Here is a 115343-nt window from a genome sequence, read left to right as displayed (position 1 = left end):
GACAATGAAAAGTTTTTGACTAAAACATTCTGTTTCTGGAAGAGGCAAAGATAGATCTGGTGCAATAAATGAATAAGCGTCATACTAATTTTTTAACAGATATAGATTGAAAAGAGATGTATGTATTACAAGATGAGTAAACCACCAAATGCTAGCTATCCACGGGCTATTTTTTTAATGGGTCCAACAGCGTCAGGTAAGACTAATTTAGCTCTTGCGTTACATCAAGCATTGTTAGTAGACCTGATTAGTGTAGATTCGGCATTAATTTACAGAGGTATGGATATTGGCACCGATAAGCCTTCTACAAAAGAGCTACTGCTTTCCCCACACCGTTTATTAAACATTCGAGATCCATCCGAAACTTATTCTGCAGCTGAGTTTTCTCGAGATGCATTAATTGAAATGAAACGTATTACTCACAGCGGACGGGTTCCACTATTAGTTGGAGGGAGCATGTTTTATTACAAAGCTCTCAAAGATGGATTATCACCTCTTCCTCCATCAAATCCAGAGGTGCGCCAACACATCCAAGATATGGCATATCAAAAAGGTTGGAACGCTGTGCGTCATCAGTTGTATTGTATCGATCCTATCTCGGCACAATGTATTCATATTAATGATACTCAAAGATTGTCGCGTGCATTAGAGGTGTGTTTAATTTCTGGTCAAAGGTTTAGTGATTTAACTAAAAGATCCGGGCAGTCTTTACCGTATAATATTTCTGCATTTGCAGTTTCACCAATCAGTCGGGCATTGCTCAACCAAAGGATTGAAAAACGTGTTCATAATATGTTGAAGTTAGGGTTTGAATATGAGGTAAGACAGTTGTTTGAGCGTGGTGATCTGCATGCTTTCATGCCGTCCATGCGATGTGTAGGATATCGACAAATGTGGTCTTATTTATCTGGTATAATCAACTACGAAACTATGGTGTGTCAAACTATCTATGCAACTCGACAGTTAGCAAAAAAACAAATGACCTGGCTTCGTAACTGGCGGGACAATATATACTGGTTTGATAGTGACCAACTTGATACTGCTTATAAGAAAATCTTACAGATCTGTCTTACCCAGGATAAGAAAGATTAATCTTTTTAAGATAGCGTATCATTTTAGTAGTGTAACTTTAGAGAATTTCAGTAAACATTAGAATAACACAAGAAAAAATGATCATAGGATGTACTTTACAACGTATTAAATTAGAATACATTTGAATTTTTATTCATCTTACTCATTTATCAAAAGCATAAGTGGTATGATAAGATTGAATTATTTAATCATGTTTTACTATGAGATATAATCTAACGACTCAGATAGTGTGAAAAACTACTATTTTAATAGTAGGGTATTATTTTCTCTGTTGTCTTGACTCTTCATAACAGCGCTACAATGCTTTTTTCAGACTCAGAACAATGCTGAGTTTGATGAACACACGTCTGAAAAGATTTGAGGTTCTTGATAAAATTAAATAACTCAAATCTCTGGACCAGAGATTTGAGTGACATAGATAAAGTGAGAAACTGCCCTAAATAAGCACTTACTTATTCAGTAATACATAGTATTATATAGTATGTATAGTCACATATATAAACTAATCTAACCAAAATCAGTTTTTTTATAGCAATGAGATATATTTTAAAAGCACTGTTTGATAGAGCATTGCTCTTGATTCATATTCAATACTTATTCCAGGAATGTTACCATTACATAAATAGTATCCATTGATGGTGGTATAATTTGTATATTGTAAGAATTTTCTGGAATTCACTGATTGAGCAAAATATTTCTTATTAACAATTAGTATTTCTAAAGATGATAGTTTAATATAAGTCATACGAATTTTATTAGTATATAGTCATATACTATATAGTAAGCAGTACTGGTATATCACTGATTTAGTTCATATAAGGGTATATCAACGACGTGTCTTAATAGACACGTCGTTGATATACCCGATTATTATCGTATATTAGAATATATATATTATATTCTGACTCTTACATATAAAAATCTGATGATACAGCATAAGATTTTCTCAACTTGCTATATGCGTTTTTTTAAGAAATGACATACAATTAAGAGTCATAATGATTAACTAAGAGTAATAATTATTGACTGGTGTAGTTAAACCAATGAAAACAGACACAGGTTTATGATCTGTATAAAAACGACTGTTTTTGTAAATGTCCTAATATGTCATGCCTGTCCGGATAACAACATACAATTATTAATGGAGCATAAATATGGCGTGGAATAACCCTGGAGATCATGGACAGGATAACAACCCGTGGGGCAGTGGCCATCATACGGGTGAAAGCTCTAAAGACAATGGCAAGAAAGAAGCATGCGATCAGAGAACAACTAACTGGGATAATATGTTTCATCAGCTCATGAATCAGATTACTGGACTAGGTGGTGCCAAAAGAAGTAGTCATGGTGAATCTCCTCGTGTCACTGGGACTAATGATAGGTTCATGTATGTTCTTATTATTGCTATAGTCTTTATCTGGGGTCTTAGCGGTCTATATACCATCAAGGAGGCTGAAAGAGGTGTTATTACAAGATTTGGAAAATTTAGTCATATAGTGTACCCAGGTTTAAACTGGAAACCAACCTTTATTGATCAGGTGCAAGCAGTAAATGTTGAGGCAGTTCGTGAATTATCAGCGTCTGGAACCATGCTGACTGCTGATGAAAACGTTGTTCGCGTAGAAATGAACGTGCAATATCGCGTCACTAATCCAGAGCGTTACCTGTTTTCTGTTAATAGTGCTGATGATAGCTTAAGACAGGCCACCGATAGTGCGTTGCGTGGTGTTATTGGACATTTAACGATGGATCGTATTCTCACTGAAGGGCGTACAGTAGTGCGTAGCAAAACACAGAATGAGCTAGAAGAAACAATTAACTTATATGATATGGGTATTACTTTACTAGATGTGAATCTTCAGGCGGCGCGGCCACCAGAAGATGTGAAAGCAGCTTTTGATGATGCAATAGCTGCCCGTGAGAATCGAGAACAAGTAGTGCGTGAGGCTGAGGCTTATGCCAATGATCGATTACCACGTGCGCGTGGTGATGCGCAAGGCATTCTAGAACAAGCACGTGCCTATAAAACGCGTGTTATTTTAGAAGCACAGGGTGAGGTGGATAGTTTTTCGCGCATTTTACCTGAGTATAAAGCAGCACCAAAAATTACTCGTGAACGTTTGTATATTGAAACTATGGAGCATGTTCTCGGTCACACAAGAAAAGTTTTAGTTAATGATAAAACTAATCACCTAATAGTGATACCTATAGAACAATCCGTTGCACGTCAGACCGCTAAGATTGATAGAACGCCTCAATTCAATGCTAAAAAACTACAGAATATTATCCCTTTAACAGATGGGCATAGAAAAGAAAAAGCTCATCGCAGTGTTACTGCATTTAACTCAAATGATATTATAAATGCAAGACGAATAGATTCTAAACGCACTAACACTACGAACCCAGGGAGAGTGTAACGCAATGCGTAAGTCATTTATCTTCGTATTAGTTGTTCTAGCAATAATATGCATGTCAATCTGTATCGTTCAAGAAGGTGAGCGTGGGATTATGATGCGATTCGGTAAGGTTTTACGTAATTCTGAGAATCAGCCGTTAGTATATACGCCTGGTATACATTTTAAAATTCCAGGTCTAGAAGCCATCAAGTTACTGGATGCCCGGATCCAAACTATGGATAATCAAGCAGATCGATTTGTTACTAAAGAACAGAAAGATTTAATTGTTGATTCATACATCAAATGGCGCGTGAGTGATTTTAGTCGTTATTATCTAGCTACTGGTGGTGGTGATATTTCTCAGGCTGAAGTATTACTCAAACGTAAATTTAGTGATCGTTTGCGTTCTGAAATAGGTCGTTTAGATGTTCAAGATATTGTGACTGATTCTCATGGTAGGCTAACCACTGACGTGCGTGATGCATTAAATACTGGTAGCTCAAGCCAAGAGAGCGATCCAAATGTATTACGCTCTGATAATAAGAATTTAATAGCTTTACCTGTTAATCAAAACAGTATGGAAGCACTAGGCATTAAGGTGATTGATGTACGAATAAAACAGATTAATCTGCCGACTGAGGTCTCTGATGCTATCTACGCACGCATGCGTGCTGAGCGTGAATCGGTTGCACGTAGTCAACGTGCACAGGGTGCAGAGGAAGCGGCAATAGTTAGGGCTCAAGCAGACTATGCAGTTGAGCACTCTCTTGCAGAAGCACGACGCCAGACTCTTATCACCAAGGGAGAGGGAGACGCGGAATCCGCAAAGCTTTTCTCTGATGCATTTAGTAAAGATCCTGATTTCTATGCTTTTTTACGTAGTTTACGTGCTTATAAAAGCAGTTTTAGCAGTCATCAGGATATCGTAGTCTTGAGCCCAGAAACTGACTTCTTTCGTTTTATGAAGAGCCCTGATCTCTTAAAACACTAAACTAAGATAAGGATAAGCCGATTTTTGGATACACAAGATATATAAGATATTCAGATATACAGGATATATAATTTTTTAATATTATATATCCTGTAACCCTGATACATGTTTTTTAAAAAACCCTGCTTTTTTCGTCCTCAACCATACAGCTGCTGCAATCGCACCCTTTGCAAAGACAGCACGATCTAAAGCTTTATGGCTGATTTCAATATGTTCATCAATATCTGCAAATAGAGCCCTATGTTCTCCGATGATATTGCCACATCGTATACTGGTGAAACCAATGGTTTTGTCTGAGCGTGGTCCAGTCAGTCTATTCCCAGGATATACCGCATGTTGATTAAAATTCCACTTCATGACTTTAGCAATAGCCTCCCCCATAGCTAACGCAGTTCCAGATGGTGAATCCACTTTATTTCGATGATGCGATTTAATGATTTCAATATCTGCGCACCCTTCATAACTTTTGCTATTTTTCTACTCATCATTTAAGAAGGTGAGCGTGGGATTATGATGCGATTCGGTAAGGTTTTACGTAATTCTGAGAATCAGCCGTTAGTATATACGCCTGGTATACATTTTAAAATTCCAGGTCTAGAAGCCATCAAGTTACTGGATGCCCGGATCCAAACTATGGATAATCAAGCAGATCGATTTGTTACTAAAGAACAGAAAGATTTAATTGTTGATTCATACATCAAATGGCGCGTGAGTGATTTTAGTCGTTATTATCTAGCTACTGGTGGTGGTGATATTTCTCAGGCTGAAGTATTACTCAAACGTAAATTTAGTGATCGTTTGCGTTCTGAAATAGGTCGTTTAGATGTTCAAGATATTGTGACTGATTCTCATGGTAGGCTAACCACTGACGTGCGTGATGCATTAAATACTGGTAGCTCAAGCCAAGAGAGCGATCCAAATGTATTACGCTCTGATAATAAGAATTTAATAGCTTTACCTGTTAATCAAAACAGTATGGAAGCACTAGGCATTAAGGTGATTGATGTACGAATAAAACAGATTAATCTGCCGACTGAGGTCTCTGATGCTATCTACGCACGCATGCGTGCTGAGCGTGAATCGGTTGCACGTAGTCAACGTGCACAGGGTGCAGAGGAAGCGGCAATAGTTAGGGCTCAAGCAGACTATGCAGTTGAGCACACTCTTGCAGAAGCACGTCGCCAGGCTCTTATCACCAAGGGAGAGGGAGACGCGGAATCCGCAAAGCTTTTCTCTGATGCATTTAGTAAAGATCCTGATTTCTATGCTGTTTTACGTAGTTTACGTGCTTATAAAAGCAGTTTTAGCAGTCATCAGGATATCGTAGTCTTGAGCCCAGAAACTGACTTCTTTCGTTTTATGAAGAGCCCTGATCTCTTAAAACACTAAACTAAGATAAGGATAAGCCGATTTTTGGATACACAAGATATATAAGATATTCAGATATACAGAATATATAATTTTTTTTAATATTATATATCCTGTAACCCTAATACATCAATTATTTTAAAAAAACCTGATGTTTTCGTCCTCAACCATACAGCTGCTGCAATCGCACCCTTTGCAAAGACAGCACGATCTAAAGCTTTATGGCTGATTTCAATATGTTCATCAATATCTGCAAATAGAGCCCTATGTTCTCCGATGATATTGCCACATCGTATACTGGTGAAACCAATGGTTTTGTCTGAGCGTGGTCCAGTCAGTCTATTCCCAGGATATACCGCATGTTGATTAAAATTCCACTTCATGACTTTAGCAATAGCCTCCCCCATAGCTAACGCAGTTCCAGATGGTGAATCCACTTTATTTCGATGATGTGATTCAATTATTTCAATATCTGCGCACTCCCCCATAACTTGTGCTATTTTTTCTACTAGTTTTAACATTAAAGCAGCACCGATACTGAAGTTAGAGGAGCATACAATGGGTATTTCCTGAGCAGCATGTTTTATTAGCATTATCTCTGATGCATTTAATCCAGTAGTGCCAATTACCATAGCTTTATAATTTTTTTTGCAAAATGATAGATATTTTACGGTTCCTTTTGGACTTGTAAAGTCAATCAAAACATCAAAATTATTAATGACCTGATCAAGCCTATCAGTAATGGAAATACCTAATGCTGAGTGATTAACTAATTCTCCTGCATCGTGCCCTATTAGGCATGAGGAGCTATGTACTACTACAGCGCCCAAGGTAACCCCCGGGGTCCGTATGATAGACTCTATTAATTGCTTGCCCATTCGCCCGTCTGAACCAACAACACCAATTCGAATGATATTGTGCATGATAGTTACACTTATGTTTATCTAAATAGTTATTAATAATAAAACACTCATGAGTCTAATTTGAATTTATTAAAACCAGAATTTAGTAGTTCTGTTAAGCTAGCAGAAGCTGAATCAGCGGTAATATTATGTAAAGTAGATGCTTCATTTGATTTATGTTGGCGAATACGATCTTTATGGTATGAATAACCAGTACCAGCCGGAATTAATCTACCAACAATAACATTCTCTTTTAAGCCGCGCAGTTTGTCATGCTTACCTGCAACTGCTGCTTCAGTGAGCACGCGCGTTGTTTCTTGAAAAGAGGCTGCAGAAATAAACGATTCAGTTGCTAAAGAGGCTTTGGTGATACCCAGAAGATTACGAACAAAAGTTGCCTTGACCTTACCATTTTCCGCTAAGTTACGGTTAGCGATCCTTACACGAGAGAATTCAGCTTGTTCTCCTGTCAGAAAGTCAGAATCTCCTACGTTTTGAATGGTGACCTTACGTAGCATTTGACGAATGATAACTTCGATATGTTTATCATTAATCTTGACACCCTGTAAGCGATATACTTCTTGAACTTCATTGGTAATATAGCGAGTGACGGCATGTACACCGCGTAAGCGAAGAATATCATGCGGTGATTCAGGACCATCAGAGACAACATCCCCGCGCTCTACGCGTTCACCTTCAAATACATTCAGTTGTCTCCATTTTGGGATCATTTCTTCGTACGGGTCATTACCATTAATTGGTGTAATAACCAGTCTGCGCTTTCCTTTTGTTTCTTTACCAAAGGAAATAATACCGCTAATTTCAGCTAAAATAGCTGGCTCTTTGGGGCGACGGGCCTCAAAGAGATCAGCTACGCGCGGTAGACCGCCAGTAATATCTTTGGTGCCGACAGATTCTTGCGGAACTCGGGCTAGTGTATCACCAGCACTAATTTTTGCGCCATCTTCTAGTTGAACGATGGATTTTCCTGGAAGGAAGTACTGTACAGGCATCTCGGAGCCTGGATTCATGACGTCGTGATTATTGTTATCTAATATTTTGAGGGCTGGGCGAAGATCCTTGCCAGCAGTAGTTCTTTCAGCACTATCAAGAACCACGAGAGAAGAAAGGCCAGTTAAGTCATCAGTCTGACGAGTTATAGTTAGACCATCAATGATGTCGGTAAACCGGATAAAACCGCTGACTTCAGTAATGACAGGCATGGTATGTGGATCCCAATAAGCAACAGTTTCTCCGGCGGAAACTTGTTCTTGCGTGCTTTTTAGCATAGTAGTCCCGTAAGGAATTTTATAGCTTTCCTTTGTACGTCCAAAGTCATCGATGACTTTTAGTTCAGTGTTGCGTGAGGTAATGACCAGCTTTCCTTCAGAATTAGTAACTGATTTAGCGTTAATTAATTTTAATGTCCCTTTATTTTGGACCTGAATGCTAGACTCTGCCGCTGCGCGTGATGCCGCTCCACCAATATGAAAGGTACGCATTGTTAACTGAGTACCTGGCTCTCCTATAGACTGAGCAGCAATAACTCCAATTGCTTCGCCTTTATTGATAATATGACCCCGTGCAAGATCTCGACCATAGCAGTGCGCGCATACGCCAAAGTCAGTTTTACAACTGACTACTGATCTTACTTTTACGCTGTCTACTGAGTGTGCTTCTAATATATCGCACTCTTGCTCATGCAGAAGTGTGTTGCGTGGTAATAGTATCGCAAGAGTTCCTGGATTAAGGACATCCTCTGATGTTACACGACCTAGAACACGTTCTCTCAGTGGATCTTTAACATCACCACCTTCGATCAGAGGTGTCATTAAAATACCTTCGTGTGTTCCGCAGTCATCTTCAGTAACGATTAAATCCTGTGCCACATCCACTAGTCTACGGGTTAAATAGCCTGAGTTAGCGGTTTTTAACGCGGTATCTGCTAGACCCTTACGAGCACCATGTGTTGAAATAAAATACTGAAGAACATTTAATCCTTCACGGAAATTTGCGGTAATAGGTGTTTCAATAATAGATCCATCTGGTTTTGCCATTAACCCCCTCATGCCTGCTAGTTGGCGAATTTGTGCTGCAGAGCCTCTAGCACCAGAGTCAGCCATCATAAAAATATTGTTAAAAGAAACTTGACGTTCTGAAATACCGTCACTATTCACTACAACTTCTGTAGATAGGTTTTCCATCATAGCTTGAGCAACGCGTTCGTTTGCTGAAGCCCAGATGTCAATCACTTTATTATATCGCTCTCCAACTGTTACTAAACCTGACTGAAATTGTTTTTGTATCTCTGTGACTTCTGTTTCTGCCTCACGAATGATATCTATTTTTTTCTGAGGAATGACCATATCATCAATACCTACAGATGTACCAGAACGTGCTGCATATGTAAATCCAGTATACATGGTTTGATCAGCAAAGAGCACGGTTGGTTTTAATCCTAAGATACGATAACAAGTATTTAACATTTGAGAAATAGCTTGTTTTCCTAGTGTCTGATTTACTATCGAGAAAGGTAAACCTTTTGGCACGATCATCCATAGAATAGCTCTACCAATGGTAGTATTAGTGATATTAGTCTTAGAAATCCATTGTTCTGTTTCATTTTTTTCGTATTCAGTGATACGAATTTTAACGCGCGCATGCAGTGAGGCGAGATCGGCGCGATACATTCGTTCAGCTTCTTTTGCGCTACTTAATATCATGCCCTCTCCTTTGGCATTAACGCAATCTCGAGTCATGTAATACAAACCTAGCACTACGTCTTGAGATGGAACAATAATGGGTTCACCGTTTGCAGGTGATAAGATATTATTAGTAGACATCATGAGTACACGTGCCTCTAGCTGAGCTTCCATAGTCAGAGGAACATGAACGGCCATTTGATCACCATCAAAGTCAGCATTATATGCCGCACAGACCAATGGGTGTAACTGTATTGCTTTTCCTTCGATAAGCACTGGCTCAAACGCTTGGATGCCTAAACGATGTAGAGTAGGGGCCCGATTGAGTAGCACTGGATGTTCACGGATAACCTCTTCTAATATGTCCCAGACAACTGATTCCTCTCTTTCAACCATTTTTTTTGCTGCCTTAATGGTTGTTGCCAAACCACGAAGTTCTAGTGTGCCATAAATAAATGGCTTAAAGAGCTCTAGTGCCATTTTTTTCGGTAGACCACACTGATGTAAATGCAGGCATGGCCCTACAGTAATGACTGATCGACCGGAATAGTCAACGCGTTTACCTAGCAGATTCTGACGGAATCGACCTTGTTTGCCTTTTATCATATCCGCTAAAGATTTTAAAGGTCGTTTATTAGAACCAGTAATTGCACGACCTCGACGGCCATTATCTAATAAAGCATCTACTGCCTCTTGTAGCATGCGCTTTTCATTACGTACGATAATGTCTGGCGCTGCCAGATCTAATAAGCGCTTCAAACGGTTATTGCGATTAATGACACGACGATATAAGTCATTGAGATCAGATGTTGCAAAACGACCGCCATCTAATGGCACAAGAGGTCGTAAATCAGGTGGTAAGACTGGCAAAACATCAAGGACCATCCATTCTGGTTTGTTACCAGATTGGATAAATGCTTCAAGTAATTTTATGCGCTTAGTTAGTTTTTTGCGCTTAGTCTCAGAGTTGGATTCGTTTAACTCAACATGTAACTGTTCACATTCTTTGTCTAGGTTGATATTTTTAAAGAGGGTTTGAATAGCCGCCGCCCCTATTGTTGCCTCAAATTCATCACCAAATTCTTCTAAGGCATCAAGGTATTGTTCCTCAGTAAGGAGTTGGTATTTCTCAAGACTCGTCATCCCACTTTCAATAACAATATAAGACTCGAAATACAAAACCCTTTCGATGTCACGCAATGGCATATCTAACAGTAAACCAATGCGTGATGGGAGTGATTTAAGGAACCAGATGTGTGCGATAGGAGAGGCTAGCTCAATATGGCCCATTCTTTCACGGCGTACTTTAGTTTGTGTCACCTCAACACCGCATTTCTCACAGATCACACCGCGATGTTTCAGACGCTTATATTTACCGCATAAGCACTCATAGTCTTTGACAGGGCCAAAGATTCGTGCACAAAAAAGTCCGTCACGTTCAGGCTTAAAAGTTCGATAGTTGATAGTTTCTGGTTTTTTAACTTCACCAAAAGACCATAAACGAATCGTATCTGGCGATGCCAGAGCAATTTTAATTGCATCAAATTCTTCGGTATGATGTTGTGTTTTTAGCAATTTCATTAAATCGTTCACACATTAGCTCCGGTAGGATAGTACTATTCGGGGTACTCTAAGAACCCTGATTGCGCTGTAAAGAGTACAGCAGATGCCAGTTGATTACTCGTCTTCTAGATCAATGTTAATACCTAGAGATCGGATTTCCTGCAAGAGAACGTTGAATGATTCTGGCATACCAGGCTCCATCTGATGGTTACCATCAACAATATTGCGATACATTTTTGTACGACCATTTACATCGTCAGATTTTACAGTTAACATCTCCTGCAAGGTATAAGCTGCACCGTATGCTTCTAACGCCCACACTTCCATCTCACCAAAACGCTGACCACCAAATTGCGCTTTACCACCTAAAGGTTGTTGCGTTACCAGACTATACGAGCCAGTTGAGCGTGCGTGCATTTTATCATCGACTAAGTGGTTGAGTTTTAGCATATACATGTATCCTACGGTAACTTTACGTTCAAATTTTTCACCAGTACGACCATCAAACAAAGCAATCTGACCGGAAGACGGCAGTCCACCGAGTTGTAACAAATCTTTGATTTCGCTCTCTTGCGCACCATCAAACACTGGGGTAGCGATTGGCATGCCATCTTGTAAGTTTTTTGCTAAAGAAAGTACCTCATTGTCTGTAAAACTGTTTAAGTCAATTTTTTGGCGTATATTAGTACCTAGATCGTAGGCTTTCTGCAAAAACTCACGTAATTTAGAGATCTCTGATTGTTTTTCTAGAAGTTTATTAATCTTTTCTCCAATACCTTTGGCGGCCATACCGAGATGAGTTTCAAGAATCTGACCAATATTCATACGCGATGGTACGCCTAGTGGGTTCAAAACGATATCTACCGGAATACCGTTCTCATCGTAAGGCATGTCTTCAATTGGGTTAATTTTTGAGATAACACCCTTGTTTCCATGACGACCGGCCATTTTATCACCAGGTTGGATTTGACGCTTGACGGCTAAATATACTTTAACTATTTTTAATATTCCAGGTGCTAAATCATCGCCTTGTGTGATTTTTCGGCGTTTTTCATTAAGTCTTTTCTCAAATTCATGCTTTAATTCATTGTACTGGTCAGTAAGATTTACTAATTGGTTGTTGCTGTCTTTATCAGATAGGTTTATTTCTAACCATCTGGTACGAGGAAGACTATTAAGTTTCTCTACCGCTACTCCATTAGCAAGAAGAAGAGATTGAATTCGATGAAATAAGTTAGCTTCAAGGATTTTTAGTTTTTCAGAGAGGTCTTTCTTGACATGTCTTACCTCCATCTCTTCAATATCTAGGGCGCGTTCATCTTTTTCTATGCCATCACGTGTAAAAATTTGAACATCAATTACAGTACCTGATACACCATTGGGCACTCTAAGAGATGAATCTTTGACGTCAGATGCTTTTTCGCCAAAAATAGCACGGAGCAGTTTTTCTTCAGGTGTCAACTGAGTTTCACCTTTTGGTGTCACTTTTCCGACTAAAATGTCACCTCCAATTACTTCAGCACCAATATATACAATACCAGATTCATCTAGTTTGGACAGAGCGGCTTCACCTACGTTTGGAATATCAGCACTGATCTCTTCCGCTCCTAGCTTTGTGTCACGTGATATACAGGATAACTCTTGAATATGGATGCTAGTAAATCGATCATCTTGTAGTACACGTTCAGAGATTAAGATGGAGTCTTCAAAATTGTAGCCGTTCCAAGGCATAAAAGCTACTCGCATGTTTTGGCCAAGCGCCAATTCACCCAAATCAGTTGAAGGACCATCAGCAAGAACATCACCACGTTCAATAATATCACCAAGATTGACACATGGTATCTGATTGATGCAGGTGTTCTGATTAGAGCGCGTGTATTTAGTGAGATTATAGATATCTATGCCGGCTTCGCCTGAATAGATTGCGTTGTGATTCACTTTAATAACAATACGTGAAGCATCTACATATTGAACGAGACCACTACGTTTTGCTACAGAAGTTACGCCGGAATCAACAGCAACAGCGCGTTCCATACCAGTACCTACTAGTGGTTTTTCAGCTTGCAAGGTAGGTACTGCTTGACGCTGCATATTTGCCCCCATTAATGCGCGATTAGCGTCATCGTGTTCTAGGAAGGGTATTAATGAAGCACCAACGGAGACAATTTGTTGAGTGGAGACATCCATATAATTAATCTGATCAGAACTAAATAAACTAGATTCTCCATTATTACGGCAAGTCACTAGATCATCAATGATTTGGCCTGATGTGCTAAGGTTTGTATTAGCCTGTGCAATAACGTAATTGCCTTCCTCAATAGCTGAGAGGTAATTAATTTCATCTGTCACGACTCCATTGTGCACTCGTCGGTATGGGGTTTCGAGAAAACCATACTCATTTGTTTGCGCATATACAGATAAAGAGTTGATCAGGCCAATATTAGGTCCCTCTGGCGTCTCAATGGGACATACACGCCCATAATGAGTTGGATGCACATCTCTTACTTCGAATCCTGCGCGCTCACGTGTTAACCCCCCTGGTCCTAAGGCAGAAATACGACGTTTATGTGTAATTTCAGACAAAGGATTAGTTTGATCCATAAACTGAGATAATTGACTAGATCCAAAAAATTCTTTAACTGATGCAGAAATTGGTTTTGCATTGATCATATCTTGAGGCATAAGCGTGTCAAGGTCACCTAAAGATAGGCGTTCTTTTACTGCTCGTTCTACACGAATAAGTCCTACACGAAATTGATTTTCAGCCATCTCCCCAACAGAGCGAACACGACGATTACCAAGATGATCGATATCATCCACTTCACCGATGCCATTACGGATCCCAATCAGTTTTTGCATAACCTGAACGATGTCCTCTTTACTTAGGATCCCGGCACCTTCTATATTCTCTCGATTGAGAGAACGATTAAATTTCATGCGGCCTACTTTAGATAGGTCGTAGCGTTCTTCTGAAAAAAAGAGGTTCTCAAATAAAGTTTCTGCTGCTTCATGCGTTGGAGGCTCACCAGGGCGCATCATGCGATATATTTCCAGTAAGGCGCTTAGACGGTCACTTGTTGAGTCAATGCGCATGACTTCAGAAATATATGGACCATGATCTAAATCATTCGTAAAAATAGTTTCAATAGTATCATGCCCGGATTCTTTTAGTTTGGTTAATAACTCTATTGATAAGGCCGTATTTGCCGTAATGAGGATTTCACCGGTATCTTCATCTACATAGTCTTTTGCAATAACTTTATTATTAATATAGTCTATTGGTACTTGAATATCAGTTATTCCGTCTTTCTCTAGATGGCGAATATGCCGTGCAGTAATGCGGCGTCCTTTTTCAACGTATACAGTATTATGTGATTTGATATCAAAAGTTGCTGTTTCACCACGTAATCGCTCCGGAATCAAGTTCATCCGTAGTTTACCATCATGAATTTGGTATACCACTTTTTCAAAAAACAAATCTAAGATCTGCTCGGAAGTATAATTCAGTGCTCTTAGAATAGTAGTTGCAGGAAGTTTTCGACGCCGATCAATCCGAACAAATAAATTATCTCTTGGATCAAATTCAAAATCTAACCAGGAACCACGATATGGGATAATACGTGCATTGTACAATACTTTACCCGAAGAGTGCGTCTTTCCTTTATCGCTATCAAAAAATACACCCGGGCTGCGATGCAACTGAGAGACGATTACTCGTTCTGTACCATTAATAATAAAAGTGCCATTAGCAGTCATGAGTGGAATTTCACCCATGTATACCTCTTGTTCTTTTATGTCTTTTACAGTACCTGCTGGTGCTTCTCGTTCATAGACGACCAATCGCAACCTTACACGCAGAGGAGCAAAGAAGGTAATGCCACGAATTTGACACTCTTTTACATCAAAGACAGGATCGCCTAAACAGTAACTGACATATTGCAGCTCAGCATGAGCGCTATAGCTTTGAATTGGGAATACGGAACGGAACGCCGCCTCTAAACCGTATTGACCCTTTGGATCGTGCTCGATAAATTTCTGAAACGAGTTAAGTTGGATAGAAAGGAGATAAGGAATGTCCAAAACTTGTGGACGCTTACCAAAATCCTTACGAATACGTTTTTTTTCGGTATGGGAGTAAACCATAGGGTTCCTCAGCTCGCTGAAAAATAGAACCTTTCTCTCCGTCCATGGGGACAGTTCTTTAATGCTGTTGAAATGATTCGGATATGTAGATGGTCTCTTGAAGTATTTCCATCTATGCATAATTTTATAAATTATCAGTAAAATGCTAATTTTTAGCTATTAATCAGAAAAAGCTATACATTTAGTTTTTTAGTGAAAATATAAAATATAGTGAACATTATACTGGATCTATCAAAAGACCTGATGCTTTAAGAGCAACTAGTGACCAGACTGTGTTATGCTATAATCTACTATAACCTAAATGGTATTTATCTAATTTGGTATTTATTTAATTTCTACCACCGCACCTGCTGATTCTAGTATTTTTTGCAAAGATTCTGAATCAGCTTTGCTAATGCCTTCTTTTAATGTAGTCGGTGCGGCTTCCACTAGATCTTTAGCTTCTTTTAGGCCTAATCCGGTGGCGCTTCTAACTGCTTTAATGACAGCAATTTTATTGCTACCCATGGATTTCAGTATTACATCAAATTCAGTTTTTTCTTCTACATCTTCAGCCTCATCAGTCGGCCCTACAACAGCATAAGAAGCTGCTGATACTCCAAACTTTTTTTCCATAGTAGAGATTAAATCAATAATTTCCATTACAGATAAAGCTGCAATGCCTTCAATAATTTGCTCTTTAGTGATTGACATCTCATATTCCTAAATTCAAAAGTAATTTAATAATGTATTATTATAATACAGGCAACTGCGATAGTGTAATAAAGAAAATTTATTATTACACTATCGCAGTTGCTTTTTTCTGGTCACGAATAGCAACTAGAGTGCGAACTAATTTTCCGGCAGCCGCTTCTCGCATGGTTCCCATAATCCGTTGAATAGATTCATTATAAGTTGGTAAGGTTGCTAGTCGGTCAATGTGGTCTGAGCTAATTATGCCCCCCTCAAAGGCTGCAGCTTTGATCTTAAAGTGAATATTTTTTTTCGAGAATTCTTTAAATAGACGAGCGGCAGTACCTGGGTGATCCATGGAATATGCGATTAAAGTTGGGCCAACAAGCATACTCTTAAGACACTCAAATTTAGTTCCTATGATAGAACGATATAACAAAGTATTACGGATGACACGCATGTGCACCCCCGCTTCTCGACCTAATTTTCGCAGTTCAGTTATTTTATCTACAGTCACACCACGGGAATTTGCCACTACCGCAGATAATGCATTTTGCGCTATTTTAGTCACTTCAGAAACAATTTCTTCTTTATCTTGAAGATTTAAAGGCATTAGTATGTTCTCCTGGGTGATGACCGGGATTACCCCGAAAACTTATATTTTACCTGAGTGATTCGCACCGAAACACGTGGCTACCAAGGTATTATGGCGAGCAGAATTTAAAGTCATACATAATATATGTTAAAATTATTTTTGCTTCTATCACCAATCACGTAGGAAATGTCGGTATGAAATGTTCAGTATAAATATAATTATAATTATAATTATTAATTTAAATTAAATGAGACGCCTTTGATTTTGATACAAATCCTAATACAGTTTTATCAATAAGATTAAGCTGTTTGTAACTGTATGTTCCTTTGAATATAGTGGGGTGTTGATGTGGTCGACGCGTTTAGATTTACGCATGTCGGGTGCCTAATTAATAATAAATCATAATTGATACAATAAATATTTCCTTTAAATTTTAAATATTAAATTAAATCTTTATGATAGATATCATGCAAATATAACCTAACAATTTAAGCTTAAGAATAATTTAAGATATATGGAGCCTAAACATTAACTTAGCCTATGCAGGCTTTTAAGCCTGTTTGATCTATTGTGAAACTTGCCCCCATGGTACTAGAAAGACTTATTTTTTTAATAAAAATGCCTTTTGCCTGAGGCGGTTTGGATTTGTTTATGGCAACAAGAAAAGATTCTAAGTTATCAATTAACTGATCTGCGTTAAAACTTACTTTACCAATCGTAAGATGTATAATGCCATTTTTGTCATTACGGTAACAAACGTGACCAGCTTTAGCGTTTTTGACTGCTTCTCCGATATTAGGTGTAACAGTACCCATTTTTGGGTTTGGCATGAGACCACGTGGTCCAAGGATTTGCCCTACCTGGCTAACAATATGCATTGCGTCTGGGGATGCAATTACGACATCAAAGTTCATTTCACCTTTTTTGATTTTTTCTGCTAAATCCTCCATGCCAATGAATTCAGCGCCAGCAGCTTTAGCGGCTACAGCATTAGCTCTATTGGTAAATACAGCTACCCTCATAAAACGACCAGTGCCATGTGGAAGTATAACATATCCTCGTATGTTTTGGTCAGATTTTCTTGCATCAATCCCTAAGTTTACCGCCACATCAACGCTCTCAGTAAACCGCGCAGTGGCTAATTCTTTGATCAAAATAAGAGCTTGGTTAATATCATATGATTGAGCCGAATGGATTCGTTCACGAATTATGCGCATACGTTTAGTAAGCTTAGTCATTGTATTATTCCTCCACCACTAACCCCATAGATCGAGCAGTGCCTAAAATTGAACGAGTCATTGCTTCAATATTAGCCCCAGTCATATCTGCTGCTTTCGTTTCTGCGATATTACGTATTTGAACTTGTGATAAAGTACCGACTTTAGCTTTTTTTGCTTGACTAGATCCAGATTTTATACCAGCTGCTTTCTTTAGCAAGACCGCCGAAGGAGGTGTCTTAGTAATAAAAACAAAAGAACGGTCAGAGTAAACAGTAATTACAACTGGAATCGGAAGCCCTTTTTCTATAGATTCTGTTTTAGCATTAAATGATTTGCAGAATTCCATAATGTTGACTCCTTTCTGACCGAGAGCCGGACCTACCGGAGGGCTCGGATTTGCCATACCAGCCGCAACCTGCAGCTTGATATAGGCTTGTACTTTCTTAGCCATTGTAATGCCTCGAATAGAATGACAACTGTCTTAAAGCCAGTAAACGTCCTAATAGCTAGCCCCTTCCTACATAGGATAGCTAGTCCAAGGATGATATGCATCTGTTGTATTAATACATTAATGACATACTGATTACTGATTAATGGCACACTGAATGACATACTGCATACTGACTGCATACTGTATAATACATTTACATTAATATATAATTAATATATAATATATTTAATATATAATATATTAAATAAATTTTATTTTATTAATAATATGATATGTATCATATATCATATGATTATATGATGTGTACTAATGTTCATTCTGTGTACTAATGTTAATTCATGTTAATAATGTATTGTACTATTGCACATATCATGCTCTGTTGTATATACTTGTATATATATACAACTACAAAATATATACAACTACAAAATAACCGTATATAACTTATAACTTACTTATCACTTATAACAATGTACTGGTGTACTGTATATAGTACAATGTACTGTATAACTGTAAATGTTATTATGATGTGCAGTGATGTACTGTATACAGTAGTATATGTATAATAGTACATGTATGTGATGTATACAAATTAATAGTACATAATTAATAGTACATGTATATGATGTGTACAAATGCATATATATATAGATATATAGATCTATATATATCTCTATATATATTCTATATTAGATATACACTATAACCTATAGTGAACCTATACTGTATATTACGGTCCATATAAGACTAACAAGAGACTATATATTATAGTAATTACATGATTCTGGCAATGTTGATTCACTTATTATATAGAATATAATAATCTTAACTTGAAGCGTTGCAGATAGCGCATTAAGAGTATATCGGGTGTATAGGTTATTGTAATTCTTACCCCTTTTCTACTTGAGCAAAATCCAATTCTACCGGTGTTGCGCGGCCGAATATAGAGACAGATACTTTTAGGCGGCTCTTCTCGTAATCAACTTCCTCTACAACACCATTAAAGTCGGAAAACGGGCCATCATTAACACGCACAATTTCACCGGGCTCAAATAATGTTTTGGGACGTGGTTTATCTCCAATTTTCTGTAAGAGAGCTGAAATAGCATGCACCTCTTTATGACTAATTGGTGCTGGATGATCAGAAGTTCCACCAATAAACCCCATTACTCGTGGTATTTTTCGCACAAGATGCCAGCTAGCGTCATGCATAATCATTTGTACCAATACGTATCCTGGAAAAAACTTACGTTCACTTTTTCGACGCTGGCCGCGGCGGATCTCGACTACTTCTTCGGTGGGCACCATAATATCGCCAAATAATGCTTCCATATTATTCAACTTAATATGTTCGCGCAACGACTGAGCTACGCGACTTTCAAAACCGGAAAACGCCTGTATGACGTACCAACGTTTTTGTGGAACTTCCGACATCTTAAAACCTCAGGCCAGTAATAAAGGATACCAGGCGGACTAGGATGCTGTCCAGCCCCCATAAAATGAGTGACATTATAGTAGTTACCGCAGTAACAATAAATGTAGTATGAAACGTTTCCTGACGAGTAGGCCAGATAATTTTACGAATTTCAGAATGAGCTTGGTATGTAAAATTTAATGCTGCTTTACCTTTCACAGTTAACAAAGCAAGGATCGTTGCTGCTGTTATCAACAATATAATGATAAGTATGCGAACTGGAAATAGCATATCACGATATAGAGCATTGCCGATAATAGCAGTCACTACTAATATCATTACACCTAGCCACTTATAAACTTCGATCCTATTCTTTTTTTTTGAGGTGTCTTCTATGCTATCATTCATAACAAAGTCTGCCATTTAATATATTTAAATACTGCACCGGTAGTGAACTCGTAAAATAAAGAATATGTTGAATATTATTTTCGGTTCTAGACTCTTCTAGAGCAAAGGTTCACCACCAATGAGTTATATATGGATAATGCTTATTAATTATAATTTATTATATGTATGATTTGAAACGGATGTCGTAGAGTTGAAGAAGGAATCTGAATTATGCTCCTTTATTCGCAGTTCGTCAAATTTTATCCAGCATAATTTAATGAGTAGCTTTAACAGACGACGTACCTCTATAGTATAGTTAGAGACAGGCCAATCTTAGGTATACCCCATTAATATTCTAGTGTCAATTTTAGAATGACAAATAATCTATCAATACACTGATTTGCTTACAAAAAATATAAAATATAATTTACTTAGAAAAGCATATACACGAAGGACGATTAGTCTCAAAGAGATTTTTTAATAAGTCTCAAAAAAGACCTTTTTAATAGCTTTATTTTTAATAGCTTTCAGAGTACTAGTGAATAACATTCAGACATGTATGCATTGGTTTTACATTTACAAAATTTCCATTTTTCTTCATATAACTCATTTAGTGAACACAAAATGTAATTTACATGCAATAAAAAATAAACCATAGGACCAAGATATAAGTTATGGACATTATCACAAAAACCATAAACAAGTAAGGGATAGCATATTATTTTAACGTATTTTAACGTATAAATATGATGTATAATTTTCTTTACATTGTTATTAGGATTATATCTATTGATGGCGGCATTACACTTAAATCATAAAAAAATGAAACAATATTCTCAATACTGGTTCATAATTCTGGTTAATTTATAAATAGGCAGATAATAGAATATATATTCTGTAAATTAATAAATAATAGAATATATATTCTGTAAATTAATATGGTTTCTCTATGATAAAATTAGACGGATATCTATCGGTATGATACTCATATAAAGTTGCACTAAGATTTAGTACTTTTTGTTTTTATTATTTATTATAATTTTATTATAATAGAGTATTTTATTAATACCTTCTTCATGTCCTGTCCTATGATTGTTATCATCTAATGCCTAGTCGATCTAGGTCAGACATCTATAATTTACTTTTAATAAGCAGGATTTAAATTGATCAAAGTATTCATAATACATTTGAACTTTAGGGGCATGACTTAAGTCTGATATAAATATCCCTTGACTAAGAGGTCTGGGGTTACCATATTGCACGAGATATATTAATCATGGATGAGATTCTAATCTCAATTCAATGTATTTAGTGGCTAGATTGTATTTAGTCTTTACGTCTTTACGTAATGATAGTATGTCTTTGCGTAATGATAGTATAGACAGGATCCCATTGCTTATGTCAACATGTAATAAAGATTATGTCAACATGTAATAAACTGCCATAGTGCAGAATTAGTGCAGAATTTATGGCATAATAAACGTATCATGTAATGTGCAACAATCATAGAAAATCGCATAATGATCCTTCATGATCTGACCAGTGGCCCTATAAGTAAATTGGATTGAACAATACAAGGCTAATAACAGATCATTGCTATCTTAAATATAATAGTGAAAAGATAAAATGAACATTTAAAAATTTGCTACGTACTTACTTAATAAAAGTAATACTTTGTTAAAGTATTTTTTTGAATTTATTTTTTGCTGTATTTTCTAAAACAAGTATGACTTGCTAAAATAAGCGTTACTAATATAGTAATTTTTTGTATAAAGTTATATAAAGTCTTTTATAAAGTTATTATACAGTTAAGGTAGAGTTATGATTTCAGGTATTATAGCGTCACCAATGATAGCATTTGGCAAAGCTCTTCTCCTTAAAGAAACAGAGATTGCTATCAATAGAAAAAAAATCCCATTTGATCAAATTAATAGTGAAATTCAGCGCTTTATTTGTGGTCGTCAAAAATCTTACGAGCAACTCGAAGCAATCAAAATTAAAGCTAATGCAGTGCATGGATCAGGAAAATCAGAAATCTTTGAAGGACATGCGATGCTGCTAGAAGATGAAGAGCTTGAACAGGAAATTATTTCTTTTATTACAGACGAGCTAGTTACCGCTGATTTTGCTGTATATACTGTTATTAACACTCAGGCAAAGGCCTTAGAAACTCTTGAAGATGATTATCTTAGAGAACGCGCTGCAGACGTGCGGGATATCGGTCAGCGTCTATTAAAAAATATTCTAGGGTTGCACATTACTGATCTCAGCGCTATTAATGAAGAGGTTATACTCGTTGCTAAAGATTTAACACCCTCGGACATTGCTCAGATGAACCTAAAAAAAATATTAGGTTTTATTACTGATCTTGGAGGGCAGACTTCGCATACTTCAATTATGGCACGTTCATTAGAGCTACCAGCTATTGTTGGCACTGGAGATATTACTCATCGCGTTAAAGATGGCGATTTCTTGATTCTAGATGGTATAAACAACCAAATATATATCAATCCAATGCCAGAGAAAACTAAGGAGCTGAAAAAATTAGCAAATCAATATGATATCCAGAAAAACGAATTATTACAATTGAAAGAACTGCCAGCGATTACTCGTGATGGTCATCAAGTAAAAGTTTCTGCAAATATTGGCACGGTGTATGATATTGCAGGAATAAAACGTTATGGTGCAGAAGGTGTAGGATTATACCGTACTGAATGCTTATTTATGGATCGCAATGCGTTGCCTAGCGAGGAAGAACAGTTTCAGGCCTATAAAACTGTAGTAGAATCTGTTGGTTCTCCTGGTGTAATAATACGTACTATGGATATCGGTGGTGATAAAGATTTACCATATATGAATCTACCAAAAGAGACAAATCCTTTTTTGGGTTGGCGCGCTATTCGTATTTCGATGGACCGCACTGATATTCTTCATGCGCAATTACGTGCTATTTTGCGTGCTTCTATTTTTGGTGAATTGCGCGTCATGTTTCCTATGATAATTTCTGTTGAAGAAGTACGTTTTTTAAAAAAAGAGCTTAAAATCCTCAAGGCTCAACTTTGTAAAGAGTCAATAAAATTCGACACAAAGATTGAGCTTGGCATTATGGTAGAAACTCCTGCTGCTGCAATAATCTCTCATCACTTAGCAAAAGAAGTTGATTTCTTTAGTATTGGAACAAACGACTTAACGCAGTATACTTTAGCGGTAGATCGTGGTAATGACCTTATATCTCATTTGTATAATCCTATTTGCCCCTCTGTTCTTATGTTAATTAAAAAGGTAATTGATGCTTCTCATAATGAAGGTAAGTGGACGGGCATGTGTGGCGAACTAGCAGGGGATCCACGAGCAACGTTATTATTATTAGGTATGGGGCTAGATGAATTTAGCATGAGTGCCGCTTCTATTCCCCGTATTAAAAAAATTATTCGCAGTGTAAATTTTGAAGATACCAAGAGATTAGCAGAGCAAGCGCTAATCCAGCCGACTTCTGATGCGTTAATGCAAATAGTAAATGAATTTATTAAAGCCAAACATTTGACTTTAGAGTAATAAATGTTTCTATTTTTTATATAAATCAAAAAATACATACATTAAAAAAATTATATCTAGAGTATCTATTCTAGAATTCTCTAGATTTCACAGAAGCATCCAAATACTACATAAGACAAATTAAATTATTAGAGATCAATGGATGCGACGTCCACAAAATCATAAGACATTTTTAAGAAAATTAATGTCTATTTTACAGTAAAATCCACGTTGTGTCTGTGTAGCGCAAAATAAGTTTTAATATCACCCCAACTACTTCTAGTAAGAAGCCTGAGTACGTTATCAACAGATTCTAATATAATTAGAATACTGTTTATATTTAGTTTTATGCCTGAACAGTTTATTGGAGTGTAGCAATGGATGGAAGAGTTTGTATAAGATAATTCTTTTCTAATAATTAGTATGAAAGATTGTATGGTTCTTTCATTATATATAGTTTTTACCTAAGCTTTCAGGATACTTGAACAACCCATGTTAATCAATATTATGCTGGATTAATGATATGGATTATGTCATAAGAACTGTTGACACTAAGCTCCAGAACACTATGTACTGCTACATACTACTATTATTATAGCATAGTATATAGCAGTACATAGTGTAGTGTGCATAGTAGCACACAGTAGATATATGGTGGATATATGCTACGTGGATATCTTTACTTTTAGTATAGATCTAATAGTATAGATTTAAGGTTGTTTTCAAACCACATGGATGGTTATGGTAGTGAACTACCATACTTGAACTTGATATTTTATTAAGTGATTGAATACCTTAAAAAGGTGGTGTTTTTCAACTGCATAATATTGGTATTATAGACATAATATATGTACACTGCTCAATGCTATCCTATCGACTAATCTTCTAGAGCTAGAAACGTTTAGTCGTAGGTGTTGCGGTACAATAATTAGATAAGTCTTGCATACCGCAAAGTAAACATGTGGAGTTTCAGAGGTAGAGAATGGTGCTAATTTAAAATCTACAATCTTACCGGTGTGAATTATCGCAGAAAGGAACGAGACATTTTGCGAGTAACTAATTGTATTAGTTACTGATGATCGAATACGCACACTAATTTAGTATTACTAAAAGATAGAAACTGTTTAGCCCCCTGATGGGTAAAACTCTACTAGTGATTATTCATTGGGTTAGTATGCATAATGTTCTTCAATAGATTTCTCACTAACAACGGTAGCATGCAATAGAAAGTGCAATAGAAAGTGCAATAGAAAGTATATGCTTTTATGACTTACATTGATCACAACACATATCAGAAATAACTCGGAGCGGTACATCCAATTATTACCAACTCACAAGTATGTTTTAAATGCTATATTATGTCAAAGTGCTATAACGCACTTGCATTAGCTGACGATCATGAGTAAGTTTTTATTTTGTCTAAAATTTTCCTATGTTAGGATAGCAGATTTAACATGGGATAGAAGATTTAACATCAGCACAATAAAAGTCTTAGAATATATGTCATTATATAGTCTATATCAGTTCTGCCAGTTCTGCTGTATAACTGCTATTAGATAATAGCGATATAACTATCAAAGACTAACACTATTAGTAGTATATCATAGCGACAAATTGCACTTAGGTTTTACACCTAGGCTAGTTTATGGATATTTTCTACATCGGATGCTCTATAAATATTCATAGTGCCTTTTATGCTGTCTTCAGTGCAGGGCAGGTAGGTCCTTAAAATATGGCTGACAATTCGTCGCACCATCAGTGTGTTATTGTAGGTATCTCAGGCGCATCTGCTTCAGGTAAAAGTCTGATTGCTAGTACGTTGTATCATGAAGTTCGAGATCGTTTTGGTGATGATAATATCGGTGTTATTCCTGAAGACGCTTATTACAGGGACCAAGGACATCTAACCATGTCTGAAAGAGTAAAAACTAATTATGACCATCCAAACGCTATGGATCATGGTCTACTTTTGCAACATATAAAAATGCTGAAATCAGGATATGCAATTGACTTGCCGGTGTACAATTATGTTGAGCATACGCGCACTAAACAAACACTACATTTAAAACCAAAAAAGGTCATTATTTTAGAAGGTATTTTGTTGCTAACAAACGCTAAATTACGTCAGGAAATGAATTTTTCTATTTTTGTGGATACTTCTCTCGATATTTGCCTGATGCGACGCATGAGACGCGATGTAAATGAGAGAGGGCGCTCTATGGATTCTGTTATGGATCAATACCAGAAGACAGTACGGCCTATGTTTTTGCAATTTATAGAACCCTGTAAGCAGTATGCCGATATTATCGTACCACGCGGAGGAAAAAATCGTATTGCTATTGATATCTTAAAAGCAAAAATTAATCAATTTTTTGAAAAATAGCAACATGATTTTGACTTCTCTATATTTGATATTTTATGTAACAATGATTATGATTTTCGTTAATTAAGGCAACACGAGTTAAAAGATATTGCAGCTTATCATTAGTCAATATCGATACATACACTATGATCTTTTGTATTAAAAAAAACGTGATTAAATAATAAATAAAGCTGCTATTTTTCGCATCTGCAGTATTAATAATACTGCTATATTTGACTTCAAATAAATTAAAATATTCGATAAAATCGATGATCACTATAAAACTTTTTAAGGGATCTTAGTATATTTTGGATAAGAATAGATCTGATAAAAAAAGTAGATTTTTTAGTTTTTATTTTATTTTTTTATTTTATACCAATAGTCATCATATCAGTCTGTAGGTTCATTACAAACTCAACATAATATATAAAAGATAGATGTATTTTAATGCAATCAAGAGTATGCCTCAGTAATATAATGAATTGTGTAGGTATAATTTAATATTAATGTTTTATCTATTCAATCACGTTTTTAAAAAGTAATAACAAGTTATTCCCCTAACCCATAAATTTACGGCAAGTAACTTGATTTACTAGAATTTTTCAATAATTATCCGCTTGCTGTATAATAAAATTTTACTTTTTTAGAAATTATAAAACCTAATAAAGAAAGACAGTAGATTACTTATTTTGAATAGTATCTGGAGCATTGAATACTACTATGCGCCTGGTACTTAGATTTATTATCAGAACCATCTATTTGATTACCACAGACGGGAGAATCTGATCTTTCCTACGCATAGCAGCTATCTTATAATATGTTTTGATATATATTCAATATTAATGAGATACTGATTGCTATCACTCTGCTTATACATTGTATTTTGGTATTTCAGCTAGAATGAATGGTACTCTTTAATATCTGTCAAGAATATTGTCATGCAATAACGCTAGAATGTATGTATAGGTCATACGGAATTACAGAGTGCGTATGCTAATAATGTGCACTATCAACTTGATCATCCCTGTGTAAAAAATCTAATGATTATCACAGGTCTATTAAGAACGTCCAGTCTACAAATTTTTCTGGGGTGTAAAATATGTTATTATATGTTATTCTATAGGGAGGACAAGGTGTAATGCTTGATTGATCTCTCTTTATGATTATTAGTGGCCTTTTAAAGGTCTATACCAGATGTTTATCATCGTTAAATACCATTGCTAGTAATACCTGTTCAATCAACTAAGAAAATGAAATATAATTTGCCAATTTACTATCTATGAGTATAAACAAGATGCATTTTGATCTGATCGTACTGTGTCTTTGGCACAAGATTATCTGGTTATACCATGAGTTCGTATCTTAACACCCTCAGTAGGAAAGTAGGTTTATATAGTCAAGATATGAGCAGATAGGCGTTAAAGGAATTATTTATAATTTTTTAACGTTTAACGATATAAGAGAAATATGATAAGACATCTGACGATGTTGCTTAAGGTGGCGCTAGGGGTTTCTCTTGTATGTTACGATTATACATTAACACAGAACTACCAATTACAGGGGGGTCTATTTTAAACATCAGTACCAAATGCTATGATTAATGTTAGGTCTATCTTTCAAACATATGCACTCTAGAACGATATGTCTCGTTATTTAACTGTTATTCAGCTCTGCTGGACTTTGGATAGACTCAAATATAGCAGTATAAAAATACAGATCTAATAGAACCTTGCCTCTAATGTTAATCTAGATAATTCTGATGCTGTTGAGGATCATATACAAATCTATTTGTATGCAGATTCTAGCCTATATGTCTAATCTTTTCGTAAAAGTACAGTTTTATCGAATAGGTTTTGATAGATACCTACGTAATATAATGGTAGAGAGTACTGGAAAAAGTAGGCATTAGACTTTTCTGTGAATCGGTATTCATTTGTAGGTTTAATAAAAATATAGAACAATATTCTGATCTTGCTTGCTCTAGAGAAACGCGTAAAATTACTGCAGAATAACTACAGATATAATATAAATATACACTATTGTTTCATCTCTAGCTAACCACGCTTATATTGTAAAACATACCAGACTACAATAAAAATATTTAACGATCTACTTATTTTAAATTTTAGCACTTATAATGCTATAATTTTCTTTTAAAATTAACCATTATATGAAGACGGTGCGCTGTGGCTCCTGAGTATATTATAGGAGAATAGATGTTTTCTAACGTAGAGATGTGAGATCTCAGTGGGTTAAACAGAGTAGATCGTTTGAGGTATGCATTATATATATGTCTTGCATGCATCATTTAGTGCGATTTTTTCAGGTAGCAACGAGTATCTTTCTAAACATTGAAATGCATAGGATACCATGGCTATAGCATATACTGATAGTGGGATATTATATATAATACGGATAATACGGATAGCATACCATGTGGTTTTCTAACTATATCATTGGTTTGGTATCGAGCATTAGGCTTGCGAATAGAATGTCAAATTTTTACTGTAGACACTACTTTACTGTTGCGATTTAAAAGGATTCAACTAGGCAGTATTATGACACTTAACAATGTCGCGATGCTGGATAAACTGATACAGGCAAATAAAAAACAAGCTTTAACATTAACATAGGCTTACAGTTAGGCAACCTGAAGAGCCTCATCCTAATTCTGAGAGGTAGTGACTTCTGTTGCATGATCACAGTCTACTGGTTTGAAACCTTAACGCTCATACCGGTATTTCTCCTAGATCTGAGAGTTGTCTTAAAGCTCTAGAAATAAATATTTTTAAAATATCTATTTATGTTATTTTAGATGTTTCTAAATATTAGGACAACCTTAATAGATACAAGAGTTTCCTATATTTATCTTAGTTAGTCCGTGGATAGCATAGATTACCTTATGATTAATTATATTCTATAAAGTTTGCAGGCGCATCATTAAACACGATGCTGAGGCGTCCTAAATACTGAATTGCATATCTATTGGATGGGGTGTTGTCGATATATTAGTTTATGCAAGCTGATCATGGTTACACGATTAAAACCATCCTATAAAAGATTTTTAGTGCAACCAACCCTATATATAAGTATAGTTAATAACTAAATTTTTCATCTTAAAAAATAGTATTTTTGTAATAGCGAGATGCAATAGGCAATAGAGAGCCTGTTGTTAGTGATACTACATAAGCTCGATAAATCTGAGTGATCTTGCACTGTACGCTTTTAATTTACTATTAGAAATACATATAATAGTATGATAAAATCTGTAAGGATTTTTACATTATAGCGATATTGTTGTGTATTTAGTAATCTGTTTTAGATAGACAGCATTTTTAACGATAATCCAGTCTGAAGTAGTAAATTGATTTTGTATTCTAGTATTCGAGATGAGATAGTAAGTATCCAGATCTTTTCTTTTTACTAGTAGTTTACTAGTTTTGGCAATTACAATCTTTTATATATAAAGCATGCTATACAGCGATATAGACTTATGTATTACATAATACAATATATAGTGCATTGTGTAATACAATAAATGCTATTTAAGGAGCTGAACGCACTTATAATTTGTAATGATTATATCTAATAATATTACATCTAATAAGGATAAGAATATAATTTATTGTATACTTGCATCCTGTTGTGATCACCAATTATCCTCGATCACTATTCTTAATAAAAGATAAGATACGTCTATATTCACAGGATAATCAAAATCCTTAGATCTCTAAGTTTTAGACTTAGAGATCTAAGGATTTTGATTATACCTCGTGTGATAATAAAAATCTGGATACATTTATGCAATAAAAATAGCTACTAGCAATTCAAAGAAGATTCTTTTAAAAAAGAAATTAGATAAGTATTAAAGTAATAAACTGATATATTAATATTCGTCACATTTTTAATGATACATAATCAGGGATCGTCATTATCCACAGTTCTTAAGTTATAAACGATTATTCTTTGTGATAAATACTATTTACAATTTCAATGAACAGATTGTAACAAACTGACGCAATAATTGCTAACTAGCATAATCCATACTGCTAAGATTATACGTTAAATAAGACTAACATGTGGTGAGTTTATAAGCACTGGAGCATACCGAGCACCTGCATCCTAACAGAGAGGCATAGAGTGATAACGGATCAGGATTATCGATATATAAAAAAAGAATTAAGTTGGTTATCTTTTAATGAAAGAGTATTACAAGAAGCTGCTGATAAAACTAATCCACTGATTGAACGTATGCGTTTTCTTGGTATTTATTCTAGAAATTTAGAGGAGTTTTATAAGGTTAGATTTTCAGATTTAAAACGCCGTATTTTGATTAGCGAAGAGCAAAAGCTTGCAGGTGCCCCATATGATTTACTAAAAAAAATTCAACAACGGATTTTGGTATTTGATCAGAAAGTCAACATTTTATATAATGATTTATTGCTGGAAATGGCACGGAATAAGATTTTTTTAATTAACGAGTATCAGCTATCTGATAATCAAAAAACTTGGTTGAGACATTATTTTCATAATACATTGCGACAACATATAATTCCCATTTTAATTAATGATAACAGTGACTTAATGAGATTCCTAAGGGATAATTACACTTATTTATCTGTTGAAATTATATGTGGTGCAGAAATAAGCTATGCGTTACTTGAGATTCCATCTGATAAAGTACCACGTTTTGTGCATTTACCTCCAGAGTTGCCTCGTCGTCAAAAACCAATGATTTTATTAGATAACATCCTGCGTTATTGCTTAGAGGACATTTTTTATGGATTATTCGAATATGATATAATCAATGCTTATGCTATGAAAATGACACGTGATGCAGAGTATGACTTAGTGACCGAGATGGAATTTAGTTTATTGGAGTTAATGTCATCGAGTCTAAAGCAACGTTTAACTGCTAAACCAGTGTGCTTCGTTTATCAGAGTGATATGCCCGATGTAATGATTAATATGTTGCGTAATAAACTGAATCTCTCTAAGTATGACTCTATTTTACCAGGTGGGCGCTATCATAACTTTAAAGATTTGATCAATTTTCCAAATGTTGGTAAGGCGCATTTGTTTCATAAGCCTCTGGTACAACTACGACATGTCCGATTTGATCGTTTTTTGAATGGATTTGATGCTATTCGCGCCGGCGATATTCTCTTGTATTACCCATACCATACATTTGAGCACGTGCTTGAGCTACTCCATCAGGCATCTTTTGACCCCGTTGTGCTGGAAATTAAAATTAATATTTATCGCGTGGCTAAAGATTCACGTATTATCAATGCGATGATTCATGCAGCATATAATGGTAAAAAAGTTACAGTCGTAGTTGAGTTACAGGCTAGGTTTGATGAAGAGGCTAATATTCATTGGGCTAAACGGTTAACTGAAGCTGGAGTTCACGTGATTTTCTCAGCGCCAGGTTTTAAAATTCACGCTAAACTATTCTTAATCTCAAGATCTGAAAATGGAAAAATTAACCGTTATGCACATATTGGTACTGGAAATTTTAATGAAAAAACTGCAAGATTATATACCGATTACTCTCTCTTGACTTCTGATGCACGTATTACTAATGAAGTACGACAAGTATTTCATTTTATTGCTAATCCATATCGCCCAGTGCACTTTAAGCATCTTATAGTCTCACCACAAAATGCAAGACATAGGCTCTATCGATTAATCGATAATGAAATTTATCATGCAAAACAAGGTTTTTCTGCTGAAATCATATTAAAACTTAACAATCTGGTTGATCAAGGATTAGTAGATCGCTTGTATACTGCTTCTAGTTGTGGTGTAAAAATCAATCTGATAATTAGAGGCATGTGCAGTCTCATACCACAGCTAACAGGAGTCAGCGAAAACATTCGTGCGATCAGTATTGTTGATCGTTATTTAGAGCACGATCGTGTCTATATTTTTCGTCATGGAGCGGAGACAAAGGTGTTTCTGTCTTCAGCGGATTGGATGACACGCAATATTGATGATCGCATAGAAGTTGGGGTGGTTATACTGAATCCTATTCTTAAACAACGGATAATAAATATTATAAAAATTCTCATAAAAGATAATCTTAAAGCTCGTTTTATTGATAAAAACTTAGGTAATTGTTATGTACAACGTGGTAGACGGCGTAAGATTCGCTCTCAAATAGCGATTTATAAATATATAAAATCTCTTGAACAAATAGATTGATTACGATTTTATATAAAAATATAAAGACAATCAGTACATATTGCGATTTGCATTAATCATGTCCTATTTTAGCCTTAAACGATGTTATATGAGTACTAAAATTTTGATATACATCAATTTTACTTAGGAAACATGCTCTTATAGGGGTGGTCGAGTCTAGATATAAACAATAGGATGTTTCTCAATACGATTAGAATCCGATATAAATTGAGTGCACGCTTATATATTATTATACGTACAAGTAATTTTATTACATAAATAATATAGCTTAGAGAGTTTTATCTTAGCAAGATATGACAAGATATGAAAAAATCAGTATTTTAATATGCTACAATAGAAAAGCTTTTTAGATGATTCAAATTCAGTGTATTGAGAAGAGGCGATGATTATTAATCATTAGTAGCTTCCGTGATAGACTCTCATAGAGAGATTTGACAGAATAGCACCTGACATTTTTCGACTGTGTCTATATTCCGTAATACCGCTGAATAGTAATCACTAAATGAGTCCTAAAATTCATGCTAATCTTTATGTGCTTCGCTAATATATAATCTAGAAAAATACTATATAATTAGGCATTAGTACAACATATCTACCGGTATTTAGCACTAAAAATCTTTAGTTATAAAGATCAATAGGTTGGGGTTTTCTATAAATTTGATACTGATTAATTTATTAACGATTTATAATTATTAGATAACATAGGTCATGGTTTTATAGCATAGGCTCCTATGTAAGATAAGAGACTATATAAAAATGATCTCTACGGGTATGACAAAATGCATATCTTGTAAACCTAGAAAATTCATATACTGTAATTTTATCATAAGAAGATTCTTCAATAAGATTAGTTCACTTTATGTGATATAGAACATTTAGAGTTTTTGTGAAATATTCAGAATTTTAATAACATTATTTTTTGTAACTTTGATCGATATTTATTCAGGTAGATCCGAAACAGTTTCTATCTAATCCTTAGGAACAGAAAAACTTGTATTTAGTTCTCCTAAAACCTCTATGTTGGTGCCTATCAGAATTTTTATAATAAATAAAAACTTATGATTAAGATTATCAATCTTTTGTTTCAAAAAAACCAGAGGAATCGCATGTAGAGTCAACCTACTAAACAGATGTATTAGGTTGTGTTGTCTTATGTATTGTCATAACTTAAATTTATTCAGTTTGACCAATATATACCACAGCTATGCATATATACAGATATTACAATACTGTAACGCAATTGATTAGATCAGTTTTAACTATTCATGTCAGAATTATCTATTATTATTCGCGTGATATGCTGTCTTCTGCATGTACTATCAGCCATATATAGGTAATACAATGACTTTGAATTATTTGCTTTAACTTTTAGCACACTATACTATTTAAAATTTTATACCATGGTCAAAGAATATTTTGTTAATTTATCACATCAGATATCAATGATTATTGACGGAATTTTAGTGGAGATCAGATATATTAATGGTTTGCGTTATGTTCAAACACCAAGAGGTCTTAAATACAGTATGTACAGCTTTTAGTTATTAAAATGATCGCAATAGATGAAGTATTTTACATAAAAAAACGCTATTCAAATCTAGCTGTAAAGGTAAAATACCTAGTGATAATGAATAATTGGCATCTGCTATGTATATAAAAATCGGTACAACATAATGTAAAAGATCATGTAATCCAGGGAAAATATTTGATTATACTGCCTTACCTAAGAAAATGAATCAATTTTAGACAGCGCGTTTATTACTCTTAGTGGCAAGTATGCACTGATTCAGTAGATCTTTCTAATAAGTAGCTTGTTAGGCATATAGATCTACTTTTATGAAAAGTATAGGATCTTAACATAGGTTTATCATGCTATGCTGTAACACATGCGGCTTATTAATTACTAATTATAAAAAATACTTATGGAAAAACGCATCCTAATATAGCATAGTGCAGAATGTTAAATCTTTTCAATAAGTCATCAAAAGACTGCTAATATATCTGCATTATATTAGATATTGTTATATGTTAGTTATTGTATTTTTCTAATCAATAGATTAGCACTCTACAGTGCTAATGCGTAGCATCTCTGAACTAATTTGTAACATATATACCAAAATACAGTAAATTCGAGAAATCTATAGGGTTTGTATTAAAGACTTAAAGAATATACTTTATATTCTTTCTGTTCTAAACAATAAGATAAAGCTAGATCTAGGACTTGGAAAAGCATAAAAACCTACTGTACTGTGCAGGTCGTACTAAAGTCATCTAGTGTCGCTTTAAAAGTCAACGGTTAGTAGATACTACCATTACTTAATTTGAAAACACAAAGAATGATTAGCAGAAACAGTATACTAGTTAGCTGATCGTGCGATAGAGAGTATTACAAACACATCTACAATGTATGAAATTAATATAGAGAAAAAACAAATGTAAGGTTATGCTTACTCATAGAATATATACAGTACTTGTTTACGTTTTACCCAAGGGTGAGAGATTATATTAGTATTTCCCATATCTCGCAAATCCCACCCCTGAACAAGAGTGTCAAAATTTTGTAATTATTAATAATACTTTATTACAAAACAAAATTATACTGCGTGACATAAAAGAACATTATAGAGTAGATTATCAGATATAAATTATTAATCGGATTATTGTGATATTGAGACACAGGCATTACTGCTATCTACTAGATCATCAGTAATCAGAATACATCACGAACCTAATGTGTGGACTTGCATTAATCATTGGCATGAGGGTTCATTCTAAACTAGAGTTATTGCACCAACCACAATGAGAAATTATTCAGACCCTATTTATAATGAAGCACTAAGATAATAGTAGCAGAATAGCATTTAGAACCTGAAAATATTTAAAATAAGCTAAGTAATCCAGAAAACAAATACGCTAAATTGAGTAAAATAATAATCAATAGATATTTCTTATAATACACATCATATAAATAGAATTATCAGGGCAGGGCGTAGTAGTGATGACTATATAGCTAGTTTCAGAGTCAAGGGATATCTTTCGAACATAGCCTCACATAAAGATTATTGATTAACCTTCAGCAAAAACAGAAGTATTCAATATATAATGATAATTATGATGTCTATTTCAGGATCTAATCTTACTAAGAAATGCGTGATTAATTAAGGCTTCAGGGATCACCGCGTTCTAATCATGTCAAAATTGAGCCATCGCATCAAACCAAGTTTGCAAAACGCATCGATGAATGCATCGGGTTTTATTCTTTAGAGGAAAAATATTATTTTTCTTGCTTGAAATGCATAATTATTGCTTTAGAAAAAGTACATAGTTATAAGCACTAATAATGTCTGTAGATGGTCTGATTAATATACTTATTTTCAGGTTTCTGATTTTGCAGTCTAAAATGCATTTTATAAAACATCTAGATTCCTTAGGCTATCTATTTTTTCAAGTAAAGCTATACTAAAGTAGTAATGATGATCATCATAGAAGATAATACGATTATTGTTTATCCAATTAACATATCAGTGTAAAAACTTGATTAAAAATTTAACTAGATACTCAAAACTGAGTCTATTGTTTACATTCTATTGGACATGCTTATTAGTGAATTCTTATAATTATTTTAATTATCATAAGTAGAGAAGAGTTACTATGTATTTTATAAAAATTCATTTGTTTAAAAATATTGCATAATCATTGAATCCTTATCAAACTATTGACTGATCAATAGAGCATTTAAAGTATTCTTATAAATAATCAGAAACTGCAGTAAGTGATATTCCATCACTATTGTATATCTATACAAATATCATTGCTCTATCCTGGCATAGAACCCCCCTAAGACAAAAAATAACGTTTCCATTGTAGAATACATAAGACAAAATATATCGATATATTTTATAAATATTATTTATTGATCGCAGCAATGAAGTACTTAAAGATGCTGTGCATTCGCGCAGAGAGGTTGTGTCTATGTTTTTTTTGAGGTTGATTGCTACTCTGGCAGAGTTCATATAAATTCATAGTTGTCCATATCGGAAGGTATCGACTGATGGTATCTTTTTTACAGGAAAACTTACCCAAAGAATTGACTGGCATGAGCACAACATTTTCCGGTAGAGCAAGTGTTAATGGGAATGGAGCATGTTTCTTTAGGTAGAGCTGGTAAATCTTCATGGCTCCACTTACACCATATAATTGGGTTGTCTGGTTATTATCACGACCCACCCAAGTGATGGTTACCTCTTTTCCGTCAATACCCGAAAACCAGCTATCTACTAGATAATTAGTCGTCCCTGTTTTTCCTGCTAAATGCGCTTCAGGATATAAGGCTCCGAGAGTGCTCGCAGTACCATGATCAACTACTTGCTGCATAGCATACAGCGTCAGATATGCAGCCTGAGGTGAGACACTACGAATAGATTGTGGCAATCTTTCATAAAGCACTGTGCCATTGTCAGAAAGAACTGAGCATAGCGTTGATAATTGCCCGCGGTTTCCGCCACTTGCAATTGTTTGAAATGTTTGGGCAACTTCGATTGGGGTTAGATTTAAGGCACCTAATAGTATTGCGGGTATAGGTTTTAATTGATTTTTAGGTACACCTAACCGACTCCATGTCTCTAGTATTGAATTTAGCCCTAATGTCATACCAAGATTAACTGCAGGGATATTTATCGAGTAAGTCAGTGCATCGATTAGCATAACATGGCCACTAAATAATCGAGAATTATTTCTTGGTCTCCATATTTGGCCATTTAGCTGTCTTAACTGAATTGGGTTATCAGCTATCCAAGTATTGAGACGATACAACTCTGGTTTGCTAAATGCGGTTAAATAAATAGCAGGTTTTGCCAAAGAGCCAATTGATCGACGTGCATATAACGCGCGATTGTATCCTAGAAACTTTGGATTACTTCCACCTACCATCGCACGTATCTCTCCAGTAAAGCGATCGACTACGACCATTGCGCTTTCTAGATCATTAAGATTTTTTACCTTTCTCAGGAGTGCAATACCTTCCTCTACCGACTCCTCAGCTGCATTTTGTGATAATGGATCGAGGGTAGTGAAGATTTTAACCCCAGAAAGATCTTGCATCTTGTTACCTAAGTGAGCCTGTAATTCATGATAAACCAATTGCATAAAGGATGGTTGTGTAGTGATAAGATTACCTTCAGGATTAACCCCTAAAGGTCGAGCGTTTAATTTTAAAAAACATACTGAATCTATAATATTTTGTTTGCGTATCAGTCGTAATAGCAAATTACGGCGTTCTAATGTTATACCTGGATTACGCCATGGATTATAAAGCGATGCACCTTTTACCATAGCAACTAATAATGCTTGTTGATCTAAAGTGAGTTCATCAACAGGGCGACCGAAATAATAAAGGCTTGCTAAAGGAAACCCATGAATTTGGTTGTTTCCAATCTGACCAAGATAGACTTCATTTAAATATAATTCAAGAATGCGATCTTTATCGTATCGTGCGTCCATAATTATAGCCATATAGGCTTCAGTAGCTTTACGTAATAGTGAGCGTTGATTAGTTAGAAATAGATTTTTAACCAGCTGCTGAGTTAAAGTGCTGCCACCCTGTATTGCGTGTCCAGCAATAATATTAACTAAAAAAGCTCGAGCAATAGCATGTAAACTAATGCCAGGATGGTGGTAGAAGTGACGATCTTCAGTAATTAGTAGCGTTTGAACTAAAAGATCCGGAAAATTAGATCGTGCTAAAAAGAGACGTTGCTCTCCATTTGGAGTGTTTATAAAGGTAATTAAACGAGGATCAAGACGAAAACAACCTAAATCACGACCATTGTCAAGGTCGTGTATTGTTTTTAGGTAATTGTTATTAAAAGTCAGGCAAATATGCCTTGCGTCCTCCGGGCTTTTTGGAAAATCAAAAGGGCGACGGATCATCTCAATACTATTTTGTTTTACGGTAAATTCCCCAAGATGTAAGGAATTCATCACCTTACGATACTGCGCTCCCTCTAGTAGAGAGATCATATTTTTCTGAGTGTACGGCATATTCGGTTGCAGAGTAACGATGCGACCATATACTACAGCCGGAAGTCGCCAGACCTTTCCGTTGATACGATACTGAATTTTGTAATCCAGCCAGAAACCATATCCTATGATCATAAGAGTACCTGTAAATAAATATTTTATGATTATTTTCATAAAATATTTATTTACAGGATGTTCCCTGGTTTTATTGCATCTCATACTTTTCCTATATCTTTTACTGCATCTCTTTTAGTCTATAATGATTGCAGTTACTTGTCTGTTTCTGAGATCTGATACAATCTTATTTAAAGCAAGTATAAGATACTTTGATCTTCTCTTAAATTAATTAATAATATCCGAGGAACATATAGTATGATTTGTTATTTTATAAGAATAATCAATAGAGTATTGTTATACTTTTGCATTTAAGATGAAATCAGGGCTATCTGTTATCGTATTATTACAAGATAATTTTATCTGGTAAATATACCAATATATGACGACTACGTATTTGTGAATAAATATAAGTCACAAAGTATGCGATTTCTTGATATTAAGATAATTGTATTATTTATGGTCTGCTCAATACAAACTTAATGTTTCTATCGGATTAGGTCTTATTACATTAGGGAGATAGCAGTCGTCTGTATGACCACATGAGTGACATAAAAATATTTCTAAAAGTTAATCTAGTCTAATGCTCAGCATTAAAGTATAAAGATAGGTGATTACCATTATGATGTTCATAAGATTTGTATGAAGATAGAATGACCCATCTCATGAGATTTGATGTAACCTCTTAACAAGAAAAGATCACATATTGGTCTCTTTTAAAATACAGAAACGAAGATAGGAAGTATCTACTATGAAAGTATAGCTAGATCGCGCGATTTGCACGGATAGAAATGAAAGAAAATTCAAGATATATATGATAAGCTTGATGTCCAAGTGTTTTTTTATATGCCTTAGCTTAAAAAGCTTGTACTGCTAGGAATGCACTGCACGTTTTTTGTATTATTATTCAGATCTATTAATCATTAATCATTAATCATGATTAATGATATATCATTACATGCATATTTATAGTAAGATTAATCATGGTAGAATGATTCACCAAACAATTTATGGTTTCATAAACAAGAAGTATTCAAATATAACATCCATTCCTATGGGCTTAGTATTAGCTAAGCCTACCTTATTGTATAGTTTTCTAACATATTATCTTAGCAAGATAATATGTTAGTGATCTTACTTATCACACATACATCTTGTATTGAGGATATCACTATCACCAATCATCCTGTGTTATGCATCATAACATAGGCGTAGCATGGTTCACTGATTGCTAGCTTATTTAAATAAAATAGTGTTTCGTAAAATATATCAACCCTATCTCATTGGTTCTGGTGCTTCATTATGTTATTTAATATTCATTACTATATAGGTAATAAAACGCCTGATCACGATTATTTATGATATGGTATGGATTCACAATAATTTTGTGCTGGGAATTGACATTAAGTTTAGTTTAAATCCTCTTACTAGTATAGTTTTATACAATGATGAACACGATAGATACTCTAATTAAAGCTAATAGTTATTTCTATAGAATACATTTCGTATTATGGCAGAATGTACATCAGAGACAGAACTTGATCAAGTTTTGTCCTATCTGAATAGTGATAGGTTTAGTACATGCGTTATTCAGCATAAAAATTATTCTTATAAAATGCCTAAATAGGTGCAGTTACATTAAGCATAGTTAAAGATCGATAGATCTTATCATTCTCAATGATATAGTACGGAAGGTTTGTTTAGAAAGAATCTTGATCTAAATAAGCTATGAAACAGAATAGTCGTCTACTAGATATACTATTGAATAGTAATAGTTGAATATTACAGAAAAGACTAACAGTCTCCAAGAATTGGATATTGTCTTAATTTTTGTGGGTTTTCGATTTCTATTGATATCCATTTACTAATAATAACATCTTCGATAATAACATATCACGCTTGTACTTAGATGCTGCTATAAAGATGCGTAGTAAATAGCATAAAAATCTAATCAAGTATATACATTTTTGTTACTTACATCCAAACATTATCTCCTGCTCTTAATAAAGTAAAGAAAAACTGTTTATCGCGAGAAAAGATGTCCAAGTTTGATAGCCTTAGTATCTAAATAATGAGTATTGTTAGGATTTCGTCCAACAATTAAAGGTACGCGCTCAATGACTTTTATGCCAGCCGCAGTGAGTTTGTTAACTTTATTAGGATTATTCGTCAATAGTCGAATATGATGCACTCCTAATAGTTTAAACATATCTGCGCATATAGTGAAATCACGCTCATCAGCTGCAAAACCTAATTGATGATTGGCTTCTACTGTATCGTATCCTTTATCTTGAAGAGTATAAGCCCGTATTTTATTTAATAGCCCAATATTGCGCCCTTCCTGGCGGTGGTAAAGTAACACGCCATTTTTTTGTGTAGCAATTTGCTTGATTGCTTCCTTTAGCTGAAAACCACAATCACACCGGAGACTAAATAACGAATCTCCCGTCAGACATTCTGAATGAACACGCGCTAGAACAGACTGTGTGTTAGATATATCACCAAATACTAAAGCGATGTGGTCCCTTCTAGTAGTTAGTTCTTCAAAACCAACTATAAGAAAATCTCCAAAAGGCGTAGGGAGATTGGCTTCTGCCACTTGTCTAAGTTGCATATACATCCCTATCGAATCTTAATGTTACGCGGATTTATTGTGTAGGTATTAATCATAAACAATACTCAATAATTAATAAACCATGTTCTGTTTTTAAAATTACTAGTTTTATTCAGCATCAATATCATATATATTTGATAATACAGATCTTCTGTGGATCTACATGGGTATTACTGTTATATGAGTAATAACTCATATTTCTATGTTAATATATGTCAAGATATACACCTCCAATAAGAAAGAACTATCAAATATTACATCAACTATTAATCTTCAGGATATTTTAGATATCAAATGAATTACCTTATCTTGTTAATAAGTCAAGCATAATTAAATTTATAATGTAAGTCTATGAGCTTATCTTACTTTTTATGCAAAGAATAAGAAGATTATTTTTATACATTATCTTAATATAGTATTACCTGATTTAGTATTACCTCACTTCTGATAGTGGTATAGAGATAATAAACGATAATTCATATATTTAGATGTTGGCTTGGTCTCTTTATCTATGAACCATTAACAGCTTGATTAGATACAGCTGTTATGTTTTTTATAAATTTATAAAATATAATATGATGTTTTTATCTTTGATAAAAAATATGATATATATCAATGTGATTAATGTAAATTTTACTTATCTTGTGGTTTTGATGATAAGAATTGTCATAATTGTGTTGTTTCTTAAGATTTTAATTAGCAATATGTATATTTATATATATTTATATTAAATTATTCTACATTATAAAAATAATTATTCTGATAATGTCGTGACATAACTATCGATTGATACATGATTACAAACTAAGAAAATAGATAAATTTAATTTTTATGCATATATCAATACCTTAAAAGATACTATAGATATGTAGTATATTAGAAAATCTGAATATATTCATTCCCTCTGTTATCTAATATATCTTTATAATTATTAGGTAAGATATTAAATAATAATAGCGTTTAATCCGCTGCCAACTGCAGTTTATTATATCATATTATGACCAATAACAAGAATTACAGCATGTACTTATAAAGTAGATTGGTATATTCTGTATAATACAATGGTATGATACGATCATGTATGAATTTTATATTTTAAATAAAATTATGTCATTATCTAGAAAGACTATATGATATAAAACTATTTAAGATTGAAATCTTTATATAATTTCAAATTTTAATCATTTCCACGAAATGAGATTACATCTTGTAAGTCTATGTATAATAAGGTCTTTGTGATAAAAACTCTAAAATATATTACTATAACTACGTTGATGTTACTATTAGTACCGATAGCAGTTGTTCTATCTGGATGGCGATGGCAACCCATCAATATGGGTTCTAACATTAAATTAGTATTCTGGATTACTGAATCTGCGACATATCCTTGGATTATTTTAACTAATATTTTTCTTTGCAGTTATTTTTCCTTTTGCTTAAGATTTCGCTTGAAGTCGATGTTATTACTATCAGTATTTCTAACTTCTGTTTTATGTTTTGGACAGAGTGTAAAAAGTCTATTAAAGAATCAAGTTCAGTCACTTCGTCCTTATGACGTATGGATTTCTGATAATTACTCCATGCAAATACGTCCATATCGTGACCCACAGTATTCAGAGTGCCAAGAAGAACTGCTTCAAGAAAAACTATATAAAGGTCTGTCTAATAACATAAATATCCCGCCCTGTTTAATACATCACTGGGTTTCTGCAAGTAAATTCTCTTTTCCTTCTGGGCATACACTATTTGTTACCACCTGGGCACTATTAGGGGCGGGTCTTCTTTGGTCACGTCATTGCTATTGTTCTGTCTTTATTCTAATCAGCTGGGCTGTGGCTGTCATGGCTAGTCGACTTTTGTTAGGCATGCACTGGCCAAGGGATTTGTTAGCTGCCATTATACTTAGCTGGTTGATAGCTACTCTAGCAACCGTTTTACTACATTATATTAGAGGTGTATCTCTTAATAATATTAAAAAATAAAAGCAATATCAGATTTAGATAATGCCATTAGAATATTTAGGCTTGCATTTTACTCGTTATAGTGTGATTAATCTATTGATCACATATATCTTGAATAATTGTTTTTATAAATAGCATGAGTAAATTACTGATTAAGTGATTTCTTAATTACCTATTTATGATAGGTCTGCGGGGTTAAACACCGTCTAAAAGCAAACCGTCTAAAAGTAACTAGATAATGGTTTTATTTTTTCATTTTACTCTGATCGATCAGAATGTTATCGTTATCGTAGAATATAGGATATTTTTTTATCCAAGAAAGGATAAATCGATAGGATACTGATAAAACTACAGGACCTATAAATAGCCCAATCATACCAAAAGAAAGTAAACCCCCAATAATACCGACAAGGATTAATATTATAGGCAAATCTATTCCTTTTTTAATTAGAAATGAACGCATGACCGTCTCTAAAGCGCTTAGTAGAACACTCCAGATAAGTAATACTGTTCCTCCAGTATTATCACCTGTCCAGTATAGCCAAATTATTGCCGGAATTAATACAATTAGAGATCCTAGCTGAACTAAGCATGAAAAAATCATTACTACGGTTAGAATAGTTGCGAAAGGAACACCTGATATACTTAAACCAATACCACCTAGTAACCCTTGTGCGCATCCTGTAATAACTATCGCACAAGACACAGCTCTTATCGCTTGTATTCCTAGTACAAGCACAGACTGACCATACTTAGGTGAAACAGTAACAGCGAAACATTGGATATTCTCCCCTATCTTATCACCATACCAGTAGAGACATACACTAGAAGTTAACATCAGTCCTAAATGTATCATAAAACGACCTAAATGCTTAGCTTGACTTAAAACAAAACTAGTTGTACGACCAGCATATGGTTGTAGCTGTGCAAGTAGTGTTTTACCACTAGCATCAACTAGATCATGATAATATAAGTAAAATTTTTGCCCTATTATTGGAATGGTGTTTAACCAATACAATTGAGGGCTTTCAAAATGCCTAGTATTTAACCAAATCATAAGGAGACTACTATTTTTAATTACACTGTTAATTAGCAGGATAATGGGGATGATAAATACTAAAATCAAAGTTAATGCCATCACTAAAACGGCTAGTAATCTCTTCTTCCATAATACACGTTGAATTTTTAGAAACAGAGGCCAGGTAGTAATAACTATCATACTACCCCAGGTAAAACTAATAATAAATGGTTTTAGTATCCATAAACACATAATACTCATAAGACAAATAAATAACAGTGAGAGTGTGATATCTGGTAAATCTCTATGTTTTGGCATGTGTTTCATTAAAAAACCATAATTTTAAACATCTAAGCAAAATATTATTTTAGGCTCAATATTATACTTCTTTTATCAAAACAGAACGTGCAATTTATAAAACATATACTGATTTTCTAATATTAATTATATTCAGTATTGTTATTACTCTCAAGTGATTTATATTGGTTAATTATTAGAACTAATATAATTCGATGATATCAGATATAGTATGTTCATTGGATATAACATGATTTTCTGTAAGAAAAAGAACACAACAATACTAAGTAAAATGCTTAATCAAAGCCATAAACCTTAAAAAGGTACTATTTATTTAATCCTTTCACTTAATAAGTTGAGCAGAACAGGTTTGTGATGTGTAAAATCTAAAAATTTTCACACTATAGATGCACTCAAGTACGCATCTAGCGTCTAATAACGTTATATATATGGAATATATCCATGGGATTGGAATATGCAATATTAATCATTCTATTTTAGGAATACAAAAGCGATAATATACACATCAAGTACTAATAGCATATATTAAAAGTATATTGCCATTCGTTCATAAGTAGCATGTGATTGGAGGTAAAGTGAAATTTAAGCTAGATACTATTGATGGATATGCTCGTCGTGGTCAATTAATTTTTCAAAATGGTATAGTAGAAACGCCAGCATTTATGCCAGTTGGAACCTATGGAGCAATAAAAGGGGTGACGCCAGAAGATCTTCAAGAGACAGGTACACATATCATTCTTAGCAATGCGTTTCATTTATGGTTGCGCCCTGGGCTTGAAATTATAAAAAAGAATGGGGATTTACATAATTTTATGCACTGGAAAGGCCCAATTCTCACTGACTCGGGGGGGTTTCAAGTCTTTAGCTTGAGAAGAATCAATACAATTACTGAAAAAGGAGTTCACTTCCGTAATCCAATTAATGGTGACTTTGTCTTTCTTGATCCGGAGACATCCATGAAAATACAGTATATACTCAATGCTGATATTACTATGATTTTTGATGAGTGCACTCCGTATCCATCGTCTTGGCATTACAGTAAACATTCTATGGAAATGTCACTGCGCTGGGCACAACGTAGTCGAGATTATTTTAATTTTTTAGGTAACCCCAATGCATTATTCGGTATTGTTCAAGGAGGTATGTATGAAGATTTACGAGAGCTATCAGTGCAAGGTTTATTGGATATTGGATTTGATGGGTATGCTATAGGTGGTGTAGCTGTTGGGGAACCCAAGAAGGAAATGTATTATATTCTCGAACATACCTGCTCAGCATTGCCCCAGGAAAAGCCTCGTTATCTAATGGGTGTTGGTAAACCTCAGGATGTCGTTCAGGGTGTATCTTGTGGTGTGGATATGTTTGACTGTGTAGTACCTACCCGTCACGCCCGTAATGGATGTCTTTTTGTATCTAATGGTGTAGTGAATATTCGTAATGCCAAATATAAAAATGATACATTAGTACTTGACCCTGAATGTACTTGCTATACCTGTAAACATTACAGTCGTTCTTATTTGTATCATTTAGATCGTTGTCATGACATTTTAGGTGCACGCTTAAATACAATCCATAACTTGCATTATTATCAGAACCTGATGTTAAATATGCGTCAGGCGATTTCAGAAGGCAAATTAAAAAAATTTATTAATCATTTTTACGATAAGACTAGTTACGTTTCATACCATAATTAAGGTGTTCGCTAGATTTTCGAATAAATGATTATGGTTTGCAGCGCATACATCTTACATAAAGATATCTAGAGAGTATACAATCATCCGCCTCATAGACTAAATCATGCACTAGCAAACTCGCAGTCTATGATAAAATTTAACGCAAACTCAGTGTAATCCTGAATTTTGAAGCAAGCGTAAAGATACTTACCAAAAATTATAACTATTAAAGATACTAAAATAGTATACGATCAATCAAAAATGATTTGAGTATTATTATCAAAGGCCTGACGAGTGGTATTATTAGATAGTTATTCAGAACAGAAGAAGAATAGCAAGTGGGTCTAAATAAAAGAGAATAGAGAACTTAATTAGATGTCGAATTACAGGATGTGATAAATAAAAACTAAGAAACTCGATCTTCAATCGCAGTTGATATACTTAAAGATATACAAATAAAAGTTATGCATTTGATATAAATCAATAACTTGTACAATGCTGTAGGCATGTCTTCCTCTAGAAACAAGATGTTAGACTAATTACGATATATAAGATCTGATAATTTAAATTGTGCTGCTCAGGCCATAGAAATTACAGAAAATCATGCCGAGAAAGACTGCTATGCCTTTAATGAGGAATAGCATGAGTAAAAGTACAGAATGTAGTACAAAGAAATGTTTTTATAAACTCGATACACCCTGAGATATAGTAATTTTACTAAAAAAAGAAATATAATATAATATATATGACTAACCTCTAATGATCATATGGCACGCATAACATGCAACCATATTTTATCTTAACATTAACAATAATCACAACATGTAATTATTTTTCCTTAAGGGAGCTTCCATGCTAAATCGTTATCCGTTATGGAAGTATCTAATGCTAATTCTGACATTGCTCATCGGTCTATTATATGCGCTACCAAACCTATATGGGGAAGATCCAGCTATTCAAATTACTAGCGCGCGTAAAAAGATTATGAACAAAAATATTCTAACTAAGATCCAAAACGCTTTAAAACAAAAAAATATTGAAAGTAAATCTGTTATTTTGGGCTCTGACGATATCTTAATACGTTTTATAAGTACTGATCTGCAGTTGAAAGGGCACGAAGTAATTACTAGGCTTCTTGGAAAAGATTACATTGTTGCTTTGAATCTTGCCCCAGCAATACCCAAGTGGTTATCTATGCTATCTGCTAATCCAATGAAGCTCGGCCTAGATTTACGTGGTGGTGTTCATTTTCTTGTGGATGTGGACATGGATACCATAATGAGCAAATTACAAGATAATATCCTAGACAAACTGCGACAAACTCTCACTATGCAAGGTATGCCCTATATTAATCTGCTGAAGGGCAATCAATACGAAGTTTTATTACGCTTTCGTGATACGGTATCTTGTGATAATTTTATTAAATATCTAGTTTCTTGTCATTCTGACATGGTTATTCAAAAACATGTCGGTCACCTCTTAACAGTCAGGGCAAGCGACCAGCGCATACAAACTGCTCGCGAGTATGCACTACAGCAAAACATACATATTTTGCGAAATCGCGTTACTCAGTTAGGTTTAGCAGATATTCTTGTGCAGAGACAAGGAGAGCACCGTATTATAGTAGAGCTGCCAGGTATTCAAGATACTGCTCGCGCTAAAGAAATCCTTGGTGCTACGGCAATGTTAGAATTTCGTTTAGTTAATACTATGAGTGATGCTAACGGAGTCATACCTGATGACTCGGAATTAAAAGAAACACGTGATGGACAAGCAGTAGTTGTATATAAAAAAGCTATCTTAACTGGAGATCATATTATAGACTCCACCTATAGTACCAATGAATATAATGAACCACAGGTGAATATTTTACTAGATAATTCAGGTGGTAATATCATGTCTAGCTTTACAAGGAAACATATAGGTAAAGCAATAGCGACTATCTTTACTGAATATAGAGAACGCAGCAAAAGAGATATAAATAGTCATTCTGCTTTAGAAAGGCATGATGAAATTATTAATTTAGCACGTATTCAGTCCTCATTCGGTAGTTCTTTTTGTATTAGCGGAATCTCTTATCCACAAGAAGCGCGGCAGCTAACGTTACTTCTACGAGCTGGTGCTTTAAGTGCTCCAATTCAGATTATAGAAGAACGCATTATTGGTCCAAGTTTGGCATTACAAAATATTAAACAAGGTGTTACTGCCTGTGTGTGCGGTGTTGTCGCATCTATTGTTTTTATGATTATGCGATATAAAATCTTCGGGTTAGCAGCTACTTGTGCGCTTCTAGCTAATTTAATACTCATGGTGGCAATTATATCAGTACTACCGGGCGCTACTCTAACCATGCCAGGTATTGCTGGTATTGTTTTAACCCTAGTAGTAGCTGTAGACGCTAATGTACTAATTAACGAACGTATTAGAGAGGAATTGCGTAATCAAAGATCTATACAAAAGGCTATTGACGTAGGCTACCAAGCAGCGTTTTCAAGTATTCTAGATGCTAATATAACAATGCTAATTAAAGTAATTATCTTATATGCAGTTGGTTCTGGTTCAATAAAAGGCTTTGCAATTACTACTGGAATTGGTATAGCTACTTCTATGTTCACTTCACTGGTAGGCACGCGTGCGATAATTAATTTGATATATGGCGGAAAACGTATACATAAATTATCCATTTGAGGGGGATATGTTGGGACAGAATTATAGTAAAGATATGGATTATAGAGAAAACGTGATACAATTTATGTCTTGGAATAAGATAGCGTTTTCTGTTTCTGGATTCTTATTGATATTAGCAGTAATAATGATTAGTACGCGTGATTTTTATTGGGGCCTAGATTTTACTGGTGGTACGGTTATTGAAGTTTCTCTTGACAAACCAGCTAATTTAGATCGTATTCGCAGTAGATTTAAACAAGACGGTTTTACTGCAATACAAGTACAAAACTGTGGTAGCAGTCATGATCTTATAATACGCGTACCTTTACAAGAAAAGTATCATGATACTGCTGTAAGAAGTCAAATTATCAACAGTATTCAGAGTTTCACTCAAGAAAAAGTTATCGTGAAGCGTATTGAGTTTGTGGGTCCTCGTGTAGATAGCGAACTACTCATAATAGGAGGTGCAGCTTTACTTTCAGCGTTAATAGCGATTTTTTTATATATTACATTCCGTTTTGAATGGAGGTTGGCTTCAGGCACTGTTCTGGCTTTAATGCACGATCTAATTCTTACTATTGGCGCTTTATCTCTATTTCAAATAGAGATAGATCTTACTATTATTGCATCGTTACTATCAGTAATAGGTTATTCTTTAAATGATAAAATTGTAGTTTCTGATCGTATTCGTGAAAACTGCCGTAAACGCTCTTACTCTTCTTCTTATTATATTACTAATCTTTCCATAACACAAACATTTAGCCGAACAATAATCACCTCGATTATAACCTTAATGATGGTATTAGTTTTATTTATTTTTGGTGGTACTATGTTGAGGGGTTTTTCATTAACTATGTTAATTGGTATTGTCATTGGTACAGTTTCTTCTATTTATACCTCTTCTGCTTTAGCTTTGCAGCTAGGAATGCAACTAAGTCATTTCACTCATAATAAAGAAGGTAAAGCAACAGAAGAGTAATTTCTAAATTTTTATTCCATTTTGATGTTATCTTTATTCTAAAGATAACGTCCTAAAGTAACACGATCATTACCACTATAATCCTGAAAAGTTGATATTTCACGAAATTGGTTTTTATTCATGATATTCCTAATTATGCTAGCTTGCTTCCAACCGTGCTCTAATAGAAGCCATCCGCCAGGTATGAGATGCTTGCCTGATTCTGCTATAATTAATTTAATATCAGATAGCCCATTATCACCAGAAACTAGTGCGTGCTTTGGTTCAAAGCGAAGATCTCCTTCCAGAAGATGCTGATCAGAACCACACATATAAGGTGGATTGCTCACAATTATAGCAAACTTCTGATCTCCTGCCGTAGAGAACCACCTGCCCAAGATGAAAGCAGTATTCTTTAAGCCTAACTTACTGGCATTGTACGTAGCTAATCTCACAGCAGAAGACATGCAGTCAATACCTAATACTGAACAATTTGCACGTTCACTGGCTATAGCTAATGCTATCGCCCCACTACCACTTCCTAGATCTAATATGTGGCAACCTTTAACCGGAAGGTGAATTAATGCTTTTTCTACTAAAATCTCACTATCTTGGCGAGGGATCATTACATCGGATGTGATATGTAATGGAAGAGACCAAAATTCACGTTCTTTAGTAAGGTATGCGATTGGTTCTCCGGAGGAGCGTCGCACTAGGAATTGTTCAAGCTTTGTAAGAATACAAGGTGAGAGAACGCTATCATCAAAACCAATCAACCAGCTTCTAGATCTACCTGTTACGAACCCTAATAGAATTTCTGCATCTCGCTTTGGGTTTTCACTGCGCGCAAGTCGCTGGATTGCTATCTTCATCCAGTTACTTATCTTCATTAGTCTTTCTCAGAAGCAAGAGCGGTTAATTGATCTGCTTGATGTTCTTGCATGATCGGTTCAATCAGGGTATTTAGCTTTCCTGCCATCACATCATCTAAACAGTATATCGTTAATTGGATACGATGGTCAGTAATTCTTCCTTGCGGAAAGTTATAAGTGCGATTACGATCCGATCGAGCACCACTACCTAGCAAGCTCCGTCGTGTAGATGCTGTAGTCTGCTGGCAACGAGTTTTTTCTGCATTATATATGCGTGAAGCGAGAACCGAAAGAGCTTTTGCTTTATTTTTATGCTGAGAGCGCTCATCTTGACATTCGACCACTATTCCGGTCGGAAGATGGGTAATGCGAATTGCTGAGTCAGTTGTATTCACATGCTGTCCTCCGGCTCCAGAAGAACGAAAAGTGTCAATTTTCAATTGATTGTTATTAATGACTGAACGCTCAATTTCTGGAAGTTCAGGCATTACTGCTATGGTACATGATGAGGTATGAATGCGACCTTGAGATTCAGTATCTGGTACACGTTGTACACGATGCCCCCCCGATTCAAATTTAAGGCGTCCATAAGCACCTTTTCCAATTACTTTAGTGATTATTTCTTTATAACCACCAATTTCACCTTCATGAGCGCTTATAATTTCAACCGTCCAACACTGAGAGTCGGCATAACGGCTGTACATGCGGAATAAATCACCAGCAAATATTGCTGCTTCATTGCCGCCAGTGCCGGCACGTACCTCTAAGTAACAATTGCGTTGATCATTCTCATCCTGAGGTAAAAGTAAAATATATAGCTGCTGCTCCAAATAGTTATTAATTTTATGTAATGTTTGTAACTCCTCCTGTGCTATTTCGTGCATTTCAGGATCGAGCATCATGTCTTGAGAATTTTTAATTTCTTCTTGGTTTTTTTTCCATTTATGAAAATATTGACTAATATTTATTAACTGTGAATATTCACGGGATAGTGTACGAAAACGCTCCTGATCAGAAATTATAGTAGAATCGCTTAAAATCATTTCAAGCTCTATATAGCGGTCTTGTAACGATTCTAATTTAGATATTATGGAGAGCTTCATATTTATAATAATACCCTATCAATCTGATTTTTTTATTAAGATAATCATAGAATATATATATCAAAACAAACAACGTTGAGTGACCTTGTATCTAAAAATTAGATCTGTTCTTCTAATGTTCTTTTATGCTATATAACGTATTAATTAGTATAAAAGAATTTTTAACGTAAATAGTATACTAATTGAGCGTGAGGATCTTAATTTAAGGTAGTGCTTATTATAAGTGATAGAGTAATTTTGAGATATTTTCGCGTTATCAATAATAAGTCATGACGCACTTCTTAGAAGTACAAGAACTGGATCGTTAGTTTTTCTATGGCGCTAGGAAATGATGATACTTGGTTTTCAAGGGGGTCATAGTTTTTTAAGAATCCTTTCTATACTGAAAATATAATATACTCTGAACATTTCTTCAAATCAAGATTATATCTAAACTTTTAGATATACTTTTCTCTATGATTAGAGACTATTTGGATAGATATATCTGAGATTGAATATAAAGATGAGTGACCTCATAAATTAATTTTATATATTTGTGCGGCATTCATGATTTATTATTCAAAAGCAAGAGGTAAGCATTATATATTTTATATAAGATCAAGCTACTCAAGCGTTACTGCTACAAATAATCATTATGATATCAATGTGCTTCCAGTATGACTCTCTGACTTTATATCAAGATACTATTTTAAAGTAAATAGCTGCGGTTGTCATTAGCCTAATGAATAAGTGTAATTTCTTATTTTAAATTTATTTTCGTAAGTGGTCTGTATTGATATCTATAATCTGTTCATACAAAAATTGTGAATTGTATCTTGTATATGGTGCAAAAAATAGCTATTTAGCTTATCGTTTAATATACTACTTAAAATATAGTTGTGATACATGTATGATGGTACGTTGCTTGATTATTCTCTCTGGCTTAACTAAGAGCAGTTATGTGCGACGTTTTACTCCGAAAGTATCTAAATTTTATCTTCATAATAGATAGCAAAGAAGATTCCCAGACACTATATGAGTCAGTCTTGTCTTTTGATCAAAGCAGTATGTGATGAAATAGGATAGTATGCTCGAATAAATAGCAGAAACTTACGTTGTTATTGATTATAACATAGAGAGCAAAAATTTAATATCATTCCCTATTTTTCTTTTGAGATAGATCTTGCGCAGAAAATCATTTTTATGATATAAATTTTGTTTTCTTACTCATTACTTCGTCATTTTTAAATTAAGATCAGGCCTTGTAAGTACACTGAGAATTTACCTGATTTAGTGCTGGATATATCCGATATTCTATTAATTTCTATAATAGAGTAGAACTCTCATCATGATGATAATATTGGCAATCAACTGATTCATACCTTACGACATAATATATATCTATTAATATATTTGAAGTAGTTATTGAAATTCTTTTTTCAGAGAGCCGCACGATATGATGCACTGAAGCATGAAACGGATAACATCTGATGCCTCAGTAACTATAGCATAAGAGTTTCTAATTTTTTAGGATTGATACGAAGTCAGTGTAAATATCTTATGATAACTTTTATGATAACTTAATGATACATCTCTAATGTATTTTAAGACTAAGGCACATCATCACGATCCATCAGTAAAACACCGAATTTATTGATAGAGCTGACGTGGTTTATGCAACAAGCGATTAAGCAAGAAAAGTGTGCATGTATTAATCTATTTATGAAGTTAGTGCACTGAATTCATATCAATGGTGAACATATTAATCGTACTGAACTGATTCTTTTAAGGATCTCACTGGATAATGTTGTCAATATTATTGGCGTATGCTCGGTTTAAGAAATTGATTTATCTTTCGTATATATTGTTACTAGCCTGTAGCCAAGGCCCTTACTTAAAAACAGAAGCCGTAAGTGAAATTAATACAAATCCAAAATGGAACCATCACCAGAATTTAGTTAAAGCACTTACCCAGTATCAAGTGCATGGTACATTACTCTTATACTCTAATAATCAGAAATTATTTGCCCGTTTTTACTGGAAACAAATATCTCCTCATCACTATCAATTTCTGTTGAGCAATCTATTAGGTATGACAGAGCTCCAATTAGAACAAAAGGATCAATTTGTCTATATTCATACCAGGGACAGGAAATGCGTGGTGAGCGAGAAATATGCAGAATATATAATATTTCAATTAACTGGAATCATGGTTTCACTAAAAAATTTTAGTCAGTGGATTATGGGGCTACCTGGGGCCTCTACCGATTTTAGGCTCGATTCAGAGTCTCATTTGCGTGAATTAAGCTTTGGTATATCAAGCACTCAGTTACATATTTTTTACTTAGGATATCGAAAAGCACCCGATAAACCAGCGATGCCTTCTCACATTGAGCTGTATCAAGGAAAGCAACGGATTAAGTTAAAAATAGATCAATAGGAATAACCATGATCACTAAATGGCCGTCTCCGGGAAAGTTAAATTTATTTCTTTATATTGTTGGTCGACGCTCCGATGGTTATCATAATCTGCAAACTTTATTCCAATTTCTCGATTATGGGGATACACTCCTAGTGGAGAATAATCATAGTGGTGAACTTACATTATTAAAATCTCTTCCTGGTGTCAAAGACGAAAACAATCTTATTATCCGCGCAGCAAAATTATTACGGGATCAGGCAAAATCATATGGCGCATTATCTCACAACGCTGGTGCCACCTTACAAATAGACAAACAATTACCGATTGGTGGTGGCGTAGGTGGCGGTTCATCGAATGCAGCGACTGTTTTAGTGGCGCTTAATTATTTATGGCATACAAATTTTAGTGTAGAACAACTAGCAGCTTTGGGGTTGCAACTTGGTGCTGATGTACCAGTGTTTATTTACGGTTTATCTTCTTTTTCTGAGGGGATTGGTGAGCGTCTAACTCCAATAGTACTTTCTAAAAAATGGTACTTAGTGATTTACCCTGGTGTTAGTACTAGTACTTATCAAATTTTTAACGACCCTTATCTTACCAGAAATACACCCTGTCGTCAGATGCAAGAGTTATTATTGGGCACATTTTATAATGATTGTGAGGCTGTTGTCAGAAATCATTGTAATGAAATTGAACAACTAATGTCTTGGGTGATGCTGTATGCTCGCCCACATTTAACTGGAACAGGTTCATGTGTGTTTGCAGTATTTGATACTGAGATCTTAGCTCGTCAGATACTAAATCGGGTGCCTGAAAGGTGGACAGGGTTTGTTGCTCGCGGAGCCAACCTCTCCGTATTATACCATAGTGTTATGTCGCGCTTCATCGAACAAAACATTTAAATGACAGTAAGTAGAGTGAAGTAATGTTAATTAAATTAGGGGGTCTATTGTCTATTCTGATAGAATCATAGCGTACATCTTTTATTGACTATTATTGACAAAAAATAACTTTTGATAACTCATAAATTTTGATGATTAATTGTTAATTGAATTTGCAAGGAACAGTCAATAAAGCAAGTAAACACATGCGTTTATCGTTTACATGGTATTTTCATCTACCCTGTATCTCAAAAAAGACAATGTCAAAGCAGTATGCTACTTGGATTAATTTATTTTACTAGATTGCAAACTTGAGGTTTTTCTTGTGCCTAACATGAAGCTTTTTGCTGGTAATGCTACTCCAGAATTAGCACAACGCGTAGCAGATCGTCTTCAAAGTGGACTATGCAAGGCTGCTGTAGGTCGTTTCAGCGATGGCGAAGTGAGTGTTCAAATCAATGAGAATGTACGTGGTGATGACATCTTTATTATCCAGTCTACTTGTGCTCCTACTAATGATAATCTAATGGAATTAATAGTGATGGTTGATGCTCTACGTCGCGCTTCTGCCGGTCGAATTACTGCAGTAATTCCATACTTTGGTTATGCACGCCAAGATCGTCGTGTACGCTCCTCTCGTGTTCCCATTACTGCAAAAGTTATTGCTGATTTTTTATCTAGTGTTGGTGTGGATCGCGTATTAACTGTGGATTTACATGCTGAACAGATCCAGGGGTTCTTTGATGTACCGGTTGATAATGTTTTTGGTAGTCCTATTCTTCTAGAAGATATGTTACAAATTGGTTTGGAAAATCCTATTGTAGTTTCTCCGGATATAGGTGGAGTAGTAAGAGCGCGTGCTATGGCTAAATTACTTAACGATACAGATATGGCTATTATTGATAAACGTCGTCCTCGTGCCAATGTATCGCAGGTAATGAATATCATTGGTGACGTGGCAGAGCGTGATTGTGTATTAGTGGATGACATGATTGACACTGGTAGCACCTTATGTAACGCGGCAGAAGCTCTTAAATATCGAGGAGCCAAACGTGTTTTTGCATACACTACTCATCCAATTTTTTCAGGCAACGCAGTGAATAATCTACGAAATTCAATGATTGATGAAGTGGTAGTGTGTGATACGATTCCACTACCTGAAGAGATTAGGGCGCTACCTACCGTACGTACTCTGACGTTATCAGGTATGTTAGCTGAAGCAATTCGTCGTATTAGTAATGAGGAGTCAATTTCAGCAATGTTTGAGTATTAAGGGGTTCTTGATTTTGTCTGAGTAAAATTACTCATAATACTAGATCAGTCCATATTAAATAGACTCATATGAGGTGAGGTTCTTTATAATGTATTTTATTTATGGGATGTACGCTCTGTATCGATTTTGCGAGTATACTTCTTTGTTTGTATTGAACATTAAGGATGCATATAACAACTACTGTTAAGAGTCAAACATTAAGATCTCTCCAATCTAAGAGTTTTGTTATGCCTAAATCAATTTTCACTATGATAACCAGCTGAAATATGTTTTTAATACATGCATTAGTACATATATTCTAAATAGTTCGCTAGATCGTGTGTGCTTTATATTATAAATATCATTAGTGTTTTTTGCAATTTTGATTTATTGAGATAGGTTGTTATGTACACTAGAGTTTTATATCTCTACAATCTAGAACAATACAGACTATGTGTATATTGTATAAAGCATCAATGTTCTTTATGATTCGTATCATCAAGATACTATAGCACAAGATGTACTATACCTTGTAAGGTGTGCTGCATATAAATTAGCGACTACTGCAAATGATCGTTATGAATCACTGAAATACATACGTCATCGAATGATGATTAATTTTTACATGTATTATGTATATAAACTATAATGCGATATTCAATAGTACACGCCGTGATTAATAGAATCACCATATATATTATCGTCAGCAAATTGTGTATAAGAAGAGCATGTCGGGTCATCTAGTTGTTATTACTTTTGAAATTTTTCATATTATTTACATGGATGATGTACTGAATATTAAAATAAATCATTGAATTAGTCGAATGAGAAGTATTTATTGATTTTAAATGATTAGTACCTTGAACCCCTAAAGATAAAATAGCCTAATAGAAAATGGTTATTAATTGAGTATGCTTTATACATTCTAACATACAGAATGTATCCTACATCATATAACGTGGATGGCTTCTTACATTCTTAAACCCTTAAACTGTAATACAGTATCCGCTATGTACACAAAACTTACGTGATATTATATGATGATCCTGATTCTCAAATCGATTTCGTGATAACTAGAGAATATACTCAAAATTATATAATGGTATAAAAATCATTAATGTTTCTTGTAATATGAAGTATTGCCTTAAGTATCAAAAAGATATTTATACATCAAAAAAGATAGTGTTTGCGTCACATGTCGAGTTTTTTTATATCTGAAATTATGGTTTGACTTTCGATATGCATCGATTTATAAGGTATATTACAAAATAGAGATAGCACTATATGCACTACAGATAAAATCATAGTTTAACTTAGTGTTAATAGGTATTAATATGTATGATCTAGAATCATTAGTTTAGGACCGGGGTTCAGCACAACTGGTTCCTTTGCGTAAAGGAAGTACTCTGTGAGCTATCAGATCACAATATTAGTGTTTGCAGGCATCTTCTTGACAGGTTGCATGAGTGCGCCCGTCAAGAGTGAAATTCCTGTTGAACATCAAGACCCATTAGAGGGTATTAACCGTACTATTTTTAATTGGAATTATTCTATTTTAGATCCGTACATCATGCGTCCATTAGCGTTATTATGGCGGGATACCTTGCCTATTCCTATTCGTCATGGCTTGAACAATGTTACTAGTAATCTTAGTGAGCCTAGCTCAATAGTAAACTATTTACTTGAAGGTAATCCTTATAAGGCAGGCTTGCATTTCAGTAGATTGCTTTTAAATACTTTATTAGGTATGGGCGGATTAATTGATCTTGCAAGCATGGCTAATGTAGAATTAGCCAAAGAGGAGCATCGAACATTTGGTAACACATTAGGTCATTATGAAGTTTGCTATGGTACTTATATAGTTATTCCTATTTATGGAGGCTTTACACCCCGTGAAGATCTAGGTAAACTTGTAGATTATTTTTACTTACCATATAGTTGGTTTACATGGTGGATGTCTGCTGGACAGTGGTTTGTAGAAGGTATTGAGACTCGCGCTCAGCTCTTAGATTATGACGACATTACAAGAGAGGTAAAAGATCCTTATGTATTTATGAGAGAAGCTTATTTTCAATATCATGATTTCTTAGCTAAAGATGTCAGTTTAGCTCCTAAAGACCATCTAGATGAATCAGTTATGCAGAACATCATGAGTGAAATTGATTCGTAACATAAGTGCAATCTGATCTTGTTGATAGCTCTTAGTAAGAGCAAATACTATCATAAACATATAGCATTTCTTTAAAAGAAATTAAATAAAATTTTTCCATAGTGGTATAGTTTAATTCGCATTTTAATAAATATTCTTAACAGATTATCAAGCATATATTATTGCATATTCTGCTATAGAAGTAACTTCTATCTAGAAAATGTATTTGTAATACAGATTACAATCTAAGCATGCAAATAAGATATATCATAGGCGTTTGGTACAGTACTGTAGAGTACTACTATTAAATTAGTACACATTCTATAATAAATTAAATAGAGGTTTTTCTTTACAAATTTTTCAGTATAACAGTTGTTTTTATATACTTTCTGGGACTAAAGAAAGATTTAGTATATTGAGAGTACTTTTGGTTGATATGATGATTCTAGTATTGCCATACTGTCAATACAGTTTAGATAAAATAAATTACCTTAAAAGTGAGTTTCAGGGTTAGTGAACGCAGCGCGTAAAATTGACTAGATAGGATATACAAAACATATAGTAAACATGTAGTATATGGATGATTACTAACAGAGACAACAGACAACCTTATTAAATATAAGATCTGTAAGTGCGTTATGATTCAGATCGTAATGCTTATTGCTAGGTTTTATAATTTTATAAAAACTCATTACTTTGCGTTTTATTAGTGAAGGCCAGTATCTCTTTAGCTATTCTGTATGCTACAGAATAGCTAAAGAGATACTAAAATGACGAACTAGTCAAATATTTAATTTTACTACAGCATTTTGTAGTAAAAATTGAGATGATTCATAGTGTCACAGCTATTACAATACAAGTTATATTAACCAAGTGATGATACTGTAGTGCTTCTTTCCCCGGCACAAGAAAGTATATTTATTAAATAATTTATCTGATTGACAGAAGATATATTGAGTATTAGTCTGTAAATTACCGTTTATGCTAATAGATTTAGCAGAAATTAACTGCCTTGCATGACCTCGAGAGGTTGCAAGCAAAGAACTTACTAGTGCCTGTTGTAAATCTTGCGCTTCCTTCAGGATAATCTTTGTGACACCGTCTTCTAGTACTTGGTGAATTTCATTTTCTGTTAATTCTGTGATGTGCCCAGAAAATAAACTCTTTGTAATCCGACGTGCTGTAGTGAGACTTTCTTCTCCATGTACCAACTTAGTTACTAGTTCAGCTAATATTGTTTGAGCAGAGGGAGCGTCATCTCGATTTTTATTCTCATTTTGTAATTCGTGTATATCCTGAATGCTCATCAATGTAAAAATTTTTAAAAAATGATACACATCAGAATCTGACGTGCTCATCCAAAACTGATAAAACTGGTATGGACTAGTTTTTTTTGCATCTAACCATATAGTTCCATTTGAAGTTTTACCAAACTTAGTTCCATCGGATTTTGTCAGTAAAGGTAGTGTTAAACCAAAAACTTGTTTCTGATTGATTCTTCTAGTAAGGTCAATACCTGAAATGATATTTCCCCATTGATCTGAGCCACCAATCTGTAAGATCACATTATGATGTTTGTTTAAGTAAGCAAAGTCATATGCTTGTAACAGATTATAGGAAAATTCAGTAAAAGAAATCCCGTGGTGATTACGATTTAAACGCTTTCTTACCGCCTCCCTGTTAATCATTTGGTTAATAGAAAAATATTTACCAATGTTACGTAAGAACGTGAGCATGGTCATAGAATGAAACCATTCATAATTATTTACTACAATGGCCCGATTATTTTCAGAATAAAAATCTAAAAAACGAGAAAGTTGAAAATGAATTATTTCTGTCCATCTAGCTACATCCAGCGCGTTACATAACATACGCTCATCTGTTTTAAAGCTTGGGTCTCCGATTAGACCAGTGGCTCCTCCCAGTAATATTATTGGCTTATGACCTGCATTTTGAAATTTTTTTAAACATAGTAGCGGCACTAAATGCCCAACATGTAAACTATCGGCAGTTGGGTCTAAACCACAATAAAGTGTTACTGATTTCTGTTCTAATTGTTTTTGTAAGCCGTTTTTATCGGTGATCTGGTTAATTAGGCCTCTTTCGTCTAATTGTTCGATGAGATTACTGCTAGGCATTTTAAACTCCATTTAACAATCTATATCAGACCTATCTTATTCATAATATCTGCATACTACTTTTATCTTGTCTATCCATGAAATATTGTTAGTGAATATGAATATTAGAGCCTTGACAGTAAGGGAGATCTACAGTGTAGATTACTAGAGATCAGTCATTATGCTAAGTAATATAAGCTGATATACATTTGAACTCTGTTGTGATCAGGTCTAATTTTACTAATCTGGTTATTATGTACGAAGCTTTCACAATACTATACAGCAAGAATCAATCGTCAGAAATGAGTAATCTTCTAAAAATGGATAGACTATAACATGCATGAAGATAGTAATTAAGCACGCTAGTAACTGACTAATTAAGTAATCTAAAGCTCATTTGTCCAATACTTAGATCATATTGAGTAAATAGTGAGTCTTAACATCACACTATGGTCATCTGTATTGTACATAACATTAAAGATAACTCCTTTCTGATATAAAACAAAATATTTAGATTGCTTATATACAAATATAATCATAGTGTTTAATGTATTAATTAACATCATTAATTGTATTGTTTTCTTAAATAAAAGTATCTGATACGATCATTATTACTAGATTAAAGAGGTATGTAAGTATTTGAAAAATATCTTAACTAAAATATCTAGCGTGTATTTCTATGTGAGATAGATAGTAAGATTAAAATTTATGGTGGTGGCATCAATTGCTTACTATATAATCATCCGTTAGATTTGCAATCTATCAGAACAGACACTTATATTGTACATCTAGATGCTTTCATAAGTACGTATATTAGATTAGCATAATATCATAAAATAATCCCAGTTTTATATAACGACATTCAATTAGCATTTGTTAAAAGAGCCTACTCCCCGACATATAATAGGTGGTACTATGAAACAAAAAATTGTGAATATTGGTAATATTCAGGTAGCAAATAACTTACCCAGTGTATTATTTGGCGGAATGAATGTTCTAGAATCGCGCGATCTAGCGATGCATGTTTGTGAGCATTATGTTAGAGTAACAGAAAAACTTGGCATCCCATATGTATTTAAAGCCTCTTTTGATAAAGCTAATCGGTCTTCTATTGCTTCATATCGTGGTTTAGGTTTCGAAGAAAGCATGACAATTTTCCAAGATATCAAGAATAGTTTTGGAGTTGGCATTATGACAGACGTACATGAAGTAGATCAGGTAAAGATAGTAGCAAATATAGTAGATGTTCTTCAGTTACCCGCTTTTCTTGCGCGTCAAACTGACTTGATTAGTGCAATGGCAAAGACCGGCTCCGTCATAAATGTTAAAAAACCACAGTTTCTTAGCCCAAATCAAGTAGGCAACATTGTACATAAGTTTTCTAAAGGAGGTAATGAAAATGTTATTTTATGTGATCGCGGTGTAAGTTTTGGTTATGATAATATTATAGTTGATATGTTGGGTTTTAACATTATGAAGCGAGTCTCTAAAAATAATCCAGTTATATTTGATGTGACGCATTCCCTGCAATATCGCTCTCCAATGAGTCAAACCTCTAACGGAAGGAGATCCCAAGTATGTGAATTAGCTCGTGCTGGCCTTGCAGTAGGTATTGCAGGTCTTTTTATTGAAGCTCACCCATGCCCATCGAAAGCAAAATGTGATGGAGCATCTGCGCTACCACTTGATCAGCTAGAGCCTTTTTTAGTACAAATGAAAGCCATTGATGATTTAGTAAAAAGTTTTACGAATATAGATACTAGTCACTAAAAAGAAACCGCTATTGAAAATTAATTATAAGTTATATGTTATATCATTTTTAATGATCTTTAAAAGAATTCTTAACGATCTTTAAAAGAAGTAATTTACGTTATACATTTAGATTAATTTTACATAAAAATCGTCTTTCTGTTTAATCAGTGATTGAAGGTTTTCCATTAATATTGAGAAGCCTTAGGATAGAATCCTATAGAATGAATCAGGTTTGATAGATAAAAAGTATCTTATTAAATCTTACTAAGTTAAGAAAGAACAGATGTGTATTATAATATCTTGCGATCTATACTTCATCTACTATGTGGACGAAGCAGTGGAAATAAGATGACATCACGAATAGATTGGCTGTTCGTAAATAGCATCACTATACGGTCAATCCCAAGCCCCAACCCAGCACATGGAGGTAATCCATACTCTAACGCAGTAATATAATCCTCATCATAGAACATTGCTTCATGATCACCCAGCATGTTTTTCGCATGAGCTTGCATCAGAAAACGTTTTTCTTGATCCTCTGGATCATTTAGCTCTGAAAAACCATTTCCAATTTCACGACCACAGATAAAAAATTCAAAACGGTCAGTTATATCTGGATGAATATCATTACGACGTGCTAATGGCGATACTTCTGCTGGGTATCCTGTAATAAAAGTAGGTTGGATTAGAGACTCCGCCACTGTTCTTTCAAAGATTTCCGTTACTATACGACCCAGTCCCCAATTTCTCTCAATATGAATATTAAGAGCATTAGCAATCTTTAATGACGCATTAAAATCGTTCAGTATTGGAATACTAATTTTTGGATGATGTCTTACGATTGCTTCTTTCATGGTAATTTCTTCAAAAGGTTCTTCAAAATTAAAACGATACTTACCATATGGTACAATAGTATCGCCTAAAATGTCCTTTGCTAGCGTATAAAATAGAGTGTGAATGAATTTCATTAAGTCTTTATAGTCACTGTATGCCACGTATATCTCCATCATAGTAAACTCTGGGTTATGTCGTGAGGAGACACCTTCATTGCGAAAATTTCTATTAATTTCAAAGATACGTTCACATCCTCCTACTAGCAGGCGCTTAAGATATAGTTCTGGTGAAATGCGTAGATACATGTCAATATTGAAAGCATTATGGTGAGTAATAAAAGGACGAGCAGACGCTCCTCCTGGGATGACTTGCATCATTGGAGTTTCTACTTCTAAAAAATTACGCTCTACCATAAATTGTCTGATACTAGCTATCAGTTGTGAGCGAATTTGAAAGATTTTTCGCGAGGCTGGATTAGTAATCAGATCTAGATAGCGTTGCCTATAACGAATCTCTTGATCAACCAAGCCATGAAATTTATCTGGTAATGGACGCAAAGATTTAGTTAAAAGACGTAGCTTACTACAATGAATTGAAAGCTCGCGAGTTTGCGTTTTAAATAATTTGCCTTCAGCACCAATAATATCGCCTAGATCCCACTTTTTAAAGTTTTCCTGGTCAGGCTCTCCTGACAAGATATTATGAGAAATATATAGCTGAATGCGACCACCTGAATCTTGTAATGTCATAAAAGAAGCCTTTCCCATGACACGTCGTGTTATGATGCGACCGGCTACTGTTACAATTAAATGCAGTGATTTTAATTCTTCTATATCCATGTGATCGTATTGTCTATGAAGTTCTTCAGAGACATGTTTTCGGCGAAAGTTATTAGGAAATGCCTGACCTTCTGTACGTATAGTATCTAGCTTTATTCGCCGTTTTTGTATTTCTTGATTTTTATCCAGCTCGGTTTTACCAGTGTGTGGCTCTCTCTGTAGCATGTGATCTCCTAATTATAAACCCGCTTTTAAACTGGCCTTAATAAAACAATCAATATGACCATCTAGCACCTCCTGAATATTTCGTGTTTCCATGCTAGTACGTAGGTCTTTGATGCGTGAATCATCTAGAACGTAGGAACGAATTTGGCTACCCCAAGTAATGTTCGATTTGTTTTCTTCCATAGTTTTCTGATCTACTATTTTCTGTTGCATTGTGTATTCATATAGTTTAGCTCGTAACTGCTGCAATGCTTGATCTTTGTTTTTATGCTGTGAACGATCACTTTGACATTGTACAACAAGATTAGTTGGTAAATGAGTGATTCGAACTGCTGATTCAGTTTTGTTAACATGCTGACCACCCGCACCAGAAGCACGGTATACATCTATGCGTAAATCTGCAGGATTAATTATTAGATCAATCTTGTCGTCAACTTCTGGATAAATAAATACAGAGCTAAATGATGTGTGACGTCGTCCGCCGGAGTCAAAAGGGCTTTTTCGAACTAGTCGATGAATACCAGTTTCAGTTCGACACCATCCATATGCGTAACTCCCGCTAATCTTAATTGTTGCAGATTTAGTACCAGCAACATCACCATAAGATTCTTCTATTACTTTAGTTTGAAAACCTTTCATCTCAGCCCAGCGCAAGTACATACGCAGTAACATTCTAGCCCAATCTTGAGCCTCAGTGCCTCCAGATCCAGCTTGAATATCCATATAGCAATCAGAATGAACATGTTCTCCTTGAAACATTTTTTGAAATTCTAGCTCATTCAGTTTTTTTTCTAAAGTCCGGAGCTCAACTAGAATTTCCTCATCAATTGTTTGATCACCAATCTCTATTGCTAATGCGCATAAGCTAGAAAGTTCTTCTAATTCTTTTTGCGTATTATGTAGTGATCTAACAATTGCTTCTAATGTAGAGCGCTCTTTACTAAGCGCTTGAGCGCGATTAGGTGTACTCCAGATACTCGATTTCTCTAATTCTACCTGTATCTCTTGAAGGCGTTCTATTTTTACGTTATAACACAAGATATTTTTTAGTACAGTGTAACGCTGAATAATGTCCTGAATGCGGTTATTAATGAGATTGATATCAAACATAATATTAAAATCTTATAGAGAAGTAAATATTTCTAAATATTATGCCATTCTTTGATAAAAGTATGCATAATATTTAAAATATACATATAAGTATTACACTTATGGTAATTGAAATTACTCATGTGATTGATGTATCTATGTATAGAATCTATTAAAAAATCCCTACAAAGAGCATGTTACTATTAACAATATTAATAGCTAATAGTCTCGTTAGATATAGTAGGTCTATGTCTACCAGTAACTTAGATAGATTAGCATCTATAATATCATGAGTAATAACCAAGGCAAATTCTAGTATCATAGACGATGATATATTAATATAGTAATTACTCAATGATTGAATAATAAACATAATATAATTTTTATTATATGTGTTATAGCAGTTATTTTTCCTGCAAGGAAAATTTTAAAAATTAAAACCACTAGATGTAGTATTTAGGTTGTGATTGAAAATAATAAATGATTGGTCATCGATAAGGGGCGTCCTAAAAATCATCTTTTTGCTCTTTCTGTTAATCAGTGCTATATTAAAAAGCTCTAAATAGTTAGAGCTAAATAATAAAATCTTTATAAACGTATCTATATTTCATTTCATTACTAGTTGTAGTCTATTGCATATGTAAAATTATTAAAATACGCTTTGTGATAAAACTCATCGTGCACTGATCAGTTCACCGCAAGATATTGACACAATATGTGCATATTTATATTAATCATAAAGATACTGAAAAAACTCATGTGTTTACAATATATATCTATAATAATATATATCTACAATAATATTGTAACTGATTCTATATACAGGGATATTTATAAAATAAAGATACTTTCAAAGAAGCATCTAATTTGAAAAAAAGTTGGGATAACATGCATTACTATACCACTAGTTTATCAACGAGTAGTTATAATGTTATCATGTCCTCTTATTCAAGAGCATATTCTGATATCGTCAGTTACACTATTAGTAAGCTTATCTACAAACACATATTTTTTAATACAAGCATTATGCTATAATGTTATATGATTCCTATATATAATAAGCACAAATTATTGATACTGATGTACATATTGATACAAACAGTGATCTCTATCCCGAGATAGAGATAAAATATTTTTTTCGAAAAATATTATTGACTTTGCTCATGGCCATAAATTTTATCATGGAGAATAAATAACATGCGTCATCCATTTGTTATAGGCAACTGGAAACTTAATGGAAGCAAGAAATTTATAGATAAATTCATTGTTGATTTATGTCGTGAGCTTCATGGGGTAGCAGACTGTAAAGTAGCTATTGCACCGCCAATGGTGTATCTTGATCAGGCTAAAAAAGCGATGCGTAATAGTAAATTACTGCTTGGAGCGCAAAATGTTGATAGTAATCTCTCAGGTGCCTTCACTGGTGAAATATCTGCTGGTATGCTAAAAGATATTGGCGCTCAATATGTCATCATTGGTCATTCTGAGCGTCGGATCTTACATTTAGAAGATGATCAGGTTATTGCTAAAAAATTTTTTATATTAAAAAATACAGGGCTTATTCCAATACTATGTATTGGTGAAACAGCAGCTGAAAAAATGGCAGGTAAAGCTAAAACAATATGCGCTCGTCAAATTGATGTTATTCTTCAACTACAGGGTTCACAAGCATTTGAGAATACAGTTATTGCGTACGAACCAATTTGGGCTATTGGCACAGGATGCGCCGCTACCCCTGATCAAATTCAAGAAATGCATGAATTTATTCGTGATCATATTGCGCAGAAAGATTCTGCAGTAGCTGATCAGCTAGCTTTGTTGTATGGCGGGTCTGTAACTAAACATAATGCAGATAAAATATTTTTTCAGCCCGATGTGGATGGCGCTTTAGTGGGTAGCGCTTCTCTAATACCTGATTCTTTTATGGAAATTATTAAGTTAGCGTCTGTAAAAAAGCATCGGGTCTAACCGATATCTCGAAGTCAGAAATATCAACATCATCTGTCATATATTTTATTTTATAATCTATGATCGACTAACCTTGATTGATGTAATATTGATAACCTTAAGATTATTTGTTATTCTTAATTTCTAAGCAAAGTAACATGTATGTGCGTATTTATATAATAAGTTTTAAAACCTTTTAAACTCAGATGTAGCAGTCTAAAAATCCATATGCTTTCTTGTAATCTGAAGATTTTTATAGATGTCCCCAAAACATCTCTAGTAATACGTATCCATATCATGTGAAGTACTCTGCAAGAACATCTTTTATGGAGATTGTACTTGATTATAGTTATTTTTATGATTTTAATTATTCTCGAATAGACACATTACTGAGAGCAACAATCAATAGATAGTCTTGACTATATGCATTATTTTGAGAAACGTATAACATCATAGTTCAGGGCTACAACTAGTTAGATCCAGAATCTAATCTTTCGTGTGGAATTGAGATATCAATTTTTCCTTCAAACTCACATAAATCTTTGATGTTACATATAAAACATTTTGGTTTACGCGCTAAGCATGTATAACGACCATGAAAAATAAACCAATGATGGCAATGTATTTGAAATTTTTTGGGTACAAATTTTAACAGATTCTGTTCTACTTCCTGAACATTTCGACCTATCGAAAAATTAGTTCGATTGCAGACACGAAAAACATGCCTGTCAACAGCAATCGTTGGCAGATGAAAGGCGATATTTAGAACTACATTAGCAGTTTTTCGACCAACGCCAGGTAAAGCTTCGAGCGCCTCCCTGTTATTCGGTATGCTTCCATCATAACATTTCACCAAGATACGACAGAGATTGATAATATTCCTAGCCTTAGTCTTCCACAGGCCGATGGTTTTGATGTACTGCTGTAATCCATCTGTATCAAGTTCTAAAATTGCTGAAGCAGTATTTGCAACCGGATATAACTTCTCAGTAATTTTGTTAACGCTAATGTCAGTAGTTTGTGCAGAAAGCACCGTAGCAATGAGTAGTTCGAAATGAGAAGAATAATTTAATTCCGTTACAGGTTTTAGTGTATTTTGCTTCAGTCGCATTAGAATTTTTTTACGTTTTGCATTATTCAAGTGACACCTCTATATACTGTCACATAAAAACAAGAGATCTGACTATCTTAAATGTTTCTATGATGCGTTAAATTTTTGATCAATGAGATATTTTAAGGCTAAAATTAGTCCTAAACTAATAAAGGCACCGGGCGGTAAAATTGCTAACAACAGAGGCCAGTCAAAATGTATGACCTCTACTTTTATTGATTTAGCCCATAAACCCAATAAGTGGTCTGCGCCATCAAATATAGTTCCATTACCAATAATTTCTCGTATTGACCCTAAGAATAGCATAACACTAGTAGCACCGAGACCAATCACTATCCCATCTAATGCTGATAAAAAAACATTATTTTTTGATGCTACAACTTCTGCGCGACCAACTACTATGCAGTTAGTTACAATTAGCGGAATAAAAATACCTAATGATTGATATAAATCGTAAGCGTAAGCATTTATTAGCATATCCATACAGCTCACTACCGCTGCAATAATGATTACATAAATTGGAATGCGAATTTCATAAGGAATCCAATGTCGTGATATAGAGATAGCGCTATTAGTAAAAAATAATACTATTGTAGTCGCTACACCAAGACCAAGCGCATTAGTAGCGTTAGAAGTAACTGCTAGTAATGGGCACAACCCTAATAACTGAACTACTGCGGAGTTATTTTTCCATAGTCCTGCCGTTATAATGTCATTCGCTTTATTCATGATGAACTCCAATAAAGGTGTATCTATAGAATATGCCACTGATATTTAACAAATCGAAGAATTATGCGCATGACGCTATCCACTATAGTAATAAGATAATTATCTTATCATTCTAGTAGGTCTTATCCTAACACTGTAAAATAAGATATTAGTAAGTTTTATAAAAAAGAAACTCATATACTTCGCATTTTTGAGCTTCTACAGAACAGCACTGAGACTGATACAAAATCAATATGGTTGTTGAGTAAGAGAAGTATAAAAATATAATGCATAAAGTTATATGTAGATGCCTTATGGGATATGTAATAATGCTATTAATTTTTAGAACACAAAGCAGATGAAAGGATCATAAATCTTCTGCAGATACATATTACTGAAGCTATGCAGAATCCTTTAGAGATCACGGTTTTACTATATTTATTTAGAGTGAATTATCTAATTACATCGTGTAGTTTTAGCATGTATCCGGCTAAGAATGTTAAATTAAAAATTCATTACATGATAGTGCTCTCAACAGAGATAAGTCGCATAATTTTTTGATTTTTTATAGACCGTATGTTAATATAAGATACATTTTTATATGTAAGTAAGTTCTTTATCTACATAGATCATATCTAGTGAAAATTCCTTAGTTTTAAACTAAAATATTATATATATTTCATGAGCATTCAATTAGTGCTTTTTCTACTCCACTGAATAGTTAACATTACTAAATAGTTACAACAACACAGTTAGTTGCTTTTATCTTCTAACAGGCAAACCGCACTAATATTGATACTTAACAAGCTATAATACTATTTCTAATAGTATTAAGATGCAATCCTATTTTACGCGTGCAACATATTCACCTGACCGAGTATCTATTTTAACAACTTCCCCAATTTTGATAAATAGTGGCACTTTTACTATAGAACCACTAGAAAGAATAGCAGATTTAGTACTTGTACCGGTAGTATCACCTTTTAAACCTGGGTTAGTATCAATAATTGCCAGTTCTACAAAATTTGGTGGTAAAACTTGTATAGGTCTGTTATTCCATAGAGTTACAACACATTCAGCGTTACGAAATAACCATTTAGCTGTATTACCTACAACATTTGCTTCAATACAATGTTGTTCAAAGCTTTGTGGATCTATAAAATAAAAAAAGACATCATCATTATACAAATAATTTAAGTTTGTATCTTGTACATCTGCGCTCTGGACTGTCTCTGTGGCTTTAAATGTTTTTTCTAGCCGACCTCCTGTTAATAGCCGGCGCATTTTAATTCGTGCAAAAGCTTGCCCTTTGCCTGGTTTGACAAATTCGCTAGATTCGATCGCACAGGGTTCACCGTCAAATATAATTTTCAAGCCAGATCGAAAATTATTAATAGAATACGCTGGCATAATCGGTCCTCTATAATTTATTTTTGGGACTAAGTTCAATGATTTGAATGCATTAAACATATGAAACCTTTCTTAACTACTCAGACTTCTATTAAAGAAGATTGGATATCGCAACTTGCTAACGTCATTACGGATTTTAATGAGTTGTTAGCATTATTAGGATTGTCGCAGCATCCTGATCTCATAGCACAACACACTGTAAGAGATCATTTTTCTCTACGAGTGCCTCGCTCTTTTGTTGCGAGAATGCAGAAAGGAGATCCTCAGGATCCTTTATTTTTGCAGGTTGCTACCTCACAAAACGAATTGATTAGTGCATTAGGCTACAATATCGATCCATTAAGCGAGAGCAGCTATAATGTATGCTCTGGCATATTGCATAAATATCATAATCGGGCATTGTTTTTAGTAAAAGGTCGCTGCGCGGTGCATTGTCGTTATTGCTTTCGGCGTTATTTTCCTTACAAAGATCACAAGGGGAATAAAGTTAACTGGCAAAAAGCCTTACAGTATATTCACAGACAAAATAATCTAGATGAGATCATTTTGTCTGGAGGTGATCCATTGATAGCAACAGATGCTGAACTAAGCTGGCTGTTTACACAACTTGAACAGGTTCCGCATTTGAAACGTATACGAATACATACTCGTCTTCTAGTTGTTATCCCACAACGCATTACTACAGCATTGTGCGAGCGTATAAAGCGGTCACGATTAAAAGTATTAATAGTTACTCATATCAATCACAGTCAGGAGATTAACGATGAGCTTTGTCATGGTATTTGGCTGTTAACACGTTCGGGTGTTACTTTTCTCAATCAAAGCGTTTTGTTGCATGATATTAACGATAATGCAGTTACACTTGCAGCGTTAAGCAATGCGTTATTTGATGCTGGCATTCTCCCTTATTATTTACATCTTCTAGATAAGGTGCATGGATCAGCGCATTTTTATGTTAGCGATGATCGTGCGCGTATAATCTTTCGCGATTTCATCACGAAAGTTTCAGGCTATATGGTTCCAAAATTAGTCCGAGAAATTCCTGGAGAATTAAGCAAAACACCGATAGATTTAAATATGCATCAAGAAAAAATACAAATAAATGTTTAATAAGAAGAGTTACTATACACTAATCATCAAGATGAAGATTTTATTAATATCTCAAGAATAACATTGCAGTAGTCAGTATAAATTACATTAATACTGACCACTGCAATGTCTTGTGACTATTTTATCTTAAATGCTTCGAAGAAGAATGGTTATACTCTATATCATATAGTCTCTATTACCTACATATCTATTACCTATATATCAATTGAATATTTTATATGAACAATCTCACGATAGTATCGGCTTGACGAAAAATCAAGGGTTTATTTTTAATAAATGTATTTATAGGTGTTATATGCGTTAACATATAAGTTAATTAATAATCTTAACTAGTACTTGGATATGGATTGTGCTATTGATATTGTTATATCAAACAACATAAAAGAACATTTATACACTTAAGTGTATGTATTTTAAGATTCATTTATTGATATGTTATCTTTTATCTAAGATATTTACTATTCCAAATCGCTCAAAATTAAACATATGATACGAACAATCACGTTCTAGATAGAATCAGCTATCGCTGATATATAAAGCTTTTACCCCTATAAAAACCATGTAAACTGTAAAACTTTTAATAGCAAATCAAATATAAATTTTATATAAATATCAGCACACAACATAAGAAAATTATATCTCAGATGCGCATGTGATCTTTAAAATGAAATATTTTGTTAAAGATTAATTATTAGATTATATGGTATACAATTAGATCATACGATAGATTGTTTTTGCGATAGTTGTAATGGACAATCATTGGTTTAAAAGGTTGGGTAAATTACCTTCAATCGCTAAAAACTACTGTTTTGCCATACTAAATCCTACTAAATGTATTGAAATATGCAATACAGACTCATTAAGCAGTTATGATAGCGCTCTAAGATAAACTAAAAGTTAACTAGATATAGATTCGTTACCCAGTCAGCCGTCAACACATTAATAGGTGAATAAATAGAAAACATCTTTATGAAATAACCATATGTTGCATATTTAACTAAATTAACTAAAAACGATTTATACTATATAGCCACAGCACTTTTTATATTTTTTTTCTGAACCGCATGGACAAGAGTCATTACGGCCAATAATGTATCCAGGATGCTTTGTAGAGAGAGACTTTTCTACTTCAGTTTCGACGTTTACTTCATGAACACACTGTTGCTCTGGTACAACCTTTAATGTCTTTTTTATATGTAATCGAGTGTCTTTCTTACCATATTCTTGTAGAATACATAGTTTATCAACTTTATTAAGAGTTTTAATAGCTTCATATTTAAGTAATTCTAGCATTTGAGCAAACATCATAAAAGATTCTCTTTTATATTCTTGTTTAGGATCTTTTTGGGCGTAACCACGTAGATGAATTCCTTGTCGTAGGCAATCCATCGCAGAAAGATGCTCTGTCCATAATGCATCTATACTGTGTAATATTACATTTTTTTCTAAGTTACAGATGATCTCAGAATTCACTAGATCTCTTTTTTGCTGATATTGAGATTTTGCTGCATCTATTATACGCTTACGCAGCGCCTCATCCTCCATATCTGGTATTTCAACTAACCACTCAGAGATAGGAATGTTGAGCTCAAAATTTTTTGTAAGATGTGTCTGTAGACCAGAAATATCCCAGATTTCCTCCATGGACTGTCGTGGAATATAACGATCGATAATCGTTGCATAAACATCTTCCTGCATATTAGAGATAATATCTGAGATGTCATATGAGTCTAGTAATTTATTACGTTGAGAGTAGATGGCATGCCTTTGGTCATTAGCCACATCATCATACTCTAGCAGCTGTTTGCGTATCTCAAAATGACGACTCTCTACTTTACGCTGTGCATTAGCAATAGCTTGCGTGACCCATGGATGCTGAATTGCCTCACCTGATTTCATCCCTAGCTTGCGCATCACACGAATCATACGATCTGAAGTAAAAATTCGCATCAGTGTATCTTCCATGGATAGATAGAAGCGAGAGGACCCAGGGTCGCCTTGACGACCTGAACGACCTCTGAGCTGATTATCGATTCTACGGGATTCATGACGTTCTGTTCCAATAATGTGCAAACCACCTGATGCCAACACTAGATTATGGCGCTTTTTCCATTCTGTTTTACTTTTTTGAATCTGCTCATCATTTGTCTCTAAAGGAGCAGTAAGTTCAGTATGCCATTTTCCGCCAAGTGAAATATCTGTTCCGCGACCAGCCATATTAGTGGCAATGGTTACAGACCCTATTTGGCCTGCTTGTGATATGATTGCAGCTTCATGAGCGTGAAATTTTGCATTTAGTACAGTGTGTTGGATCCCAGCACTAGTTAATGCATGAGAGACCATCTCGGATTTTTCAATAGAAATAGTTCCTACCAGGACCGGCTGACCATGAGCTTTTCGCTTATGAATATCGTCAATAATCGCTTTAATTTTTTCTCTCTCAGTCATGTAAACAAGATCAGGGAAATCTTGGCGGATCATCGGGCGATTAGTTGGTATAACAATAGTGTCTAAATTATAAATAGCATGAAACTCAAAAGCCTCAGTATCAGCTGTTCCAGTCATTCCAGCTAATTTTTCATATAGTCGAAAATAGTTTTGGAAAGTAATCGATGCTAATGTTTGATTTTCATTATGAATAACTACGCCTTCTTTAGCCTCAATAGCCTGGTGTAAACCATCTGACCATCGACGTCCTTGCATAGTGCGGCCGGTATGTTCATCTACGATAAGCACATCACCATTTTTTACAATATAGTCGACATTGCAAATAAATAAAGCATGGGCGCGTAGAGCAGCAATAACATGATGCATGATAATTATATTGCTTTGTGAATAAAGCGAGCTTCCATCAGTTAGTATTCCTTTCTTAACAAGTAATTGCTCTACAATTACCAGTCCACGCTCGGTCAGATGCACCTGACGAGCTTTCTCATCTACTGAGAAATGACCTGACCCCTGGAATTTTTCAGAATCTTCTTTTTCCTGGCGAACAAGATATGGGATAATTTCATTAATCTTGATATATAGGTCAGAGTTATCTTCAGTGGGTCCAGAAATAATCAGCGGGGTTCGCGCCTCGTCAATAAGAATTGAATCCACTTCATCAACAAGAGCATAATGCAACTTTCGTTGAACTCGATCCTCTACGCTGAAAACCATATTGTCACGTAAATAATCAAACCCATACTCATGATTAGTTCCATAGGTAATATCGGCTGCATAAGCTGCATATTTAGATGAATGAGGCATACCCGGTAGGTTAATCCCTACACTAAGACCAAGAAATTCAAATGTTGGCCTATTGTTTTCTGCATCCCGCTTCGCCAAGTAGTCATTTACTGTGACTATATGCACTCCATATCCGGATAGAGCGTTTAAGTAAGCAGGTAGCGTTGCTGTCAATGTCTTTCCTTCACCGGTTCTCATCTCAGCAATACAGCGATTATTGAGTACTATGCCACCAAGCAATTGAACATCAAAATGCCGAAGACCACAAACGCGTTTACTTGCTTCACGCACAGTAGCGAAAGACTCCGGTAGTAAATTCTCTAATCTTTCACCACCTTTAATCCTGGCACGAAATTCAGTTGTTTTTTGTCTTAGCTGCCTATCATTTAGCTTAATAAAATCTGGCTCTATTTGATTAATACGATCCACAATCTTATACATGCGCCGTAATGCGCGATCATTTCTACTACCAAAAAATTTTGTTAAGAGTTTGCTAAACATAATGAATAAGTTCTCAAGGTGTCTTCTAAAGACAATACGTACCAAATATGCTTGTAATATATCGATATACGTATTAAGGAGATATAGTTTAGGATCGGTAAAAAGAAAATACCAGTACTTTGAGTTAATTATAGGTGAATTAATATATATTCATATATATTATCAGTTTATCAAGCATACTGAGCTCTAATCTTTTATGACATTTTAGAGAATTCAAGATTTTTAAAAACCGTAAAATATATAAAATATATAAAATATAGGTTATTATACACCTATACATCAAACATTTTATAAAATTACTTATATATTTAAATAAGATACATTTTGTATAATAAAATTTATGTCAGTTAATGACTTGACATTTAAGAGCTTTACAACATAAATCTCTAGGAATATTTAAAATTTATTATTTTTGGGGCCGATAAATGCGCGATCATCAACCACAGTTAATTCAAAGTTTTTTAGAAAAAGCTCAAAAACAAAGCACATTACAATGTATTTATCAGCGAACTACAATCTTGAACGGAATCCGTCTTTTAATTCGACAAGTTATACCTGAATCACTGTATCCTTGGTATAATGTAGCTAACATACATCAAGGTATTTTAATACTGCATGCAGCAAATGCTAATTATTTAATGTATCTACATTATGAGCAAACTCATTTACTTAACATAATAAGAGAACAAATATTACCATCATTAATATCTATTCATATCAAGATCGACCCCACGATTACAATGCGAGCAGAAAAGATTGTACAAGACAATAACCCCTCTGCATGCACACTAAAAACACTAAAAACTCCATTTAGGCAACTTGGCGAGAAAAGCGCAAACATCTTGCTTCATATTGCAAAAGACTGTCCAGAAAAATTAAAAAATACTTTAGAAAGATTAGCGCTGTTCTCTGTAAACAGAGATACGTTACTTAGCGATAACCAATAGTGTTAGATTATGAAAATAGTAGGTTAGGTTTTATAAATGTGATTGGTAGTAAGTCGGTATGCTCAAAAGTTGCCAGTTCCCATGCTTCTTTCTGGGATAACACCGTTTGTAACAGTTTGTTATTTAGTGAATGTCCTGATTTGTAGGCAGTAAAGGCACCTATGATACTATGGCCACACATATATAGATCACCAATTGCATCAAGTATTTTATGACGTACAAATTCATCTTTAAAGCGTAGACCTTCTGTATTTAAAACACGATATTTATCTACCACTATCGCGCAGTCAAAGCTGCCTCCAAGACATAGACCTCGGCATTGTAGATTTTCTATATCATGTATAAATCCAAAAGTACGTGCCCGACTAATTTGGGATGTAAATGTCTCAGTAGAGAAATCCATATAATAACGCTGCGTGCTTTCATCAATTGCTGGATGATTAAAATCAATTGTAAAATCCAATGAAAAACCATGATATGGTGAAAATTCTGCCCATTTTTCACCTTCTTGAACTCGTACTGATTGTTTAATACGTACAAATGTTTTAGCGCTATTTAATTCTACGATGCCGGCATCCATTAGTAAATAGATAAATGGTGCCGCACTACCATCCATAATGGGGATTTCAGGTGCATTAACTTCTACAATGATGTTATCTACGCCTAATCCTGCAAGAGCTGCATTAATATGCTCTACTGTTGAAATTCTGACTTTATGCTCATTAACTAAGCACGTGCATAGCATAGTATCGCGCACTGATTGCGCTTTAGCTGGAATATCTACAGGAGGATTTAAGTCAGTACGACGATAAATTACTCCGGTGTTAGCCAATGCGCAACGCAGGGTCAAGGTAATTCTTTTTCCAGTATGCAGACCAACACCAGTTGTCTGAACAGTGCGCTTTAATGTCCGTTGTTTAATCATTTTGTGATCTCAAAATGAATCGTCTTACCGTAAATGCGCATTGCATAAAACAATGCTGACAGATTGTATCTGTCAAAGACCTGATCTTCTGTCTAATCATTCGAATCCTTGTATTCTGATTTTTTACGTAGAAATGCTGGGATATCTAGATAGTTAGATGGTTGACTTAACTTTGTCTCTTGTTCGTGTGCCGTTCTTACAATAGGTTCTGATTCTAGTGTCATCGACGGTAGTCCGTGCTGTTGATAACGATCATCTATCATAGCATGATGTATGGATTTTTTATCAGTCACTACTGCTATATCAGGGCGCCTGCTCACACCAATACCAGTGGCCACTACTGTTACACGCAATGTATCGTGCATTTCAGGATCTAATGAAGTACCGATCACTACGGTGGCACTATCAGAAGAAAATGCACGAATAGTGTTACCGATAGTTTCAAACTCATCTAAACGAAGATCAAAACCAGCAGTGATGTTTACTAGGACACCACGTGCACCAGACAGATCAATATCCTCGAGTAATGGGCTAGAAACTGCCATTTCAGACGCTTCTTCAGCACGATCTTCACCGCATGCAATACCAGACCCCATCATTGCATAACCCATCTCAGACATCACAGTGCGAACATCAGCAAAATCAACATTAATGAGACCTGGTCTAGTAATCAATTCGGCAATGCCTTGTACCGAACCTTTCAAGACATCATTAGCTGCACCAAATGCGTCGAGTAAGGAAACCCCTCGACCTAGCACTTTAAGTAATTTATCGTTAGGGATAGTAATTAATGAGTCAACGTACTTAGACAGTTCTGTTATACCTTGCTCTGCAAATGACATTCGTTTTTTTCCTTCAAAATTAAACGGCTTTGTCACTACAGCAACAGTTAGAATGCCAAATTCTTTTGCTACTTTTGCAACTACTGGAGCTGCACCAGTACCTGTTCCACCACCCATACCTGCGGCAATAAATACCATGTCTGTATCTGTTAGTATCTGACGTAATACCTCGCGATCCTCTTCGGCTGCGTTTCTTCCTATCTCCGGGTTTGCACCAGCTCCCAGACCTTTAGTAATGGCATTACCGATCTGGATAGTTTGGCTAATAGTTGTTTTACGCAATGCTTGGGCATCTGTATTTATCGCAAAAAATTCAACACCTGAAATACTTTCCCGGATCATATGTTCAACAGCGTTTCCGCCACCGCCACCCACGCCAATGACTTTAATGATAGCGTCATTAGTTAACTCTAAGGGTTCAAACATAATATCACTCCATTACATACTATTCTTTTAGGGTTACTAAAAGATAAAGAATAATCCCTATGTTAGAAAAAATTAAAACTCTTTTTTTAACCATCGATTGATTTTTGTAAGCCAGAGACTTACTGAAGCTCTATGTTTCATAGCTTTTTTATTATTAATTCGATCTTCTTTTCCATAATGCAGTAAACCCGCTACCGTTGAATAAGATGGTCCCTGCATAGTTTTTATTGAATCAGAAATATAAATTGGATGTCCAATGCGGACTTGCGTATGAAATACACTCTGCGCACATTCTACTAGGCCGTTGATTTGTGAAGCCCCACCAGTGAGCACAACGCCTGCTGCAAGATGATATTTTGCATTGCTTTGAGATAAACTATTTTGGAACTGTACAATTTCATCATTGACTAAATGCAGTAGCTCTGTATAACGTAGCTCAATAATTTCTGTCAGTGTTTTAAGCTGAAGGTTTTGGGGTAAACGGCCTCCTACGCTTGGAACTTCCACAGCTTCATCTTGCACAGTAAGCGTTCCTAATGCACACCCCTTACGTAATTTAATATCTTCTGCATCAGCGGGAGGAGTTCCAAAGGCATAAGCAATATCACTAGTGACAATATGTCCTGCATATGGAATCACTTTACTATAACGCAAGGCGCCATTAGTATATATCCCTATATCCATAGTTCCACCACCAATATCGACCATGCAAACCCCTAGCTCTTTCTCATCTTCAGTTAATACTGCCAAGCTAGATGCCAAGCCAGCAAAAATTAATTGATCTACCTTTAAGCCACAGCGGGCTACTACTTTAACAATATTCTTTGCCATATCGTTATGGCATGTTATTAGATGCACCTTAGCCTTCAGACGCACACCAGAAAGGCCGACTGGATTTTTAATTCCTTCCTGATAGTCGATAGCATATTCCTGTGGAATCACATGCAGGATACGGTGCTCATCACGCACGCGCACAGATTGAGCAGTATGCACAACCGTATCTACGTCTTCCTGCGTTACCTCTTCCTCAGAAATAGGAACGATTCCTATTTCGTTCTGACAGCTAATATGTTGGCCTGATAAAGCTAGATAAACGGATTCAATTTGACAATCTGCCATTAATTCAGCCTGATCTATTGCCTTTTTTACACATTTTACTACTAATTCAAGGTTAGTTACACCGCCTTTATCCATGCCACGAGATAGAGATTCCCCGATTCCGATAATATTTATTATGCCATCAGGCAGAACCTCTCCTACTATGGTTACAATTTTAGTAGTTCCTATTTCTAAACCTACTAATAGTTTTTTATCTATCAATTTGATCATTGCTCTTTAACCTATACATTACTATATTAGAATCACTTAGTGATCTAATCTCGAGAAATATGAGGTAATTAACTTCTTAGAGAAATCATAGCACTAGCAGAGCTCACATACATAACATATTTATGTGATATTTTTTTCTAAAAATAGCTAAAATAGATATATATTACAGATCATACCTCAATATTTTTATAGTTCGATAATATTATTGTATTTAATATGTATCCTGATCGATCATCATGTTATTATGTAAGAGAATTAACGCTCTATATGCTAATACTATTACACTGTTCATTGAGGTTGTCTTTCTTGTAACAAGACTGACTTGAGAAGTAATGTGGCAAAGATTTTTCTATCTCTTCCACCGTTTAAAACGGTAAACAATTCAATAAATGCCGTGCATTACTTATTTTTCTTATTTTACTACATCAAAGGCGGACTGTGGTGATTCGATTCGAAGTCACAACAGATTTAAACTCATATGTATTATTCTTTGCATACAGTGTGATGCTAATGGATCCCAGTATGCTACATATAAGACAATCTATTTGATCTATACAGCACAACACCAATTCTATTGCTAAAATTTTGTATTTATTCATACAAAACTATAGGTGTTAGATTACACGGATTGATTGCTACAAATCTTAATTTTTATATTTATTTCTTTGTTTTAAAGAAAATATTTTAAAGCAAAAGTGCATATATTATATTTTTAATATAGGTTTGATGTTAGTCTCCAGTTTATCAGATGTTTACTATGTAGCTTGTTATATACTGTTAGTGTTACTCTGATAATGGTATGCGGTATCATGAGGTCTATGAAGTATTTAATCATTACTAGTATGTAGCTTGTTATATACTGTTAGTGTGAGTCTGATAATGGTATGCGGTATCATGAGATCTATGAAGTATTGAATCATTACTAGATTGAGTACTGTTTGATATAAACGTATGTCATAGATTAACCTCAAAATTGGATCTATTGCTCTTAATTAGCTAAATCTAGGATACGCCCTACAAGTTCTGAAAAACTTATTCCCGCCTTGCTAGCTGCCATTGGTAGTAAACTGTGATTACTCATTCCGGGGGAAGTATTAACTTCTAGCAAATAAAAACGTCCAGCAGAATCTGCCATTACATCAATGCGGCCACATCCTGCACAGCCTAGTGCATTCCATGCTGCAAGACTCAAGGATTTTAAATCCTCTTCTTGTTGAATACTTAGACCTGATGGGCAAAAATATTTGGTATCACGCGAAATATATTTGGCATGATAGTTATAAAATTCTCTAGAGCACTGAATTCGCAACGACGGTAGGACTGTTGTACCAATTACGCCGACCGTATACTCGTCGCCGCTGAGAAACGCTTCTATTAATATTTTTTTATCATAACGAAAAGCGTTTATTAATGCTGGCTCTAAATCTGATATATAATTTACACGTGAGACACCTAGACTGGATCCTGAACAATTCGGTTTAACAAATACAGGTAGTCCTAGCTGACTAAGTTTTCTTTTTATTTTCTGAGATAAGCCTCCATTTATTTGCGACTGATGCAATGAGATAAAAGGAGATGTTGAAAGACCATAACCTTTCCATAGATATTTACTCTGTATTTTATCTATACTCAGAGCAGAAGCTAAGACTCTGCTTCCAGTATAAGGAATCTTCAGGTGCTCCAACACGGCCTGAATTGTACCGTCTTCACCACCTTGTCCATGTAATGTGATAAAGGCTTTAATAAATCCCTCTTGTTTTAATTGAACAATCGGAAAATCACGTGTATCTACAGGATAAGCATTAACTCCAATACCCTTTAGGCCATGCAAAACGGCCTGTCCTGACAATAGAGAGATCTCACGCTCCGAAGAGCAACCTCCCATCAAGACTGCTACTTTTCCAGCCATCATAATCTCCTGTCTTGCTGGATTACACAAACTTACACTATAATAGTGCTTTAGCAATATCACAGGCAACAGTTTCAATATTTCCAGCGCCTTGCACTAAAATAAGATTGTTTCCTGTTAATCTCGGAAGAAGATTGTCTATTATTCTGTCATGATTAGATATTAAAATCGGATTTATTTTTTGACGATCCTGAATGGCACGGCATAGTGAATTACTATCTGCTCCACTTATTGGTAATTCACCGGCAGAGTACACCTCTAGCATGATTAGCTCATCAACCTGAGATAGCGTATTAATAAAGTCAGAATGCAAATCGCGAGTACGGGTATATCGATGTGGCTGAAAAATCATAATGAGGTTCCTGTCTGGCCACCTAGCACGTATAGTCTTGATAGTAACATCTATTTCTGTTGGGTGATGACCGTAATCATCAATCAATATAGCTGTACCTTTGCTACCATTTACTCGAGCTAATGGATACTCACCAAGAATATCGAAGCGCCGACTAACCCCCTGAAAATTCTGCAATGCACAGATAATATCTGCATCGGCAATACCATCTTCAGTTGCTACTGCTATCGCAGCAGCTGCATTAAGCGCATGATGCAGCCCGGGGGTATTGAGGGTAACTTTTATTAATGGTTTATTCTGACGTATCAGGTGAAAGCAGCCTTTTCCTTTATGATGTTGATAGTTCTGAATCTGGACATCAGCATTTTTTCTACATCCGTAAGTTATAATTTTACGTTTTATTTGCGGTATAATACTACGGATAGCTTCATCATCAACACATAAAATCGCTCTTCCATAAAATGGAAGATTATGCAAAAATTTGATAAAAGTTTGTTTAAGTGTGTTAAAATTACCCTGGTAAGTATCCATATGATCAGCTTCAATATTTGTAATCACTGCCAGGATTGGCTGTAAGTATAAAAACGATGCGTCACTTTCATCTGCCTCAACAACCAAATAACAGCTTTTTCCAAGACGAGCATTAGCGCGAATTCCTTTGATCATTCCTCCATTAATAAATGTAGGGTCTAAACCCCCTTCTTGATATATGCATGCAATCATGGCAGTAGTAGTTGTTTTTCCATGCGTCCCAGAAACAGTAATTCCATATCGGGACCGCATTAATTCTGATAGCATTTCTGCACGTAAGATGACTGGAATATTGGCCTTATGTGCTGCCACCACTTCTGGGTTATCTTGTGATATCGCGCTTGATATGACTAATACATGAGCGTTTTTTATATTTTCTGGACAATGATGAGCAAAGATGATCACTCCAAGCGTCTTTAGATATTGCGTGATTGCGTTAGGTGATAACTCTGAACCACTAACTATATAACCCTCCTGTGCTAAAATTGTAGCAATTCCACCCATTCCAGACCCACCAATACCAACAAAATGAAAATGTCGCAAACAACGCATTTTAGATGTAATAAGACCCACTATATCCACTGGCTTAGCGTTAACCATTTTAACCTACCAGTTATTTTTTACATTTAGATTTTTAGATAAACACATTTTAAATAAAAACAATTTATAACACATCATAGATAAATACATGTATTGCGTATTATTCATACAGGAATATTAGCGTAACGCATTTTTGATTACAGAGGATACACGTGTGGTTGAATCTAATATAGCTATAGAGCGAGATTTTTCAGCCATGACTAAAAGTGTGCGACGATCCAATACTGCTAAGGTCTGTGATACTATATCAGCAGTGAATTCCTTCTGTTCACAAATAATTGCGCCACCAATTCTTTCTAATTGTAGTGCATTCCAGTATTGCTGGCGGTCCTTGTGCTGGAAAGGGACAAAGATTGCTGGAAGACCAACAGCAGAAATTTCGCTAACAGTCATAGCACCGGATCGACATATAACTAAATCGGCCCAAGCATAGGCAGCTGCCATATCATCAATAAATTCTGATATTAAATAAGGTGAATATTGCACTTTAGCGTAATTTTCTCTCACGATATTAAGAGAACCCTTACCAACCTGATGCCATAGATTAATTTTTCGACCCATTTTTGCTGCTACTTGAGGCATAGTCTGGTTAAGTATATTTGCACCTTGACTACCTCCCAGAACGAGTACGCAGATTGAGCCTTGACGTCTTGAAAAACGCACAGATGGTTCAGGCAGAACCAACATATTTTCACGTATTGGATTTCCAACAACTTCTGCAGAAGTAAGCGCTCCTGGAAACGCTTGTATTACTTTACTGGTAATCGAGACAACCACTTATTAGTTAATCCAGCAATACCATTCTGCTCATGAAGCACTAGAGGTACACCACAACTCCATGCTGCTAAGGCACCTGGACCGGATACATAGCCCCCCATTCCCAATACTACATCTGGTTGCCATGACTTAATAATTTTTCGTGCTTGATGCCAGGCATATAAAATTCTAATTGGTGAAGATATCAAGCTTAGAATACCTTGATTACGTAAACCGCTAATCTTGATGAATTGAATGTCAATGCCATGTTTAGGGACTAAGTGTGACTCCATTCTCTCAGAAGTGCCTAGCCAAAGCACTTTCCAGTTTAATCTGATTAGATAATTAGCGACAGCTAGACCCGGAAAAATATGCCCTCCGGTGCCACCAGCCATTACCATTAGTTTTTTGTTTGTCATTTATTACCCTCGTTTCAATGCCTGAGTTTTTGTTAAACGTATTTCGTAATCGATTCGTAATAAAAATACAATAGCTGTTGACATAATGAGTAGGCTTGAACCTCCGTAACTAATTAATGGTAGTGTTAAACCTTTAGTTGGCAGCACGCCTGCTGTGGCCCCAACGTTTACTAACGTTTGCAAACTAAACCAAACACCAATCGCGCATGCAAGAAATCCCGAAAAGCATTGATTAATTTTTAATGCGTCTCGTCCAATCAGCATTGCTCGAAACGAGACAAAAAACAGCATGATTAATCCTATAAAAACACCAAGATAACCTAATTCTTCGCCAATAATTGAAAATATAAAATCTGTATGAGCTTCAGGAAGATACTCTAATTTTTGTATTGAGTTACCTAGCCCCTGCCCTAAGAATTCACCTCTGGCAAACGCCATTAAAGATTGAGTAAGCTGATAACCGCTGCCAAATGGATCGCTCCATGGGTTCCAGACAGAAATTATGCGTCGTATGCGATATGGCTCACTCAAAATTAAAATACTAATAGCAACAATGCCAGAGCTGATGATCGCTACAAACTGCCATACTTTTGCACCTCCTAAAAATAATACAGAGAGTGTAGTAATAAAGAGAACCACTACAGTTCCTAAATCTGGTTGAGCTAACAATAGCACTGCCAATATCAGCATAACACCCATAGGTTTTAAAAAACCCCAAAAATAATTCCGAACTTCATGAACTTTGCGCGCCAGATAATTAGATAGATAACAGAATAATGATAATTTAGACAATTCTGCAGGTTGAATACTGACAGGTCCTAAAGAAATCCAACGAATTGCACCATTAATTGAATTACCTGTTACTAAAACTAGAAATAATAGCGCAATTGCCATTAGTAACATACTACCACTAAAGCGTTGCCAAACACTCATAGGGATACATAATGTAATTCTAGAAACTCCAAGAGATAACAACAAATACAATGCATCACGCTTAGCAAAAAGAAGTGGATCTTCTACTAAGCGCTGGCTAACTGCTATTGAGGCTGATGTTACCATTATTAAACCTATGATTGTTAAACCAAGCGTTAACCATAGTAAGGTACGGTCATATAGCAACAGTATGTTCCTCTCATGGTTCTTCAAGATTACTATCTTAGTTCTGCATCAACACATTACAAAGCGGACTAATCTAATACACGCTATACGCATTAGCCAACCTCTCGTGCTATTTTAGTAAATAAGGCGCCCCGTTCTTCGAAATTAGTAAACTGATCTAGGCTGGAACAAGCTGGTGCTAAAAGCACTATATCTCCAGGCTGAACTTTAGAGGCAATTTCAAGCATAGCCTCGATCATTGTCTCAGTCTGAACTGTAATTTCTGGGCGTAATTTTGCAAATTTGTCTCTATCACGTCCAAAACAGTAAAGACGCAGATCTTTCTTCTGCAGTGGCTCGCTTAGTGGTGTTAAATCGGCTGACTTACTATCTCCACCAAGCAATAACCACAAGGTCCCATCAGGTTCTAAATTGTGTAAAGCTGCAGTGGTACTGCCAACATTGGTAGACTTAGAGTCATTAATCCATTGAACTCCATTTTTTTGATGTATGATCTGGAAGCGATGTTCTAGACCAGTAAAGCTAGTCAGTGAAGATAGGCTGATACCTCTTGGTATATGCAGTGCATCGGCTAAGGCCAATACAGATAGCGCATTAGTAAAATTATGCTTACCGGTGATGCGCATCTCGTTAATATTCAATACACTTTCTCCTAGAGCTTGCAACCAGGTACTATTATTCTGATTCTTGAAGTGATAATCTCCAGTATATACACCAAAACTACGATAACATGCATGGGCATTCCATACCGGTATAGTATTCGCATCATCAGCATTTACGAGACATAGTGTGGCGTTTTTGTAAATACGTAGTTTAGCAGAACAGTATTGCTGCATACCCAGTGGGTATCGATCCATGTGATCTTCGCTCACATTTAAAATAGTCGCTGCCACTGCTTGTAGACTGTAGGTTGTTTCAAGTTGAAAACTAGATAATTCTAAAATATATAGTTGTGCAGGTTGATTGAGCAATCTAAGAGCTGGAACACCAATATTACCACCTATGCCAACCATCCATCCCATAGATCTAGCCATACCCCCTAACCAAGATGTAACAGTGCTTTTACCGTTAGATCCGGTAATGGCAACAATCGGAGTCTGTGTTTCACGACAAAAAAGCTCAATCTCACTAATAATTTCAATTCCTGCGTGAGCGGCCATCATGAGAGATGGTTGCAAAGGAGAAATACCAGGGCTAATAATAATTAAATCGGAATTCATTAACCAGGAATGATTGATCTCACCTAGCCAATATTCAACATTTTCTGGTAGGGAATATAATAATGGAGGTTTGATACGCGTATCTATTACACGTGGTATAACGCCACGTGTAAGAAAAAAATCCACACACGCGCTTCCTGTCAGCCCAAGGCCAATGATAACGACTTTTGTGCCTGTATAGTTATTCACGCTCATCGCATCTTTAGGGTAAGTAAACTAATCAGGAGAAGAACAAGTGAGATAATCCAACATCGAACAATAATGCGAGGTTCTGGGTAACCATTTAACTCATAATGGTGATGTATTGGAGCCATGCAAAAAATACGCTGACCGCGCCATTTAAAGTATCCAACCTGCAAAATTACCGATACTGTTTCTATAAAAAACACTCCACCCATGATAAGAAGAAGAAACTCCTGGCGTAATAATATAGCTATAACACCAAGTGCTGAACCTAAAGCGAGAGAGCCAATATCACCCATAAATATTCGAGCGGGATAGGTATTAAACCATAAAAAACCTAAGCCAGCTCCGCACATTGCGGTGCAGATGATAACTAATTCGCTCGCGTTCTCTAAATAAGGAACATGTAGATATGCAGCATATTTTTCATTGCCTGTTGCAAAAGCTACTAGGGCTAATCCTATAGCGGTAAATACAGCAGGAACAATTGCTAAACCATCCAGCCCATCAGTGATGTTAACAGCATTACTAGTGCCGACAATGACAAAGTACGTCATTAAAAGATAGAACAAACCTAATTGTGGTACCATGCTTTGAACAAAAGGCAACACTAGAAAAGTGGTGTATGTTTCTTTACCTATTATGTACATTGCGATAGCAACTAATAGAGCAATAGCTGATTGCCAGGTGTATTTCCAGCGCGCTGGCAATCCTATTGTATCGTTATGTACTATTTTTTTATAATCATCTACGCAGCCGACAATACCATAACTTACTAGAGTAAACATTACAAACCAAACATATATGTTACATGGATTAGCCCAAATAAATACTGACAGGATAATCGCTACGAGGATTATGATACCACCCATTGTTGGTGTGCCGCTTTTACTAAAATGGGTTCTTGGGCCATCCATTCGCACAACTTGGCCATATGATAGCCTTTTAAGATAAGCAATCACATACGGGCCTATCCACCAAGACACTACAAGAGAAGTAAAAAAACTACAAATAGCGCGAACAATTAAATCAGAGAAAGCGCTAAAACCAGAATACAACATAACTAAATGTTCTTCTAGCAGGACTAACATACACCTTTCTCCTGTAAAATGTTAACTATTTTGTCCATAGATGAACTGCGTGAGCCTTTTACTAATAAAGTAATAGGTTGATGCTGTGTTAATAATTCATATGCTCTTTTTCCTAGTGATAAATGCTCTTTAAAGCATTCACCTACAGTGCTTTCACGCGCGATGAGCATTCCTAATGATCCTATGCTTAATACTTTATTAATACCTGCACCATGAATTAATCGACCTATCTGAGTATGATATAGAATTGCATCGTTCCCCATTTCTGCCATATCCCCAACAATCATGACGCGATAACCTGGTCTTTCTGATAGGACTTTTATAGCAGCGATCATAGAGCCCATATTAGCGTTATAGCTATCATCTATTAATAGCTTATATTTGGAAAAATATATCGGAAATAGTCGCCCGGGTATTGCTTTTATATGATATAAGCCCATTGCTATCGCATTGAGTGGTGCGCCAACAGAGAGCGCTAATGCGCTTGCAGCCAGTGCATTGGCAATTTGATGCTCCCCATGCAACGGTAGCGCTATTCCTATAGAGCCTTTAGGAGAATGTAAATTAAATACAGCACCGGATTTGCTATAAGCAATATCAGATGCATAAAAATCACTCTTGTTTATCTTATGAATTGAAAATCGCCAGATGGTTCTATCTTTAAGAACATGTTTCCAATTTGCTAAATCATGACTATCGTTATTGATAATAGCAGTACCGTGTAATGGTAAGTGATCTAAAATCTCTCCCTTAGCTTTAGCAATACCCGATAAAGAACCAAAGCCTTCTAAATGGGCAGGTGAAAGATTATTAATAAGTACGCTTTCTGGCTGTGTTAACTGAACGGTATAGGCAATCTCCCCTACATGGCTGGCCCCGAGCTCTAGAACAACGTACCGATGCCTTAGATGCAAAGCTAAGAGTGTAATTGGTACTCCAATATCATTATTAAGAGTACCAGAAGTAAATAATGTCTCACCACAGTGACGTAAAATAGCAGCAGTCATGTCTTTAACGGATGTTTTTCCTGCAGATCCTGTAATTGCTACAACTCTAGCATTAGACTGTTGACGTACCCATGCTGCTAGATCACCTAGCGCAATACGCGTATTCTTAACTACCACGCATGGAATTTTAAAATGTAAAGATTTACTAATCAAAAGACCAGCGCATCCTGCGTCTATAGCAGACTGAATAAAATCATGAGCATCGTAATGCTTCCCCTTTAAGGCTATAAAAAAGCTACCTGTTCGCATTTGACGTGTATCGGTGCTGATACTAGATATAGTAGTATCAGCACCATACAGGACCCCACCAGTAATATCTGCTACCCTTTGTAAGGTTATTGGAATCATTTCGGCTGCCTTAAGAGAGCTAAAGCTATCTTTTGATCAGAATAACTAACATTATCTTTTCCGAAAGTTTGATACTTTTCACTACCTTTACCAGCAATAAGCACAGCATCATCTATTTGTGCCTGTTCTATTGCATAAGTCACTGCCTGAACCCGATCAATTATCACATCGGCAGTTTCTGGATAGAGAAACCCACTTAATATATCATTAATAATCATTCTAGGATCTTCATTACGAGGATTATCGTTAGTAATAACTACAAAATCAGCAAGATGTTCAGCGATTCTCCCCATAATAGGGCGCTTACCTAGATCACGATCACCACCACAGCCAAAAATACACCATAATCTACCCTTTTTACAATATCGGCGTGTTTCTATTAATGCCTTTTCTAATGCACAAGGTGTATGTGCATAATCTATGACTACTGTAGGTTTTTCAATGAATCGAAAGATCTCCATACGACCAGTTACAGGGTGTAGCTGTCTTGCGGTACGCATCAAGACTTCTAAGGGGTATTCTAACGATAATAGAGTTGCTAAACTCAGCAAAAGATTACTAACATTAAAAGAGCCTATTAAATCTGTTTCTATGTATCCAGATCCCCAACTGGAGCTAAAAGTTATACTGGTACCGCTATTACCATAAGTAACTTTTTTAGCTCTTAACCATCGTTGATGCAAGTGACAGTAATTAGTATAATCTGCAGTAACATACACTGCATTGGGTAGTTTTTTAAGCCATCTTTGACCTATTATATCGTCAGCATTAATGATTAATTGTTTTATTTGATATTTAGAAAATAACTGCCATTTGCTATGTTCATAGCAATTCATATCTCGATGATAATCAAGGTGATCACGGCTGAGATTAGTAAAAACCGCTGCTGAGAAAGGTAAGTCTGCTACGCGATCTTGAGCTAGAGCGTGTGAGGAAATTTCCATACTTACTAAATGTACACCCTGCTTTACCAGTGAGTATAAAGTATTTTGTACTTTTATTGCAGAATCAGTTGTATTGTTTGTTAGAGCTAAGCGCCCATATAAACCATTACCCAGTGTGCCCATGATAGCGCTAACATCACCCAGTAGTTGCACCCATTGTGCTAACAGATGTGTAACAGTAGTTTTACCATTAGTGCCAGTTACACCAATTAGCTTCAACTGTGTACCTGGATTCTGATAAAAGCATCCTGCAATTTTTGAGAGACTCTGAGAGAGATTCTCTAGGTACACAACTGGAATACCTAGAACATATTGAATCTCTCCATGATTGGCATGACCTTTAGCTTCGGCAATAACTGCTGATGCGCCTTGAGAAATAGCTTCTGCAATAAAACCACGTCCGTCTGCTATATGTCCGTTAATGGCTACAAAAAGATCTCCTGACACCACTTTACGACTATCTAGAGTCATTTCCCGTAAAAGACAATGTGGTACATCAGGCACCCATGGTGCTAACAAGGTTTTTAGATTACGATATAACACTATTCGCTTCTCATTTTTTCTAGATTATTTAATTTTTGTACACTAAAGTTAGATACTGCATCAGGTTGTACTTTCATCGTATGAAGAACTTCGGTCATAATGCTACTAAAAACAGGAGCCGAGACAGCACCGCCGTAATATTGTCCAGATTGTGGATCATTAACCACAACAACTAGTGCAAAACGAGGATTACTAGCAGGCGCCACTCCAGCAGTATAAGCAATATATCGGTTAATAAATTTGCCATTTTTACCTACTTTTTTCACAGTACCTGTTTTAATAGCAACACGATAATCTTTTACGGCAGCTTTAATACCACAACCACCTGGAAGAGAGACGCTCTCCATCATGTGTAGTACAGTGCGTACTGTTTGATCAGGGAAGATTCTCTTACCTTCTATTGGAGTGGAAACTTTCATAATGGATAATGGACGATAAATACCATAACTTCCGAATGTTGCATAGACTCGCGCCAATTGTAATGGCGTTACCATAAGACCATAACCAAAAGAAAACGCAGCCCTTTCTATATTAGACCAGCGTTTTTTTTGAGGACAGAACCCTCTACTTTCTCCAATTAACCCCAGGCTAGTTGTTTTTCCTAATCCAAAGCTCGAGTAAGTATCCACTAATACATGTGATGGCATAGACAATGCCAGACGAGTAACACCAACATTAGATGATTTTTGTAAGACTCCAGTGAGTGTCAGTTCATGATATAATGTTACATCGCGAACTGTATGCCCATTAATTCGCAAAGGCTCAGTGTTTAATATACTATGCTCACTTGCCACTCTGCTCTGAAGTGCGCTTAAAACCACCATGGGTTTGACTGTTGATCCTGGTTCAAACATGTCAGTAATTGCACGATTACGCATGACATCTTGACTGACTCCATTTAAGTTATTTGGATTATAGGATGGGCTATTTACCATTGCTAGAACTTCCCCGGTATGAATATCCAGAAGAACTGCTGTACCGGATTCAGCTCTATGAAAAGATACCGCTTTATGTAGCTCATGATACACTTGTGTTTGCAGACCTACATCAATACTTAAAGTAAGGTTACTGGATTCTTGACAATCTACTAAGGGAATATCTTCAATAACCTGACCAAGACGGTCTTGACGAACTATCCGTGAACCAGGTTGTCCTGTAAGCCATTTATTAAAGCTTTTCTCAATGCCTTCAATACCTTCTCCATCAATATTAGTAACGCCAATTAAATGTGAAGTAACTTCTCCAGAAGGATAATAGCGACGTGACTCATTACGTAGAAAAATTCCTGGTAACTTTAGTCGTTGAATGTATTCACTAATTTCTGGGTCCACCTGACGTGCTAGATAAACAAATCGGCTTGATGGATTAGCGTTTATCCGTTCTTTGAGCTTATTTATTGAAATTGACAATACATTGGCTAACGCTTTCCAGTGGTCGTCTAAAATAATACCACCCTGCCTCTGTAGTTCTTTAGGATCCGCTAAAATAGCATAAACAGGTATACTAACTGCTAAAGGACGACCCTTGCGATCTGTAATCATGCCGCGTGATGTCGGAATGACTTGTATACGTAGTGAGCGCATATCACCTTCATGTACTAATCGCTCAGGATAGATCAATTGCAACCAAGCTAAACGAAAGAGTAACCCAATCGTCCCAAAGAAAATAAAACTACATAACAAAGTAAAGCGCCAATAAGAAAAACTACTCTGTTGTCCTATTTTTTTCAATCTCTGATTATATATATATTTTACTCTTTTCATCCCGCACACTTTGCCTTTACTGAACAGCCTTTACTAAAAACTATTATCTTCTAAATACATGTAATTATGTTATATCTGCTTACAGTAATGTCTGATAGTAATGATGTAATTAACTTGTGTATGCACTCAGTTGATTATAATAAAGTTCGGTATCTCTAATAAATCTTTAGTCTGAGTGCTATAGTCACTCTTCTTGTATTTTCTTTTTTTAGAAGGACGCGTATATAATTGGTTAACTACTAATCTAAATTGCTAGAAAAATCATTTTAGACCCGTTATGAAATAGATCACTTCAGTTTTATAGTGCATCAATGCTTGGAGCGTCGTAAAGAGACATGTTGTAGACTTATTAAACTATATTATGTATTCATAGCATAAATTATGAGGGGGTTAAGGTATTAGGGATGGAGTGTACTGAATAGTGTTATTGTGCGTTGTTATTCTTAATATTGCTTTACACAGGTAAACGCTGAGGTGATGACTCATTTAGAGATATATGCATGCAGTATCCTCAGTATTTCTATGTGTGGCTAAAAATTGATAGTATTGTTACTAATTTTATGCATGTATTTATCGGTTTAAAATACATATGTTATCAGCATACAGACTAAATTCGTATCTGCAGACTCTCATGTTATTTGAATACATATAATCTTTAGACAATAAGGTTAGATAAAGTTCTGCAGCAAAAGCACAAGAATAACATCTTTATTTCCATGCATGTTAGTAATTACATCACACTGATTGACTATTTAAAATAAAATATTTTAGTTATATATTCTTAGCTATATATACTATATATACTATTTTAGTATCGCCTATCTAGGTAAATGCACTAGGTAAACATATACACTCTCTAATGTATTTCACTCAGTTGGTACTTATATCTTCAGTTGCTCATTACATCATTCACAAGAAAATAGTTGTGTTGCTCAATTCTGTATATTTTGTTATTATACTATTAAGATTAATATAGTACACGTCCGTACCTATCTGAATGCGAAAAAACAGTCTTATACTTTTCTTTTCAATAATCAAAAAAATTAAATCTACCTGATAGTATCACAATCTACCTTGAGTATAGAGCTGAGTATAGAGTTAAGCTATAGAGTATATATTATACCAGAACAGGAATACATTTACCTATGCTCTCAATTATAGATATACTGAATTTTATAAAACAGAAAAATTTTTAATAATTTTAATAATTTTAATAATTTTAATAATTTTAAGTTATAGATTTACAATATGCAAGTGATATCAGTCTAAAAAGGTAACATCTTTTTAGACTGCGACTACAAATACTAAATGGTTTTAGTTTGAAATGATCTTTCTATTCGATATAAAACATAATCTTAACCGTTATAACATGACAGAATGATAGATATTTTTTAGCTGTAGGCTGAAACTTAAGTGATAGTGATAATGTATCTAATGTTATCAATGTTTATATATATACAATATATATTTGGTGTATGCTTGTAGAGATTCTTGAGTATCTAATGAGCAGATCGCTTATTCCTGTAACAATAATAGGGTCTAGTTCAGTTTTAAAAGAACATAGGGTTTAGCTATGAATCATATTAGTTATGTAGGTGATTGCTTAATTGTTTAACACAAAGCCCATGATATTGTTAAAAAATATTTTAGATTATGTTTTGTAGCATATAGCTCAACGTATCAATACAGCTGCGTGTATTTAAGTGTACACATACATATGCATCTTTAAATGTTTCAAAGATAAAATCTTTATAACTTAAATCTTGCTAACTGATTACTGTAACTATTACACAGTGACAGGTAATTAGGTTGGGTGATGGATAATTAGATGAATTCTGCCACTGATCAGAAGCATATAGTACAATAAAATTGTATTGAGACACACTCAGGGTATTCAAAAAAATTCATTAAAGACATTAAAGATAAGCATACTTATTTTGATATACAGGTACAAGCGTAGCAAGATTTAGCCTAACTGTCATTTTGATCTCTATAAAGTTTTTATCTCCATACAGTAAATAAGGTTCTCGACTCTAATTATAGAGTTATCTAATCTACCCGTCAGGTCTACCCGTCAGGCGCTAAAATAGCCAAAATACTCCAGATTTTTACAAATTAGTGTCATTTTAAATTAACAATTACGTTAGGTCTATATGGCATACGTCAATTCTTTCACTTGTCTGAACATATACAGTGGTTTCCTTGGAATTAAACAAAAGTTTTGCTTAATTAGATTAGATGAGATTCATATAATAAGGCGCACCAAACTTCTAGTATTGTTATCAGATAATAAATCAAAATACCCGATCTATAATATGACACACCTAATCTGTCTAACAAGAGATTATGGAATATTTTTATACGAAATTTAAGTGTTTTGCCTGAATACCAGTATAATTATCATTATAAAATAAAAATTTGGTACATATCTTCCGTAGTTCTTAATAAAATTATTCGTAGTTTCTACAAAAAGTATGTTATTAATACAAGAAATATTTCTCGTAATTCTATTTTATATACCTGGTTTTTTAATAATGCTTAAAATAAATAAAAACGTTAACACTAATACTACGGAAGGTCCTGCTGGAGTATCATAAAACGCAGAGAAGCCAAGTCCAGATGTTACTGCTAGTGCACCAATCAAGACGGCAAATAAGGCCATTTCTTCTGGGGATTGTGCGAATCGACGCGCAATAGCTGCTGGCATGATTAGCAATGAAGTGATAATCAATGCACCAACAAACTTCATAGATATTCCAATTGTAAGTGCTGTAATGATCATTAAAATCATTTTAGTACTTTGAATATTAATTCCGTCAACCTGCGCTAGCTCTGGATGCACTGTTAAAGAAAGAAATTTTCGCCAATTTAAGATAAGCACTAATAATACTAGTATGACTCCTATTGTAATAACCCATAGATCATTAGGCATGACGGACAGAAGATCACCAAATAGGTATGCAATTAAGTCAATGCGAACATTGGACATTAAACTAACCAAAACCAACCCCAATGATAAGGTGCTATGCGCTAAAATTCCTAGCAGAGTATCCAGTCCTAAATGTGGATAACGCTCAAGCCAAACTAATATTATTGATAAAAAAAGTGTTACAATAATCACTGTATAACAAGGATTAATATCAAGGAATAATCCAAGTGCAATACCAAGTAATGAGGTATGTGCTAGAGTATCACCAAAATAGGACATCCGTCGCCAGATAATAAATGAACCTAATGGACCAGCTATGAATGCTAATAATACTCCGGTCAACCAGCCTGGAAGCAATAGTTCAATCATTAACTGGTAACTCTCTTATGTATCGGGATATGTTATTAAAGATCATGATTATTCTTATCATTCTTGTGTCGATAAAAGGCTAGTTTTTTCGCCCGAACAGGACCAAACATTGAAATAAATTCTGGATGTTGTGATACAGATTCAGCAGTACCAGAACAACAGATATGACGATTTAGACATAACACTTCGTCAGTTTTAGCCATAACAAAATGTAAGTCATGTGAAACCATTAAAACACCACAATTGAAGTCATGCCTCAGTTGGTCGATCAGATCATAAAGTGCAATTTGGCTATTGATATCCACACCTTGAGTTGGTTCATCGAGAACTAGTAGTTTCGGCTGACTTAACAATGCTCGTGCGAGCAATACTCTCTGCATTTCGCCTCCGGATAATTTCTGTAGAGGGAATGCTATGAGATGTTCTGCCTGAACACGCCTTAAAGCAGGTATAATATCTATATATTTTACATTTGGTCGCAGTCGCATAAATCGACCTACACTTAAAGGTAGCGTAACATCTAGTAACATTTTTTGAGGAACGTAACCAATAGATAATTTCGAAAGACGATATACAGAACCAAAAGTAGGGCGGATCAATCCAAGAACTATGCGGACCAATGTTGATTTGCCAGCTCCATTTGGGCCTACTAACGTTAGTATGCGTCCTGATTCTAGATTTAGTGATATATTAGTTAGTGCCAAGCACTGACCAAGTTTTACTGTAACTTCTTTAATCGATATTAAGGTAGATATATTCATTATAATTAATGTAATATTGGACATATTGGCATATGATGCGTAGCCTGTTAATATGGAATGAATTATGGTCTTACATAAAAACTTGCGAAAAATTTCCATTCTGGTTTTGGCTATATTTATAGTATTTCTGTCATTCTCAACTAAAGCTACAATTATCGCCTCAATAAAACCATTAGGTTTTATTGCTGCATCTATTGCTGACGGTATCACTCGGGTGAAGATTCTTTTGCCAGAAGGTGTCTCTGTGCATAATTATGCACTACGTCCATCAGATATCAAAAATCTTAGAGAGGCAGACTTAGTAATTTGGGTTGGTCCTGATATGGAATCGTTTATGAAGAAACCTTTAAACGAATTACCGATACAAAATACTATCGAAATACATAAGTTACCTGGGGTACAGTCATTGCTGATACGTAATGAATTACACAAGGAATCTAGAGATAGCAATAAGTCTCAAAAAATCCAAGATAGAGGGCATTGTGCACATCATCAGTATGAACATTATCGCAATAAATATAACATGCACCTATGGATGTCACCCGAGGTTGCAATTCAGATAGCTACTGCTATTTATTTTAAATTATTAGGGCACATGCCCGAAAATCAAGATCAACTAAATACGAATTTGCAGTATTTTAAAGACTCCATCGTAACAATGAATAAAATAATTAATCAACAGCTTGGGCCATTAAAAGGTCAGGGCTATTTTGTTTTTCATGATGCTTACACCTATTTTGAAAAATATTATAGCCTAATCCCTGCTGGTTATTTCACTGTTAATCCAGAGGTTCAACCAGGTGCTCAGCGTTTACATCAAATACAGAGGCAATTGTTTTCAAAAAAAGCGAAATGCGTCTTTACTGAACCACAATTCAAACCAACCGTAGTAAAAGCGATCTCTAGAGGAACTAATGTTCGTTTTGGCACACTGGACCCTCTTGGCACAGACATACCGATAAGTAAAGATAGCTACGTCAAATTTCTTATAAAGTTATCTAATCAGTATAGTAGCTGTTTACAGGGGGATTAAATTAAGGGAGTGTATGTGCAGAAAAAACTCAACGCTATAAGTTTAGCGTTTTATGGTTTATCTTGTCTTCACCCTATTATATTAAGCGCATTTACGGTGGTGCCATTCATTGTTTCTAGTTTTAGTGTAAAATCCTATATTGGCTATGCCAATAGCGCTAGTCTGTCAGTTGACTATGCTCACTCTAAAAATAATCAGACCAGCGCTGCTCTTCCAAAAGATAGCGAGCCTCTTGACGAAGAAAGCCCAGCTATTGAAGATGATTTACCTAAAGATGAAATGGACAATGCTATCTCCAATGAAGCTAGTATCCATGATTATATCGTTACTCGTGGTGATACACTTAGCAGCATAATCAGCCAGTATGATGTAGAGTTGTTAGATATTATTCAATTAGTAAAATGTGATACAAGGTTGAATAATTTACGCATTGGTCAAAAACTATCATGGAAGATAAATGATAAGCATCAACTGCAACATTTAACATGGGAGCTTTCTCAAGGTGAAATCAGATGTTATGAGCGCATTCAAAAAGGCTTTAAACTATCTTTGTCACTTAAAACTGGTTCGTTTCGGCGAAAAATTACAACAGTAGTAGTCAGTGCTAGCTTTATCAATAGCGCCAAATTAGTGGGATTAAATAGTAGAGAAATCCAATCAGTCATTAAATCTCTACAATGGCAAGTAGATTTTCGCAAGCTTCGTGATGGCGATCGTTTTGAGATATTGACGATGTATGCAATGTTAAATGGTAAGAAACAGAAAAGTGAACTATTAGGGGTAAGAGTGCATAATACTGGTAAGGATTATTATGCCATTCGGGCTGCTAATGGTAAGTATTATGACCGTACTGGGTCTGGATTAACCAGTGGTTTTATGCGATTTCCTACCGTGAATAAGTATCGCGTTTCATCTCCGTTTAATCTTAGGCGACCTAATCCAATAACTGGTAAAATTATACCACATAAAGGTGTTGATTTTGCAGTTCCTATCGGAACCCCTGTATTGGCAATAGGGGATGGTGAGGTAATTGTATCTAAATTTAGCAGTACAGCTGGAAAATATGTAGCTATACGGCATGGTCATCAATATATGACGCGCTATATGCATTTAAAAACCCTGCTAGTAAAGGCAGGACAGAAAGTAAAGCGTGGTGAACATATTGCACTTTCCGGTAATACTGGACGCTCTACGGGGCCACATGTTCATTTTGAGATCTGGGTCAACAACCAAGCTGTAAACCCTCTTACTGCTAGATTGCCCCGCATGGAAGGATTAACAGGAATAGAACGACGTGCTTACCTAGATAAAGCAAAAAAGATAATATTTCAGCTAAATAACAAATAATATAAGATATATATCTCTTAAGATTAGTGAGCTGTATCATCATTACTGCTTAAAGCAATTAATTGCATATACTTCTTGAGCGTGAGTGACATTGCGCCGCATCGTGAATACGTGAAAATACGAACCTATCGGAAGTGTAATAGGAATTATATAGAATATATAGTGAGATAACGCACACTGCAATTAACAGGTTCGTAATGATCTATTAAAATTATCTATTAAAAATTTAAAAAATTATTTCATGTCATCTGTATCTAAATATTTAGAACAAGGATCTGATAATACAGAGATTTAGGGGGCCATAGTTGACATATATCATGTATAGCTATAATTCTCTGATGTCTTAATATTGAACACTTCGAAATTACGGCTATTGGATTTCTCCTAATAGTACACAGGTTAAGCTAATGCAATAGATATACTACGAGTTTAGATCACGTTAATGTTTATCACGCTTTAGTGTATGCAGGCTGGTGTATACATAGCAGATTATTATACGAATATTAAACATATAAGGAATAGGATGTTTGAATATATAAGAAAGATCATGTGATCTCTATCGTGAATAGACGGCATCTAATATAATCCTCTATTATGAGATATGTAAAATTATTCATATAATTAAAATGAAAATTTTAATTATATGATATGAGATGTTTCTTGTATCTCTATAAATAGATCCTATCTGTATCTCTCGAATTCAGTGATATATAGATGAATACATCTAATAATGATTAATGACCATCATCCATATGGTGTGGCTCTATGAGAGTTTTTATACGTATTGCAATTTTCACAACATTAGCAAAGAGAGTTAGTGGTATTTAAATCATTTATCAACCTATTAGGATGAGCACAATGAAATATATTGGCGCCCATGTTAGCATAGCTGGCGGTTTAGAGCGCGCGGTAGAACGTGCTGCAGCATTACAAGCAACGGCGTTTGCTTTTTTTACTAAAAATCAACGCCAGTGGTGCGCACCTCCCCTTACTTCTCAAGGCATTTATGCCTTTCATCACGCATGTGCGAAATATCAATATCAATCGGCACAAATTCTTCCGCATGGTAGCTATCTAATTAACCTAGGTCACCCCAGATCAGATGGATTAGAAAAATCTCGCATTGCTTTTCTAGATGAAGTTTTTCGATGTCAGCAATTACGTTTAACATTACTAAATATACACCCAGGTAATCATTTAAAAATGATAACAGAAAACCAATGCCTGCAACGCATTGCTGAATCAATTAATCTTACTCTTAGTAAAACTAAAGGAGTTACTATTATTCTAGAAAATACCGCAGGACAAGGAAGTACCATGGGGTTTTTATTTGAACATTTATCTGCTATTATTAATGCAGTAGAAGATAAATCTCGTATTGGTGTATGTATAGACACCTGCCATGCTTTTGCTAGTGGTTATGAGCTACGCACTGAAGAGTCCTGCATTAAAACATTTTCTGAGTTTGATAGGATCATAGGATTTCAGTATTTACGTGGATTGCATCTTAATGATTCTAAAAGTCAGTTTCATAGTCGAGTAGATCGTCACCATAATCTAGGTATGGGCACTATAGGGCGCACAGTATTTAGTTGGATCATGAAGGGCAAACGATTTAATCGTATTCCAATGATCCTAGAAACTGTAAACCAAAATTACTGGAAAGAAGAAATCGCTTGGCTAAAATCTGAGCAAGATAGAGATAGAGATAGAGATTAGAGATAGAGATAGAGACTAATCGATTCTGAAATGGACATCTGTTCTAAAAATATCATGAATATTTTTAACGTAATTAAAATTCAGAAATCTCTTTCTCTGGAGATTTTACCTGTGCGTAAGATATACCTGCTAATAGAGTACCTATAACAATCGCTGAAAGATAACCAATTACTGGAGTAACCACCCCCGGCATCAGAAGCACAAACAACCCACCGTGTGGAACCATTAATTGAACACCAATGGCCATAGAAATAGCACCTGTTACTGCACCACCGATTACACAACAAGACAGTACACGTACAGGATCTCGAGCAGCAAATGGAATAGCACCTTCAGATATGAAACACATACCTAGTACTAAGGCTGTTTTACCTAATATTCTTTGTTTTTTAGTAAACTTGTTACGAACAATCAGTGTTGCTATTCCCATTGACAGTGGGGGTACCATACCAGCCGCCATAATGGCTGCCATTGGTGCATAGGTTTTTGAACTAAGAAGACCTATTCCAAAAGCATATGCTACTTTATTTAGTGGTCCACCCATATCAATACACATCATGCCACCTAAAATGCCTCCTAAAAGTATAGCATTAGCGGTGCCAAGATTCCCTAAGACACTAGTGAGACCAAGCATTATCCCGGCAACTGGTTTTCCAATTATATATATCATTATAAGACCGGTTAATAAACTAGAAATCACAGGAAGGATTAAGAGTGGCTTCAATGATTCCATGCTGCTCGGTATATGGATGTAAGAGTTGAGGTATTTAACCATATAACCAGCAATAAAACCGGCAATGATACCACCAATAAAACCTGAGTTTATGTTAGTTGCTAGCATTCCCCCAATAAAACCTGGCGTTAACCCGGGTCGATCAGAAATAGAAAAAGCAATAAATCCTGCTAAAATTGGTATTATGAGCATAAGAGCAGCACCACTTCCGATCTGTGTGAGCGCTGTAACAAAAAAAGCTGAATGATCGCATATTGCATTACCCACTGCAAAAGAAAAAGCAGTAATGAGACCTCCAGCAACAACCATAGGTAACATATAGGAAATACCAGTCATTAAATGACGATAAAATCCAATCTTCTCTTGATTCTTTTTTTGTTTTTCCCCTTTATGATTAATTAGCGGATGGTATGGGATAGCTTGAGTGACAGCATTATCTAGTTCCTGTTTTGTATTTTTCAGTGCTAAGCAAGTTGAGGTTCTGTAAATTCTTTTACCAGAAAATTTGATCAAATCAACTTCAATATCGGTTGCAACAATTATGAAATCTGCTAACGCGATTTCATCAGTAGTAATGATATTTTGTCTGCCTATTGAGCCCCGTGTTTCTACTTTAATCCACCATCCTCGCTTTTTAGCCTCAACACTAAGTGCTTCAGCAGCCATAAAAGTATGCGCGACGCCTGTAGGGCATGCAGTTATTGCTAGCACCCTCTTGAATGTACTTTTCAAATCTATCAAAGAATTTGCTTTAGCGGTTGGTATACTATATGGTTTAGCATCTGTTAGGGCTTGTGCTAAACATTTCTTTGGAGAGCGCATGAAATGCTTGATATCTATCAGATACAAAGACTTACCAATAAACCTATTATCCACTGGTTGTGTATTACCTAAAGCAAATATTAGATGTGCCTCTTCGATATTTTTAGTTAACGTGACACCAATTGCATGTGCCGCTTCCATAGTAATTTGTTTAGCTATATGCTGTGCGGCTCGTCCTAACGAGGAGTCAATGATTAGTAGGGTTTTCATTATATATCTCCAGAGGATAGTGTTGTATAAGGATACAGATCAACACGCTTCATCATCGTAGATAATTGTGTGTAGTCAGTGATACCAACACTGCTTTGGTTAACGGCCAGTGCAGAAACAGCAGTAGCAAAACGCAGAGTATATTCACTGGATTTGTGCATAAGCAGTCCATAAATTAGCCCACCAACCATAGCATCTCCTGCTCCTACAGTACTAATGACATCACAAAATGGCGGTTTCGATATCCATACTCCATTAGAATTAACCAATATCGCCCCTTCACGACCCATTGAGATCACTACATGCTGGACACCTTTTCCACGCAGGATGTGGGCGGCATTAATCACGTCTTCTTGAGTCGGTAAAGGATGTCCTATAAAAATTTCTAACTCGCGGCGATTAGGTTTTATAAGATCAGGCTTTGCACTGAGCCCTGCAATAAACGTCTCGTGGCTACTATCAAATATTATACATGGACAATATCTGCGAGCTTGTTTCATCCAATATATAAAGGCAGAGAGATCAATACCAGGTGGTAGACTACCACTAATGCAAAGTGCATCAAACTGGTTAAAGATAGTACGAAACTTAATTAAGAAACTCTCCCATGCTTGCGCGGTGACTTTAAATCCGGAGCAATTAATTTCTGTCAGCTCTCCATCATCTTCCGTTAGCTTGATATTTGTACGAGTGTATCCGTCCACAAGGTGAAATTGATTAATAATGCCTTTTTTTTTAAAAAGGCGAAGAAAGTCGTCCTTATTTTTTTTTCCCAAAAAACCAAACACTGTTACATCGATATTAAGATCTCTGAGTATCTTAGCTACATTAATTCCTTTACCGGCTGCATGTACACTGATTGTGTTAATTAAGTTTAACTCTCCACGCTCAAGATGTGAGACGTGCCCCTCTAAATCGTAGGCCGGATTAAAAGTAACAGTAGCTACGCGTTTACTCATTTTTATTTTCACCTAAACCATTGGCAATCGCTTCTCTAACTGCGAATATCATTTTTTGCGCTTCTTGACCTCTGGCAATAAATCGTAAACGATGACCCTTTTTGACACCAAGCGAGACCATCTTCATTAAACTTCTACCATTAGCAGGCTGTCCATTACCATCAAGATTAATAACACTGACTTTACAGTTAAATCCTTTAATTAAATTAACCAATACAGCACCGGGACGTGCATGTAGCCCATGTTGATTATGGATTATAAACTCCTCTGTTACCGCTAACTCTTGAGAATCTAAAGTTTTATTGGTTAATAATTCAACAATACAATGGGGATCTCCGTGCAGTAGCTGATCACACTCGTTTTTTATTAGTAAATGACTCAAACAATTAAGAACTACTAATGGTTTCTCATCAATTATAGACACAGTGATTAATAGTGAAACTTTTTCGCCTTGCACATGGAACGGACGCATCGCACGACTGATTGCAATACCATTTGTTACATTTCCATGAGAACTTTCATTAAGCCATATGCCTTGTCCAAGATTAAGAGGTGGATTTGACACAATCTGTGCCACAAAAAAACTGTCTACTAAACCAGCTTGCTTAAGTAAACCTGCATTTATTGCTTGTAAAGTGATCAAGTTATTGCTTTCTACGTCAGTAGCAATGAGCGCAGCATCCAAGATAAATGATTGAGAATGTTGCTCTCCAATTAAGATACTGCGTAAAGTTGTAGCTGAATGAGTGTTTTTGAGTTTGCTAGTCAGACTTTCATCATGTAATGCATGGGTTATCTGTCGTAGTAACTCAAGGTGTTCATCAGATTTAGCGGCGATACCAATGACTACATACGCAATCTGCTGATCTCCCCAATCTACTCCATCTGGAAACTGAAATACTTGTATGCCAGTTTTTAGCACCAAATGGCGAGAATTAATCGTTCCATGCGGAATAGCTATTCCGTTACCTAAGTAAGTAGAAGTTTGTTTTTCACGTTCTAGCATTGCCTCTAAGTAGTCACCGCTAACGTTACCGGCTGCAGCTAAAGCAACAGAAACTTGACGAATCGCATCTTTTTTGTCGCCCGCCCATGCTCCGGGCGTAATGGCATTAAGTGCTAGCTGCAGCATAGCTCTCCTTGTTGCGAAATATAAATCATTGTATCTGGCCTTCCTTAATTACTCATTACTCTATTACTCATTACTCTATCTTACTTTTTTGAGATAACATAACGCAAGTATTAAAATATTAAGATTTATCTGTATTTGAAATCCCTAATAATATCAGAATGATACTAAAGATAATCAAGTTGAAAATTATACAGTATTTTAAAGTTTTTAATAAGTTTTCTGAAACAGATGATTATCTGAATCCTATAAATGAAAATGATCATTCTCCCCAGTAATCACCGATGTGTATCGTACAGGTGATAAAATATCATCTCAATAGCTCATAATATGAGATTAATTTAATTATAAAACTACAAAAGAATCAACTGTTAATGTTGTTATAGATGCTTTTAAAACATGATATAGTGTAATTTTGTCACTAAAGATCGCTGCATCGTACAATACTATAAAACATCCATGCATTATAAAATAACCTATGACTCTGGTAGAATCATCAACAGATGTTATAATGCATGTACATAATAAAAATGTAACTTCTAATGATTGATGGATACTTAATAAAAGATATTATAGTAAGATTAAGTAACATCAAGAAAGAAGATAAATGATGAGTTTTGGTAATTTATTCAACATGATATCGCAAAATAACTATTTTCAATAATATATTTTTGTAATATATTTTTTATAACATCATTTTATAACATCATATGTTTAGTGTAACACACATGGAGGAACAATTAGTTTTAAAATTAATCAGCACTATTGTTACATATCATTGTAACTATGATATATAATTATTGTAACTATAATATATAATTATTTGTGTTGAATGAAGATATTAAGATAATACGCAATAAATTTAGGATGTTAATGGATAAAGATCAGCCCTAACTAGATCTTACATATACCATTCATTGTATTTGTACATAGAACTAGGTATGTTTTCATCGTAACACACCTATGATAGAGAACAATGCAATAATAATATTGCCTTTTATATTGCTCATACTACTCAAGATTAGAAAATTCTTTGATACGTATGGAGCATCTAATCTTGATTTTAACTAATTATATTCTTAAAATACAATTTAAGCAATTTGTGTTAACATCTAGGAACAGTCAAAATCTAGGAACAGTCAAATCAAAAAAAATGCAAACCCTGATCTTATTTTCTAGTCGTTATGGTCAAACTAAAAAGATCGCTTATTATATTTCTCGAGTTTTACAAGAGAAGGTTGAGTGCTGCACTCAAAACATAGAAAATATTAGTGATATTAATTTCTTGCAATATGATCGGGTCCTGATTGGTGCGTCGATTTACTATGGTAATTTTCACCCATTACTAGAACGATTTATAAACAAAAATTACAATGCATTAAATCAGGCTATAAGTGGCTTTTTTTCCGTAAACCTTGTTGCACGTAAACCAGAACAATGCACACCAGAAACCAATCCGTATACTCGTAAATTCTTGTTGCGATCGTTGTGGAAACCTGATTGCTGTGCAGTATTTGCTGGCGCATTGCGTTATCCTAGTTACAGCTGCTTCAACCGTTTAATGATCAAAATAATCATGCACATGACACAGGGCGAAACTGATAGCAGTAAACCATTAATAGAGTATACTAACTGGCAACAAGTTGAGTATTTTGCTAGTAATTTTTTAAATCTGAAAAAACTTTTCGGTAAAAACTATGTTCGAATCTAATAATGTTAGATATCAGTGGTTATATTAATGATGATTAAATGTAATTTTCATTACATATGAAATATGTATATTATATTGTACAGAAAAAAGCCACAATAATCATGATTTTCGGATTTTTTATATTAATCCGTAACATTAGGCGCTTTCTTAAGAATCTAGTTAATACAAAGATTGGAGATCTCATATGCGTGACATAATCTCCAATATTACTTATCTTTTGATTATTAGGAAGAAAATAATTAAATTTTATTTACTGGTGTCAATAACTGATGTAAATCATAAAGGGATCTAACACTCAAGTTAGACTACAATTTTGAGCTATATATAAATTGATACTAAATAGTAAAATTATACTTTTAATATAACATTTCTTTTAGGGCTTTAAAAATTAAATATTGTCTTTTACTATATATACTCAGCAAGTAATACTTAGATCATATGGACTGTATTCATCAGATAGTCTCTCCATGGCAAGAGAACACAGGGCAATGTAAAAATATACAAAATCTTTAAATGCAAAAAAGTACTGTTAATAACTGATTCAAGACACCAATGGATATTAATGTCTTGATTACATATCTATTTATGATGCATTAATAGATAAATTATCGTAATTATAGGAAATAATAACGCAGGGTATTAGTAAAAAGTAAAGAAAAATTTAAAAGACAAATCAGATCTTAAGATTCAGTAAGTTTTTGGTTTGACTGCAGCACTTATACAGTAAAGTATACTAAATAATCACTCTTTTCGGAGATAATTTTCTCAGAAAAGATTTCTTACATAATGATATCATTATATATCTAGCTTTGGCGCATTATGGACAGAAATTATAAACTTCTATAAATATTTAATAAATTTTTCTATTATTAATCTATTATTTCTATAATATTATAGATATTTTTTTATAAACATATTTGTATAAATATGTCTTATAAGACAATGATAACGAATTCTAATAAATTAACATTGACAAAATTCACATATAACTAATTATTAACTTCTTTTAGTTATTAACTTCTTTAACAAAGCAAGCATATGCAAATTCAAACTAACTAGTAATAACTAACTAGTTATAGAGTATTATTATTATAATTAAAACGTGTAGATAGCATGCCCAATGATTATTCTGGTAATAATAAATATTATTTTTATGACCGTATTAATTAGAAATAATCAATATTACATGTTTAATAAAATATTTTATCTTTACTAAGATAACCGTATCAAGAGTGTTTTACTAATTTTTACGCTAAATAGAATTTTTTCTATGCTATGAATATTAGCTATGCTAATAGCAGGTGTTCATCGCATATAGTATATTGTGATCAATGGTATTGAGTAATAGTTGTTTAATCTCATAACGACCGCTATATGCTATATATAATAACTATATATCCTTGATATATTATCGAAAGCACTTTTTAAATTAATACATATAATATATTTAGTAGATTTATCTAAAATTATAATTACCAGAAAAAATCTTGTAACTGAAAAAAGCTTGTAACTGCTAGATGAATCATGATTCTTTTGTTAGAAACAAATATTCGTACTGTGCGAATCTTAAGTTACTACAAATATCAACTTATACCATTCAATTAATAAGATTAAGATCATTGTTAATCCTGTTTTTAGTGATTTTATCTCACCATCTGATATTATGCATATTTCTGATGATAATTGTTAACACAATCCTCATACGAAGACTCTCATTGAAGGTTAATGCATAATCGATGCGTATATAAAATCATAATCCCATTACTAGTACGATAACAATGCAAAAAAATGGATAATATGAGGGTGCTGCCAGCATTATGCATAAAATAACTTTTTTTTCAGATAAGAGCATTAATATAATAATAACTTTGCATGCATTAAGTATATTAATATATTGTGAGGAAAAGTTATGAATTCTATTATTCTAGATCTGCAGATCGCCTGTAGTATTCTGCAGGGTTTACCTCAAGAATCTGATTTTTTACGATGGGTGTCAGCAGCTCTACCAGAGTACAACCAAACAAAAGAGATTACTATTCGTCTCGTAGATGAGCAGGAGATCTGTACATTAAACTGGATATTTTGTAAAAAAAAACAACCTACTAATATTCTTTCTTTCCCCTCCACAGTGCCTTCTTATGTAAAACTACCTTTATTAGGTGATTTAGTGATGTGTCGTCAAATTATTGAGTTAGAGGCATGCGTACAGAAAAAATTACTTGAAGCGCATTGGGCGCATATGACCATTCATGGGAGTCTGCATCTATTGGGTTATAATCATTCCTGTCAATACACAGCAGAGAAAATGGAAACGTTAGAGACTAAAATTATCATGTTACTAGGGTATCCAGATCCCTACATTATAAGCGCAGAATGAATCTTTTTGGTAAAATAGTGATAAAAATGAAAAATTTAACTTATTATATCTCAAAATGTGATCAATCACATATTCTCTATAGTAATGAAATTACTATCATTACTCACTCGGTCAGAAATAGTAAAAATTATGGATATGCCTAAATTTTAATATTAAATTGATAACTAGTGGATAGATAATTGATTGTTTATTATTGTCATAATCTCATAAAAATTTTATTTAATTACTGATTTAATAAGTTCTTCTTGTTAAGAATTGTAAAAATCACATCTCACAAGTATTGAGTTTTATGATCATGTTAAATCACACATGTTAATTTAAATTGAATTAATTATTTCTAAAAGAAGTCAAAACATAGATTTTTATTAAAAAATTCCTTTATCTCTTATAATAAGATAAAAACGATTGATTAAAAGTACCTAAATTTTTATTAAAATATAAACGTATATAATATTAAAAATAAATTTTAAAAAGGGTCATATATTATTATTGTGGTGTTATATATTTTGAATATATATTAAATGCATCAAAAAATTATCCCATAAGCAAGATATCTTTCTATAGCCTATATATTCAGAGCTAATATTCAGCTATATGTATTAGTATGTCGTTGTATATATACATTATACGATAAAAATAAATAACAAAATAATTCTACTTTTTCTATTCTGATTTCATTAAATATGAATATATTATTAATATGGATAAAAAATGAATATTTCAGTAGTGATATTATAGTGATAATATTATTTATTATAATAAATGTTATCTATTATAAGTCTGACGCTGATACATATAGTTACTAATGCTAATAAATTTAGCACATACTCTATTGTAGTATACTATTATTATATGTAGATCATATTCAATATTTATCATAAAAAATATAGTTCTTTATATAATAAAATGCGCTAATACGCTAGATAGGTCCTTTAATAAAAATTTAAAACATCTGTTAATTTTACTGATCATTACTCTATTCTGTGACTTAACAGAATATTATGTTAGTCGTTTTATTTTATTGTATGTGACATATTCTATTTTTTAAAAAATTGATATTGAAATATATATTATATATACTTAAATTAGAGTTTAAAATCGTAATGACATTACCAATGTCATAGTCCATCAATGCACTGAATATATTAGCTGGGTGCTCGTCAATATAAGTCAAGATAATATCTATTTCAAAATGTCACTCTTGAAAAATTCTCATAATCAGTATTTACGTTTATTTGCAGCATTTTTTACAGGTGCTCTCGGTACACTCAGTTTTTCTCCATACGATTTTTGGCAGGCTGCGCTTGTATCACTATGTGGATTGCAGGGTTTAACGTTAAATCGGACTATGCAGCAGGCTAGTGCTATTTCTTTTATATGGGGTTTAGGTCTCTTTGGTAGTGGGCTTCATTGGATTTATATTAGCATGCACACTTTTTATGGAGTCTCTTTTATACTGAGTGCTTCTCTTTTGTGCTTACTCTCTGCTTATTTAGCTTTATATCCTCTTTTGTTTATTGCGCTATTAAATAAACTATGTACAACAAGGTTATTTCTTCGCCTAACAATAGCAGCCCCAGTAATCTGGCAGATTACTGAATTCTTGCGTAGTTGGGTATTCACTGGGTTTCCCTGGTTACAATTCGGTTATAGTCAGATCAATGGCCCACTTAAAGGTCTAGCTCCATTGATGGGGGTGGAGGCTATCACTTTCTCCTTAATGATGATTTCTGGATTAATAGTATATGCGCTATTGAAGCATCGTGTAATTGTTATAGTCTTAATTCTAGTGATATTTTTAGTGGCTGGATTGTTAAGCAAAATAACTTGGTACCTGCCATTACAGAATCGCATAGCAGATGTCGCTTTAGTGCAAGGAAATATTTCTCCATCAGTTATCTGTTCTCCCGATCAGATAGAAAATATTTTGAAAACTTATATACGACTTAGTAAGCCCTATGTCGGAAAAGTATCAATTATTATCTGGCCTGAATCCGCTCTGCCAGATTTCGAATCTAATCAACAATGTTTTCTGCGATCCAGTGATAAAAATCTACGAATGTCTGGAACCACTTTAGTTACTGGGATTCTAGATTCTCGTTTTGAAAAAAATCGCTATGATGTTTATAATACGATAATTGTAATAGGTAATAAAACCCCTTATCATTACTGCACTAGAAATCATTATCAGAAGAACCATTTAGTACCTTTTGGTGAATATCTTCCTTTAAAAGCTCTGTTACAATTTGTTATACCGTTTTTTAACTTATCACTGTCTGAATTTAGCCAGGGGGAATATATTCAGCCTCAGTTACAAGTAGCAGGTTATAATTGTACTCCAGCTCTATGCTATGAAGTTGTATTAGGACAAAAAATGCGGGATAACATTCGATCAAACACTGATTTTTTACTAACATTATCCAATGATGCATGGTTTGGAGGTTCGACTTGTCCATGGCAGCACCTTCAAATGGCACAAATGCGTGCACTAGAGCTAGGCAGACCACTATTGTATGCTACAAATAATGGTGTAACAGCTACTATTAATGCCAATGGCAAGATTTCTCATATCATTCCACAATTCGAATCTAAAGTTCTCATGACACAGGTAACACCGACCGCTGGATTAACACCGTATGTCCAATTTGGGTGCCTAGGTGTATGGGGTCTCGTACTACTATTTTCTCTTATTTGGATATTTTATATTGTTGTACATATCTAAAACATGCATCAACACTCTTTAAAAGTATAGATTTTATAGTTGATTTTATTGCTTATATGCACACTGATTAAATAAAGTATATATCTCTACTTGACGGTCAATGACCTACGTTCAATATGCTATGATTGAGAATCAACAGAGATAGCGCTATAAGACAAAGTTGACCGCAACTATACGATTAACAAAATTATTAAACAATTGATTTCATGTTAATCTCCTTTGCTGGTCATGCATAGGATAAGGCATCCACATACCAACATACATAACTCGTAATCGTTTTTCTCGTCTGAAGCATAAAAAATCTAAAAACTGCTTATGTTTAAGATGAGAGAAACATTGATGTAATTATCTTTGTCATGAGCACTACCTATAGTAACTATAGCATTATCTAGAGTAGATACTCTTAACATACACTTAGTGCGAATATATTAAAGATTTCTGTAGATAGCATCTATCAACAGGATCTATCTGGATCGCTTCAGATAGTTTTGTATGAATTTTTTAAAATTAATTAGATAACATTCAATTCTAGACCACTGTCACAAGCTTATCAGAGACTGAGAATGCTTGTAAAATCTAAAATAAATATTGAATTGTTAATAAACGTTTCTTTTAGATTTTACCTGTTTATATTAAAGAGTGGTATATCCTTTTCAAGATCATCATAAAATGTTCAGAGAACATACAATCATCTTGTAATTATCAGGCTAATAAAAAAATCCATAAAAATCTAATAGCATAGTTACTTACACAATTAGATTGTTAATCCATATAATTATTAATTAATACAACTAGTACTTTTGAAAAAATAGTTATTTTATAATAAAAGCTGTATTTAGTTACTGACTGAGTATATTATAATTAATATATTTTAGAATTTTTTATTAGAAATCCTTAATAATTTTATAAAATATCATCTCTGTATAAAAAACACCTAGAGTATGACATTAACAGACAGTTAATAGTTAGATCATATCAATATTCTATATAAAATATTATTTAGCATCCGGAAGTTATATTTTCGAGCCTAGATCGCATAGCTATTGGGTGTCCATATAAGACACGTCCAATTGTAAGCACTTCTTGTCAGATTATAAAAAATGTATCAATAGATTACCCAGGGATGGAATGCTTAGTGATAGGCACTAATAAAACTATATTGGTCCCTATGAAAATCTATAATTTTTATTAGCATTATTAGCATTATTAGCATTATTAGCATGAGTTATGATCCAACACTTATGTATAGAGCGAGTATGGTAAAAATCTTTAGGTTGTGTTTTAGCGGTAATTTCAACAGCTCTCATACCTATTTCTTTCAGGCCAGAAAGATTCATCTTAAAACCATGTTTATTATTAGAAAATATAATTTTCCCGTGTATGCGTAACAAGCTTTTTAAGTGCCAAAGTAATTCTAAATAATCACGTTGTATATCAAAACTTCTACTCATTTTTTTCGAATTAGAAAAAGTAGGAGGATTAACAAAAATTATATCAAATGTTTCTTTAGCACTACGAATCCAGTGGAAGCAATTAGCTTTAACCAGGAGATGTTGATTACCAGAGAGGCCGTTGAGGCGCATGTTTTGCTCGGCCCATGAAAGATATGTACGAGACATGTCAACGGTCGTTGTGCTTAAGGCTCCCCCTAAGCCAGCATGCACGCTAGCGCTACCAGTATAACCGAATAGGTTTAGAAAATCCTTTTCCCTGCTGAGCTTACCTAGTATTTTTCGTGTAATACGATGATCTAAGAAAAGCCCAGTATCAATGTAATCAGTCAAATTCACTAGTAATTTTGCATTAAATTCAGTAACTGCAAAAAAGTCACCATTTGTGTCTATTTTTTGGTACTGCTGAGTTTTTCCTTTCTGTTTTTTGCGAGTCTTTAATACCACTTTGTTTGCTGGTTGTTGAAGTATCTCTAGGGTGGTAGAGATGATCTCTAATAACCGCTGAAGTTTTGTACATTCGTGAATAGTTATCGGTGATTCATAGTCATGAATCACAATCCAATCAGCATAACGATCCACTGCAACTTTGTAATCTGGTAAGTCTCGATCATAGATCCGATAGCATTCAATCCCCTGAAGTCTAGCCCATTTATCTAGTTTTCTAATATTTTTTCTAAGGCGATTAGCGTACTCTATAGAGTACTGATTAACAAATATGTATTTTTTCTTATCTGTTGCTTGATTGTGTATCTGTATATAATCCTGTATACCATGAATATATTGGAGTTGAGTGTTTGTCTGCTGTCTATGATAGGGCAATTCCTGAGTTATAGAGTCTAATAAGGGTATATTATATACTCTATTATTGATCTTCATAATGCACCTCACATGATAATCACAGACAAATATCCTCTTTTTAACAACCATCACTTAAAAACTTTATTAGATATGATTACATTAATCACGTCCCATAAAAAGATATAATATGAAGTAACTTAACAGTATATCTAGAGGTCATATCTAGCATGGAACGAAATTATATCTATATTGCAAAGGATTATATCCTTATATAGGATCTGCGCTAATACTATAATAATGATTAATAATACTATTATATTTTAAATAATTCTTTTACTAAGGATATTAATCAGAACATTTTTGTAGTATACAATGATAGTTTTCAATATTATTAATCGAATCTTATTGAGCTGTATTAACAGAATATGTACTTTGGTGTTTTCTCAAAAACACTCTAGGTATTAGAAGTCTTCTGATTTTAAAAATAGCATCATTTTAAAAAATACATCTGATTATAATTATCTTAATCTTACGCTAAACTAATATAGTTAGCTAGATTCTTTGACAATTAGATGGTGCACTATGTGTTAACTTATGACTATCAGTTTTAGTTCATTCCTATCACCGAAAAGCGGTGTATCGCATGGAATATAAGGGACTAAACTTCATTTATAACATGTGAAATCAGATCATAAAGGTCATATTCTTAGCATTGATGCTTGTAGACAGACCGAATGAAACTGCTTATTGGCTATATAGCTAACTACAGATCATTTAATTAGTTTAGTAAATATTCTCTAATTATTCTGCACATGCTGTCTTGATTCACGTCATACATGTTAAATATTTTTCGTAAAAATAGATTTCAAACGTTAAATCGCTTATAATCTATTTAGGAATATATTAGGAATATATCAGTTTGTTTGCCTGGTGTGTTTCTTTTTTTAATTTTACTAAAGAGATGGAATGATTATAGGCTTTAGTCATAATTAAAGTGGCGCGTTCTCGTGTTGGTAAGATATTTTCTTGTAAATTTCTATAATTTATCTCATTCCATATGTTACTAGCAATTGATCTGGCCTCTTTAGATGATAATTTGGCATAATCATGGAAAAAAGAGGATGGATTAAAAGAAGCGTGGTGGCACAACTTGAGAAAACGACTAGTATACCAGTCTTTTAGTAACTCATGTGGCGCATCAATATAGATTGAAAAATCCACAAAATCTGATATAAAAATATCATGATGGTTATAAGCGGTATCCGTACCACATTGTAAAACGTTTAAACCTTCCAGTATAAGAATATCCGGATCTTGGATAGTTTGATGATATGATGGAATAATATCATATATTACATGAGAATAAACTGGTGCCTTCACCTGTGAAACACCTGATTTTAGATCTGCAACAAATTTTACTAAACTATTGATATCATAGGAGGACGGAAAACCTTTTTCTTGCATCAATCCGCGTGCGATAAGGATCGCATTTGGGTATAAAAACCCATCAGTTGTGATCAATTCAACGCACTGATACTCTGGCCAGAGCTTTAACAGTTTCTGTAATACACGAGCTATAGTGCTTTTACCTACTGCAACGCTACCAGCGATACTTATGATATAAGGAATTTTCTTACTCTTTTCCCCAAGACATGGCTTGAACACTTCTGTACGTTGTGAATTAGAAGTTATATAGCAATTTATTAGCCGAGCAAGTGGAAGATAAATCTCTGTCACTTCTTGCATCGAAAGATCCTGGTTTATCCCTGGTAAACACATAAGTTTACTCTTGTCTAGGGTTGTTGGAACTATATTACGTAATTCCGCCCATTGGGTGCGATTAAAAAAGTACCAATAAGGTGGTATGGTTAGCATGGAGTTTTGCTCTCGTCTATGCCACTCGTCTGTACTGCTATTAGCAATTTAAACAACGTTACCCAGTAGATTAGTCACTAATAATCAGTCTTAATGGCTATAAATTAAATAATATCAATAACCCGTAAATAACAGTGATAAGCTATTACGAAGAGAGAATACAGCTCGTTTAAAATAAGAAAAATTATCGTCAGTCTATTAGAGGGCTCTGTATTTTAAAAAAGCTACACTTGAAATCATATCAAAGTTAACTTGATTAATAACCTAATAAAGATATTATTGTGATTGTTACAACACATAGAAATTTTAACTAATAAAACGTTAGATCA

62 protein-coding genes and 4 pseudogenes are annotated in these 115343 nt (G+C 34.6%); 25 read left to right on the top strand and 41 right to left on the bottom strand.

Annotated elements, in window-relative coordinates; translation table 11 throughout:
- Nucleotides 1-132: 132 nt before the first annotated feature.
- The 3 genes from miaA (at nucleotide 133) to hflC (CIPSTX3056_RS02170) (ending at nucleotide 4479) form a co-directional block, all read left to right on the top strand.
- Nucleotides 133-1092 carry a tRNA (adenosine(37)-N6)-dimethylallyltransferase MiaA gene (miaA, locus tag CIPSTX3056_RS02180; protein WP_072666318.1) on the top strand — a complete coding sequence of 320 codons (960 nt, stop codon included), beginning with the start codon at nucleotides 133-135 and terminating at the stop codon, nucleotides 1090-1092.
- 1154 nt (nucleotides 1093-2246) lie between these two features.
- Entirely contained in the window at nucleotides 2247-3509 is a 1263-nt protein-coding gene (gene hflK / locus CIPSTX3056_RS02175; protein ID WP_072666317.1) for an FtsH protease activity modulator HflK, read from the top strand.
- Between the two features lie 4 nt (nucleotides 3510-3513).
- Nucleotides 3514-4479 carry a protease modulator HflC gene (gene hflC / locus CIPSTX3056_RS02170; protein ID WP_157992341.1) on the top strand — a complete coding sequence of 322 codons (966 nt, stop codon included), beginning with the start codon at nucleotides 3514-3516 and terminating at the stop codon, nucleotides 4477-4479.
- An 81-nt stretch (nucleotides 4480-4560) separates the two neighbouring features.
- Here the strand turns inward: hflC (CIPSTX3056_RS02170) and dapB (CIPSTX3056_RS02165) are convergent.
- Nucleotides 4561-4926: pseudogene (gene dapB, locus CIPSTX3056_RS02165) on the bottom strand (4-hydroxy-tetrahydrodipicolinate reductase); the annotation flags it as partial.
- A 45-nt stretch (nucleotides 4927-4971) separates the two neighbouring features.
- Here dapB (CIPSTX3056_RS02165) and hflC (CIPSTX3056_RS02160) point away from each other — a divergent pair.
- Nucleotides 4972-5868, top strand: a pseudogene (gene hflC / locus CIPSTX3056_RS02160) (protease modulator HflC); the annotation flags it as partial.
- A gap of 83 nt (nucleotides 5869-5951) precedes the next feature.
- Here hflC (CIPSTX3056_RS02160) and dapB (CIPSTX3056_RS02155) read toward each other — a convergent pair.
- The 9 genes from dapB (CIPSTX3056_RS02155) to secE form a co-directional block, all read right to left on the bottom strand.
- Nucleotides 5952-6773 carry a 4-hydroxy-tetrahydrodipicolinate reductase gene (gene dapB, locus CIPSTX3056_RS02155; protein WP_414835986.1) on the bottom strand — a complete coding sequence of 274 codons (822 nt, stop codon included), beginning with the start codon at nucleotides 6771-6773 and terminating at the stop codon, nucleotides 5952-5954.
- 44 nt (nucleotides 6774-6817) lie between these two features.
- A complete protein-coding gene (gene rpoC / locus CIPSTX3056_RS02150) occupies nucleotides 6818-11044 on the bottom strand; it encodes a DNA-directed RNA polymerase subunit beta' (protein WP_072666313.1) in 4227 nt (1408 codons plus the stop codon).
- Nucleotides 11045-11128: 84 nt separating this feature from the next.
- Nucleotides 11129-15157 carry a DNA-directed RNA polymerase subunit beta gene (rpoB, locus tag CIPSTX3056_RS02145; protein ID WP_072666312.1) on the bottom strand — a complete coding sequence of 1343 codons (4029 nt, stop codon included), beginning with the start codon at nucleotides 15155-15157 and terminating at the stop codon, nucleotides 11129-11131.
- A 324-nt stretch (nucleotides 15158-15481) separates the two neighbouring features.
- Nucleotides 15482-15850, bottom strand: coding sequence for a 50S ribosomal protein L7/L12 (gene rplL / locus CIPSTX3056_RS02140; protein WP_072666311.1), 369 nt, complete (start codon nucleotides 15848-15850; stop codon nucleotides 15482-15484).
- 85 nt (nucleotides 15851-15935) lie between these two features.
- The gene (gene rplJ / locus CIPSTX3056_RS02135) at nucleotides 15936-16442 is read right to left on the bottom strand and encodes a 50S ribosomal protein L10 (protein ID WP_072666310.1); all 507 of its coding nucleotides are present in this window, start codon (nucleotides 16440-16442) and stop codon (nucleotides 15936-15938) included.
- Nucleotides 16443-16957: 515 nt separating this feature from the next.
- Nucleotides 16958-17662, bottom strand: coding sequence for a 50S ribosomal protein L1 (gene rplA / locus CIPSTX3056_RS02130; RefSeq protein WP_072666309.1), 705 nt, complete (start codon nucleotides 17660-17662; stop codon nucleotides 16958-16960).
- A 4-nt stretch (nucleotides 17663-17666) separates the two neighbouring features.
- Nucleotides 17667-18095 carry a 50S ribosomal protein L11 gene (rplK, locus tag CIPSTX3056_RS02125; protein WP_072666308.1) on the bottom strand — a complete coding sequence of 143 codons (429 nt, stop codon included), beginning with the start codon at nucleotides 18093-18095 and terminating at the stop codon, nucleotides 17667-17669.
- An 888-nt stretch (nucleotides 18096-18983) separates the two neighbouring features.
- A complete protein-coding gene (nusG, locus tag CIPSTX3056_RS02120) occupies nucleotides 18984-19529 on the bottom strand; it encodes a transcription termination/antitermination protein NusG (RefSeq protein ID WP_072666307.1) in 546 nt (181 codons plus the stop codon).
- Nucleotide 19530: 1 nt separating this feature from the next.
- Entirely contained in the window at nucleotides 19531-19917 is a 387-nt protein-coding gene (secE, locus tag CIPSTX3056_RS02115; RefSeq protein WP_072666528.1) for a preprotein translocase subunit SecE, read from the bottom strand.
- A 1800-nt stretch (nucleotides 19918-21717) separates the two neighbouring features.
- Here secE and ptsI point away from each other — a divergent pair.
- From ptsI to ppk1, 3 genes are all read left to right on the top strand, one after another.
- Nucleotides 21718-23451, top strand: a complete 1734-nt coding sequence (ptsI, locus tag CIPSTX3056_RS02110; protein WP_072666306.1) for a phosphoenolpyruvate-protein phosphotransferase PtsI — start codon at nucleotides 21718-21720, stop codon at nucleotides 23449-23451.
- Nucleotides 23452-25162: 1711 nt separating this feature from the next.
- Nucleotides 25163-25813, top strand: a complete 651-nt coding sequence (gene udk / locus CIPSTX3056_RS02105; RefSeq protein WP_072666305.1) for a uridine kinase — start codon at nucleotides 25163-25165, stop codon at nucleotides 25811-25813.
- A 4122-nt stretch (nucleotides 25814-29935) separates the two neighbouring features.
- Nucleotides 29936-31999: a polyphosphate kinase 1 gene (gene ppk1 / locus CIPSTX3056_RS02100; protein WP_072666527.1), complete on the top strand. Its 2064-nt coding sequence runs from the start codon at nucleotides 29936-29938 to the stop codon at nucleotides 31997-31999.
- A 3906-nt stretch (nucleotides 32000-35905) separates the two neighbouring features.
- On the opposite strand, the pseudogene mrcB reads toward ppk1, so the two are convergent.
- Nucleotides 35906-38224, bottom strand: a pseudogene (gene mrcB / locus CIPSTX3056_RS02095) (bifunctional glycosyl transferase/transpeptidase); the annotation flags it as partial.
- Between the two features lie 1930 nt (nucleotides 38225-40154).
- The gene (gene ribA / locus CIPSTX3056_RS02090; protein WP_072666303.1) at nucleotides 40155-40745 is read right to left on the bottom strand and encodes a GTP cyclohydrolase II; all 591 of its coding nucleotides are present in this window, start codon (nucleotides 40743-40745) and stop codon (nucleotides 40155-40157) included.
- A 1274-nt stretch (nucleotides 40746-42019) separates the two neighbouring features.
- Between ribA and CIPSTX3056_RS02085 the strand changes: the two genes are divergently transcribed.
- On the top strand, nucleotides 42020-42727 hold the full coding sequence (locus tag CIPSTX3056_RS02085; protein ID WP_157883606.1) for a phosphatase PAP2 family protein: 708 nt from the start codon (nucleotides 42020-42022) through the stop codon (nucleotides 42725-42727).
- 223 nt (nucleotides 42728-42950) lie between these two features.
- On the opposite strand, the gene ydiK is transcribed toward CIPSTX3056_RS02085, so the two are convergent.
- Nucleotides 42951-44042, bottom strand: a complete 1092-nt coding sequence (gene ydiK / locus CIPSTX3056_RS02080) for an AI-2E family transporter YdiK (RefSeq protein WP_232037535.1) — start codon at nucleotides 44040-44042, stop codon at nucleotides 42951-42953.
- Between the two features lie 575 nt (nucleotides 44043-44617).
- Between ydiK and tgt the strand changes: the two genes are divergently transcribed.
- From tgt to secF, 3 genes are all read left to right on the top strand, one after another.
- A complete protein-coding gene (tgt, locus tag CIPSTX3056_RS02075; protein ID WP_072666301.1) occupies nucleotides 44618-45736 on the top strand; it encodes a tRNA guanosine(34) transglycosylase Tgt in 1119 nt (372 codons plus the stop codon).
- An 831-nt stretch (nucleotides 45737-46567) separates the two neighbouring features.
- A complete protein-coding gene (secD, locus tag CIPSTX3056_RS02070; protein WP_072666300.1) occupies nucleotides 46568-48403 on the top strand; it encodes a protein translocase subunit SecD in 1836 nt (611 codons plus the stop codon).
- A 10-nt stretch (nucleotides 48404-48413) separates the two neighbouring features.
- The gene (gene secF / locus CIPSTX3056_RS02065; RefSeq protein ID WP_083595517.1) at nucleotides 48414-49361 is read left to right on the top strand and encodes a protein translocase subunit SecF; all 948 of its coding nucleotides are present in this window, start codon (nucleotides 48414-48416) and stop codon (nucleotides 49359-49361) included.
- Between the two features lie 38 nt (nucleotides 49362-49399).
- Here the strand turns inward: secF and prmC are convergent, their stop codons facing one another.
- Nucleotides 49400-50230, bottom strand: coding sequence for a peptide chain release factor N(5)-glutamine methyltransferase (gene prmC, locus CIPSTX3056_RS02060; protein ID WP_072666299.1), 831 nt, complete (start codon nucleotides 50228-50230; stop codon nucleotides 49400-49402).
- On the bottom strand, nucleotides 50230-51315 hold the full coding sequence (gene prfA / locus CIPSTX3056_RS02055) for a peptide chain release factor 1 (RefSeq protein ID WP_072666298.1): 1086 nt from the start codon (nucleotides 51313-51315) through the stop codon (nucleotides 50230-50232). The genes prmC and prfA overlap by 1 nt, the downstream gene beginning before the upstream one ends.
- A 1783-nt stretch (nucleotides 51316-53098) precedes the next feature.
- Between prfA and lolB the strand changes: the two genes are divergently transcribed.
- The 4 genes from lolB (at nucleotide 53099) to CIPSTX3056_RS02035 (ending at nucleotide 58019) form a co-directional block, all read left to right on the top strand.
- The gene (gene lolB, locus CIPSTX3056_RS02050; RefSeq protein WP_083595504.1) at nucleotides 53099-53734 is read left to right on the top strand and encodes a lipoprotein insertase outer membrane protein LolB; all 636 of its coding nucleotides are present in this window, start codon (nucleotides 53099-53101) and stop codon (nucleotides 53732-53734) included.
- 8 nt (nucleotides 53735-53742) lie between these two features.
- Nucleotides 53743-54618 carry a 4-(cytidine 5'-diphospho)-2-C-methyl-D-erythritol kinase gene (ispE, locus tag CIPSTX3056_RS02045; protein WP_072666297.1) on the top strand — a complete coding sequence of 292 codons (876 nt, stop codon included), beginning with the start codon at nucleotides 53743-53745 and terminating at the stop codon, nucleotides 54616-54618.
- A gap of 304 nt (nucleotides 54619-54922) precedes the next feature.
- Nucleotides 54923-55870 carry a ribose-phosphate pyrophosphokinase gene (locus CIPSTX3056_RS02040; protein WP_125918799.1) on the top strand — a complete coding sequence of 316 codons (948 nt, stop codon included), beginning with the start codon at nucleotides 54923-54925 and terminating at the stop codon, nucleotides 55868-55870.
- Between the two features lie 1387 nt (nucleotides 55871-57257).
- On the top strand, nucleotides 57258-58019 hold the full coding sequence (locus tag CIPSTX3056_RS02035) for an MlaA family lipoprotein (RefSeq protein WP_072666295.1): 762 nt from the start codon (nucleotides 57258-57260) through the stop codon (nucleotides 58017-58019).
- A gap of 839 nt (nucleotides 58020-58858) precedes the next feature.
- On the opposite strand, the gene tyrS is transcribed toward CIPSTX3056_RS02035, so the two are convergent.
- The gene (gene tyrS, locus CIPSTX3056_RS02030; protein WP_072666294.1) at nucleotides 58859-60136 is read right to left on the bottom strand and encodes a tyrosine--tRNA ligase; all 1278 of its coding nucleotides are present in this window, start codon (nucleotides 60134-60136) and stop codon (nucleotides 58859-58861) included.
- Between the two features lie 894 nt (nucleotides 60137-61030).
- Here tyrS and kdsA point away from each other — a divergent pair.
- Nucleotides 61031-61885, top strand: coding sequence for a 3-deoxy-8-phosphooctulonate synthase (gene kdsA, locus CIPSTX3056_RS02025; protein ID WP_072666293.1), 855 nt, complete (start codon nucleotides 61031-61033; stop codon nucleotides 61883-61885).
- Nucleotides 61886-62181: 296 nt separating this feature from the next.
- Here the strand turns inward: kdsA and lysS are convergent, their stop codons facing one another.
- Both lysS and prfB read right to left on the bottom strand, forming a co-directional pair.
- A complete protein-coding gene (lysS, locus tag CIPSTX3056_RS02020; protein ID WP_072666292.1) occupies nucleotides 62182-63705 on the bottom strand; it encodes a lysine--tRNA ligase in 1524 nt (507 codons plus the stop codon).
- A 12-nt stretch (nucleotides 63706-63717) separates the two neighbouring features.
- Nucleotides 63718-64815 carry a peptide chain release factor 2 gene (gene prfB / locus CIPSTX3056_RS02015; protein WP_072666291.1) on the bottom strand — a complete coding sequence of 366 codons (1098 nt, stop codon included), beginning with the start codon at nucleotides 64813-64815 and terminating at the stop codon, nucleotides 63718-63720.
- Nucleotides 64816-65991: 1176 nt separating this feature from the next.
- Between prfB and tpiA the strand changes: the two genes are divergently transcribed.
- Entirely contained in the window at nucleotides 65992-66762 is a 771-nt protein-coding gene (tpiA, locus tag CIPSTX3056_RS02010) for a triose-phosphate isomerase (protein WP_072666290.1), read from the top strand.
- Between the two features lie 448 nt (nucleotides 66763-67210).
- On the opposite strand, the gene nth is transcribed toward tpiA, so the two are convergent.
- From nth to efp, 3 genes are all read right to left on the bottom strand, one after another.
- The gene (gene nth, locus CIPSTX3056_RS02005) at nucleotides 67211-67882 is read right to left on the bottom strand and encodes an endonuclease III (RefSeq protein WP_072666289.1); all 672 of its coding nucleotides are present in this window, start codon (nucleotides 67880-67882) and stop codon (nucleotides 67211-67213) included.
- Between the two features lie 57 nt (nucleotides 67883-67939).
- Nucleotides 67940-68581 carry an electron transport complex subunit E gene (locus CIPSTX3056_RS02000; protein WP_072666288.1) on the bottom strand — a complete coding sequence of 214 codons (642 nt, stop codon included), beginning with the start codon at nucleotides 68579-68581 and terminating at the stop codon, nucleotides 67940-67942.
- An 822-nt stretch (nucleotides 68582-69403) separates the two neighbouring features.
- Nucleotides 69404-69970: an elongation factor P gene (efp, locus tag CIPSTX3056_RS01995; RefSeq protein WP_072666287.1), complete on the bottom strand. Its 567-nt coding sequence runs from the start codon at nucleotides 69968-69970 to the stop codon at nucleotides 69404-69406.
- Between the two features lie 60 nt (nucleotides 69971-70030).
- On the opposite strand from efp, the gene epmB reads away from it, so the two are divergent.
- Nucleotides 70031-71080, top strand: coding sequence for an EF-P beta-lysylation protein EpmB (epmB, locus tag CIPSTX3056_RS01990; protein ID WP_072666286.1), 1050 nt, complete (start codon nucleotides 70031-70033; stop codon nucleotides 71078-71080).
- A gap of 1017 nt (nucleotides 71081-72097) precedes the next feature.
- Here epmB and secA read toward each other — a convergent pair.
- Nucleotides 72098-74812 (bottom strand): preprotein translocase subunit SecA, encoded by a 2715-nt coding sequence (secA, locus tag CIPSTX3056_RS01985; RefSeq protein ID WP_072666285.1) that lies wholly within the window; start codon nucleotides 74810-74812, stop codon nucleotides 72098-72100.
- Nucleotides 74813-75237: 425 nt separating this feature from the next.
- Here secA and CIPSTX3056_RS01980 point away from each other — a divergent pair, with 425 nt between their 5' ends.
- Complete coding sequence (locus CIPSTX3056_RS01980) at nucleotides 75238-75759, top strand: DUF721 domain-containing protein (RefSeq protein ID WP_072666284.1); 522 nt, start codon at nucleotides 75238-75240, stop codon at nucleotides 75757-75759.
- A gap of 7 nt (nucleotides 75760-75766) precedes the next feature.
- Here the strand turns inward: CIPSTX3056_RS01980 and lpxC are convergent, their stop codons facing one another.
- The 14 genes and pseudogenes from lpxC to znuC all read right to left on the bottom strand — a co-directional run bounded on the left by lpxC (nucleotide 75767) and on the right by znuC (nucleotide 96119).
- On the bottom strand, nucleotides 75767-76684 hold the full coding sequence (gene lpxC / locus CIPSTX3056_RS01975) for a UDP-3-O-acyl-N-acetylglucosamine deacetylase (RefSeq protein WP_072666283.1): 918 nt from the start codon (nucleotides 76682-76684) through the stop codon (nucleotides 75767-75769).
- A gap of 92 nt (nucleotides 76685-76776) precedes the next feature.
- The gene (gene ftsZ, locus CIPSTX3056_RS01970) at nucleotides 76777-77952 is read right to left on the bottom strand and encodes a cell division protein FtsZ (RefSeq protein WP_072666282.1); all 1176 of its coding nucleotides are present in this window, start codon (nucleotides 77950-77952) and stop codon (nucleotides 76777-76779) included.
- A 72-nt stretch (nucleotides 77953-78024) separates the two neighbouring features.
- Nucleotides 78025-79281 (bottom strand): cell division protein FtsA, encoded by a 1257-nt coding sequence (gene ftsA / locus CIPSTX3056_RS01965; RefSeq protein WP_072666281.1) that lies wholly within the window; start codon nucleotides 79279-79281, stop codon nucleotides 78025-78027.
- A gap of 988 nt (nucleotides 79282-80269) precedes the next feature.
- Nucleotides 80270-81190: a D-alanine--D-alanine ligase gene (locus CIPSTX3056_RS01960; protein WP_072666280.1), complete on the bottom strand. Its 921-nt coding sequence runs from the start codon at nucleotides 81188-81190 to the stop codon at nucleotides 80270-80272.
- Nucleotides 81191-81227: 37 nt separating this feature from the next.
- Nucleotides 81228-82673, bottom strand: a complete 1446-nt coding sequence (gene murC, locus CIPSTX3056_RS01955) for a UDP-N-acetylmuramate--L-alanine ligase (RefSeq protein ID WP_072666279.1) — start codon at nucleotides 82671-82673, stop codon at nucleotides 81228-81230.
- Nucleotides 82674-82790: 117 nt separating this feature from the next.
- Nucleotides 82791-83848 (bottom strand): annotated as a pseudogene (gene murG / locus CIPSTX3056_RS01950) (undecaprenyldiphospho-muramoylpentapeptide beta-N-acetylglucosaminyltransferase).
- A gap of 3 nt (nucleotides 83849-83851) precedes the next feature.
- Entirely contained in the window at nucleotides 83852-85003 is a 1152-nt protein-coding gene (ftsW, locus tag CIPSTX3056_RS01945; RefSeq protein WP_072666278.1) for a cell division protein FtsW, read from the bottom strand.
- A 56-nt stretch (nucleotides 85004-85059) separates the two neighbouring features.
- Nucleotides 85060-86376 (bottom strand): UDP-N-acetylmuramoyl-L-alanine--D-glutamate ligase, encoded by a 1317-nt coding sequence (gene murD, locus CIPSTX3056_RS01940; protein WP_072666524.1) that lies wholly within the window; start codon nucleotides 86374-86376, stop codon nucleotides 85060-85062.
- Nucleotides 86377-86378: 2 nt separating this feature from the next.
- The gene (mraY, locus tag CIPSTX3056_RS01935; RefSeq protein ID WP_072666277.1) at nucleotides 86379-87461 is read right to left on the bottom strand and encodes a phospho-N-acetylmuramoyl-pentapeptide-transferase; all 1083 of its coding nucleotides are present in this window, start codon (nucleotides 87459-87461) and stop codon (nucleotides 86379-86381) included.
- A complete protein-coding gene (murF, locus tag CIPSTX3056_RS01930; RefSeq protein WP_072666276.1) occupies nucleotides 87455-88816 on the bottom strand; it encodes a UDP-N-acetylmuramoyl-tripeptide--D-alanyl-D-alanine ligase in 1362 nt (453 codons plus the stop codon). The genes mraY and murF overlap by 7 nt, the downstream gene beginning before the upstream one ends.
- Nucleotides 88813-90303 carry a UDP-N-acetylmuramoyl-L-alanyl-D-glutamate--2,6-diaminopimelate ligase gene (murE, locus tag CIPSTX3056_RS01925; protein WP_072666275.1) on the bottom strand — a complete coding sequence of 497 codons (1491 nt, stop codon included), beginning with the start codon at nucleotides 90301-90303 and terminating at the stop codon, nucleotides 88813-88815. The genes murF and murE overlap by 4 nt, the downstream gene beginning before the upstream one ends.
- Nucleotides 90303-92066, bottom strand: a complete 1764-nt coding sequence (ftsI, locus tag CIPSTX3056_RS01920) for a peptidoglycan glycosyltransferase FtsI (RefSeq protein ID WP_072666274.1) — start codon at nucleotides 92064-92066, stop codon at nucleotides 90303-90305. Before ftsI ends, murE begins: the two co-directional genes overlap by 1 nt.
- A 2512-nt stretch (nucleotides 92067-94578) precedes the next feature.
- Nucleotides 94579-95364, bottom strand: a complete 786-nt coding sequence (gene znuB, locus CIPSTX3056_RS01915; protein ID WP_072666273.1) for a zinc ABC transporter permease subunit ZnuB — start codon at nucleotides 95362-95364, stop codon at nucleotides 94579-94581.
- 35 nt (nucleotides 95365-95399) lie between these two features.
- Nucleotides 95400-96119 carry a zinc ABC transporter ATP-binding protein ZnuC gene (gene znuC / locus CIPSTX3056_RS01910; protein WP_072666523.1) on the bottom strand — a complete coding sequence of 240 codons (720 nt, stop codon included), beginning with the start codon at nucleotides 96117-96119 and terminating at the stop codon, nucleotides 95400-95402.
- A 70-nt stretch (nucleotides 96120-96189) separates the two neighbouring features.
- Here znuC and znuA point away from each other — a divergent pair, with 70 nt between their 5' ends.
- From znuA to nfo, 3 genes are all read left to right on the top strand, one after another.
- Nucleotides 96190-97158: a zinc ABC transporter substrate-binding protein ZnuA gene (gene znuA, locus CIPSTX3056_RS01905; RefSeq protein WP_072666272.1), complete on the top strand. Its 969-nt coding sequence runs from the start codon at nucleotides 96190-96192 to the stop codon at nucleotides 97156-97158.
- 15 nt (nucleotides 97159-97173) lie between these two features.
- Nucleotides 97174-98505 carry a murein DD-endopeptidase MepM gene (gene mepM / locus CIPSTX3056_RS01900; protein ID WP_072666271.1) on the top strand — a complete coding sequence of 444 codons (1332 nt, stop codon included), beginning with the start codon at nucleotides 97174-97176 and terminating at the stop codon, nucleotides 98503-98505.
- An 858-nt stretch (nucleotides 98506-99363) separates the two neighbouring features.
- Nucleotides 99364-100224: a deoxyribonuclease IV gene (gene nfo / locus CIPSTX3056_RS01895; protein ID WP_072666270.1), complete on the top strand. Its 861-nt coding sequence runs from the start codon at nucleotides 99364-99366 to the stop codon at nucleotides 100222-100224.
- A gap of 73 nt (nucleotides 100225-100297) precedes the next feature.
- Here the strand turns inward: nfo and fruA are convergent, their stop codons facing one another.
- From fruA to fruB, 3 genes are read right to left on the bottom strand one after another with little or no spacing between them, the layout of a single operon-like run.
- Nucleotides 100298-101989 carry a PTS fructose transporter subunit IIBC gene (gene fruA, locus CIPSTX3056_RS01890; RefSeq protein WP_072666269.1) on the bottom strand — a complete coding sequence of 564 codons (1692 nt, stop codon included), beginning with the start codon at nucleotides 101987-101989 and terminating at the stop codon, nucleotides 100298-100300.
- On the bottom strand, nucleotides 101989-102948 hold the full coding sequence (gene fruK, locus CIPSTX3056_RS01885) for a 1-phosphofructokinase (RefSeq protein WP_072666268.1): 960 nt from the start codon (nucleotides 102946-102948) through the stop codon (nucleotides 101989-101991). The genes fruA and fruK overlap by 1 nt, the downstream gene beginning before the upstream one ends.
- Nucleotides 102941-104080, bottom strand: a complete 1140-nt coding sequence (fruB, locus tag CIPSTX3056_RS01880) for a fused PTS fructose transporter subunit IIA/HPr protein (protein WP_072666267.1) — start codon at nucleotides 104078-104080, stop codon at nucleotides 102941-102943. Before fruB ends, fruK begins: the two co-directional genes overlap by 8 nt.
- 1150 nt (nucleotides 104081-105230) lie before the next feature.
- Here fruB and hemG point away from each other — a divergent pair.
- From hemG to lnt, 3 genes are all read left to right on the top strand, one after another.
- A complete protein-coding gene (gene hemG / locus CIPSTX3056_RS01875) occupies nucleotides 105231-105788 on the top strand; it encodes a menaquinone-dependent protoporphyrinogen IX dehydrogenase (protein ID WP_072666522.1) in 558 nt (185 codons plus the stop codon).
- 1909 nt (nucleotides 105789-107697) lie between these two features.
- On the top strand, nucleotides 107698-108165 hold the full coding sequence (ybeY, locus tag CIPSTX3056_RS01870; protein WP_072666266.1) for an rRNA maturation RNase YbeY: 468 nt from the start codon (nucleotides 107698-107700) through the stop codon (nucleotides 108163-108165).
- A gap of 1192 nt (nucleotides 108166-109357) precedes the next feature.
- On the top strand, nucleotides 109358-110887 hold the full coding sequence (gene lnt, locus CIPSTX3056_RS01865; RefSeq protein WP_072666265.1) for an apolipoprotein N-acyltransferase: 1530 nt from the start codon (nucleotides 109358-109360) through the stop codon (nucleotides 110885-110887).
- 1166 nt (nucleotides 110888-112053) lie between these two features.
- On the opposite strand, the gene rlmKL is transcribed toward lnt, so the two are convergent.
- Together rlmKL and coaA are read right to left on the bottom strand one after the other, a co-directional pair.
- Nucleotides 112054-113217 carry a bifunctional 23S rRNA (guanine(2069)-N(7))-methyltransferase RlmK/23S rRNA (guanine(2445)-N(2))-methyltransferase RlmL gene (gene rlmKL, locus CIPSTX3056_RS01860; RefSeq protein ID WP_072666264.1) on the bottom strand — a complete coding sequence of 388 codons (1164 nt, stop codon included), beginning with the start codon at nucleotides 113215-113217 and terminating at the stop codon, nucleotides 112054-112056.
- A gap of 825 nt (nucleotides 113218-114042) precedes the next feature.
- On the bottom strand, nucleotides 114043-115014 hold the full coding sequence (coaA, locus tag CIPSTX3056_RS01855; RefSeq protein ID WP_072666263.1) for a type I pantothenate kinase: 972 nt from the start codon (nucleotides 115012-115014) through the stop codon (nucleotides 114043-114045).
- Nucleotides 115015-115343 lie beyond the last annotated feature (329 nt).

The sequence above is a fragment of the Candidatus Erwinia haradaeae genome (assembly GCF_900698965.1).
Classification (GTDB): Bacteria; Pseudomonadota; Gammaproteobacteria; order Enterobacterales; family Enterobacteriaceae; genus Erwinia_E; species Erwinia_E haradaeae_A.
Note: the sequence above shows the minus strand (reverse complement) of the source record. Positions and strands in the feature narration are given on the sequence as shown.

What these genes read in the sequence shown, in the direction of transcription:
- secA (WP_072666285.1), bottom strand. Translation starts at nt 74,812, where the DNA reads ATGTTTAGCAAACTCTTAACAAAATTTTTTGGTAGTAGAAATGATCGC.
- CIPSTX3056_RS02085 (WP_157883606.1), top strand. Translation starts at nt 42,020, where the DNA reads ATGTTACTATTAGTACCGATAGCAGTTGTTCTATCTGGATGGCGATGG.
- prfA (WP_072666298.1), bottom strand. Translation starts at nt 51,315, where the DNA reads ATGAAGCTCTCCATAATATCTAAATTAGAATCGTTACAAGACCGCTAT.
- secD (WP_072666300.1), top strand. Translation starts at nt 46,568, where the DNA reads ATGCTAAATCGTTATCCGTTATGGAAGTATCTAATGCTAATTCTGACA.
- lnt (WP_072666265.1), top strand. Translation starts at nt 109,358, where the DNA reads ATGTCACTCTTGAAAAATTCTCATAATCAGTATTTACGTTTATTTGCA.
- coaA (WP_072666263.1), bottom strand. Translation starts at nt 115,014, where the DNA reads ATGCTAACCATACCACCTTATTGGTACTTTTTTAATCGCACCCAATGG.
- tpiA (WP_072666290.1), top strand. Translation starts at nt 65,992, where the DNA reads ATGCGTCATCCATTTGTTATAGGCAACTGGAAACTTAATGGAAGCAAG.
- secE (WP_072666528.1), bottom strand. Translation starts at nt 19,917, where the DNA reads ATGAATGATAGCATAGAAGACACCTCAAAAAAAAAGAATAGGATCGAA.
- efp (WP_072666287.1), bottom strand. Translation starts at nt 69,970, where the DNA reads ATGCCAGCGTATTCTATTAATAATTTTCGATCTGGCTTGAAAATTATA.
- CIPSTX3056_RS01980 (WP_072666284.1), top strand. Translation starts at nt 75,238, where the DNA reads ATGCGCGATCATCAACCACAGTTAATTCAAAGTTTTTTAGAAAAAGCT.
- murC (WP_072666279.1), bottom strand. Translation starts at nt 82,673, where the DNA reads ATGGTTAACGCTAAGCCAGTGGATATAGTGGGTCTTATTACATCTAAA.
- ptsI (WP_072666306.1), top strand. Translation starts at nt 21,718, where the DNA reads ATGATTTCAGGTATTATAGCGTCACCAATGATAGCATTTGGCAAAGCT.
- znuB (WP_072666273.1), bottom strand. Translation starts at nt 95,364, where the DNA reads ATGATTGAACTATTGCTTCCAGGCTGGTTGACCGGAGTATTATTAGCA.
- prmC (WP_072666299.1), bottom strand. Translation starts at nt 50,230, where the DNA reads ATGAAGATAAGTAACTGGATGAAGATAGCAATCCAGCGACTTGCGCGC.
- lysS (WP_072666292.1), bottom strand. Translation starts at nt 63,705, where the DNA reads ATGCTACAGAGAGAGCCACACACTGGTAAAACCGAGCTGGATAAAAAT.
- miaA (WP_072666318.1), top strand. Translation starts at nt 133, where the DNA reads ATGAGTAAACCACCAAATGCTAGCTATCCACGGGCTATTTTTTTAATG.
- ftsZ (WP_072666282.1), bottom strand. Translation starts at nt 77,952, where the DNA reads ATGTTTGAACCCTTAGAGTTAACTAATGACGCTATCATTAAAGTCATT.
- CIPSTX3056_RS01960 (WP_072666280.1), bottom strand. Translation starts at nt 81,190, where the DNA reads ATGGCTGGAAAAGTAGCAGTCTTGATGGGAGGTTGCTCTTCGGAGCGT.
- prfB (WP_072666291.1), bottom strand. Translation starts at nt 64,815, where the DNA reads ATGTTTGATATCAATCTCATTAATAACCGCATTCAGGACATTATTCAG.
- tyrS (WP_072666294.1), bottom strand. Translation starts at nt 60,136, where the DNA reads ATGCCTAGCAGTAATCTCATCGAACAATTAGACGAAAGAGGCCTAATT.
- rplL (WP_072666311.1), bottom strand. Translation starts at nt 15,850, where the DNA reads ATGTCAATCACTAAAGAGCAAATTATTGAAGGCATTGCAGCTTTATCT.
- rplA (WP_072666309.1), bottom strand. Translation starts at nt 17,662, where the DNA reads ATGACTAAGCTTACTAAACGTATGCGCATAATTCGTGAACGAATCCAT.
- CIPSTX3056_RS02000 (WP_072666288.1), bottom strand. Translation starts at nt 68,581, where the DNA reads ATGAATAAAGCGAATGACATTATAACGGCAGGACTATGGAAAAATAAC.
- ribA (WP_072666303.1), bottom strand. Translation starts at nt 40,745, where the DNA reads ATGCAACTTAGACAAGTGGCAGAAGCCAATCTCCCTACGCCTTTTGGA.
- epmB (WP_072666286.1), top strand. Translation starts at nt 70,031, where the DNA reads ATGAAACCTTTCTTAACTACTCAGACTTCTATTAAAGAAGATTGGATA.
- fruB (WP_072666267.1), bottom strand. Translation starts at nt 104,080, where the DNA reads ATGCTGCAGCTAGCACTTAATGCCATTACGCCCGGAGCATGGGCGGGC.
- rpoB (WP_072666312.1), bottom strand. Translation starts at nt 15,157, where the DNA reads ATGGTTTACTCCCATACCGAAAAAAAACGTATTCGTAAGGATTTTGGT.
- lolB (WP_083595504.1), top strand. Translation starts at nt 53,099, where the DNA reads ATGTTGTCAATATTATTGGCGTATGCTCGGTTTAAGAAATTGATTTAT.
- kdsA (WP_072666293.1), top strand. Translation starts at nt 61,031, where the DNA reads ATGAAACAAAAAATTGTGAATATTGGTAATATTCAGGTAGCAAATAAC.
- rplK (WP_072666308.1), bottom strand. Translation starts at nt 18,095, where the DNA reads ATGGCTAAGAAAGTACAAGCCTATATCAAGCTGCAGGTTGCGGCTGGT.
- lpxC (WP_072666283.1), bottom strand. Translation starts at nt 76,684, where the DNA reads ATGATTAAACAACGGACATTAAAGCGCACTGTTCAGACAACTGGTGTT.
- hflC (WP_157992341.1), top strand. Translation starts at nt 3,514, where the DNA reads ATGCGTAAGTCATTTATCTTCGTATTAGTTGTTCTAGCAATAATATGC.
- fruK (WP_072666268.1), bottom strand. Translation starts at nt 102,948, where the DNA reads ATGAGTAAACGCGTAGCTACTGTTACTTTTAATCCGGCCTACGATTTA.
- znuA (WP_072666272.1), top strand. Translation starts at nt 96,190, where the DNA reads ATGGTCTTACATAAAAACTTGCGAAAAATTTCCATTCTGGTTTTGGCT.
- ispE (WP_072666297.1), top strand. Translation starts at nt 53,743, where the DNA reads ATGATCACTAAATGGCCGTCTCCGGGAAAGTTAAATTTATTTCTTTAT.
- ydiK (WP_232037535.1), bottom strand. Translation starts at nt 44,042, where the DNA reads ATGCCAAAACATAGAGATTTACCAGATATCACACTCTCACTGTTATTT.
- ybeY (WP_072666266.1), top strand. Translation starts at nt 107,698, where the DNA reads ATGAATTCTATTATTCTAGATCTGCAGATCGCCTGTAGTATTCTGCAG.
- udk (WP_072666305.1), top strand. Translation starts at nt 25,163, where the DNA reads ATGGCTGACAATTCGTCGCACCATCAGTGTGTTATTGTAGGTATCTCA.
- ftsA (WP_072666281.1), bottom strand. Translation starts at nt 79,281, where the DNA reads ATGATCAAATTGATAGATAAAAAACTATTAGTAGGTTTAGAAATAGGA.
- hflK (WP_072666317.1), top strand. Translation starts at nt 2,247, where the DNA reads ATGGCGTGGAATAACCCTGGAGATCATGGACAGGATAACAACCCGTGG.
- rplJ (WP_072666310.1), bottom strand. Translation starts at nt 16,442, where the DNA reads ATGCCTTTAAATCTTCAAGATAAAGAAGAAATTGTTTCTGAAGTGACT.
- hemG (WP_072666522.1), top strand. Translation starts at nt 105,231, where the DNA reads ATGCAAACCCTGATCTTATTTTCTAGTCGTTATGGTCAAACTAAAAAG.
- rlmKL (WP_072666264.1), bottom strand. Translation starts at nt 113,217, where the DNA reads ATGAAGATCAATAATAGAGTATATAATATACCCTTATTAGACTCTATA.
- nfo (WP_072666270.1), top strand. Translation starts at nt 99,364, where the DNA reads ATGAAATATATTGGCGCCCATGTTAGCATAGCTGGCGGTTTAGAGCGC.
- murF (WP_072666276.1), bottom strand. Translation starts at nt 88,816, where the DNA reads ATGATTCCAATAACCTTACAAAGGGTAGCAGATATTACTGGTGGGGTC.
- ftsI (WP_072666274.1), bottom strand. Translation starts at nt 92,066, where the DNA reads ATGAAAAGAGTAAAATATATATATAATCAGAGATTGAAAAAAATAGGA.
- fruA (WP_072666269.1), bottom strand. Translation starts at nt 101,989, where the DNA reads ATGAAAACCCTACTAATCATTGACTCCTCGTTAGGACGAGCCGCACAG.
- mraY (WP_072666277.1), bottom strand. Translation starts at nt 87,461, where the DNA reads ATGTTAGTCCTGCTAGAAGAACATTTAGTTATGTTGTATTCTGGTTTT.
- nusG (WP_072666307.1), bottom strand. Translation starts at nt 19,529, where the DNA reads ATGTCGGAAGTTCCACAAAAACGTTGGTACGTCATACAGGCGTTTTCC.